Annotated in this window: 95 protein-coding genes, 1 pseudogene and 2 riboswitches (1 of these 98 running past the window's edge); of the genes and pseudogenes, 54 read left to right on the forward strand and 42 right to left on the reverse strand. The window is 71.4% G+C overall.

Annotation, left to right across the window (positions count from 1 at the left end):
• The 6 genes and pseudogenes from ACX27O_RS30585 to ACX27O_RS30610 form a co-directional block, all read left to right on the forward strand.
• Window positions 1–159, forward strand: a pseudogene (locus ACX27O_RS30585) (non-reducing end alpha-L-arabinofuranosidase family hydrolase); the annotation flags it as partial.
• A gap of 212 nt (window positions 160–371) precedes the next feature.
• The gene (locus ACX27O_RS30590) at window positions 372–872 is read left to right on the forward strand and encodes a GNAT family N-acetyltransferase (RefSeq protein ID WP_458940486.1); all 501 of its coding nucleotides are present in this window, start codon (window positions 372–374) and stop codon (window positions 870–872) included.
• Window positions 873–973: 101 nt separating this feature from the next.
• On the forward strand, window positions 974–1,588 hold the full coding sequence (locus ACX27O_RS30595; RefSeq protein ID WP_387217898.1) for a dihydrofolate reductase family protein: 615 nt from the start codon (window positions 974–976) through the stop codon (window positions 1,586–1,588).
• A 61-nt stretch (window positions 1,589–1,649) separates the two neighbouring features.
• Window positions 1,650–2,324: a DUF6891 domain-containing protein gene (locus tag ACX27O_RS30600; RefSeq protein WP_458940487.1), complete on the forward strand. Its 675-nt coding sequence runs from the start codon at window positions 1,650–1,652 to the stop codon at window positions 2,322–2,324.
• Window positions 2,325–2,447: 123 nt separating this feature from the next.
• The gene (locus ACX27O_RS30605) at window positions 2,448–3,341 is read left to right on the forward strand and encodes an SGNH/GDSL hydrolase family protein (RefSeq protein ID WP_358131393.1); all 894 of its coding nucleotides are present in this window, start codon (window positions 2,448–2,450) and stop codon (window positions 3,339–3,341) included.
• A 153-nt stretch (window positions 3,342–3,494) separates the two neighbouring features.
• On the forward strand, window positions 3,495–4,922 hold the full coding sequence (locus tag ACX27O_RS30610) for a serine/threonine-protein kinase (RefSeq protein ID WP_357637938.1): 1,428 nt from the start codon (window positions 3,495–3,497) through the stop codon (window positions 4,920–4,922).
• Between the two features lie 124 nt (window positions 4,923–5,046).
• Here the strand turns inward: ACX27O_RS30610 and ACX27O_RS30615 are convergent, their stop codons facing one another.
• The gene (locus tag ACX27O_RS30615; protein WP_374224345.1) at window positions 5,047–6,024 is read right to left on the reverse strand and encodes a glycoside hydrolase family 11 protein; all 978 of its coding nucleotides are present in this window, start codon (window positions 6,022–6,024) and stop codon (window positions 5,047–5,049) included.
• On the opposite strand from ACX27O_RS30615, the gene ACX27O_RS30620 reads away from it, so the two are divergent.
• Window positions 6,023–6,145, forward strand: a complete 123-nt coding sequence (locus ACX27O_RS30620; RefSeq protein WP_256443362.1) for a hypothetical protein — start codon at window positions 6,023–6,025, stop codon at window positions 6,143–6,145. The genes ACX27O_RS30615 and ACX27O_RS30620 overlap by 2 nt on opposite strands.
• Before the next feature lie 351 nt (window positions 6,146–6,496).
• Here the strand turns inward: ACX27O_RS30620 and ACX27O_RS30625 are convergent, their stop codons facing one another.
• Both ACX27O_RS30625 and ACX27O_RS30630 read right to left on the reverse strand, forming a co-directional pair.
• Complete coding sequence (locus ACX27O_RS30625; protein ID WP_358137959.1) at window positions 6,497–7,642, reverse strand: RNA polymerase sigma factor; 1,146 nt, start codon at window positions 7,640–7,642, stop codon at window positions 6,497–6,499.
• An 8-nt stretch (window positions 7,643–7,650) separates the two neighbouring features.
• A complete protein-coding gene (locus tag ACX27O_RS30630; protein WP_030337686.1) occupies window positions 7,651–8,058 on the reverse strand; it encodes a YciI family protein in 408 nt (135 codons plus the stop codon).
• A gap of 199 nt (window positions 8,059–8,257) precedes the next feature.
• Here ACX27O_RS30630 and ACX27O_RS30635 point away from each other — a divergent pair, with 199 nt between their 5' ends.
• The 11 genes from ACX27O_RS30635 to ACX27O_RS30685 all read left to right on the forward strand — a co-directional run bounded on the left by ACX27O_RS30635 (window position 8,258) and on the right by ACX27O_RS30685 (window position 21,267).
• Window positions 8,258–8,713, forward strand: a complete 456-nt coding sequence (locus tag ACX27O_RS30635; RefSeq protein ID WP_280940615.1) for a Fur family transcriptional regulator — start codon at window positions 8,258–8,260, stop codon at window positions 8,711–8,713.
• Window positions 8,710–10,986 carry a catalase/peroxidase HPI gene (gene katG, locus ACX27O_RS30640; protein ID WP_357637942.1) on the forward strand — a complete coding sequence of 759 codons (2,277 nt, stop codon included), beginning with the start codon at window positions 8,710–8,712 and terminating at the stop codon, window positions 10,984–10,986. Before ACX27O_RS30635 ends, katG begins: the two co-directional genes overlap by 4 nt.
• Window positions 10,987–11,127: 141 nt before the next feature.
• On the forward strand, window positions 11,128–11,397 hold the full coding sequence (locus ACX27O_RS30645) for a metal-sensitive transcriptional regulator (RefSeq protein ID WP_030337683.1): 270 nt from the start codon (window positions 11,128–11,130) through the stop codon (window positions 11,395–11,397).
• A 193-nt stretch (window positions 11,398–11,590) separates the two neighbouring features.
• Complete coding sequence (locus ACX27O_RS30650) at window positions 11,591–12,991, forward strand: MBL fold metallo-hydrolase (RefSeq protein ID WP_358137892.1); 1,401 nt, start codon at window positions 11,591–11,593, stop codon at window positions 12,989–12,991.
• A gap of 92 nt (window positions 12,992–13,083) precedes the next feature.
• Window positions 13,084–13,683 (forward strand): rhodanese-like domain-containing protein, encoded by a 600-nt coding sequence (locus ACX27O_RS30655; RefSeq protein ID WP_210867021.1) that lies wholly within the window; start codon window positions 13,084–13,086, stop codon window positions 13,681–13,683.
• Window positions 13,680–14,558 carry a sulfite exporter TauE/SafE family protein gene (locus ACX27O_RS30660; RefSeq protein WP_030337680.1) on the forward strand — a complete coding sequence of 293 codons (879 nt, stop codon included), beginning with the start codon at window positions 13,680–13,682 and terminating at the stop codon, window positions 14,556–14,558. Before ACX27O_RS30655 ends, ACX27O_RS30660 begins: the two co-directional genes overlap by 4 nt.
• 232 nt (window positions 14,559–14,790) lie before the next feature.
• Window positions 14,791–16,107 carry a glycosyltransferase family 4 protein gene (locus tag ACX27O_RS30665; protein ID WP_156057993.1) on the forward strand — a complete coding sequence of 439 codons (1,317 nt, stop codon included), beginning with the start codon at window positions 14,791–14,793 and terminating at the stop codon, window positions 16,105–16,107.
• A 180-nt stretch (window positions 16,108–16,287) separates the two neighbouring features.
• Window positions 16,288–17,745 carry an O-antigen ligase family protein gene (locus ACX27O_RS30670; RefSeq protein WP_387217912.1) on the forward strand — a complete coding sequence of 486 codons (1,458 nt, stop codon included), beginning with the start codon at window positions 16,288–16,290 and terminating at the stop codon, window positions 17,743–17,745.
• 24 nt (window positions 17,746–17,769) lie between these two features.
• Window positions 17,770–18,777 (forward strand): Wzz/FepE/Etk N-terminal domain-containing protein, encoded by a 1,008-nt coding sequence (locus tag ACX27O_RS30675; protein WP_210867023.1) that lies wholly within the window; start codon window positions 17,770–17,772, stop codon window positions 18,775–18,777.
• A 31-nt stretch (window positions 18,778–18,808) separates the two neighbouring features.
• Window positions 18,809–20,404 (forward strand): oligosaccharide flippase family protein, encoded by a 1,596-nt coding sequence (locus ACX27O_RS30680; RefSeq protein WP_210867024.1) that lies wholly within the window; start codon window positions 18,809–18,811, stop codon window positions 20,402–20,404.
• Window positions 20,401–21,267, forward strand: coding sequence for a sulfotransferase family protein (locus ACX27O_RS30685; RefSeq protein WP_210867025.1), 867 nt, complete (start codon window positions 20,401–20,403; stop codon window positions 21,265–21,267). Before ACX27O_RS30680 ends, ACX27O_RS30685 begins: the two co-directional genes overlap by 4 nt.
• Before the next feature lie 147 nt (window positions 21,268–21,414).
• Here the strand turns inward: ACX27O_RS30685 and ACX27O_RS30690 are convergent, their stop codons facing one another.
• The 3 genes from ACX27O_RS30690 to ACX27O_RS30700 are packed head-to-tail and all read right to left on the reverse strand — an operon-like array spanning window position 21,415 to window position 24,630.
• The gene (locus ACX27O_RS30690) at window positions 21,415–22,899 is read right to left on the reverse strand and encodes a hypothetical protein (RefSeq protein WP_458940488.1); all 1,485 of its coding nucleotides are present in this window, start codon (window positions 22,897–22,899) and stop codon (window positions 21,415–21,417) included.
• Window positions 22,896–23,675, reverse strand: coding sequence for a sulfotransferase family protein (locus ACX27O_RS30695; protein ID WP_458940489.1), 780 nt, complete (start codon window positions 23,673–23,675; stop codon window positions 22,896–22,898). The genes ACX27O_RS30690 and ACX27O_RS30695 overlap by 4 nt, the downstream gene beginning before the upstream one ends.
• Window positions 23,668–24,630 (reverse strand): hypothetical protein, encoded by a 963-nt coding sequence (locus ACX27O_RS30700; RefSeq protein ID WP_458940490.1) that lies wholly within the window; start codon window positions 24,628–24,630, stop codon window positions 23,668–23,670. Before ACX27O_RS30700 ends, ACX27O_RS30695 begins: the two co-directional genes overlap by 8 nt.
• Window positions 24,631–24,890: 260 nt before the next feature.
• Here ACX27O_RS30700 and ACX27O_RS30705 point away from each other — a divergent pair, with 260 nt between their 5' ends.
• The 16 genes from ACX27O_RS30705 to ACX27O_RS30780 all read left to right on the forward strand — a co-directional run bounded on the left by ACX27O_RS30705 (window position 24,891) and on the right by ACX27O_RS30780 (window position 42,754).
• Complete coding sequence (locus ACX27O_RS30705; RefSeq protein ID WP_458940491.1) at window positions 24,891–26,174, forward strand: glycosyltransferase family 4 protein; 1,284 nt, start codon at window positions 24,891–24,893, stop codon at window positions 26,172–26,174.
• On the forward strand, window positions 26,171–27,190 hold the full coding sequence (locus tag ACX27O_RS30710; RefSeq protein WP_458940492.1) for a sulfotransferase: 1,020 nt from the start codon (window positions 26,171–26,173) through the stop codon (window positions 27,188–27,190). The genes ACX27O_RS30705 and ACX27O_RS30710 overlap by 4 nt, the downstream gene beginning before the upstream one ends.
• A gap of 3 nt (window positions 27,191–27,193) precedes the next feature.
• Complete coding sequence (locus ACX27O_RS30715; RefSeq protein WP_210867028.1) at window positions 27,194–28,105, forward strand: sulfotransferase family protein; 912 nt, start codon at window positions 27,194–27,196, stop codon at window positions 28,103–28,105.
• Between the two features lie 109 nt (window positions 28,106–28,214).
• The gene (locus ACX27O_RS30720) at window positions 28,215–28,892 is read left to right on the forward strand and encodes a hypothetical protein (protein WP_030337669.1); all 678 of its coding nucleotides are present in this window, start codon (window positions 28,215–28,217) and stop codon (window positions 28,890–28,892) included.
• 176 nt (window positions 28,893–29,068) lie between these two features.
• Window positions 29,069–29,887 carry a basic amino acid ABC transporter substrate-binding protein gene (locus ACX27O_RS30725; RefSeq protein ID WP_030337668.1) on the forward strand — a complete coding sequence of 273 codons (819 nt, stop codon included), beginning with the start codon at window positions 29,069–29,071 and terminating at the stop codon, window positions 29,885–29,887.
• Between the two features lie 102 nt (window positions 29,888–29,989).
• A complete protein-coding gene (locus ACX27O_RS30730) occupies window positions 29,990–30,784 on the forward strand; it encodes an amino acid ABC transporter permease (RefSeq protein WP_030337667.1) in 795 nt (264 codons plus the stop codon).
• Window positions 30,785–30,788: 4 nt separating this feature from the next.
• Complete coding sequence (locus ACX27O_RS30735; protein WP_030337666.1) at window positions 30,789–31,628, forward strand: amino acid ABC transporter ATP-binding protein; 840 nt, start codon at window positions 30,789–30,791, stop codon at window positions 31,626–31,628.
• Window positions 31,629–31,921: 293 nt separating this feature from the next.
• Window positions 31,922–32,926 (forward strand): multicopper oxidase domain-containing protein, encoded by a 1,005-nt coding sequence (locus tag ACX27O_RS30740; protein ID WP_458940493.1) that lies wholly within the window; start codon window positions 31,922–31,924, stop codon window positions 32,924–32,926.
• 23 nt (window positions 32,927–32,949) lie between these two features.
• Window positions 32,950–36,894 (forward strand): ThuA domain-containing protein, encoded by a 3,945-nt coding sequence (locus ACX27O_RS30745; protein WP_458940494.1) that lies wholly within the window; start codon window positions 32,950–32,952, stop codon window positions 36,892–36,894.
• Window positions 36,895–36,902: 8 nt separating this feature from the next.
• A complete protein-coding gene (locus ACX27O_RS30750) occupies window positions 36,903–38,432 on the forward strand; it encodes an OmpL47-type beta-barrel domain-containing protein (RefSeq protein ID WP_458940495.1) in 1,530 nt (509 codons plus the stop codon).
• 32 nt (window positions 38,433–38,464) lie between these two features.
• A complete protein-coding gene (locus tag ACX27O_RS30755; RefSeq protein WP_030337662.1) occupies window positions 38,465–39,442 on the forward strand; it encodes a hypothetical protein in 978 nt (325 codons plus the stop codon).
• 243 nt (window positions 39,443–39,685) lie between these two features.
• The gene (locus ACX27O_RS30760; RefSeq protein WP_458940526.1) at window positions 39,686–40,897 is read left to right on the forward strand and encodes a helix-turn-helix domain-containing protein; all 1,212 of its coding nucleotides are present in this window, start codon (window positions 39,686–39,688) and stop codon (window positions 40,895–40,897) included.
• A gap of 153 nt (window positions 40,898–41,050) precedes the next feature.
• The gene (locus tag ACX27O_RS30765) at window positions 41,051–41,236 is read left to right on the forward strand and encodes a hypothetical protein (RefSeq protein WP_210863136.1); all 186 of its coding nucleotides are present in this window, start codon (window positions 41,051–41,053) and stop codon (window positions 41,234–41,236) included.
• A complete protein-coding gene (locus ACX27O_RS30770; protein WP_210863138.1) occupies window positions 41,233–41,412 on the forward strand; it encodes a hypothetical protein in 180 nt (59 codons plus the stop codon). The genes ACX27O_RS30765 and ACX27O_RS30770 overlap by 4 nt, the downstream gene beginning before the upstream one ends.
• A 17-nt stretch (window positions 41,413–41,429) precedes the next feature.
• Window positions 41,430–41,687 carry a hypothetical protein gene (locus ACX27O_RS30775; RefSeq protein WP_247681203.1) on the forward strand — a complete coding sequence of 86 codons (258 nt, stop codon included), beginning with the start codon at window positions 41,430–41,432 and terminating at the stop codon, window positions 41,685–41,687.
• Between the two features lie 113 nt (window positions 41,688–41,800).
• Window positions 41,801–42,754 carry a cyclase family protein gene (locus ACX27O_RS30780; RefSeq protein ID WP_458940496.1) on the forward strand — a complete coding sequence of 318 codons (954 nt, stop codon included), beginning with the start codon at window positions 41,801–41,803 and terminating at the stop codon, window positions 42,752–42,754.
• Window positions 42,755–42,868: 114 nt separating this feature from the next.
• On the opposite strand, the gene ACX27O_RS30785 is transcribed toward ACX27O_RS30780, so the two are convergent.
• Window positions 42,869–44,002, reverse strand: coding sequence for a DUF1996 domain-containing protein (locus tag ACX27O_RS30785; protein WP_458940497.1), 1,134 nt, complete (start codon window positions 44,000–44,002; stop codon window positions 42,869–42,871).
• Between the two features lie 227 nt (window positions 44,003–44,229).
• Window positions 44,230–44,766 (reverse strand): hypothetical protein, encoded by a 537-nt coding sequence (locus ACX27O_RS30790; protein ID WP_458940498.1) that lies wholly within the window; start codon window positions 44,764–44,766, stop codon window positions 44,230–44,232.
• Between the two features lie 185 nt (window positions 44,767–44,951).
• Between ACX27O_RS30790 and ACX27O_RS30795 the strand changes: the two genes are divergently transcribed.
• The 3 genes from ACX27O_RS30795 to ACX27O_RS30805 all read left to right on the forward strand — a co-directional run bounded on the left by ACX27O_RS30795 (window position 44,952) and on the right by ACX27O_RS30805 (window position 47,079).
• Complete coding sequence (locus ACX27O_RS30795) at window positions 44,952–46,208, forward strand: L,D-transpeptidase (protein WP_458940499.1); 1,257 nt, start codon at window positions 44,952–44,954, stop codon at window positions 46,206–46,208.
• Between the two features lie 147 nt (window positions 46,209–46,355).
• A complete protein-coding gene (locus tag ACX27O_RS30800; protein WP_210866860.1) occupies window positions 46,356–46,556 on the forward strand; it encodes a nuclear transport factor 2 family protein in 201 nt (66 codons plus the stop codon).
• Between the two features lie 139 nt (window positions 46,557–46,695).
• Window positions 46,696–47,079, forward strand: a complete 384-nt coding sequence (locus tag ACX27O_RS30805) for a MerR family transcriptional regulator (protein WP_030337651.1) — start codon at window positions 46,696–46,698, stop codon at window positions 47,077–47,079.
• A gap of 19 nt (window positions 47,080–47,098) precedes the next feature.
• Here the strand turns inward: ACX27O_RS30805 and ACX27O_RS30810 are convergent, their stop codons facing one another.
• Window positions 47,099–48,193: an ROK family transcriptional regulator gene (locus tag ACX27O_RS30810; protein WP_030337650.1), complete on the reverse strand. Its 1,095-nt coding sequence runs from the start codon at window positions 48,191–48,193 to the stop codon at window positions 47,099–47,101.
• A gap of 41 nt (window positions 48,194–48,234) precedes the next feature.
• Between ACX27O_RS30810 and ACX27O_RS30815 the strand changes: the two genes are divergently transcribed.
• Window positions 48,235–49,455, forward strand: coding sequence for an MFS transporter (locus tag ACX27O_RS30815; protein ID WP_036412593.1), 1,221 nt, complete (start codon window positions 48,235–48,237; stop codon window positions 49,453–49,455).
• A 67-nt stretch (window positions 49,456–49,522) separates the two neighbouring features.
• Here the strand turns inward: ACX27O_RS30815 and ACX27O_RS30820 are convergent, their stop codons facing one another.
• The gene (locus tag ACX27O_RS30820; protein ID WP_458940500.1) at window positions 49,523–50,857 is read right to left on the reverse strand and encodes an alpha/beta hydrolase; all 1,335 of its coding nucleotides are present in this window, start codon (window positions 50,855–50,857) and stop codon (window positions 49,523–49,525) included.
• Window positions 50,858–51,159: 302 nt separating this feature from the next.
• Between ACX27O_RS30820 and ACX27O_RS30825 the strand changes: the two genes are divergently transcribed.
• Complete coding sequence (locus tag ACX27O_RS30825) at window positions 51,160–52,536, forward strand: FAD-dependent oxidoreductase (protein ID WP_210866862.1); 1,377 nt, start codon at window positions 51,160–51,162, stop codon at window positions 52,534–52,536.
• A gap of 75 nt (window positions 52,537–52,611) precedes the next feature.
• Here ACX27O_RS30825 and ACX27O_RS30830 read toward each other — a convergent pair whose 3' ends face one another.
• The 6 genes from ACX27O_RS30830 to ACX27O_RS30855 form a co-directional block, all read right to left on the reverse strand.
• Window positions 52,612–53,088 carry a heme-degrading domain-containing protein gene (locus ACX27O_RS30830; protein ID WP_458940501.1) on the reverse strand — a complete coding sequence of 159 codons (477 nt, stop codon included), beginning with the start codon at window positions 53,086–53,088 and terminating at the stop codon, window positions 52,612–52,614.
• 39 nt (window positions 53,089–53,127) lie between these two features.
• Entirely contained in the window at window positions 53,128–54,588 is a 1,461-nt protein-coding gene (locus ACX27O_RS30835; protein WP_030337645.1) for an SDR family oxidoreductase, read from the reverse strand.
• A gap of 125 nt (window positions 54,589–54,713) precedes the next feature.
• A complete protein-coding gene (locus ACX27O_RS30840) occupies window positions 54,714–55,619 on the reverse strand; it encodes a siderophore-interacting protein (protein ID WP_030337644.1) in 906 nt (301 codons plus the stop codon).
• A gap of 28 nt (window positions 55,620–55,647) precedes the next feature.
• On the reverse strand, window positions 55,648–57,747 hold the full coding sequence (locus tag ACX27O_RS30845) for an iron ABC transporter permease (RefSeq protein WP_458940527.1): 2,100 nt from the start codon (window positions 57,745–57,747) through the stop codon (window positions 55,648–55,650).
• Between the two features lie 5 nt (window positions 57,748–57,752).
• Window positions 57,753–58,736, reverse strand: a complete 984-nt coding sequence (locus ACX27O_RS30850; RefSeq protein WP_458940502.1) for an ABC transporter substrate-binding protein — start codon at window positions 58,734–58,736, stop codon at window positions 57,753–57,755.
• A 32-nt stretch (window positions 58,737–58,768) separates the two neighbouring features.
• Window positions 58,769–59,602, reverse strand: a complete 834-nt coding sequence (locus ACX27O_RS30855; RefSeq protein WP_030337641.1) for an ABC transporter ATP-binding protein — start codon at window positions 59,600–59,602, stop codon at window positions 58,769–58,771.
• A gap of 113 nt (window positions 59,603–59,715) precedes the next feature.
• On the opposite strand from ACX27O_RS30855, the gene ACX27O_RS30860 reads away from it, so the two are divergent.
• Window positions 59,716–62,895 (forward strand): BTAD domain-containing putative transcriptional regulator, encoded by a 3,180-nt coding sequence (locus ACX27O_RS30860; protein WP_458940503.1) that lies wholly within the window; start codon window positions 59,716–59,718, stop codon window positions 62,893–62,895.
• Between the two features lies 1 nt (window position 62,896).
• Here ACX27O_RS30860 and ACX27O_RS30865 read toward each other — a convergent pair whose 3' ends face one another.
• Window positions 62,897–63,724, reverse strand: coding sequence for an ABC transporter permease (locus ACX27O_RS30865; protein ID WP_030337639.1), 828 nt, complete (start codon window positions 63,722–63,724; stop codon window positions 62,897–62,899).
• The gene (locus tag ACX27O_RS30870) at window positions 63,721–64,701 is read right to left on the reverse strand and encodes a daunorubicin resistance protein DrrA family ABC transporter ATP-binding protein (RefSeq protein ID WP_030337638.1); all 981 of its coding nucleotides are present in this window, start codon (window positions 64,699–64,701) and stop codon (window positions 63,721–63,723) included. The genes ACX27O_RS30865 and ACX27O_RS30870 overlap by 4 nt, the downstream gene beginning before the upstream one ends.
• A gap of 285 nt (window positions 64,702–64,986) precedes the next feature.
• Between ACX27O_RS30870 and ACX27O_RS30875 the strand changes: the two genes are divergently transcribed.
• Complete coding sequence (locus ACX27O_RS30875; RefSeq protein ID WP_357640991.1) at window positions 64,987–65,928, forward strand: hypothetical protein; 942 nt, start codon at window positions 64,987–64,989, stop codon at window positions 65,926–65,928.
• A gap of 284 nt (window positions 65,929–66,212) precedes the next feature.
• Here the strand turns inward: ACX27O_RS30875 and ACX27O_RS30880 are convergent, their stop codons facing one another.
• The 11 genes from ACX27O_RS30880 to ACX27O_RS30930 all read right to left on the reverse strand — a co-directional run bounded on the left by ACX27O_RS30880 (window position 66,213) and on the right by ACX27O_RS30930 (window position 79,572).
• The gene (locus ACX27O_RS30880) at window positions 66,213–67,016 is read right to left on the reverse strand and encodes a methyltransferase domain-containing protein (protein ID WP_358130544.1); all 804 of its coding nucleotides are present in this window, start codon (window positions 67,014–67,016) and stop codon (window positions 66,213–66,215) included.
• Window positions 67,017–67,067: 51 nt separating this feature from the next.
• The gene (locus tag ACX27O_RS30885; RefSeq protein ID WP_030336254.1) at window positions 67,068–67,838 is read right to left on the reverse strand and encodes an ABC transporter ATP-binding protein; all 771 of its coding nucleotides are present in this window, start codon (window positions 67,836–67,838) and stop codon (window positions 67,068–67,070) included.
• Window positions 67,838–68,581 (reverse strand): ABC transporter ATP-binding protein, encoded by a 744-nt coding sequence (locus ACX27O_RS30890; RefSeq protein ID WP_458940504.1) that lies wholly within the window; start codon window positions 68,579–68,581, stop codon window positions 67,838–67,840. The genes ACX27O_RS30885 and ACX27O_RS30890 overlap by 1 nt, the downstream gene beginning before the upstream one ends.
• Window positions 68,578–69,591: a branched-chain amino acid ABC transporter permease gene (locus ACX27O_RS30895; RefSeq protein WP_156057879.1), complete on the reverse strand. Its 1,014-nt coding sequence runs from the start codon at window positions 69,589–69,591 to the stop codon at window positions 68,578–68,580. Before ACX27O_RS30895 ends, ACX27O_RS30890 begins: the two co-directional genes overlap by 4 nt.
• Window positions 69,588–70,484, reverse strand: a complete 897-nt coding sequence (locus ACX27O_RS30900; protein WP_210866869.1) for an ABC transporter permease subunit — start codon at window positions 70,482–70,484, stop codon at window positions 69,588–69,590. Before ACX27O_RS30900 ends, ACX27O_RS30895 begins: the two co-directional genes overlap by 4 nt.
• Complete coding sequence (locus ACX27O_RS30905) at window positions 70,481–71,674, reverse strand: ABC transporter substrate-binding protein (RefSeq protein ID WP_030336258.1); 1,194 nt, start codon at window positions 71,672–71,674, stop codon at window positions 70,481–70,483. The genes ACX27O_RS30900 and ACX27O_RS30905 overlap by 4 nt, the downstream gene beginning before the upstream one ends.
• A gap of 52 nt (window positions 71,675–71,726) precedes the next feature.
• Window positions 71,727–72,131 (reverse strand): roadblock/LC7 domain-containing protein, encoded by a 405-nt coding sequence (locus ACX27O_RS30910; protein ID WP_030336260.1) that lies wholly within the window; start codon window positions 72,129–72,131, stop codon window positions 71,727–71,729.
• A gap of 16 nt (window positions 72,132–72,147) precedes the next feature.
• Window positions 72,148–74,547: a sensor histidine kinase gene (locus ACX27O_RS30915; protein WP_210866870.1), complete on the reverse strand. Its 2,400-nt coding sequence runs from the start codon at window positions 74,545–74,547 to the stop codon at window positions 72,148–72,150.
• 253 nt (window positions 74,548–74,800) lie between these two features.
• The gene (locus ACX27O_RS30920) at window positions 74,801–75,283 is read right to left on the reverse strand and encodes a helix-turn-helix transcriptional regulator (RefSeq protein ID WP_210866871.1); all 483 of its coding nucleotides are present in this window, start codon (window positions 75,281–75,283) and stop codon (window positions 74,801–74,803) included.
• 253 nt (window positions 75,284–75,536) lie between these two features.
• Window positions 75,537–76,829, reverse strand: coding sequence for a cytochrome P450 (locus ACX27O_RS30925; protein WP_458940505.1), 1,293 nt, complete (start codon window positions 76,827–76,829; stop codon window positions 75,537–75,539).
• A 388-nt stretch (window positions 76,830–77,217) separates the two neighbouring features.
• Window positions 77,218–79,572 carry an AbfB domain-containing protein gene (locus ACX27O_RS30930; RefSeq protein ID WP_458940506.1) on the reverse strand — a complete coding sequence of 785 codons (2,355 nt, stop codon included), beginning with the start codon at window positions 79,570–79,572 and terminating at the stop codon, window positions 77,218–77,220.
• Between the two features lie 259 nt (window positions 79,573–79,831).
• Here ACX27O_RS30930 and ACX27O_RS30935 point away from each other — a divergent pair, with 259 nt between their 5' ends.
• The 3 genes from ACX27O_RS30935 to pdxY all read left to right on the forward strand — a co-directional run bounded on the left by ACX27O_RS30935 (window position 79,832) and on the right by pdxY (window position 82,862).
• A complete protein-coding gene (locus ACX27O_RS30935) occupies window positions 79,832–80,848 on the forward strand; it encodes a LacI family DNA-binding transcriptional regulator (protein WP_030336269.1) in 1,017 nt (338 codons plus the stop codon).
• A 163-nt stretch (window positions 80,849–81,011) separates the two neighbouring features.
• Window positions 81,012–81,806: a S1 family peptidase gene (locus ACX27O_RS30940; protein WP_030336270.1), complete on the forward strand. Its 795-nt coding sequence runs from the start codon at window positions 81,012–81,014 to the stop codon at window positions 81,804–81,806.
• A 204-nt stretch (window positions 81,807–82,010) separates the two neighbouring features.
• Complete coding sequence (pdxY, locus tag ACX27O_RS30945; RefSeq protein WP_030336272.1) at window positions 82,011–82,862, forward strand: pyridoxal kinase PdxY; 852 nt, start codon at window positions 82,011–82,013, stop codon at window positions 82,860–82,862.
• A 31-nt stretch (window positions 82,863–82,893) separates the two neighbouring features.
• On the opposite strand, the gene ACX27O_RS30950 is transcribed toward pdxY, so the two are convergent.
• The 7 genes from ACX27O_RS30950 to ACX27O_RS30980 form a co-directional block, all read right to left on the reverse strand.
• A complete protein-coding gene (locus ACX27O_RS30950) occupies window positions 82,894–83,226 on the reverse strand; it encodes a putative quinol monooxygenase (protein ID WP_030336274.1) in 333 nt (110 codons plus the stop codon).
• Window positions 83,227–83,235: 9 nt separating this feature from the next.
• Window positions 83,236–86,472 (reverse strand): ATP-binding protein, encoded by a 3,237-nt coding sequence (locus ACX27O_RS30955; RefSeq protein ID WP_458940507.1) that lies wholly within the window; start codon window positions 86,470–86,472, stop codon window positions 83,236–83,238.
• Window positions 86,469–87,167 carry a hypothetical protein gene (locus ACX27O_RS30960; RefSeq protein WP_030336277.1) on the reverse strand — a complete coding sequence of 233 codons (699 nt, stop codon included), beginning with the start codon at window positions 87,165–87,167 and terminating at the stop codon, window positions 86,469–86,471. The genes ACX27O_RS30955 and ACX27O_RS30960 overlap by 4 nt, the downstream gene beginning before the upstream one ends.
• Window positions 87,164–88,267: an endonuclease domain-containing protein gene (locus ACX27O_RS30965; protein ID WP_458940508.1), complete on the reverse strand. Its 1,104-nt coding sequence runs from the start codon at window positions 88,265–88,267 to the stop codon at window positions 87,164–87,166. Before ACX27O_RS30965 ends, ACX27O_RS30960 begins: the two co-directional genes overlap by 4 nt.
• 55 nt (window positions 88,268–88,322) lie before the next feature.
• Window positions 88,323–89,741: a WGR domain-containing protein gene (locus ACX27O_RS30970; protein WP_210866877.1), complete on the reverse strand. Its 1,419-nt coding sequence runs from the start codon at window positions 89,739–89,741 to the stop codon at window positions 88,323–88,325.
• A 62-nt stretch (window positions 89,742–89,803) separates the two neighbouring features.
• The gene (locus tag ACX27O_RS30975; RefSeq protein WP_210866878.1) at window positions 89,804–90,763 is read right to left on the reverse strand and encodes an acetamidase/formamidase family protein; all 960 of its coding nucleotides are present in this window, start codon (window positions 90,761–90,763) and stop codon (window positions 89,804–89,806) included.
• A gap of 96 nt (window positions 90,764–90,859) precedes the next feature.
• Entirely contained in the window at window positions 90,860–91,882 is a 1,023-nt protein-coding gene (locus ACX27O_RS30980) for a polysaccharide deacetylase family protein (protein WP_210860350.1), read from the reverse strand.
• A gap of 442 nt (window positions 91,883–92,324) precedes the next feature.
• On the opposite strand from ACX27O_RS30980, the gene ACX27O_RS30985 reads away from it, so the two are divergent.
• Window positions 92,325–93,404 carry a glycoside hydrolase family 19 protein gene (locus tag ACX27O_RS30985; RefSeq protein ID WP_458940509.1) on the forward strand — a complete coding sequence of 360 codons (1,080 nt, stop codon included), beginning with the start codon at window positions 92,325–92,327 and terminating at the stop codon, window positions 93,402–93,404.
• A 271-nt stretch (window positions 93,405–93,675) separates the two neighbouring features.
• A complete protein-coding gene (locus tag ACX27O_RS30990; RefSeq protein ID WP_458940510.1) occupies window positions 93,676–99,288 on the forward strand; it encodes a GH92 family glycosyl hydrolase in 5,613 nt (1,870 codons plus the stop codon).
• 540 nt (window positions 99,289–99,828) lie between these two features.
• Here the strand turns inward: ACX27O_RS30990 and ACX27O_RS30995 are convergent.
• Genes ACX27O_RS30995 through ACX27O_RS31005 form a run of 3 tightly spaced genes read right to left on the reverse strand, consistent with a single transcriptional unit; the run spans window position 99,829 to window position 101,377 of the window.
• A complete protein-coding gene (locus ACX27O_RS30995; protein ID WP_357640705.1) occupies window positions 99,829–100,416 on the reverse strand; it encodes a histidine phosphatase family protein in 588 nt (195 codons plus the stop codon).
• A complete protein-coding gene (locus tag ACX27O_RS31000) occupies window positions 100,413–101,183 on the reverse strand; it encodes a CbtA family protein (RefSeq protein WP_210867033.1) in 771 nt (256 codons plus the stop codon). The genes ACX27O_RS30995 and ACX27O_RS31000 overlap by 4 nt, the downstream gene beginning before the upstream one ends.
• Entirely contained in the window at window positions 101,174–101,377 is a 204-nt protein-coding gene (locus ACX27O_RS31005; protein ID WP_030336294.1) for a CbtB domain-containing protein, read from the reverse strand. The genes ACX27O_RS31000 and ACX27O_RS31005 overlap by 10 nt, the downstream gene beginning before the upstream one ends.
• A gap of 58 nt (window positions 101,378–101,435) precedes the next feature.
• Window positions 101,436–101,508, reverse strand: a riboswitch (cobalamin riboswitch).
• 318 nt (window positions 101,509–101,826) lie between these two features.
• On the opposite strand from ACX27O_RS31005, the gene ACX27O_RS31010 reads away from it, so the two are divergent.
• The 5 genes from ACX27O_RS31010 (at window position 101,827) to ACX27O_RS31030 (ending at window position 106,957) form a co-directional block, all read left to right on the forward strand.
• Window positions 101,827–102,705, forward strand: a complete 879-nt coding sequence (locus tag ACX27O_RS31010; protein ID WP_210861237.1) for an amidohydrolase family protein — start codon at window positions 101,827–101,829, stop codon at window positions 102,703–102,705.
• A 319-nt stretch (window positions 102,706–103,024) separates the two neighbouring features.
• Window positions 103,025–104,032 carry an ABC transporter permease gene (locus ACX27O_RS31015; RefSeq protein WP_030336298.1) on the forward strand — a complete coding sequence of 336 codons (1,008 nt, stop codon included), beginning with the start codon at window positions 103,025–103,027 and terminating at the stop codon, window positions 104,030–104,032.
• A 38-nt stretch (window positions 104,033–104,070) separates the two neighbouring features.
• Complete coding sequence (locus ACX27O_RS31020) at window positions 104,071–105,123, forward strand: ABC transporter substrate-binding protein (RefSeq protein ID WP_210861238.1); 1,053 nt, start codon at window positions 104,071–104,073, stop codon at window positions 105,121–105,123.
• On the forward strand, window positions 105,123–105,941 hold the full coding sequence (locus ACX27O_RS31025) for an ATP-binding cassette domain-containing protein (protein WP_247681274.1): 819 nt from the start codon (window positions 105,123–105,125) through the stop codon (window positions 105,939–105,941). The genes ACX27O_RS31020 and ACX27O_RS31025 overlap by 1 nt, the downstream gene beginning before the upstream one ends.
• Complete coding sequence (locus tag ACX27O_RS31030) at window positions 105,938–106,957, forward strand: aldo/keto reductase (RefSeq protein ID WP_458940511.1); 1,020 nt, start codon at window positions 105,938–105,940, stop codon at window positions 106,955–106,957. Before ACX27O_RS31025 ends, ACX27O_RS31030 begins: the two co-directional genes overlap by 4 nt.
• A 4-nt stretch (window positions 106,958–106,961) precedes the next feature.
• Here ACX27O_RS31030 and ACX27O_RS31035 read toward each other — a convergent pair whose 3' ends face one another.
• Together ACX27O_RS31035 and ACX27O_RS31040 are read right to left on the reverse strand one after the other, a co-directional pair.
• On the reverse strand, window positions 106,962–107,684 hold the full coding sequence (locus ACX27O_RS31035; RefSeq protein WP_030336306.1) for a FadR/GntR family transcriptional regulator: 723 nt from the start codon (window positions 107,682–107,684) through the stop codon (window positions 106,962–106,964).
• Between the two features lie 7 nt (window positions 107,685–107,691).
• Window positions 107,692–109,086 carry an enolase C-terminal domain-like protein gene (locus ACX27O_RS31040; protein WP_030336307.1) on the reverse strand — a complete coding sequence of 465 codons (1,395 nt, stop codon included), beginning with the start codon at window positions 109,084–109,086 and terminating at the stop codon, window positions 107,692–107,694.
• A 287-nt stretch (window positions 109,087–109,373) separates the two neighbouring features.
• A riboswitch (cobalamin riboswitch) is annotated at window positions 109,374–109,590 on the forward strand.
• 193 nt (window positions 109,591–109,783) lie between these two features.
• Between ACX27O_RS31040 and ACX27O_RS31045 the strand changes: the two genes are divergently transcribed.
• Both ACX27O_RS31045 and ACX27O_RS31050 read left to right on the forward strand, forming a co-directional pair.
• Window positions 109,784–112,102, forward strand: coding sequence for a ribonucleoside-diphosphate reductase subunit alpha (locus ACX27O_RS31045; protein WP_458940528.1), 2,319 nt, complete (start codon window positions 109,784–109,786; stop codon window positions 112,100–112,102).
• 41 nt (window positions 112,103–112,143) lie between these two features.
• Window positions 112,144–113,139 carry a ribonucleotide-diphosphate reductase subunit beta gene (locus tag ACX27O_RS31050; RefSeq protein ID WP_210867035.1) on the forward strand — a complete coding sequence of 332 codons (996 nt, stop codon included), beginning with the start codon at window positions 112,144–112,146 and terminating at the stop codon, window positions 113,137–113,139.
• Here the strand turns inward: ACX27O_RS31050 and ACX27O_RS31055 are convergent.
• On the reverse strand, window positions 113,136–114,050 hold the full coding sequence (locus ACX27O_RS31055; protein ID WP_210857555.1) for a MerR family transcriptional regulator: 915 nt from the start codon (window positions 114,048–114,050) through the stop codon (window positions 113,136–113,138). The two genes, ACX27O_RS31050 and ACX27O_RS31055, sit on opposite strands and share 4 nt — an antisense overlap.
• 118 nt (window positions 114,051–114,168) lie before the next feature.
• On the opposite strand from ACX27O_RS31055, the gene eno reads away from it, so the two are divergent.
• On the forward strand, window positions 114,169–115,343 hold the 5' portion of the coding sequence (eno, locus tag ACX27O_RS31060; protein WP_210857554.1) for a phosphopyruvate hydratase. Its footprint extends 91 nt past the window's final position; 1,175 of the gene's 1,266 nt are visible here — the first part of the coding sequence; it begins with the start codon at window positions 114,169–114,171; its stop codon lies beyond the right edge, outside the window.

Raw genomic sequence — 115,343 nt, forward strand, 5'->3', positions numbered from 1 at the left:
GACATCAGCCACGGTGAGTTGCTGCGGACCAGCGCTGACCAGACGATGACTGTCAACGCCTGCAACCTGCAACTGCTGTATCAGGGTCGGTCGCCGAACTCGGGTGGTGACTACGGTCTGCTGCCGTACCGGCCGGGTCTGCTGACGCTGCAGCGCTGACACGATGTGATCACGCTCGACTGACAGGGAACGGGCGGGCTCGGCAGGACGCCGAGCCCGCCCGCGCCACGCCAGGTGTGGTGCACCTCTCGCGACCGGCAACCGGTCAGTTCCCGCCGTTCCGGCCGGTGCCGACAGCCGTGCAAGGATGGTGTGTGAGCTGCGAATCCACGACGTCGCCGGCGGTCGGTCCCACCGCCTTCCCTCTCGTTGTGAAGGGGGAGGGGATCGTGCTGCGCGACTGGCTCGACGCGGATCTGCCGTCCATGCCGGGTCTCTTCGACGCGCCGGACATCGCGGCGAACACCGACATCCCCTCTCCGTTCGACGCGGACGCCTTTCTCAGCAGGATCCGACGGCGCCGCGCGCAGGGCGTCGTCGGCCTGGCCGTGACACGCGACGGCGGGGAGCCGCTCGGCCTCGTCGCGCTGCACGTGGCGATCGGGGTGCTCGGGTACGCCGTCGGCCCGGCGCACCGCGGCCGGGGTATGGCGTCGCGTTCGCTGCGGTTGATGACGGCGTTCTGCCACCAGGAACTCGGCTTCACCCGACTACGGTTGAGCATCGTGCAGGGCAACGTGCCCTCGCAGCGGGTCGCCGAGTCCGCCGGATACCTCCGAAGCGACGATGACGTCGTCGAGAGGACGAACGGGTTGGGGCAGTCGAAGCTGCTCGAAACGTGGCACTGGCTCGCTCCCGTGACGTCCGGCTGACAAAAAGACGGGATACGACACGCGTCATCGGGGCTGTCGGTGGCGGACGAGTTTGGGACGATGCGCCGGTCGACATCACCGACGCGAAGGGATCCCCCGCGATGGCAAAGGTCATCTCCACGCTGTTCATCTCGGCCGACGGCGTGGCCGAGATCGACCCTGACTGGCACTTCCCGTACTTCGACGAGAACATGGGACGCGCCGTCACCGAGGACTACGACACCGCCGACGTGCTGCTCATCGGCCGCGAGACGTACGACAGCTTCGCCGGGGCCTGGCCCGGCCGGGAGGCCGCCGGTGGTGACGACGCACCGTTCGCCAAGCAACTCGGCGACATGCGCAAGGTCGTCGTCTCGCGTCAGTCGCTGGAGTTCTCCTGGCGCAACTCGGAGCTGATCAACGGGGACCTCCTCGACGCCGTCAGCGCGCTCAAGGCCGATGCCGGCGTCCGGGGCATCCTCATCCCGGGGTCGATCTCGGTGGTGCAGCAACTGCTGGCCGCGGGCCTGGTCGACGAACTGCGCCTGCTGGTGCACCCGGTGGCCGCGCGCAAGGGCCGCAGGCTGTTCGACGAGGGCGAGGCGGCGTACCACCTGCGGCTCGTGGCTTCGGAGGCGTTCCCGACCGGGGTCCTCCGCGTGATCTACGCCCCGGGCACGGCGCCGACGCCGGTCGGCTACGACGAGGTCAAGGATCAGGTGCCGGCCGGCAACTAGGGCGTTCCTGGCCGGTCGCTCGCGGACCGGGATAGTCGTACGCCCATGTGAAGATCTCGTCGTGACTGAGTGGACGTACAACGACCGCCCCGAGGGCGTCAGGTTCCTCACCGATCGGGTCCCTGAGCCGGGCCGCACCGCCGTCGACGACGAGCTGTGGGGCTGGGTGGTGCGGGGTGAGAGCGACCCGGACGAGTTCGTCGACGTCTTCGACGACCCCGACGAGCGGTGCGGTGCCACCGACGACGACCTCAGGACGGCGTACGAGGCGGCGTTGGCGGTTCGGCGGGAGCAGCAGCGCGGGTGGGGTGAGGTGCGCGGCAACCTCACCCGTGCCTTCGCCGAGCTCAATGAGCTGGGGGTGTTGGCCCGGGAGGATTTCAGTTACTGCGGCACCTGCGCGAGCGCCGAGATCCACGACGAGCGGGACGACTCCCGCCACTGGCACGGGTTCCTCTGGTACCACCAGCAGGACACGGAGTCGCTGATCGCAAGCGAGGACGGCGAGGTCTACCTCGGCTACGGCGTCTATCCCGCTGCCGACTTCGACGAGGTCGCCTATGCCGCCCTGTCGGAGGCCGAGCAGCAGGCCGGCTACCAGGCCGACCTGGAACGACTGCTGGACGAGGTCGCGTTTCCGGTGCTCCGCAAGCACGGCATGCGGGTGGAGTGGAACCGTAAGCAGTCCCGGCGGATCCGGGTCACCGGCGCCCGATGGTATGCGCCGCTGGATTGACGGCTACCGATTCATCCCACACTCCGGACGGGTGTTTAGTGAGGCCGATCGATATTGACGGGGGCGGTCGGCGGCGACAGGATCTCGGGCACCACCACCCCTGATCCCCTCCTGGGAGCCTCCATGACCCGTCCCCGCCTGCCCCGGATGCGGGCAGCCACCCGGTTGGCCGCCCTCGCCCTCGCCACCGCCGGTGTGCTGCTCACCGTCGCCACCCCCGCCAGCGCGGCCGTGCCCACCGGCCGTTACGTCGCGCTGGGCGACTCGTACACCTCAGGTCCGCTGGTCCCCACCCAGATCGACCTCAACTGTCTGCGGTCCAACCGCAACTACCCGTCGCTGGTGGCGGCGTCCGCCGGCTCGTCGTCGTTCGCCGACGTGAGCTGCTCCGGCGCCACCACCGACGACATCCTCTACGGCGGTAGTGGCGCACTGGGCATCACGCTGCCGCCGCAGCTCAACGCGGTCACCTCGAACACCTCGCTGGTGACGGTGCAGATCGGGGGCAACGACATCGGCTTCGCCGGCATCATCGGCGACTGTGCGGAGGCCAGCGTCAGCAGCCCGCTCGGCTCGCCGTGCAAGAACCGGTACACCGCCGGAGGGGTCGACCAGTTGCAGGCGCGGATCGTCGCCGCCACGCCGAAGGTCACCGCCGTGCTGCAGGCGGTCCGGCGGGCCGCCCCGAACGCGCGGGTGGTGGTGCTCGGTTACCCGGCGATCCTGCCGGACACCGGTTACGGCTGCTGGCCGGTCGTCCCGATCGCCTACCAGGACGTGCCGTACCTGCGTGGCATCGAGAAGTCGCTCAACGCCATGCTGGCCGGCGCCGCGAGCGCCAACGGCGCCACCTACGCCGATGTCTACACCCCGTCGATCGGCCGCGACGCGTGCAAGAGCAGCGGCACCCGGTGGGTCGAGGGTCTGGTGCCGCAGAACTCGGCCGCGCCGTTCCACCCCAACGCCCGGGGTGAGCAGGGCATGGCCACCGCCCTGCTGGCCAGGCTGAACAGCTGACCGGACCCGGTTGAGCCGGCCCCGTCGGAAACGGCGGGGCCGGCGCAGCACCGTCGGCGCTGACGGTGCTTCCCGACGCGGCACCACCACCCGAGGCGACGTCGCGGTGCTTGAGATCGCGCAGTCCGGGGTACCGAACGTGTCATGCCGAGCGTGGGGCAAGTCATCGGAGGCCGTTACCGCCTGGTCGAGAGCATCGCCAGCGGTGGGATGGGTGACGTCTGGCGGGCGGTCGACGACACCCTGGACCGCTGCGTGGCGGTCAAGATGCTGCAACCTCGGCTGGTCGCCGACGCCGGCTTCGGCGAGCGCTTCCGCCGCGAGGCGCGGGCCATGGCGGCCCTGCGCCACCCGGGCGTGGCCCAGGTCTACGACTACGGCGAGGTGTCCCAGGCCGACGCGCCGGTCCTCGCGTACATCGTGATGGAGTGTGTGCAGGGACAACCCCTGTCGGAGCGGATCGCCGAGGTCGGCCGGCTGGGGGTGGCCGAGACGATGTCCATCGCCGCGCAGACCGCCCGTGCGCTTCAGGCCGCACACGACGCCGGCCTCGTGCACCGGGACGTGAAGCCCAGCAACCTGATCATCGAGCCGGACGGGCACGTCGTACTCGTCGACTTCGGCGTCGCGGTGACGCCGGAGGCGGCGAGCCTGACCGGCACGAACCAGGTCGTCGGCACCGCCCACTACATGGCCCCCGAGCAGATCACCAGGAACGAGACCACCTCGGCGATCGACATCTACGCGCTCGGTGCGGTCGTCTACCACTGCCTCGCCGGTAGGCCCCCGCACCAGGGCGAGCACGCCGTCGCGGTGGCGCTGCGCCATCTCGAGGAGGAGCCACCGGCGCTGCCGGAGGACGTTCCGGCGGAGGTCCAGCGCCTGGTCGCCACCGCGATGGCCAAGGAGCCGACCCGCCGTTTCCCGACGGCGGCGGCGATGGCCACCGCCGCGCAGACGCTCGCGGAGCCGTCCGATGAGTTGGTGCGGACGGCCGTCGGCGCGCCGGTCGCGGCGGCGGCCGGGCGCTTCCCGGCCCGGCGCTCGGTTGCCGGCGGCGCGGCGAAGCGGTCGGGGGGTCCCGGGCCGAAGGTGCTCGCGGTGCTTCTCGGATCGATGGCCGCCGCGGCCGCCGTCCTGGTGTTCGCCGATCCCACCGGCATGATGCCGGGCCCGGCCGGGCGATCGTCGACGCCACCCGGAGCGCCGTCCTCGGTGTCGCCAACGGCGCCCGCTCAGCAGGAGCCCGGGCCCGGCGTCGGCGGCGGTGAACCGGCCAACCGCGGTTCAGCAGGCGTGCCGGTGCGTGCGCCCGGGTCGCCGACGCCCAGCCGTTCGGCGGGCGGCGGGGCGGCGGGGCGACCGACTCCCTCCAGCACGAGCACCTCGGACGCGCCCGGACCCACCACCTCCGAGAGCCCCGATGCGGAGCCGACGACCGACCCGACCGGTGGAACAACGGCGCCATCCTCGGTGGCGCCGACCGAGGCACCAGCGGCCGACAGCGAGGAATCCGACGACACTGAGGAATCGCCGGAGCGGGAGACGGTGGCCGGCGAGAGCGCCGCGCCGCCGGTCTAGCGGACGGCGGCGACTGTCACGGCCGGGGCGCGCCCGTCGGGACCGTCGAGGCGTGGCGGCCGGGCACCTCTGGCGTGGCGGCCGGGGCCGCCACGCCAGAGGTGGTGTCAGGTGGTGCTCAGCGTCAACTGGTACGACAGGTGACCGTCGGCCAGGTCCAGTTGCCGTTGGCCATGATCGTCACACCGAAGTTGTTGCCGTTGCCGTTCGGCGTCGCGGTGACAGTGCCACTGTTGCCGTTCACCGCGGCGTTCCAGCTGTTCTGGATGCTCTGGCCGCCACCGAGGCCGAGGCTGACGACCCAGTTGTTGGTGCCACTGACCGCGACGTTGAGGTTGAACCGGTCACCCCACTGCTGGCCGGCGGAGAGCGTCGCGGTGCAGTTGCCGGTCCCCGGGTTGCCGGTGGTGGGCCCGGACGTGGGGTTGCCGCTACCGCCCTCCCGGACGGTGATGTCGGAGCTGCCGCTGCTCTGGTAACCCTCGGTGGCCATGATCTGGTAGCTGTGGTTGCCGAGGTTCAGGCCGGCGCGGGCCCAGGCGTCGAAGTGGTTGGCGGTGGTGATGGTGCCGCTGGAGCGCTTCTGCTGGCGGACGCTCCAGTACTGGTAGAACGTCTGGGTGCCGTCGATCGACGGGGCGTTGACCCGCTGGCTGCGGAGGATGTCGTAGGTGCCGCCGTCGGTGGTGACAGTGCCCAACCGCTGGGCGCCGCTGCTCGGGTTGTAGCTGCCGAAGTTCTCCACCACGTAGTACTCGACCAGCGGGTTGCGGGTCCACCCGTACAGGGCGAGGTAGGTGTTGTTGTTGCCCGGGTTGTAGCTGCCCGAGTAGCTGACCGTCCGTCGGTTGCCGGTGGCCCAACCCTTGCCGCCGACCCAGTTGTTGGTGCTCCGGTCCCAACTGCTGGTGTACCGGCCGTCGGCGCGCAGCGTCATGCTGGCGTTGCCGCTGTCCTTCCAGAACGAGAAGTAGTACCCGTTGTGCGTGCCGGTGAGGTTCGAGGTGAGCGTCCGGTCGGCCTCGGCGTACGCATTCGTGGCCGTCATCGTGCCGGCGACGGCCAGGACGGCGGTGCATGCGGCGCCGAGGAGCAACCGCATGCGGCCGCGACTTCTCGGTCTGGTGTGGCTGGTGTCGGTCATGGAACTGTTGCCTCCTCGTGACGGCTGGCGGGGGGCCAGCGGCGCGGTACGCCTCGGCAGGCTGCCGGTGGTCGGGTAAGGGCCACGGCGTCATACCGCTCTGGTGGTGGGGCCGGTCGTCCTGCACGACGACCGGAGAAGTGGGTCGCGGTGGTTTGGTGCTGACGACGATTGAGCGCCGTCGATGGCGACCGTATGACCCGGTCCACGGCTTGTCAACAATTTTCGGAAACACAATGGCAACACAGCCGTCGTCGCTGATTCCGCATTCATCCAGGTCAGTAGTGGATCAGAGCGCAGGGTGGTCATCGGACGTTCACAGTGGCGGAGCGAGGGCTCGGCGGAAGATCGCTGAAAGTTCCGGAGACTTTCCGGATCTCGTGCGCCGACAGTGGCAGATGGTGCGGACAACGACGCGTGGTGCGACCGGTCAGCGACGCCCGAGCGCGTTGAGCCGGGCGGCCTGGCGGGTCAGGTGGTCGCGTTCGGCGAGGTTGGGGGCCTGCCGGGCCGCCTCGGCGTACCGCCGCGCCGCCGTCGCCAGGTCGCCGTCGCGCTCGTGCAGGTACGCCGCCACCGCCGTGTACCGGGGCAGTGTGTCGTCCAGCGCCGCGAGAGCCCTCAGGCCGGCCCGGGGACCGTCGGCCTCACCGACCGCCACCGCCCGGTTGAGTCGGACGACCGGGTTGTCGGTCAGGCGCACGAGTTCGTCGTACCACTCCACGATCTGCACCCAGTCGGTCTCGGCGGCGGTGGGCGCGTCGGCGTGCAGCGCCGCGATGGCGGCCTGGGCCTGGAACTCGCCCAGTTGGTCGCGGGCCAGGGTCGCCTGGAGGATCTCGACGCCCTCGGCGATCAACCGGGTGTCCCAGCGGCCGCGGTCCTGCTCGGCGAGGGGCACGAGGGTGCCGTCGGGCGCGGTACGGGCGGCGCGGCGGGCGTGGTGCAACAGCATGAGGGCGAGCAGCCCCGCCACCTCGGGGTGGTCGATCGCGGCCGCGAGCTGTCGGGTGAGCCGGATGGCCTCGGCGGCGAGGTCCACGTCACCGGAGTAGCCCTCGTTGAAGACCAGGTAGAGGACGCGGAGCACGGTGGCGACGTCACCGGGTCGGTCGAACCGCAGCCCGGAGACGGTGCGTTTCGCCCGGCTGATGCGCTGCGCCATGGTCGCCTCGGGCACCAGGTAGGCGTGCGCGATCTGGCGGGTGGTCAAGCCGCCGACGGCGCGCAGCGTGAGTGCTACCGCCGACGACGCCGTCAGCGACGGGTGGGCGCAGAGGAAGTAGAGCGCAAGGGTGTCGTCCACGGTGGGGGCGGGCCCCGGCGCCGGCTCCTCGTCGACGAGATCCTCACGCCGACGGCGAGCGGCGTCGGCTCGGGCCGCGTCGAGGAACCGCCGCCACGCCACAGTGGTCAGCCAGCCCAACGGGTCGCGCGGCGGGTCGACCGGCCAGACGCGGACCGCCTCGACCAGGGCGTCCTGCACGGCGTCCTCGGCCGCCGCGAAGTCGATTCCGCGGCGGACGAGGATCCCGAGGACGCTCGGCGTGAGGTTGCGCAGCAGCGTCTCGTCCATCGGAGTTGTCACTCCGTGATGGTCGGCGGCTCGCTCAGGAACGGGCGCAGCTCCAGCCACTCGTGGATCGGCTTGCCGCCGGCACCGGGAGCGGCCGACAACTCCCCGGCCAGCTCGACCGCCCGGTCGTAGCTGTCGACGTCGATCACCATCCAGCCGGCGATGAGATCCTTGGTCTCGGCGAACGGGCCGTCGGTGACCGGCGGTCGGCCCGGGCCGTCGTACCGGACGAACGTGCCCTCGGGGGCGAGTGCCTGGCCGTCGACGAACTCGCCGGTTGCCTCGAGCCGGGCCGCGAAGTCGCGCATGTACTGCATGTGGGCGGAGATCTCCGCCGGCGTCCACTGGTCCATCGGCACGTCGTGCACCGCCGCCGGGCCGCCCCGGTAGTGCTTGAGCAGCAGGTACTTGGCCATCGTGATGCTCCTTGAAGCTGGCTGCGACCCATCGTGGTCACGTTCACCCCGGGGACGGAGCCGGTCGGGACTTCTCGACATGGCTGTCCGCTTTTTCTTCCCCCGCAGGTTAACCTCGGGTGAATCGTCCGCCGTTGGGGTACCTCGGGTGGGCCCAAAACTTGATTCGTTCCAAAAAAGTGAGCTAGTGTTCGTACCCGTGATGTCCGACTTCGAGGCGCAGCTGCGGGCCGTCTCGTTGCGCGTGACCCGGCCCCGGTTGGCGGTGCTCGCGGCGCTGCGCGACCACCCGCACATCGGCACCGAGGCGGTGATCTCGCTGGTTCGGGCGGGTCACCCCACGGTCTCCCACCAGGCGGTGTACGACGTGCTGCGCGTGCTCACCGACGCCGGGCTGGTGCGGCGCATCCAGCCCGCCGGGGCGACCGCCCGCTACGAGTCCCGGGTCGCGGACAATCACCACCATGTCGTCTGCCGCTCCTGCGGCACCATCGCCGACGTCGACTGCGCCGTCGGTCACGCCCCCTGTCTCACCGCCTCGGGCGACCACGGTTTCGTGGTCGACGAGGCGGAGGTCGTCTACTGGGGCACCTGCCCCGACTGCGCGACCGACCGCACGCCCCAGAGATCCGCAAGCTCGGAAGGAAGCACATGAGCGACACCCAGGAGAACCGCCCCACCAGTGCGCAGGGCGTGGACCAGAAGGCAGCGGCCGGCTGCCCGGTCGCGCACGACTCGGTGACCGCGCACGGCAGCGAGAGTGAGAACCCGGCGATCGACTCGCCGACCCCGAAGACCGGTGGTCGTCCGCGCACCAACCGGGACTGGTGGCCCAACCAGCTCGACCTCTCGGTGCTGCACGCCCACTCGAACAAGGGCAACCCGCTGGGCGAGAACTTCAGCTACGCCAAGGAGTTCGCGAAGCTCGACGTCGAGGCGCTCAAGCGCGACATCACCGACGTTCTCACCACCTCGCAGGACTGGTGGCCGGCCGACTTCGGCCACTACGGCGGCCTGATGATCCGGATGAGCTGGCACGCCGCCGGCACGTACCGCATCGAGGACGGCCGGGGCGGCGCCGGTGACGGTGGTCAGCGGTTCGCGCCGCTGAACAGCTGGCCGGACAACGCCAACCTGGACAAGGCCCGCCGGCTGCTCTGGCCGGTCAAGCAGAAGTACGGCCAGAAGATCTCCTGGGCCGACCTGCTCGTGCTCGCCGGCAACGTGGCCCTGGAGTCGATGGGCTTCAAGACCTTCGGCTTCGGCTTCGGTCGCGAGGACGTCTGGGAGCCCGAGGAGATCTTCTGGGGTCCGGAGGACACCTGGCTGGGCGACGAGCGCTACGCCTCCGAGAAGGAGATGGCGGCCGGCGTCGGCTCGACCGAGATGGGCCTCATCTACGTCAACCCGGAGGGTCCGCGCGGTAACGCCGACCCGGCCGCGGCGGCGCACTTCATCCGCGAGACCTTCCGCCGGATGGCGATGAACGACGAGGAGACCGTCGCCCTCATCGCCGGTGGTCACACCTTCGGCAAGACCCACGGCGCCGGCGTCGCCGACAACCACGTGGGTCCGGAGCCCGAGGGCGCCCCGCTGGAGGCGCAGGGCCTGGGCTGGCTGAGCACCCACGGCAGCGGCAAGGGCCGCGACACGATCACCAGTGGTCTCGAGGTGACGTGGACCGACGTGCCGACGCAGTGGAGCAACCGCTTCTTCGAGATCCTCTTCGGCTACGAGTGGGAGCTGACCACCAGCCCCGGTGGCGCGAAGCAGTGGGTCGCCAAGGACGCCGAGGCGATCATCCCGGACCCGTTCGACCCGGCGAAGAAGTACAAGCCGACGATGCTCACGACCGACCTGTCGCTGCGCGTCGACCCGGCGTACGAGAAGATCTCCCGCCGTTTCCTGGAGAACCCCGACGAGTTCGCGCTGGCCTTCGCCAAGGCGTGGTACAAGCTGCTGCACCGCGACATGGGCCCGATCGAGCGCTTCCTCGGGCCGTGGGTGGCCGAGCCGCAGCTGTGGCAGGACCCGGTGCCGGCCGTCGACCACGAGCTGGTGGGTGACGCCGACATCGCCGCGCTCAAGGCGAAGGTTCTGGAGTCCGGGCTCACGATCGACCAGTTGGTCTCCACCGCCTGGGCCTCCGCCGCGAGCTTCCGCTACACGGACAAGCGCGGCGGCGCCAACGGGGCGCGCATCCGCCTGGAGCCGCAGCGCAACTGGGAGGTCAACCAGCCCGAGCAGCTGGCGACTGTCCTGACCGCCCTTGAGGGCATCCAGCAGGAGTTCAACGCGGCCGGCGGGGCGAAGATCTCGCTCGCCGACCTGATCGTGCTGGCCGGTTCGGCCGCTGTGGAGAAGGCGGCGCGGGACGCCGGCGTCGAGGTGACTGTGCCGTTCCGGCCGGGCCGCACCGACGCGACCCAGGAGCAGACCGACGTCGAGTCCTTCAAGGTCATGGAGCCGCGTGCCGACGGGTTCCGCAACTACCTGCGTGCCGGCGAGAAGACCCAGCCGGAGGTGCTGCTCGTCGACCGCGCCTACATGCTCAACCTCACCGCGCCGGAGATGACCGTCCTCATCGGCGGTCTGCGTTCCCTCGGCGCCAACGTCGGCGGCAGCCGGCACGGTGTGCTCACCGACCGGCCGGGCGTGCTCACCAACGACTTCTTCGCCAACCTGCTCTCGCCAGGCACCCGGTGGAGCGCGTCGAAGTCCGAGGAGCACGTGTACGAGATCCGCGACCTGGCCACCGACGAGCTGAAGTGGACCGCCACCGCGGTCGACCTCATCTTCGGGTCCAACTCGCAGCTGCGCGCCCTCGCCGAGGTCTACGCCAGCCAGGACGCCCGCGACAAGTTCGTGGCCGACTTCGTGACCGCCTGGACCAAGGTCATGGAGCTGGACCGGTTCGATCTCGCCTGACAGGTAGCACCGAGAGCCCCGGCCGATCCGCTGTGATCGGCCGGGGCTCTTTCGGCATATGACACCCGATATGGCCGTTTTCTCGGCTACTGTTGGCAGGGTGGGTACCCCCGGGGGTATGGTTGCCTCCAGGAGGTGCCGATGAAGCTTCGACCGGAGATGACCTCGGATGCGCTGACCCGGCTCAAGCGGGCGCGTGGGCAGCTCAACGCGGTTATCGAGATGATGGAAAACGGTCAGGATTGCCGCGAGGCGCTGACCCAGCTGGCGGCGGTGTCGAAGGCGATCGACCGCGCGGGTTTCAAGATCATCGCGTCGGGCATGCGGCACTGTGGGGCCGCGCGTGACCGTGGCGAGGAGCCGGAGATGACCGAGGAGGAGCTCGAGAAGCTCTTCCTGGCTCTCGCCTGAGGCGTTCCCGGGTCCGCCCTCTCGGGGGCGGGCCCGGACCGTCCCGTCGAGGTGTGGCGCGGCGGGCTCATCGTGCCCGAGGGTCCGCCGCGCCGACTGGCAATGGTGTGGGCGGGTGACAGCGTGGGTGAAGAACCAGGCAGCAGTGTGTCGTCCACATACCCCCCGGGGTATCCGGAAAGGAGCGCAGGACATGTCAGTTGAGGTTTCCGTCGTCGCCACGTCCGCCCTCGGCGATCGCAGCTACCTGGCCTCGGACGGGCAGGTCGCGATCGTGGTCGACCCCCAGCGCGACATCGACCGGATCATGTACCTGGCGGGGGAGAAGGGCGTGCGGATCACCCACGTCCTGGAGACGCACCTGCACAACGACTACGTTTCCGGCGGGCTGGAACTCGCGCGGATCACCGGCGCGCACTACCTGGTGGCAGGGGCCGACGAGGTCGGCTTCGCGCGGACGTCGGTCGCCGACGGCGACCAGGTGAGCGTCTCCGACTCCCTGCGCCTGCGGGTGATCGGCACGCCGGGCCACACCTTCCACCACCTGTCGTACGTCCTGGACGTGGCCACCGACGGCGGCTGGGAGGCAACCGACGTCTTCACCGGCGGGTCGCTGCTGTTCGGCACGACGGGCCGTACCGACCTGCTGGGCCAGCAGCACGCCCACGAGTTGGCCCAGCAGCAGCACGCCTCGGCGAAACGGCTGGCGGATCTGCTGCCCGAGGGTGCGCAGGTGTGGCCCACGCACGGGTTCGGCAGCTTCTGTTCGGCCAGTCAGGCCGACGCTCCAGAGTCGACCATCGGCCGGGAGAAGGAGAAGAACCCCGTCCTGCGCCTGGCCGCTGACGACTTCGTCACCGAGACCCTCGCCGGCCTCGACGCCTACCCGGCGTACTACGCCCACATGGGGGTGGCCAACGCCGCCGGCCCGGCCCCGGTCGACCTCACGCCGGTGACCCGCGCCGACGCCGCCGAACTACGCGAGCGGATGACAGCAGGGGAGTGGGTGGTGGACCTGCGCCACCGCAAGGCGTACGCCGCCTCGCACCTGGCCGGCACTGTCAGTCTCGGTCTGGACGGTCCGATGGCCACCTGGCTCGGTTGGCTGATCGAGTGGGGGGTGCCGATCACCCTGCTCGCCGAGACACCGCAGCAGGTCGCCGACGCCCAACGTGAACTGGTCCGCATCGGTATCGACCATCCCGCCGCGCAGGCCACCGGCGACGCCACGCGCTGGGCGACTGACCCCGGTCAGCTGCGCGAGCTGCGGATGGCGGACTTCGGGGCCCTCGCGGCGGCGCGGAAGGGCCAGATCCCGGCCGGTCTGCCCGGCGCGGACGTGATCCTCGACGTGCGGATGACCAACGAGTGGCGGGCCGGCCACATTGACGGCGCCGCGCACATCCCGCTGCCCGACCTGCCCCGGCGGCTGGCCGACGTCCCGACGGGCACCGTCTGGGTGCACTGCGGCTCGGGCTACCGGGCCACCGTCGCCGCCTCTCTCCTGACGAACGCCGGCCGCGAGGTGGTCGTGGTCGACGACGCGTTCGGGCACGCCCGGACCGCCGGCCTGGACCTGGTCACCGCTGCCTGACCGGAACAGTCCGCACCACCGGCCGACGCCACCGCCGCCGGCCGGCTTCCCCTGCCGTGACAGCTGACACCCCATCCAAGAAAGCGGAGTAAGTGAGTACTTCCGAGACCGCGCGCCCTGCCACGCTCGACGCCACCGGCCTTCGCGAACTGATCGAATCCGGTCATGCGCCCCGGGTGCTGGACGTGCGTACCCCGGCGGAGTTCGAGACGGCGCACATCCCCGGCTCCTACAACGTGCCGCTCGACCTGCTCAAGGAGCACCGCCGGGAGTTGCGCGACCAGCTGGACGAGGACGTCGTTCTGGTCTGCCGCTCCGGTGCCCGCGCCCGCCAGGCCCAGCAGGCCCTGGCGGGGGTCGGCCTGCCCAACCTGACGGTGCTGGACGGCGGCATCATGTCCTGGCAGGCTGCCGACGCGCCGGTCACGCGGGGCGTGCCCCGCTGGGACCTCGAACGTCAGGTCCGCCTGGTGGCCGGCTCGATCGTGCTGGTCAGCATTCTCGCCTCGGTGTTCGTGCCGCAGCTCAAGTGGGTGGCCGGGGCCATCGGCGCCGGCTTGACCGTCGCTGCCGTCACCAACACCTGCGCCATGGGGATGTTGCTCGGCAAGCTGCCCTACAACCGGGGTGCCAGCCGCGACCTCGACACCGTCATGGGCCAGCTGCGTGGGAGCGCCGTGGAGCGGGCATGACCGCCACAGTGGCGCTGACCGTCGGGCTGGCCGTGCTGATCGGGGTCAGCCTCGGGCTGTTGGGCGGGGGCGGCTCGATCCTCGCCGTACCGCTGCTGGTCTACGTCGCCGATCTGCCCGCGAAGGAGGCCATCGCGACGTCGCTGCTCGTCGTCGGCGCCACCAGCCTGGTGGGCGTCATCCCGCACGTCCGCGCCCACCGGGTGCGCTGGCGCACCGGCCTGATCTTCGGTCTCGCCGGCATGACCGGCGCCTACGCCGGTGGTCGCCTGGCCGGGCTCATCCCCGCCGGAATCCTGCTCACCGGGTTCGCGGTGATGATGCTGGCCACCGCGGTGGCGATGATCCGTGGCCGACGCGAGGCCGCCGGCACCGTGGTGCCACACGAGCTGCCGGTGCCACGGGTGATCCTCGACGGTGTGGTGGTCGGCCTGGTGACCGGCCTGGTCGGCGCGGGCGGCGGCTTCCTGGTGGTGCCCGCCCTGGCGCTGCTCGGTGGCCTGCCGATGCCGGTAGCGGTCGGCACCTCGCTGGTGGTCATCGCCATGAAGTCGTTCGCCGGCCTGGCCGGCTATCTGGCCGGAGTGGACATCAACTGGGGCCTCGCGGCAGCGGTCACCGTCGCTGCCGTCGCCGGCAGCCTGGCAGGTGGACGACTCACCGAGCGGATCCCGGCGGACATCCTGCGCAAGGCGTTCGGCTGGTTCGTGGTGGTGATGGGCGTCTTCGTCCTCGGTCAGCAACTGCCCGACGACCTGCGGACCAGGCCGCTGCTCTGGGCCGGCGTCGGCGTCGCCGCCGCGATCACCGTGACGCTGACCGTCCTGCACACCAGGAGAGCGTCCGAACCGAGCGGATCGTCGCCCCGCCACTGACACCCGGCCGCCTGGCGCGCGCGGTGGGACGCAAGCCGTTGCGGCTGTTCATCCGCTGGTCGACCTGGTTTGACAGCCGTCTGCGTAGATGTCATCCGGATGGCATGTCACGAGCCACGAATCCCACCGATGATTTTTTTGTCTGGATGATCGGCTGGCGGACGGGCCCGTTCATGGCAAGGTGTTGATCTGCCCGGGCGCGGGCGCGCACCTAGTCACGCAGGGAGTCATCGTGGCCCACCCCGACCTGCAGACCGACAATGTGGACCAGGGCACCGGACATTCTGCGATTCCCCGGCAGCGGGGCGAGGGTGTCGCGGCGCGGCAGGCGCTCGACGCGTGGGCCGCCGGACGGGACAGCGCCGCAGCGGGCGCGAGCTGGCGTCCGCTGCGGATCGCGATGATCGGCCAGAAGGGGATGCCGGCGACCTACGGCGGGATCGAACGGCACGTGGAGGAGATGGCCAGCCGGCTCGCCGGCTACGGGCACGAGGTCACCGTCTACTGCCGCCGCAGCTACGGCGAGACACCCGCCGACGGCTACCGGGGGGTGCGGCTGCGCCAGACCCACACGATCGCGAGCAAGCACCTCGACGCCATCGTGCACGCGGCGACCTCGACCATGGCGGCGATGACCGCGCGGCCCGACATCGTGCACTACCACGGGCTCGGGCCGGCCCTGGTCGCCCCGCTCCCGCGCGCCCTGTCCCGGGCGCGGGTGGTGCTGACAGTGCACGGACTGGACAACCAGCGGGGCAAGTGGGGGCTCGCCGCCCGGGCGGTGCTGGGCAGCGCCCACTGGTTCAGCGGGTACGTCCCGCACCAGCGGGTGGCCGTCTCCCAGGGGCTCGCCGCCCACTACAGCACCCGGTTCGGCAGCCCGACGACCTACATCCCGAACGGCGTGAACCCGGCCCGAACGGCACGGACCCGGCAGATCCAGGACCGGTTCGGGCTGACCCCCGGCGGCTACCTGCTGCTGGTCGGGCGGCTGGTGCCGGAGAAGGCGGCCGACCTGCTGATCCGGGCCTTCCGGCGCACCGAGACCCCGATGCGCCTGGCGATCGTCGGCGGGTCGTCGTTCACCGACGACTTCGTGGACCGGCTGCGCCGTGAAGCCGGGGCGGACGACCGGATCGTCTTCACCGGGTTCGCCTACGGCGACCTGCTCGCCGAGCTGTACTCCGGTGCGGCCGGATTCGTCCAACCGTCCCGGCTGGAAGGGCTGCCGTTGACGTTGCTGGAGGCTGCCGCGTACGGGCTGCCGATCGTCGCGAGCGACATCGCGCCGCACGTCGAGGTGCTGAGCGCCGACGCCGCCGGAGGGCGGTTGTTCCGCGACGGCGACGAGGACGACCTGTTCCGGGCGCTGACGTCGCTACTCGCCGACCTGCCGGGCGAACGGGCCGGTGCCGTGGCACTGGGCGAGCGGGTCACCGGCAGGTACAGCTGGGACACCGCCGCCCGTGAGTTGGAGCAGCTCTACCTTCGCCTGGCACCGGAGCCGGGACGACGGGGAAGGGCACGACGTGCGGCGGCCGCCGACTGACCGGGCGGTGTTCGCCGGGGGAGCGGGGGATCAACCCGGCGGAGGACGCAACAGTCGGCGCAACGGCCCCTTCTACCGTCGAGGGGACAGGGCTAGATTGAACCGATCTTGTGCCGGGAGGACATTGGTTGGCCGCGCCCGGCAGCGGCCGGGCAGCGCCGATTCAGTTCAGTGGGATCAGTGGAACAACACACGCAGCAGGTCACTCCGCTCATGACCAGGCGGCTCGACCCGACCCGCCTCCTCACCGGCGGCGCGGCGCTGGCCGCCGCGGTCGTGGCGGTAATCGCCGGTGTCTCCATGGCGGCCGGTGACCGTCGGGGCATGGTGCTGCCACTCGCGGTGGTAGCGGGGATCGCGGTGGCCGTGCTCGCGCTGACCCGGTTCGCCGGGTACGTGCTGCTGATGCTCGCGGTGCGTTCCTGCGTGGACCTGTTCAAGCTGACCGGACCGAGCGCCGGCCAGGCCAACTCCGCCGGAACGGCCCGGGCGGCGGATCCCTCCACACTGCTCGCGGTGCTGTTCCTCCTCGCCGCCGGGCTCTGGCTGGCCGCACAGCTCAGCCGGCACGGGCGGCTGCGCGGTTCCCCGCTGAGCTGGGCGATGCTGCTCGTCGGTGCCAGCAGCGTGGTCAGCGCCCTCGGTGCCACCCGACCGGCGAACAGCCTGTTGGAGGCGCTGCGGATCCTCACCGTGGTGGTGATGTTCGTGGTGCTGGAACAGCTCATGCCGGACACCGCGGCGATCCGTCGGGTCCTGCTCGCCTGCTACGCCTCACTGGTGCTGGCGTTGGGCTACACCGTCGTCCTGTCGCTGCTGGGCAACCCGCCGGCCGAGGTGAAGGGCGACTTCACCCGGATAAGCGGCACGTTCAGCCAGTCGACCACGTTCGGCCGGTACCTGATGTTCATGGTGATCTTCGGGTTCGCGGTGTACCGCTTCCTGGACCGTCGGCTGCGGGCGTCCCTCGGAGTGCTGCTCGCGCTCTCGCTGCTGTTCCTGCTGCTCACCAACACCCGAAGCGCCCTGCTCGGCGCGGCGATCGGCCTGATCGTGGTCGCGGTGCTGCATCGCAGCAAGCGGATGCTGGTCACCCTCTGCGTGGTGGCGGTCGCCGGGGTGGCACTGGTGCCCGCCGTCGGCGAACGGTTCGCCCAACTCGGCGTGTCCCGCGCGGTCGGTGGCGACCCGACCGGAAACACCCTGCAGTGGCGGATCAGCTACTGGACCGAGATCGTCACGCTGGCCGACCGGAATCCGGTGACCGGCATCGGACCGAACATGACCCAGCGCGAGACCGACGAGGCGAAGAAGCCGCACAACGACTTCCTGCGGGCGTACGTGGAGACCGGGTTGCTGGGTCTCGGGGCGTACCTGCTGATGCTGTTCGCCTTTCTGTACACCGCCCGGACCGCGCTGCGGCGGGCCCCTCCGGGCAGCTTCGAGCGTGGCGTCGCGGTCGGGTTCACCGGCTGCGCCGCCGCCTTCGTGGCGGTCAGCGCCGCCTCCAACGTGATATCCAACGTGGTCACCCTCTGGTACTTCGTCGCGTTCGCCGCGGCGGCCAGTGTGATCGCCCGCCAACCGGCTCCGCACCTGACCGGCGAGCAGCCACGACGCACGTCCGTCCCGGTTTGACTGAACGACAGCATTGGGGAAAAAGTGGAGATCGTCGACTACCTGCGGGTCGCCCGGCGGCGCCTCTGGGTACTCGTGGGGGTGCCGGTACTCGCCACCGGGGCCGCGGCCGCCATCGTCCTGCTCGCGCCACAGCAGTTCAGCGGAACCGCGTACGTGGCGGCGCCGGCCCTGGTGGGTGGCACGGCCGGGACGCAGTACACCGGTACGCAGGCGGCGAGTCAGTTCGTCGCGGCGTTCGGCGCGGCGGTCACCTCACCCCGGGTCCTCGCCGACGTGGCCGCTGACACCGGGGTGCCGCCGGAGCGGCTGCGCGACGGGCTCGCCATCAGCCAGGTCGGCGCGAGCAGCCAGTTGGAGGTGACGTACACCGTCGGTGACCGGGCGACTGTCGCGCCGGTGCTGACCGCCACCACCACCCGGGCGCTGGCGTTCCTCTTCTCCTCCCAGGTCGGCATCGCCACCGGTGAGGTCGAGGCGGCCAACGCCGATGTCACAGCGGCGACCAGGGCGATCGGCGAGTGGGAGAAGGCGAACAAGGTCTCCCAGCCGGACCGGATCTACCAGGCGACGCTGGGCGAGCTGACCAGCCTGCGCCAGCAGCAGCTCTCCATGCAGGCGGTCGGCAACGGCCGTGGCGTCGACGCGGCGACGAGCGCGATCACCGCCGCCCAGAAGAAGCTCGACGAGCTGGGGCCGAAACTCCCCGACTACCAGGCGCTGCTCGCCCAACGGGACGCGGCGACCAACGCGCTGTCGCAGGCGCGGGAGGGGTTGCAGGCGGCGCGGGCGCAGGCCCAGGCCGCCGACCCGAAGCAGGTGACCAGCATCGGCGAGGCGCACGAGGTGAGCCGGCTGACCGAGCTGGTGCGTACCGCCCTGCCGGTGGGCGGTGCGGGTCTGCTGCTCGGCGTGCTGCTGGTGGGCGTACTCGAACTGCTTTCGCGGGGCCGAGCCGCCACCCGCCCGGCGGCCGCGAGCACCGCGGCCCCCGCGCTGCCGGCGGAGACCGTGACCGCGGCACGGCCGTGACCATCGGAGAACGGGCCGCCGGGTGCGCGAGGTGACCGGCCGGCCGCCGGCCGCGCCGGATGCCGGCGACCAGCAGGTACGCGGTATGGCCCGCGGCGGTGTGCTGAACCTGGCCAGCGCCGTGCTCAGCCAGGTGGCGCTCTTCCTGGTCATGCTGTTGCTGGCCCGGGCCCTGGGGGTACCCGAACTCGGCCGGTATGCCCAGGTCTACGCGGTGTTGTCGCTGCTGGGGTTGCTCTCGCTCTCCGGTTTCCGGGCCGGGCTGACCCGGTTCGTGGCGGTGCATCTCGCCGACGACGAGCCGGCTGCCCTGCGGGGCGCGATCCGGCTCGGGATCGGCATCTCGGCGGCCGCGTCCACGGTGATCGCCCTCGGTCTGGCGGTCGGCGCGCCGTGGCTCGCCGACGCCCTGCACGACCCGCAGCTCACCACCGGGCTACGGCTGGTGGCGCTGTGCCTGCCCGCCAGCACGGTCTGCGAGGCAGCGCTCGCGGCCACCCGGGGCTGGCGCACCCAACGGGCCTACGCGCTGATCGGCCAGGTCTACGAGCCGGCCGCCCGATTGGCGCTCACCGCGTTGGCGCTCGCCCTCGGGGCGGGCCTGACCGGCGCGTTCTGGGCACTGGTGGTGGCGAGCTGGAGCGCCGCCGCGTTCGCTCTCGTGGCGCTCGCCCGGATGGTGCGCCGGGTGCCCGCCGCCCGGCCCGCGTACCGGCCGGGGGAGTTGTTCCGGTTCTCCACCGTCAGCTGGGTCTCCTCGCTGTCGTCCACCGGGCTGATCTGGGTGGACGCGTTGCTGCTCGGCTTCTTCGACTACGGTGCCGACGCGATCGGTGTCTACCACGTGGCGACCCGGCTGGTCACCATCGCGGTGTTCGTGCTGGCACCGGTCAACGCCTCGTTCGGTCCGCACCTGGCGCACCTCTACCACCAGGGTCGACTGGACGAGGTGCGCCGCATCTACCGGGTCGCCACCGGTTGGGTGCTGCGGCTGTCGCTGCCGGCCTTCGTGGCGTTGCTGGTCTTCCCGGAGCAGTTGCTGCGGCTGGTCGGCGGGCCGGGCCTGGTCGGCGGCGCGGCGGTCACCGTGGTGCTGGCGCTCGGTCAGCTCGTCAACGCCGCGACCGGGCCCTGCGGGACGTTGCTGAACATGTCCGGCCGGGTCTCGGTGAACATGATGGACAACCTCGCCGCCCTGCTGCTCAACGTCCTGCTCAACCTCTGGCTCATCCCGGCGTACGGCATTCTCGGCGCGGCGGTGGCCTGGGCGGTGTCGTTGGCGGCGGTGAACGTCGCCCGGGTCTGGCAGGTGCGCGCGCAGGTGCACACGGTGCCGGTGACGGCGGGCATGGTCAAGGGCCTGGTCGCCGCGCTGGTCGCGATGGGTGTGGGGTTCGGTGTGCGCTGGCTGGTCGAGGGGTGGACCGCGCAACTCGTTGTCGGCCTCGCCGCGATCATGGTGGCGTACCTGGCCGTGGTGTTCGCCCTCGGGCTCAGTCGGGAGGACGTCATGGTGCTGCGCGCGGTGACCCGCCGAGGCGGTCGACGTGCCGCCGCCGACCCCGCCGAACCGGCCGACGGGGTGGGTGCCGCTGCGGGTGCCGGCCAGCGCGGGGCGCGCTCGTGAGCGGCGGCGCACGGCGTCAGGTCACCGACCGGCTGCGTCGGGGGGTGCGCACGGCACGGGCCTGGGGACGGGCGGCGCGACCGGGGGAGCCGGGACCGCTGCCGGACTTCCTGGTGATCGGCGCGCAGCGCTGCGGCACCACGTCGCTGTACCACCACCTCGCCGCGCATCCCCGGGTCCGGGTGCCCACCGGCAAGGAGTTGCAGTACTTCAGCGTCCACCACGCTCGGGGGGCGCGGTGGTACCGGGGGCACTTCCCGCGCCTCGCCCCGGGGGAGCGCACGTTCGAGGCGAGCCCCTACTACCTGTTCCATCCGAGCGTGCCGGCCCGGGTCGCGGCGGCCCTGCCGCAGGCCCGCTTCGTCGTCCTGCTGCGCGACCCGGTGCAGCGGGCCTACTCGCACTACCTGCACACCCGCTCGTACGGCGTCGAACCGCTTTCCTTCGCCGACGCGTTGGACGCCGAGGAGGAGCGGCTGGCGAGGGCGACGCGGCGCGGCCCGGACAGCCCGGCCGCGCACCGGGCGTTGCGTAACCACTCGTACGCTGCCCGGGGCCGCTACGCCGAGCAGCTGAACCGGTGGTTCGCGCACGTCCCCCGGGAGCGGATCCACGTTGCCCGGACCGAAGACCTGAACGCCGACCCGGCCGGCACGTACGGCGAGATCGTGCGCTTCCTCGGCCTGCCGGCCTTCACCCCGGAGGCGTTCACCCGGCACACCCGCCGGGTCGACCCGGGCGTCTCCGAGCTGACCCCGGCCCTGCGGGAGCGCCTGAGCGAGCAGTTCGCGCCGCACAACGCGCGCCTGGCCGCCCTGTTGGGCTGGTCCGACCCCTGGCTTGGACTAGGGCCTGTTTCATAAGAACTGGCCGGCCTGCGGCGGGCCCGGACGACGACCGGCGGCGTTGCGGTTTCGTCCGGATACGACACCGGTATCCGGACGAAACCGCGCCTTGCCGGATCGCCGCCCGGACTCCGCCTCGGCTCGGCCGCCCTTATGAAACAGGCCCTAGCGGACGGCGGCGAGGACCCGGTCCACCGGCTGGTCGGCGCGGAGCACGACGGGCACGTCGGTGATCGTGGTGCCGCCGCCGGCCACGCCCAGCGGGGAACCCACCGCCCCGGCCCGGGCGCCCGGTGCCGCGGGCACCGTCACCGGCGTGTTCGACGCCGACCAGAGCACCAGCGTGCTCTGACCACCCCGGACGAACGCGACCCCGTTCAGCCTGCCGGCCACCGAGGCGGGTAGCGGCGTGACGGTGGCGTCCCGGGCGGCGTCGGCCAGGGCCGCCAGCATCCGGCCGGCCTCCCGTTCGGTGCCGTCCGGGTCGAGCAGGCCGTAGCGGACCTCGCTGCCGGCCGCGTTGTTCGGGTTGTACGCCAACGGCAACCAACTGATCTCACCGATCCCACCGGCCGCCAGCAGGGTGACCGTCTTGACCATCTCCGTGGCCCGGCTGGCCGGGTCGCCGTCGCCGTCGCGCCAGAACTGACCGACCTCCCACGCCTGGATCGGGGTGCCCGGCGGTGTGGTGGCGCGCAGGTAGTCCAGCAGCGGGGCCACCCCGCTGAAGTGCTCGTAGAAGTGCACCTGCCGGACGTCGACGGTGCGGTCGGTCAGCAGCGACTCGGTCACCGCCAGGAAACGCAGGTTGCGGCTGTTGGTCTCGGTGCCGAGCGCCCGACGTAGCTGCGCCTCCCCGGTCACCGCCGGAATCTGCTGCCCCCGGGTGCCGACCCGACGCTGGAAGTACGCCTGATAGGCGGCGACGGCCTCGGGCACCCGATCGGCGCGCAGCAGCCGGTCGGCGACACCCATGCCGTACGCGACACTGCTGATGCCGGAGTCGACCACCCGCGCCTTCTGGTCGGTCGCGCGGATCGTCTCGGCGGCGGCCCGGAGCAGCCGCGCGTAGTCCTCGGGGCTGCCGGCCCAGTAGCTCGGCGCGTTGACCTCGTTCTCGATCGCGTACTCCCGCACCCCGTACGGGCCGTAGCGGTGCACCACCTCGCCGACGAACCGCTGGTACGCGCCGAGGTCGGTGGGCATCGCCGACTCGGTCTTGTTGGCCGCGCCCCGGGTGTAGCGTGCGGTGCCACCGGTCGCCCAGCACACACCGGTGCGGATCTTCAGGTGCAGTGTGATGCCCAGGTCCCGGCTGCGCGTGGCGATCTCGTCCAGCCCGGCCCAGTCCGCCTTACCGGGGGTCCGTTCGATCTCGCACCAGGAGATCTCCTCGTACGTCGCCGAACCGGCGAGCCGGCGCAGGTACGGCCCGAACTGCTGAAACCGCGACCAGTCCCAGTGCGCGCCGAACGGGTTGCTCACCTGCTCGCCGGTGGGTGCCGGCGCGCCGGTTGCGGGTGCCGCCGTCGCGGAGGGGGTGGCGGCCGGCGGCGGATCGTCGTCGCCGCCGGTGCAGCCGGCGGTGAGCAGGAGGGTGGCGGCGATGGCGGCGGTGGCGATCGCGCGCCGCCGGCTCGGGCGGGTCACCGGTAACCCAGGGCGCGCAGGGTCGGACCGGAGAAGACCCAGACGAGCAGGCGCAGGAACGGGTCGAGTTCGCGGCGGTAGGTGCCCACCCGGGAGCCGTAGATCGGTTCGGTGACGCTCGCCGCCGCCCGTCGTCGTTCCGCCTCGGTGGTGTACTTCTGGGCCACGTCGTGCTGCTTGCTGTCGTAGTCGAGGATGCCGTCCTCCCACGATTCGCCGAGGAACTCGAACAGGGCCCGCATCGTCTTCTCCGGCTCGCTGACCGCCTGCTCGTAGCGCAGCTCGTAGTAGCGGTCCGCCGGCAGGGTGGCGCCGACTGCCCGCGCGGCCCGGATGTAGCGCGGCCACTTCACCACGCACTTCACGGCGGACCAGTAGCCGAACCGTTTGCGGTGCGAGACCACCACGTCGCGGCCGTCCCGGATGAGGTGCACGATCTGGGCGTCCGGGAAGACCTCGGTGACGAAGTCCAGCGACATCGCGTACAGCGGGGTCTTGTCGGCCCACCGGGTCTTGCCCCGGGCGGCGGCGTAGTCGGCGTGCACGCCGCCGAAGAAGTCCCGGATCCGGCGCAGCCAGTCCTCGCGCGGAAACCCGAAGCGGGCCAGCCGTTCCCAGTCCCGGCCGACGATCCGTCGCAGGTCGGGCAGGAACCGGGTCTCCGGGCCGCAGCTGATCCGCGAGTGTGAGTCCAGGACGAGACGCACCATCGTGGTGCCCGACCGCTGGCAGCCGACCAGGAAGATCGGCGCGGTACGGGTTCCGGTCTCAGCCACTGTCGGCCGCCTTCGTGGTCTCGGGTCGGGCGTCGGCCGCGGCGCGGTCGAGCCGGTCGGTCAGCTCGTCGCAGCGGGCCCGCACGCGCCTGTCGATCGGCAGCCGCCGGTGCTCCGCCGGACCGTGCGACTGGCGGGGGCCGATGTGCGCGTGCAGCCGTGGGTGGTACGGGAAGTCGAGGAAGGCGCAGAGCCGCCGGAGCTGCGCGGCGGGGTCCGCGACCAGGCTGTCGTAGCGGCACAGCAGCACGTCGGCCCGCTGGTCCAGGCCGAGCTGAAAGACGAGCGAGTTGCGGACGTACCAGAACAGCGCCGCGCCGCTGTGCGGATCCAACCGTTGCGGGTCGTGGGCCCGGATCAGCTCGACGGCGTCGGCGTCGAGGCGCTGCCCCTGCCACCGTCGCCCGATGCTGCCGTCGGCGATCGCCCGCAGGGCCCGCAGGTTGGCGTCACCGAACTTGGCGACCTCGGAGCGGGCCCGGTCGTCGACGTCGCGGTAGACCCAGAGCGCGCGCCCGGGGGTCAGCCCCGGCAGGGCCAGCAACTCGTCCACACGGTGACTCTCGCAGAGCGGCTTGACCAGGACGTACGCGTGACGGCTGCGCTGGATGACGGCGGTCAGCACCGGGTCCGGGCGGAGTTGGAAGCGGTGGAAGAGGGTGCTGTCGTTCTCGTTGCGGACCTCGACCTCGGGTGCGGCGTCCAGGCCGCGGACCAGCATGTTCGTGCCGGAGCGTTGCAGACCGACCAGGTAGACCGGCATCGCCGAGCCGGGCGTGCGGCCGGCCCGCCGCCGCCAGCGTCGCTTCGCCAGTGCCGTGCCGATCCGGTCGACCGGGTTGAGGCGGTCCTCCTCGATCAGCCGTCCGATCCCCTCGGTACGCGCCCAGCGCAGGTGCCGCCGGACCCGCCGCGCGGTGTACGCGAGCGCGGAGACCTCGTCGTCGGCTGCCACGGGTCCTCCTTGTCGGGGCACCGGCCCGGCCCCGCAGCAGAGCGGGTACGACCGGCGGCAGCCAGGCTATCGGGAGATCATGGCGGGAGGCCAGGCTGCGGACCGCACGGGCAGACGAAGATCACCCGTTCAGCCACATGGCTAATGTGAACTGGACTCGCTGACCCGGCCTGCATACCGTGGGCCGTGGCCGGGGCGGGCGGATCTCGGTCATCACCTCGGGGCCCGATTCGCCCGATCGACGTGAGCAGGCCGAGTCGATGCGCGTGCTGCATGTGAACAAGTTCCTCTACCGCCGTGGCGGTGCCGAGGGGTACTTGCTCGATCTCGCCGACCTGCAACGGGCCGCCGGCGACACTGTCGCCTACTTCGGCATGAGCCACCCGGAGAACGAGTCGCCGCTGCCGTACGCCGCGCGGTTCCCGTCCGAAGTGGAGTTGGAGCCGGCGCCGAGCGGGGTTCGGCCCCGGGCGGTGGCCGTCGGGCGGATGCTGTGGTCGCCGACGAGCCGGCGCGGACTGGCCCAGGTGATCGACGACTTCCGGCCGGACGTGCTGCACCTGCACAACATCTACCACCAGCTCTCCCCGTCGGTGCTCGCCGCGGCCCGCGCCGCTGGGGTGCCGTGCGTGCTGACCATGCACGACTACAAGCTCGCCTGCCCGAGTTACCAACTGCTGGACCGGGGCCGGCCCTGCCAGGCGTGCGTCACCGGTGGCCCGTTGCAGGCGGCCCGCCGCCGCTGCAAGGACGGCTCGCTGTCACGCAGCGGTCTGCTCGCCGTCGAGTCCTGGTTGCACCGGCGGCTCAACGCGTACGACCCGGTGCAGCTCTTCGTCAGCCCGAGTGGGTTCCTGGCCGACGTGATGCGCCGCGCGGGCGTCTACCCGGACCGGTTGCGGGTGGTCAACCACTTCGTCGACCTGACCGGTGTCACCGCCAAGCAGACGCCCGGCGGCGGTGTCGTCTTCGCCGGCAGGCTGGCCCCGGAGAAGGGCGTCGACGTGCTGATCGAGGCCGCCGCCGCGCTGCCGGACGGGGTCGGCGTGGACGTCGCCGGGGACGGGCCGGCCCGCCCGGAGATGGAGGCGCTCGCCGCCCGGCGGGTGCCCGGCCGGGTCCGGTTCCACGGTCGGCTCGACAAGCCCCGCCTGCACGAGCTGATCCGGTCGGCGGCGGTGGTCGCCGTCCCGTCCCGGTGGCACGAGAACCAACCGATGGCGGTGCTGGAGGCGTTCGCCTGCGGTGTCCCGGTGGTGACCACCGATCTGGGTGGGCTGCCCGAGCTGGTCGAGTCCGAGGTGGACGGGCGCATCGTCGCCGCCGACGAGCCCACCGCCCTCGCCGCCGCGCTGACCGACATCCTGGCCGACCCACAGCGGGCGTACCGGATGGGCCGGGCCGGCCGCACGAAGATCGCCGCCCAGTTCGCGCCGGACCGGCACCTGGAGCGCATTCGCGGGCTGTACGCCGAGGCCGCCGCGGCGCTGCCGGCGCGGCGGCGGACCGGTCGCGCCACGGCCGGTGGGGGAGCGGCCCGGTGAGCCGGGTACGGGTGCTCTACCTCGCCGGCAGCGGTCGCAGCGGCAGCACCCTGGTGACCACCGTCCTGGGCCAGTTGCCGGGCTTCTTCGCGGCCGGCGAGCTGCGGTACCTGTGGCGGCGCGGCATCCTGGAGAACCGGCAGTGCGGCTGCGGTTCCCCGGTGGTCGACTGCCCGCTCTGGGCCCGGGTGCGCGCCGACCTGAGCGACGCCGACCCGGCCGGGATCGCCGCCCGGTTGGCCCAGCGGCTGCGGCTGCGGCGGCTGCCAGCGCTGCTGCGCCGCCACCGTCGCGGCCAGCCGCCGGTCCCCGGCCACCCCGATGACAGGCACCTGGCCCGGCTCTACGCCTCGATCGCCGAACACGCACTGCCCGGCCGGTCCGACGGTGTCATCGTCGACTCCTCCAAGCTGCCGCCGTACGGCGCCCTGCTCGGCAGCCTGCCCGGCATCGACCTGTACGTCCTGCACGTGGTGCGTGACCCGCGCGCGACCGCGTACTCCTGGCGTCGTCGACGCCTCCTGGACGGTCCCGCCGACGACCAGCTGATGAGCCGACCACCCGTCGGCAAGGCCGCGCTGCTCTGGCTGGTCTGGAACACCGCGACCGTACGCCTGTGGGGTGGTCGCCGCGGTGCGCCGGGCCGCTACCTGCGGGTGCGGTACGAGGACTTCGTGGCCGACCCGGCGGGCACCACCGCCCAGATCGCCGGCTTCGTCGGCGCGACCCCCGACGAGCTTCCGTTCCCGACGCCGGCCACGGTGCGGCTCAGGCCGACCCACTCGGTGGCTGGCAACCCCTCGCGGCACCGCACCGGGCTGGTCGAGGTGGTCGCCGACACCGAGTGGCTGACCGGGCTCACCACCCGCGCGTACGCGGTGGTGACCGGGCTGACCGCCGTGGCCCTGACCCGCTTCGGCTACCCGTTACGCCACCCGGCGGCCACCTCGTCAGCCGTCCGCCGCGCCGCGGACCCGGCCGTCTCCCCGTCACCCGCCACCCGGCAGGAAGGCTGAACGATGCTCTCACTGGTGGTGGGCACCGGTCGCTGCGGTTCGACACTGGTCCAGGAGTTGCTCTCCCGGCATCCCGCTGTCGGCTTCGTCTCCGGCCTGGACGACAAACTGGCCCGGCTCAACCCCAAGGGCAGGTTCAACGGCCTGCTCTACCGGCGCTCGGCACCGCGCCCGGCGGGAATGACCTCGCTGCGACACAGTCGACGGTTGCTGGAGCGGGGTCGGCTCCGGGTGGCGCCGTCGGAGGCGTACCACCTGCTCGACCGGCAGGTGCTCGCCGGTTTCTCCCGACCGTGCCGGGACCTGGTCGCCGAGGACCTGACGCCGTTCGTGTCCCGACGGTTGCGGGCCTTCTTCGACGAGCGGATCGCCCGGCAGGGCTGTCAACAGCTGGTGCAGCACGTCACCGGGTGGCCGCGCACCGGTCTGCTGCACGCCGCGTACCCGGATCTGCGGGTGGTCAACGTGGTCCGCGACGGCCGCGCGGTGGCCAACTCGTGGCTCCAGATGGGCTGGTGGGACGGGTGGCGCGGGCCGGACAACTGGATCTACGGCCCGCTCCCGTCCGACCTGCGGGAGGAGTGGATCGAGTCCGGCCGTTCGTTCCCGGTGCTCGCCGCGCTCGGGTGGAAGATGCTGATGGAGGCCTTCGCCCAGGCCCGGCTGCGGCACCCGGCCGACCAGTGGCTCGACGTGCGCTACGAGGACCTGGTCGAGCAGCCACGTGAGCAGGTCGCCCGGATGCTCGACTTCCTCGGTCTGCGCTGGTCGACCGCCTTCGAGAAGGGCTTCTCCCGGTACGACTTCACGGTGGGGCGGGCGGAGGCGTACCGGGACGAACTCAGCCCGGCGCAGGTCACCGCCATCGAACGGGTGCTGGAGAAGCCGTTGGTCGAGTGGGGCTATCCGGTCTAGCGGTTCCCGCCGACACGGGTGTGCCGGTGCGGGTATCGGCGGCGCTATCGACTGACGTCACGAGGGGCGGCTAATCTTTGGCCCCACCCCATCGATGTGAGGAGATGCGATGGCGCGCCGCACCGGCCGACCCTCCTACCAGTTGGACACTGCCGCTGTGGGTCGTCGCCGCACCGCGCGGTACGCGGCCGTCGCGGGCGTGATCGCACTGGTCACCGCGTTGCTCGGTGGACTGGTCGGTTACCAGGTGGGCCGTCCGGACGCCACCGAGGCGACCATCGCGAGCATCAAGCAGGCCGAGGCAAAGCGGGACGCCCAGCAGATCGTGGAGTTGACCGAGACCGCGCGGCGCGTCCGCGACCAGGTCGCCCCGGTCCTGGCCGCCATCAAGACGGAGACGACCGGCGGACGCGCACCGGACGCCGCGCAGACCCGCCAGTGGCAGGAGGTCATGCGCCGGGCGGCCGAACCGTTCGCCGACCCGCCGTCGGGGACCACCGCCACCAACGTGGCGCGCGGCGGGCTGCGCGCAGCGGTCCAGCAGGCGTCGCTGGCTGTCGACGCGTACGCGCTGGCCGCCGGCGTTCCGGCCGCGCAGCGGGCGGCCGTGCTGGATGTCGCGGCCCGGCAGGCGGCCGAGGCCGCGACGATCTGGTCGGTGGCGGCGACCCAGCTCGACCAGGTCAGCGTCGACGCCGGCCACGGCCACCAGCACGTGTTCCTGGACACAGACCCGCACGGTGGGGCCCTCACCCCGGACGGGGCGGCCGAGGGAACCGGTGGTTGAGGCAGGTTGCTGCGTGAGTGTCCGGTTCGCCGGCGGTGACCCAGGTGTCGCGTCGCCCGGGTGACCACGGCGTGATCTGGGGGCGACGCGCCCGATCGGGTACGGTCGCTTATCGCAAAGTCTATGAACCAGATTGGCTTTCTGTGCAAGGGAAGCCGAATCGGAGGGACACAGCCGTGAGGTTCCCAAGCGCCGTCCGTCAGGCCGGCCTCGTCGTGGCCGTCGCCGCCCTCGCACTGACCGCGGGTTGCGCGAAGAAGGACGACAGTGAGGTCCAGGCCAGCGGCGTCAAGCTGGTCGCGGCGGGCAAGCTGACCGTCTGCACCCACCTGCCGTACCCGCCGTTCCAGTCCAAGGACGCGAGCGGCAAGGTGACCGGCTTCGACGTCGAGATCATGGACCTGGTCGCCAAGGAGCTCGGCGTCGAGCAGACGATCATCGACACCCCGTTCGAGGGGATCAAGTCCGGCCAGGACCTCAACACCGGCAAGTGCGACGCGGCCGCCGCCGGCATGACGATCACCGAGGAGCGGAAGAAGGTCATCGACTTCTCCGATCCCTACTTCGACGCCACCCAGGCGATGCTGGTGAAGACCGGCAAGACGTACAAGTCGCTGGACGACCTCCGGGACAAGAAGCTCGGCGTCCAGGCGGCCACCACCGGTCGTGACTACGCCAAGAAGCTCGAGGCGGAGAAGGGCCTGAAGCTGGTCGAGTTCGAGGACCTCGCCGCCCTGCAGCAGGCCGTCGCCAACGGCCAGGTCGAGGCCGCCATCAACGACCTGCCGGTCTGGACCGAGTACCTGAAGAAGAACCCGGGCGGGTTCGAGGTCGCCGCCGAGTTCGACACCGGCGAGCAGTACGGCTTCCCGGTCAAGAAGGACGCCAACCCGGAGCTGCTCAAGAAGATCAACGAGGTGCTGGCCAAGGCCAAGCAGGACGGCACGTACGACACGATCTACGAGAAGTGGATCGGCAAGCGGCCGAACGCCTGAGCCGCAGAGCCGGCCGAGCGCCTGAGCACCACGTAGTACCGGAGGGCGCGCGTCCCGCGCGCCCTCCGTGTCGGTAGACCTCCGGGAAGGCAACGAGCCAACGTGAAGCTGCGACGCCGCCAGCGGGAGCGGCTGTCCCTCGGGATCCAGTACCTGATCTTCATCGCCGTCATCGCCGTGGTGGCCTTCGCCGCGGACTGGGGCAGGCTGGCCGACGCGTTCTTCCGCGTCGACATCATCACGTCGATGTTCCCGACGATCATCACCGTGGCGCTGCGCAACACGGTCCTCTACACGCTCGGCGCGTTCGCCTTCGGCCTCGTGTTCGGCACCATCCTGGCGCTGATGCGGCTGTCCCGGGTGGCGCCGTACCGCTGGGTGGCGACGGCGTACATCGAGCTGTTCCGGGGTCTGCCCGCGCTGCTGGTGCTCTTCCTCGTCGGGTACGGCATCCCGATCGCCTTCCCGGAGCGCGAGATTCCGGGCGGGGTGTTCGGTTCGATAGCTATCGGCCTCGGGTTGACCGCCGCGGCGTACATGGCCGAGACCATCCGGGCCGGCATCCAGGCCGTTCCCAAGGGGCAGATGGAGGCGGCGCGGACCCTCGGCATGTCGCACTTCACCGCCATGCGCACGATCGTCATCCCGCAGGCGTTCCGGATCGTGATCCCGCCACTGACGAACGAGCTCATCCTGCTCACCAAGGACTCGTCACTGGCCTACGTGCTCGGCGTGACGGCGCAGACCATCGAGATCACCAAGTTCGGTCGGGACATGCTCAACGACCGGGTGAACGCGACACCACTGCTGGTGGCCGGCCTGGCCTACCTGGTGATCACCCTGCCGCTGTCGCAGGTGGTACGACGCCTCGAACTCCGCTACGCGAAGGCTCGGTGACCCCATGACGACCACGCCTTCCCGCCCCGCCGTGGAGATCCGCGACCTGCACAAGTCCTTCGGTCCGCTCGAGGTGCTCAAGGGCATCGACTTCGAGGTCGGCCAGGGCGAGGTGGTCTGCGTCATCGGGCCGTCCGGCTCCGGCAAGTCGACACTGTTGCGCTGCGTCGACCTGCTGGAGCAGCCGACGGCCGGCACGATCTGGGTGAACGGGGTCGAGATGACCGACCCGGACGTCGAGATCGACCAGGTCCGCCGTGGTATCGGCATGGTCTTCCAGTCGTTCAACCTGTTTCCGCACCTGACCGTCCTGAACAACCTCACCATCGCCCAGCGTCGGGTGCTCCGGCGGGGTCGGGCCGAGGCCGAGCGGATCGCCCGGGCCAACCTGGAGCGCGTCGGGCTGACCGACAAGGCCGACGCCTTCCCGGCCCAGCTCTCCGGTGGGCAGCAGCAGCGCGCGGCGATCGCCCGGTCGCTGTCGATGGAGCCGAAGCTGATGCTGTTCGACGAGCCGACCTCGGCGCTCGACCCGGAACTCGTCGGCGACGTGCTCACCGTGATGCGCAAGCTGGCCGAGGACGGCATGACGATGATGGTGGTCACCCACGAGATGGCGTTCGCCCGTGACGTCGCCGACCGGGTCGTCTTCATGGACGGTGGGGTGGTGGTCGAGCAGGGGCCGCCGCAGGAGGTGCTGGGCGCGCCGAAGCACGAACGGACCCGCGCGTTCCTCTCCCGGGTCCTCGACCCGACCCACGTCGCACAGCTCGGCCAGCCGGACCAGGCGCCCGAGCCACCGCAGGCCCCGAGCCTGCCTGCGGACGACCGCCACCAGCTCTGACAGACATCTTCCGGACGGCTGACGCCGGGTTGCCGCAGTGACGGCAGCCCGGCGTCCGCTTGTGTGTCAGCTTCATGTCAATCGACAGACGTCGTGATGTCAAGGTAATCTTTTTGCAATCAGAGCTGTACTTTCGTCGATGGATTACATAAGTTGCTGTCATCCATCGAAAGCTTTGAGTCTTCCGAGCAAAGTACGCGACGAGCCTCACCCTCAGTCGTGCCACCGCCCCCGTGCTCGGGTCGATGCACCCTGCCCTCGTCGCGTCTTCGCCCGGTCGGGAACGGAGACCCATGGACGATCACGCTGGTGGCCCTCACCGCCACCTGTCCCGTAGATCGCTGATCGCCACCGGTGCGCTCGCCGCCGGGGCACTGGGCGCGTCCGCCCCAGCGATCGGCAGCGCGTTCGGCGGCAGCCCCGCCCGGGCCGCCGCCGGTGTCACCAAGAAGATCACCATCTACGCCGAGCAGTTGCCCGGCAACCTGTTCGGGTACGGCCTGACACCCGGTCAGGCCACCGTTCCGGGCCCGATCCTGGAGATGTACGAGGGTGACACCCTGGAGATCACCCTGGTCAACACCACCGACCAGCGGCTCTCCATCCACCCGCACGGGGTGGACTACAGCACCGAATCCGACGGCAGCCCGTTCAACGCCTCGTTCAACAACCCCGGTGAGACCCGGACGTACGTCTGGCGCTCGCACGAGATGGTGGCCGCGGCGGGCCGGCGGTACATGCCCGGCAGCGCCGGCTACTGGCACTACCACGATCACGCGATGGGCACCGACCACGGCACCGGCGGTGTCGCGAAGGGGCTCTACGGCGCGTTGATCGTCCGGCGGCGCGGCGACATCCTGCCGTCGAAGCAGTTCACCGCCGTGTTCCACGACATGATGATCAACAACAAGATGGCACCGGCGACCCCGATGTTCGAGGCGAACCTGGGCGAGCGCGTCGAGTGGATCGCCATCGGCCACGGCAACCTGTTCCACACCTTCCACCTGCACGCGCACCGGTGGGCGGACAACCGCACCGGGATGTTGGAGGGGCCGAGCGACCCCAGCCTGGTGGTCGACAACAAGGACCTCAACCCCGGCAGCTCGTTCGGCTTCCAGGTGCTGGCCGGGGAGGGTGTCGGACCCGGCGCCTGGATGTACCACTGCCACGTGCAGACGCACTCCGACGGCGGCATGGCCGGGATCTTCCTGGTGCGCAACGCCGACGGCAGCATGCCGCCGGGCGCCGAAGAGGCCATCCACCGGTTCCAGGGCCACACCCACACGCACGGAAGCTGACCGAACCGAAAGTGGGGACGGGCATGACCAGAAACCTACGACGAACCCTCGCCGCCTTAGCGGCCCTCGCGACACTGCTCCCGGCGACGACGACGGCCGCGGCCGCCGCCGCGCCACGAACGGCCGCCGCCCCGCAGGCGGCGCAACCACAGAGGACAGCTGTCCTGGTGTTCCACGGGCCGGTGGCCGAGCAGCAGGACCCGGTGTCCCGTGCGGTCGACACCATCAAACAGCTTGCTGCCGGTCATGACATCGATGTCACGGCCACCACCGACCCCGGTGTGTTCACCACGGCGGGGCTGTCCGCGTACCGCAGCGTGGTTTTTCTCTCCGCGACGGGCGCCGCGCTCAACCGCGACCAGGAGTCGGCGCTACAGAGCTACATGAAGGCCGGCGGCGGTTTCGTCGGCATCGCCGACGCCGCCCGCGCCCAGGTCGACTCCACGTGGTTCACCGGCCTGATCGGCACCCGACCGGCCGGCGCCATCCCGGTGGCCGAGCCGGTGGCCCGGGTGACCGCCAGCGGCGAGAACCCGCCCAACGAGACCAAGGAGAAGCTGACCGACGGCGACGCCAACACGAAATGGCTGGTCCGCACCCCGACCGGCTGGGTGGCGTACGAGTTGGCCGCGCCGAAGCGGGTCACCGGGTACGCGCTCACGTCGGCCAACGACTCGGCCGGCCGGGACCCGAAGGACTGGACCCTGCAGGGCTCCACTGACGGGCAGAGCTGGACCGACCTGGACCGTCGCACCGGCCAGACCTTCCCGGACCGCTTCCAGACCCGCCGGTTCGACATCGCCACGCCGCAGGAGTTCACCCGCTACCGGCTCAACGTCACGGCGAACAGCGGAGAGCCGCTGGTCCAACTCGCCGACCTGCGCCTGTTCACCGGCAGCACCACCGCCCCGGAGCCGCCCGCGGTGAACCGCGCGGTGGTGAACATCCTGGACCGCAAGCACCCGGCCACCGCGTCGCTGCCGATGACCATCACCCGGTCCGACCGCTGGGAGAACTGGGACCCGAACCCGATCGGTACGGTGCACACGCTCGCCCAGGTGGAGGAGCGGCACTACAACCCGGGGGCGGCCGCCAACGGCCCGTTCCACCCGGTGTCCTGGTGCCGGGACTACGACGGCGGCCGGTCGTTCTACACCGGCATGGGCCACACCGAGGGCAGCTACGGGGAGGAGGCGTTCCGCACCCACCTCACCGGGGCGCTGAACTGGACCACCGGTCGGGTACGCGGCGACTGCCAGGCCACCATCGCGTCGAATTACAAGGTGGAGCGCCTCACCGCCGCCAACCAGACCGGTCAGCTGGACCAGATCGGCGAGCCGCACGGGCTCACCATCACGCCCGACGGCACCGTCTTCTACGTCGGCAAGGCGGCCTGCCCGAGCGGCCCGATCGCGGACTGGAACAACCCGAACGTCGGCCTGGGCTGCGGCACCATCCACTCCTGGGACCCGCGGACCAAGCAGGTCAAGCTGCTCACCACCCTGGAGGTGATGGGCAACCGGGGCAGCGGCTCCGAGCTGGTGAAGAACGAGGAGGGCCTGCTCGGCATCGTGCCCGACCCCGCGTTCGCCGAGAACGGCTGGCTCTACGTCTACTGGATGCCGCACGAGTCGGTCGACCGGGTGAAGCGGGTCGGTCAGCGCACCATCTCGCGGTTCACCTACGACCGTCAGGCGCAGACCATCGACCAGGCCACCCGCAAGGACCTGTTGCAGTTCCCCGTGCAGGTCCACAGCTGCTGCCACGCCGGTGGCGGCATGGCGTTCGACGCCAAGGGCAACCTCTACGTCGGCTCCGGCGACAACAACTCCTCCGAGGGGTCGCAGGGCTACGCCGGCAACAACTGGACCCAGGAGTACGAGGGGATCTCGTTCCAGGACGCCCGCCGCACGTCGGGTAACACCAACGACCTCGCCGGCAAGATCATCCGGATCCACCCGGAGCCGGACGGCACGTACACCATCCCGGAGGGCAACCTGTTCCCGCCGGGCACCGAGAAGACCCGACCGGAGATCTACGTGATGGGCGTGCGCAACATCGCCCGCCTCCAGATCGATCCGAAGCACCAGTGGCTGACCGCCGGCTGGGTCGGCCCGGACGCCTCGTCGCCCAGCCCCACCCTCGGCCCGGCGAAGTACGAGACGGCCACCATCATCACCTCGGCCGGCAACCAGGGCTGGCCGTACTGCATGGGCAACCGGCAGCCGTACCGCGACCGCAGCAACACCGACGCCACAGTGCTCACCGGCTGGTACGACTGCGACAACCTGAAGAACACCTCGCCGCGCAACACCGGGCTGGAGGACATCCCGGCGGCCCGGGACAACATGATCTGGTACTCGCCGGACGGCGGCGGCCCGGTCTTTCCGAAGCGCACCGACGGCAGCGGCCTGCCGACCTACGTCGCGGCCGACGCCACCTACACCCAGCCGTACCTGCGCGGCGGCGGCCAGGCCATCATGTCCGGTCCGACGTACCACCGCGACCTCGTCGACACCGACAGCGGCGTGGCGTGGCCGGAGCACTGGGACGGCAAGTGGTTCATCGGCGACCAGTCGAACGCCGCCAACCGGGTGGCGGTCACCGTCGACCCGGCCGGCGTGCCACAGGCCGCCCCACCGGTGTACGCCGAGTCGCTGCGGGCCATCATCCCGGGCGGTAACGGCGACACCAGGTTGCAGAGCTGGATGGACGCCAAGTTCGGCCCGGACGGCGCGCTCTACCTGCTCGACTACGGCGGCGGGTTCTTCAGCCTGCACGCCAACCAGAAACTGATCCGGATCACCTACACCGGCGGGGCGCCCACCCCGGCACCGGCGGCGACCTCGGTCGCCGTGCAGAACAAGCCGCTGACCGTGGCCTTCACCGGTTCCCGCTCCGGCGGCGTCAGCCACCGCTGGGAGTTCGGCGACGGCGCCACGTCGACCGAGGCGGACCCCCGGCACGTGTACGCCCGGGTCGGCACCTACACCGCGAAACTGACCGTCACCTACGCCGACGGTGAGACGGCGACGGTGCAGAGCACTGTCACGGTGGGCTGCGCGGTGCCGGACGACCGGACCAACGTGTGGCTCGGCGACACGGACACCGGGGTGCCCAGTCGCACTGTCGGGCAGGGCTGCACGGCCAACGACCTGATCGACGACGAGAGCACCTGGGCCGACCACAACGGTTTCGTCCGGCACGTGACCGCCGTGGCCCGCTCGTTGCAGGACGACGACCTGCTCAGCACCCGCGAGGCGGGCACCCTCACCCGGCTGGCCGCCGCGTCGGAGATCGGCCGGGACGGCCACACCGGGTACGAGCCGCTCTTCGACGGCACCGCCGAGTCGCTGCGCGGTTGGCAGCAGGCGCCGGACGGGAAGTTCGGCATCGAACCGGACGGGTCGCTGCGTTCCAGCGGTGGCATGGGCATGCTCTGGCACACCAAGGAGCTGGGCGACTTCTCGCTGAAGGTGCAGTTCCGCGACATTGCCCCGGGCACCGGCCGGGCCAACACCGGCGTCTTCATCCGGTTCCCGGACCTGCGAACCCCCCTCGACCAGCGACCGCCGGGCAGCTGCGGCACCGTCGGCTCGGCCCGGACCTCGCAGGCCTGGATGGCGATCTACTGCGGACACGAGATCCAGATCTACGACGGTGACACCGGTGAACCGCAGAAGACCGGCTCGGTCTACAACTTCGACCCGGTGCCGCTGGCCCAGGCCGGCGTCACCCCGAAGAACGAGTGGAACGACTACGAAATCCGCGCCGTCGGGCAGCACTACACGATGATCCGCAACGGTGTGGTGATCAACGAGTTCGACAACACCCCGGGCAAGCAGTCGTCGCGTGCCGGCGACCCACCGACGGACCTGCGGCAGTTCCTGCGCGGCTTCATCGGCCTGCAGAACCACGGTGACAACGACCTGGCCGAGTTCCGCAACATCCGCGTGCGGGAACTCTAGGAGAGACGATGACCCGACGACTGAAGGCCGCGCTGGCGGCGCTCCTGCTCACGGTGATCCCGTTGGCAGCGGTGCCCGCCTCCGCCGCCCCGCGCGTCGCCGCCGACCAGGTGCTGACCTGGACCGCCGACGACAGCATCACCCGCTACAAGTCCGCGCCCACCACGGCGGTGGCCGGGGCGACCACGATCATCTGGGAGAACAGCGCGGCCACCGGCAACACCACCGGGATGCCGCACACCCTGACCTTCGACACCAGCACCGAGGGCTACAACCACGACGTCACAGTCAACATCCTGGCCAGCCCGTTCGACGCCAACGACGGCCGCCACCAGGCGACAGTGACGCTGACCCCGGGCCGGTACCGGTACTTCTGCTCGATCCCCGGCCACAGCTCGATGGTCGGTGAGCTGGTGGTCACCGACGGCGGTGGGGGCGGTGACACCACCGCGCCCACAGTGACCGGCACCGTCTCCGGCGACCAGGACCAGGACGGCAACTACCTCGGCGCGGCCACCGTGACGGTGACGGCCACCGACGCCGACTCGGGGGTCGCGACCGTCGAGTACCAGGTCGACGACACCAGCTTCCACCCGTACACCGAACCGGTGCGGGTAACAGCGGTCGGCGACCACGCGGTGCAGTTCCGCGCCACCGACCAGGCCGGCAACACCAGCGCCGTCGGCTCGGTGCAGTTCCGGATCGTCGAGGCCGGGGAGCAGGACACCACCGCGCCGGAGGTGAAGGCCACGCTGGCCGGCGACCGCGACGGCGACGGCAACTACGTCGGTACGGCCACCGCCACGCTCACCGCCACCGACGCCGGATCCGGTGTCGCCACCATCGAGTACTCGTTGGACGGCGCTGCCTTCACCGCGTACACGAACCCGATCGTCGTGACCGCGGTCGGGATGCACATGCTGCACTACCGGGCCACCGACGTCGCCGGCAACACCTCGGCCGAGCAGATGGAACACTTCACCATCGTCGAGCCGCAGGCCGCCGACACCACCCCACCCACCGTCACCGCCACGGTGACCGGTGACCGCAACGACGACGGCGCGTACGTCGGCGGCGCGACGGTGACCGTCACCGCCACCGACGCCGACTCGGGTGTGGCGAGCGTGGAGTACGCGCTCGACACCGGTGCCTGGGCCGCGTACTCGACTCCGGTCACCGTTCGCGCCACCGGGGCGCACACGGTGCGCTTCCGGGCGACCGACACCGCCGGGAACGCCGCAGCCGAGCAGTCGACACCGTTCACCGTGGTGGCCGACGGCACCGACGCCTGCCCGGAGTCCGACACCCGGGCCACGGTGGTCATCGACGGTGACGACACCGGTGTCCGCAACGTCGACACCGGCGACGGCTGCACCATCAACGATCTGATCGACGAACACGCCGACTACCCCGGCCACGCCGAATTCGTCCGGCACGTCGAAGCGGTCACCGCCGCGCTGGTGACCGGTGGCACGCTCGACCGGCGGCAGCAGGGCGCCATCGTCCGGGCCGCGGCCCGATCGGACGTCGGCGCATGAGTCCTCGAACCTCATCGACAGGGAGAAACACGATGCCCGGACGTACCGTCGCCAAGCTGGCCACCGTGAGCGCCGTCATCGCGGCCTCGGTGCTGGCCGTGGCGCCCACCGCACACGCCGACCTGGTCACCCACTGCATCGGTACCGGCGGTGCGGTCACCGTGCCCAACGACCTGCTCGTGCCCGCCGGCGAGTCCTGCGCGCTGACCGGCACCACGATCACCGGCAACGTCACCGTCGCGGCCGGCGGCAACCTGGTGGTGACCGGTGGCCGGATCAGCGGCGAGGTACGCGTCGCGGCCGACGGGTACCTGGACGCGACCGAGACGACAGTCGCCGGCCAGGTGGTGCTCGCCGCCGGGGGCTACGGGATCTTCCTGAAGGACGCGAGCACCGGCACTCTCACCGTCCGGCCGAAGGGCTCCACGACCATCGACAGTTTCCTCTTCGCCGAGGCGTCGACGGTCAGCGGGCACGTCAACGTCAGTGCCGGTGAGGTCCGGCTGGACCGGGGCACGCAGGTGCAGCGCAACGTCAGCAGCACCGGCACCTACTACACCGACCTGCACGACTCGTTCGTCGACGGCACGCTGTCGGTGCTCAACAGCGCCACCGGCAGTGTGGTGTGTGGCAGTGCCGTCCAGGGCCGGGCCACCTTCGCCGGCAACCTGGGTGGTGTGCAGCTCGGCCCGAACGGCACCCTCGACAGCTGCGCCTCCGGCGGTTACTGGGGCGGGGACGTGAGCGTCACCAGCACGACCGGTGGCGTCACGGTCGACGACAACATCATCAACGGTCAGCTGGCAGTGACGTCCAACGACCCGGCCGCCCAGGTCGCCGCGAACAACCGGATCCGTGGCGGCGTGACCGGTGACCAGGCCGCGGCCACCACCAACCGGGCGGCGCGGGTGGCCGCACCGGACCGCGAGGAGGCCGGCGACGAGCGCGCCGAGGTACGCCGTACCTCGGCCGTACAGGAGGCCACCGAGGCGGGTGCCGCCCGGCTCTAGCTCATCGACGCGGCGGTGGCCGGTCACCCGGAATCGGGGGTGACCGGCCACCGCCGTCGTATCGGGCCGGACCGTCGCGAGCTGCGCTTGCGTGGTGTTTCCAGGGACTTGGATATCGGCATGGAGGGTGGTGTTGGCAGCGCGCGAATTGTGTCGGGCTATCAGGCGGCGGACAGCCCGCTAGTGTTTGGTGACGGCGGCCTGGCCGCCGATGGTCTGTCCTGCGCTACGAGGAGGCCCGTGATGGATTCCTTGCCGGAGTTGACCTTCGGGCAGCGGTTGAAGGTCTACCGGGAGCGGTCCGGAAAGACCCGTGCGGTGCTCGGTGGGTTGGTCGGGCGCAGCGCTGAGTGGGTCAAGGCAGTGGAGACCGATCGCATTTTGCCGCCGCGCATTCACATGCTGGATCGCATCGCGCGTGCGCTCAAGGTCGAGGTGTCTGCCCTGGCCGGTGAGTTGGGCGCCCGGTCTGCTGTGGTCAACGGGCCGGAGCATCCGGCGCTGGCGTCGGTCCGGGATGCGGTGAACCGTTTCGCAGTTTCCGATGAGGCTTCTCCGGAGTCGTTGACGAGCCTGAGGGGTCGGCTTGCGATGGCGTGGCGGGCGCGTCATCAGGCGTCGGATCACCGTACGGTGCTGGGCGGGTTGTTGCCGGGGCTGTTGCGCGACGTGCAGCGCGCCGCGTTGGCGTACGAGGGTGATGAGCGTCGGCAGGCGCAGGCCCTGTTGGCGCAGGCGTTCGGGTTGACGCAGATGTTCCTTGCCTACCAACCCGCTGCGGAGTTGTTGTGGCGGGTCGCGGACCGGGCGATGGTGGCGGGGCAGGAGTCCGGCGATCCGGAGGCGCTGGCGTGCGCGGGGTGGTTCCTGTGCCAGGTGCATCGGGATGCCGGGGACTGGGACACCGCGATGGTGGTGACCCTGGACCTTCTGTCGGTGCTGGAACCGCGGACGGCCGACGGGAACACGAACCTGTTGGCGCTGTGGGGTGCGTTGAACTTCGAGGCTGCCTACACCGCCGCCCGCGCCGGTGAGGAAGGGCGGGCCTGGCGGTACTGGGATCGCGCGGACCGGGTGGCGCAGCGACTGCCGCAGGGCTTCTACCAGCCGCAGACGTCGTTCTCGCAGGTCATCATGGGCGCTCACGCGGTGACCGTGGCGGTGGAGTTGCAGAAGTCGGGTGAGGCGGTTCGGCAGGCACGCCGCCACGATTCGGCGGCGATTCCGTCGAGGCCGCGCCGGGCACGCCATCTCATCGAGGTCGCGCGGGCGCACTACGGCAAGGACGACAAGGAAACGGCCGTGGCGACCCTCCGTCAGGCGTACGAGTCGGCCCCGGAGACGATCCGCTTCAACGGGTACGCCCGACAGATCACCCTGGACCTGCTCGACGGCCCGCGGTCCACCCGCGATGATGCCCGTGACCTCGCGGTGAAGGTTGGCCTGGTCTCGTGATCTAAGGGGTAGGAACCTTACCCATTCCGCACTGCGACGGTACGTAGCGTCGCCCTCACGGGATGCGGCGGGCGGTGCGGCAATCGCCTGGTCGCCGCGTCCCCCTCAGGAGAGGGCGATGATGCCGCCCTCCTGATCGACGAGGGAGGGCGCATGCGGCGCGTCTCGTACGACGAGTACCTCTCGGCCACCGCGTTGACTTTTGCCCGGCGGCATCGGCCGGTGTGGTCGTGGCAGCTCTGGCGGCGCATCTGCCGCTGCGGAGCCGACCTGCCCTGCCGTGGCCGGCACCGGATTCCGATCAGTCGGGGTCACTGGCCGCAGGTGGGTGAGGAGTGAACGGCGGCCAGGAGCAGGCGATCATCGCGGTGCACGTCCGAGGGCTGGACGGCATGTGTGTTGGTTGCCGGGCGTGGTGGGCACGGCTCACGCCGTACCCGTGCTGGCAGGTGGACTGGGCGACCAGCCGGCAGGCACGGGCGATCACGGATCGCTTCCTGGCGGGTGTGCGGTGACCGTGCACGGTCCGGTCATGCCGATCTGGAGCTGCGGAGGCTGCGGCCTGCCCTGGCCCTGCCGGACCCGCAAGCGCGAGCTGCGGGCGGAGTATGCGGATGCCCCCGTGTCGCTGACTCTCTACCTCGGGTCCTACCTCGTGCAGGCGACCGAGGACATGCCGTGGACACCGGCCGGGGTGCTGCACCGCCGGTTCCTCGGCTGGACCAGGGATGCCGACCTGCCGAATCCAGCAGTGCCGCAACAGTGCCGGTCCGCCCGAGCCGAGCCCTAGTCGACCGACGCCCTGGCCGGACCCGTGCCGCCACCCGGCCTGTGCTTGTGTCGCGGCCGGATACCCTGAGCCGCGGTGTCGCGCACCACGTGAGCAGAGGAGTCGATGCGGGGATGACGACCGGGCGACCGATCCCGACCCAGGACGACGTGCTCGGATACTTCGACACGCTGTCGAACTGGGGACGGTGGGGCGACGACGACGAGCGCGGAACGCTGAACCACATCACCGACGACGTGCGGCTGGCGGCGGCGCGGGCCGTACGCCACGGCAGAAGCGTGTCCTGCGCGTGGGAGGTCGCCGTACCGGGCGACATGGACCGGTCGACGACGGTCTGCCCGTGCGCCGCCGACATGCCGGGCGCCGAGAACATGCCGGCGCACTTCCACGCCGACCGGCACTGGGGTTTCTCATCCGAGCGGCTCGGCATCACGTTCCACGGCAACACCCTCACCCACCTCGACTCGCCGTGCCACATCTTCTGGGACGGCGCCCTGTACAACGGACGGCCGCACTCGTCTGTCGACGCCGCGACGGGTTCGGCGTGGGCGGCCGTCACGGCGGCGGCGGACGGGATCGTCACCCGGGGTGTCCTGCTGGACGTGGCGGCGGCCCGCGATGTGCCATGGTTGACGCCGGGGCAGGGGGTGTTTCCCGACGATCTCGACGAGGCCGAGCGTCGCCAGGGCGTGCGGGTGCGACCCGGCGACGCGGTCCTTCTGCGTACCGGCTACGGCCGCTTCCGGCACGAGAACGGCGCGGCCAGCGGTTTCACCCAGGCGGGCTGGCACGCGTCCTGCCTGCCGTGGCTGCACGAACGCGGCGTCGCGCTGATCGGCGCCGACACCCCCCAGGACGTTCAGCCTTCGGGGTACGACGCCGTGTTGATGCCGGTCCACGCCGTGAGCCTCGTGGCGATGGGCCTGTGGCTGCTCGACAACTGCGACCTGGAGGCGTGCGCGGCGACGGCCACCGAGTTCGGCCAGTGGGATTTCCAACTGGCGGTCGCGCCGGTCCGTTTCGCCGGCACGTCCGGCAGCCCGGTCAACCCGATCGCCACCTTCTGACCCGGCTGGCGCGAGGTCTCCGGTGCCCGGTTCGGCAGGATCGCCGAACCATCCACCGGAGACCTCGCCGCTCTCCGACCGCTGACCCGCGACGCTCGGCCGGGCCAGGTCAGCTCAGAAGTTGCCTGCCGAGTCGCACTTCACGCCCTGGTCGAGACAGTTGCGCACCCGTGCGGCGAGCGCCTCGTCCCGCCACGCGTTGAAGAAGTCCGCGTGCATGGAGAACGACGTGCCGGAGGCGAGGGTGATGCCGTCGGTGTTCGCGCTCAACGGGTACGAGATCACGAAGGACACCGACGGCACGGGCACCGGGTGGCTCTTCGGGCAGGCCCCGGTGTGGTCCCCGTTGGCCATGTGTGCCTTGTGGTCGGGGCTGTCCAGGTGCTTGCCGTCCCAGCAGTCCGGGAAGGTGATCTGCCGGACGATGTTCGCGGTCTTGGCGCAGACCGGGAACGTCTTGTCGGCGCTGCGGCCGATCTCGCCGCCGATGCCGGCACACCAGAAATGGTTACCCTGCTTGTCCGCGGTGTCGACCTGGTTCTTGGCGTCGCCGGTGATCATTCGCAGGCCGAACGGGAAGGGCTGGGTTCTGCTCGGGTCCTTCAGACGGGAACCGTAGTAGACGGTCACCTCCTTCGGGTCCACGACCTTGCCGTTCTGGTACATCGTCGGCACCCAGTAGGCGGACTGGTCGTCAGGCGAGTTGCAGGTGGTCGCCTTCGACGCCCGCAGCGACTCGGCGGTCGAGGTGGCGTCGGTCGACCTGTTGCCCCAGAAGGTGTGGTTGTGCGAGGCGCCCACCAACTTGGGCAGCACGATCGGGTCGTCGCTGTTGTGGTGACTGGTCGTACAGCCGACGTTGAACTCGGGCACCGCGACCGGGTTTCCGGTCACCGGCTTGGGTTTGCGGGCGAAGAACGCCTTCGTCGCGGCGGCCTGCGCGGCCGCGTCGATGGTGATCCAGCCGCCGGAGACGGTGGGTGGGGCGGTGCTGGTCGCCGGGGTCGCCGGTGTGCCCGGCGCGGACGGGGTGGCCGACGGGCCCGGGGCGCCCGCTGTGGCCGACAGGCCGCCCGGTGCGGTGGCCGTCGGCGCGGCCGGGCCGGGCGAGCCGGTGCCGGTGCCGCTGGACGGGCCGGACGCGCCAGGAGCGGCCGGCGTTTCCTTGCAGCCGCCGACGAGCGCCACGCTCACCACCAGCAGGGCGGTGACCCAACGGCGGTGTCGAGGGGTGGATGGGTGATTCATCAATGGGGGCGCACCTTTCTTCCGAGCCCGAAGAATACGAGTCGGCCCCCTGCTCGTTTCCTACTGAAACGATTAATTCTCGCTTAAATAGCGCTCAGCGATTGCCTGTTCGGCTTTGTGGAGTCGTTTCGATGTCGACTCCGTCTCAATTCTCTGTCTCTCTTCGAAAAACTGTAATCGGCGGCTGCGGCGGCACTCCACCTTCCGGGCCGGTCGGCGGGGCCCGGTCAGCAGCTGTCGCGCGCCTTGCGCAGGAACGCGTCCCGGGAGACGAGCTTCGTCGAGTCACGTCCGTGCGGCGCGAGCACCTGGTCCGGCCCGATGCGCGGCAGGTCCGCGAGGGTGAAGTCCACCGAGATGGCGTCACGGCGACTCGACCCGCTGACGCTGTAGGTGACCTCGGGTCGAAGTTCGGTGAGTGGCTCGACGTCCACGTCCATGCCTGCCTCGGCCGCCGGAAGGTCGACAGGGTCAGCGACCTCCCAGCCCTGTGGCGGTTGGCCCAGCAGGGCGACCTCCACGACCTCGGTCGTGGGCCGGCCGGTGACTTTCCACCTGATGAAGGGGCGAGCGGACGCATCGTTGGGGTGGTCGTTCTCGAACACGTCGAGCTGAGCGAAATCGTCGTCGCAGGTGACCAGCACGCCGACCGGTCGGCCATCCTGGACGGCGAGAGCGACCAGCGGCTCATCCGCCGGGGTACAGGCGGTCAGCAGGAGGAGGGGGAGCGGTAGCAGAATCCATGGACGTCGTCTTCTCCGCATGTCGGCAGCATTCCATGGCACCATCACGCTTCGTTGTCCCGCGGGTCACGAAAGGGCGGCGCACCGGCGGCCGTCTCCGCCGGACGGTCCCACCTTCGTTGCGTGATTCCCGAGAAACAGCGCACCGCGTCGTCGGCGCGGAGAGAATTGCCGCCACGGAGAACACGAAGGCCGGGGGACGGTGGATGGGGATACGAAGGCGCATGGCGCTGGTGGCGGTGACCGTCGCGGCGACACCTCTGGTCCTCGGCGGGTGCACCGCCGAGCGGAAGCCTGCCGCCCGCCCCGCCGAGCGCGTGGCCCCGGCGCCGGAGTTGACCGTCGCGCCCGCCGACCTGTCCCGGGACGTGCCGCTCAGCGCCGAGGTGGTGCCGCTCGTCACGGGCGGGAAGATCACCGCCGTACGCCTTGTCGACGACACCGGCACGCTGGTCAGCGCGGAGCCACGGGAAGACCGCTCGGCCTGGGTGCCGACCGCTGCGCTGCGGCCGCGGCACACCTACACCGCGATGGTGACCGCCACCGCCGACTCCGGGCGGACCACCACCCGCACCACCACCTTCACCACTGCGGCGGCGTCGACGAAGCCGCAGGTGACCAGCACGTTGTCCATCGCCGACAAGCGGACCTACGGCACTGCCATGCCAGTGACCATCGGCTTCGAGCCACCCATCGCCCGCGAGGCCCGCGCCGACGTGCAGCGTCGGTTGTTCGTCACCACGAACCCACCCCAGCCGGGGGTGTGGTCCTGGGTGGACGACGGCAGTCAGGTATACTACCGGGCTCGCGATCTCTGGCGGCCGGGCACGACCATCAGTGTCCGGGCCGGCCTGGCGGGTCTGCCGATCGGCGGGAGTCACGTCGGTGACGCCGACCGCACCGCGACGTCCCGGATCGGACGGCAGGTGGCGCTCGACATCGACAACGCCACCAAGCAGATGCGCGTGCTGCGCGACGGCAAGCTGATCCGCACGATCCCGGTCAGCCTGGGCAAGCGGGGCACCCCCACGTCCAGCGGCAAGATGGTGATCATGGAGAAGCACCAGCAGACCACGTTCGACACGCGCGGCGAGCCGAACGGCGGCTACGTGGTGGACGTCGCTGACGCCCAACGGCTCACCTGGGGCGGCGAGTTCATCCACGGGGCGCCCTGGTCGGTGTCGGATCAGGGACACCGGAACGTCTCGCACGGCTGCACGAACATCTCGCCGGCCAACGCCGACTGGCTGATGGGCGTCACCCAGGTCGGTGACCTGGTCACCGTCACCGGCACCGAGGTCCGGCTCCAGCCGGGCAACGGCTGGACGGCCTGGAACACCAGTTGGGCCCAGTTCATCAAGGGCAGCGCACTACCCGTACCCACGGATCTTCGAGCGGCGCCGCCGGCCCGCGCGGTAGCGGACGGTGCACCGACGCCGGGGCCGTCCGCCGCCGGCGGCTGAACCAACCGGCGTCCGTCGGCGGACGCACCGCTTGTCCGGCGGCTCTACCCTCCGGGCCATGACGTACGAGCCGATGATGGTGCCCGGCCCGAGGCCCAACCGGACGCTTCGAACCGTCCTGATCGTCGTCGGCGCCCTGCTGGCGTTGTGCTGCGTTACTTCGCCCGGGTCCAGGGCGCGCAGTTGAAGGTCCGCAGTTACGAGATCACCGGGGTGAACGTCAGCAACTACAACGGTCGGGTCACCGCGACCGCCCACGTCGAGGCGGTCCAGGAGGTCACCGGCGCGCAGTTCAGCCAGGTGATGACGCTGGTCAAGGAGGACGGCGAGTGGCGGGTCTGCCAGTGAGGCACCGCGCCGTCGCGGCGCCTGCCTGACGGGCTCCCGGCCGGGTTGGGGACGAGCACCATACGAGCTACGGTGAAACCTGACGTTCATGTGAGGGGCGAGGTTGGGTGACTGCCGTCACCAGCCGGGGGAGGGGTCCATGCGGATCGGGGAACTCGCCACGAAGACCGGGGTGTCGGTACGAGCCCTGCGCTACTACGAGGAGCAGGGCCTGTTGACCGCCGCCCGAAGCGGTGGCGGCCAGCGCCACTACCTCGACGAGGCCATCGACCGGGTACGCCTGATCCAGATGCTGTACGCCGCCGGCCTGTCCAGCCGGACCATCCTGGACCTGCTGCCCTGCGTCGACGCGAAGGTCAACACACCGCAGTCGCGGGCCATGCTCCGCGCCGAACGCGACCGCATCGAGCGGCAGATCACCCAACTCCAGCAGGCGCGCGAGCGGCTCGACAGGGTCATCGCGCTCAGCGAGGGCCCGGCCAGCGGTTGCGCCTACACGGACACCGGTACACCGGACTCGTAGCGGTGCCGGTGGTCGGTGGTCAGCTCGCTGCCAGCGCCGGGATGCCGTAGTGCTGGTCGAGGACCTGTATCGCGGCGCCCGCGGCGATCACGTCCGCGCCCAGGCTGGACACTGTCACCCTCGTGCTGAGCCAGGCCGCACGCCGTGCGTCGGCCTGCACGGCCCCGGTGACCGCCGAGAGGTAGGTCTGCGGGTGCCGGAGGAGGTCCGCGCCCGCCAGCACCACGTGCGCGAGATCGAGGGTCTGGAGCAGGTTGACCACGCCCACGGCCAGCACCCGGGCGGCGTGTGCGACGTCCCCGGCCTCGGCGGCGTGCTGGTGCACGATCTCCAGACACCCGTGCCGGCCGCAGACGCAGCGGGGCCCGGTCAGGTCGACGACGGTGTGGCCGAATTCGCCCGCGTTGGTGTGCGCCCCACGGTGGGTCGCGCCGCCCAGCCAGAAGCCCGCGCCGATGCCGGACTCGACCATGATGAGGGCCGCGTCGCCGAACGTCGCGCCGTGCCGCCAGGCCTCCGCCGTGATCCCGGCGGTGACGTCCTTGTCCAGGTGGACGGGGAGGCCCAGGTGCTTCTCGGCGATCTCGCGCAGCGGTACGTCGTGCCAGTGCCGTAGGCCGTGGGCGTCGCGGACCAGGCCGTTGGCGTGGTCGAGTGGGCCGATCATGCCGATGCCCAGCCCGGTGAGCCGGCCCCGCAGGTCGCCGACGCCGGCCATCGTGTCGACGCCGGTGGCCAGGGCGTCGAGGAGCTGCTCCGGGGTGAAGTCGCGGGGCAGCGGGCTGACCGCCGAGTGGTGCACGGTGCCGGCCAGGTCGACCAGGACGAGCCGCAGTGTGCGCCGGGCCACGTGCGCGCCGATGGCGTACCGGCTGTCCGGGACGAGTTCGTAGACGACGGCGGGCTTGCCGATGCCCGGACGTCGGACACCGGCGGGGCGGATCAGGCCGTCGGCGGTCAGCCGGGCGATGACCTTGGAGACCGCCTGTGGCGTCAGGCCGGTGGCCTCGACCACCGTGGCGCGCTCGAAGGTGCCGGCGGTACGCCCCACCGCCATGACCAGTGCCTGGTTGTAGCCGCGCAGGAAGGTGACGTCGGCAGTGACGCGAGTCATCTCACCACCCTATTACGCAACGCTGTTGCTAAATTTTTTCGGTGATCGAGTTGAGCAGAGGTCGGCGGTTGGCGGCACTGGCCGCGCTGGCACTGGGTGGCGTCGCGGTCGGCCTGACCGAGTTCGTGGCGATGGGGCTGCTGCCCGACATCGCCCGCGGTCTGCTTCCGCACGAGTACGCGCAGTCGTCGTCGGACGCGGTCGCCCGCGCCGGATGGATGATCACCGCGTACGCGCTCGGTGTGGTCGTCGGCGCGCCGCTGATCGCCGCGTTGAGCGCGCGCCTGCCCCGCAAGAAGCTCGTCCTCGGGCTGCTCGTGCTGTTCGCCGTCGGCACCGTCGCCTCCGCGCTCGCCCCCACCTTCGACCTGGTGCTGGTGGCACGGTTCGCGGCGGCGCTGCCGCACGGCGCGTACTTCGGTGCGGCCGGTCTGCTCGCGGCGACCCTGATGGGCCCCGGCAACGAGGCGCGTGGGTTCGCCACGGTGCTCGGTGGTCTGACCGTGAGCAACCTGGTCGGCGTACCCCTCATCACGCGGCTCGGGCAGGCGGCCGGCTGGCGGGTGGCGTACCTGGTCATCGCCGGCTTCTTCCTGCTCACCCTGCTGGCGGTGCTGGCGGTCGTGCCGGAGGTCGCCGCGGCGGTCGACGGCTCGCCGGCGGCCGAGCTGCGGGCGCTGCGGACCTCGCAGGTCTGGCTGGTCGCCGCGACCGGCGCTGTCGGTTTCGCCGGCTTCTTCGCGGTGAACACCTACATCGCGCCGGTCACCACCGACGTCACCGGTCTCTCCGCCGCGACGGTGCCGTGGGCCCTGGTGGCGGTGGGTCTCGGGATGACTGTCGGCAATGCCCTGGGCGGTTGGTTGGCGGACCGCGACCTGCGGCGCAGCATGGTCATCGGCTTCGTGGCGATGATCGTGAGCATCGCCGTGTTCAGCCTCGTGGCGTCGACCCGCGTCGGTCTGTTCGTGGGCGCGTTCCTGGTCGGCGCGACCAGCCTCTATCTCGGTCCGGTCCTCCAGGCGCGCCTGATCACCGTCGCACCGGGAGCGCAGCTGATGGGCGCGGCGCTCAACCAGTCGGCAATGAACATCGCGAACAGCCTCGGCGCCGCCCTGGGCAGCGTTGCCATCGCCGCCGGCCTCGGTTACCTCGCGCCGGCCCGGGTGGGCGTCGTCCTGGCGGTCGTCGGGTTGGTCCTGGGGCTGGTCAGCTTCGCCGTCGGACGACGACAGCGGGTGCGCGTCCCGGCCACCGTCTGACAACCCCCCGGGCGGGTCCCGGCCATCCTCGCGGTTCGAGGTGGCCGGGCCGCCCCGGGGGACGCCGTCAGAAGTCGTCCACCGTGACCGTCACCCGGTCGGTGCTCGACTTCCAGTTCGGCACGTTGATCACCTCATGGCCACCACCGCGTTGACCCACGGTGATCCGCACCAGGCCGAGGTGTGCCGGCGTCGCCGGGATGAAGACGTCCATGCCGGTGATGAAGGTCTGGCTGAAGAACTCCGGCAGCGGGGCCGTCAGGTCCGTCACGCCATCGCTGCCGTCGTCGAAGGCGAAGATGCCGATCGTCCGCTTGGCGCGCGGGGTGTTCGCCGCGTTCAGGACATCAGTGCCGTTGATCCAGAGCCGGTCACCGGCGTCGCCCTGGTCGCCCCACCACTCCTTCTGCCGTTGGATGGTGAGCGCCGTGTGCCGGTCGCTGGTGTCGACCAGGGCGCTGAGGCCCTCGCCCGGCACGCTGGTCGCGAGGCGGACGAACGAGTCCGAGCGCAGGAACGGCTGGAAGTAGAAGTGGTGTGTCGCCGCGCCGGGGCGCACGATGGCGAACTCGTAGCGGGCCGTGGCGAGCACCGGGAGCGGGCCGAACGAGCCGTCGCCACCGAGCGACAGCCGATGCGCGGGCCGGTGTGACAGCCGGCCGCCGGTCAGCGGGCTGACCGGGTAGACCTCAAGCGTGGCACCGGTGACGCCGACGTTGCTCGGGAAGAGCACGGCGCGTCCGGAGACCAGGGCGGTGCCGAAGAGCTGGGGCACGATCCGCGTCGTGTGCGGCGCGCGGCCCCGCAGGAACCGGAAGACCTCGGTGAACGACTCCGCCGACGACACGGTCTGGGTGTGCGACTGGTCCGGCAGGTGCACGTTGGTCGCGCCGACGATGGCGCGGGCCGGGTCGCCCTCGCCCCAGATCGCCAGGGTGGGCACACCACCCGGCGGGGCGGCCGCGGTGCGCCCGTCCAGGTTGACGTAGTGCGCGACCCGGGCGGCGCGCTCCGGCGAGCTGGTGAGGAAGCCCTGGGTGACGAAGGTGCCCAGCGAGTGCGCGATCAGGTCGACCCGGTCCGCGCCGCTGGTCGCCAGCAGGCGGGAGATCCGCGCGTCGAGTCCCGCGTACAGCTGGGGCAGGACCGCCGCGACGTTCGGGGAGTCGTACTCGTGAGCTTCGATGATGTCGATCGGGTAGCCGTTGCTGGCCAGCCGTTTGGCCTGGGACTCGAACTGGGCCGCCGACCCCGCGCTGCCGTGGATGAAGATCACCGGACGGTACGTCGGTGCGGCGGCGGCTTCGGCGGCGCGGGGGACGGCGACGGCGGACAGGCTGGCGGCGAGGGCCACTCCGACCCCGACCAGCACGGAGAGCAGTCTCCGGCGAGATGTGTGCATCGATCCTCCACCTGACGGACGAAGTATTTGCACTGCTAGCGCAAGTATCGTGTCAGGGTGTGGCGCGATGGTCCACACCGCACGGTCTCCCGACCCGGGTCGGACGCCCCGTCCGTGCACCGAGCCCCTGGACGCGTCGGTCGACACGGCGTCAGCTGGCAGACACAGGTCGTTGCCGTTCGTTTGGTTGTGCGACGATCGGCGGGCATCACGTCGAACGACCGTCCACCGGCCTGCCCCGCGCACGGACGCGGGCAGTGACCGGGGAGGGCACACACCTCGTTACCCCCTTGGAGAGCACGATGTCCCTCTCCCCATCCCGGGTCTTCGCTGAGCTGAACGCGGCTCGACCCCCTGACCAGCCGGCACCGACGATGGGAAGGGCCGTCGTGGTCGGCGGCAGCGTCGCCGGTCTGCTCGCCGCCCGGGTGCTGTCCGACCACGCCGACACCGTCGTCATCATCGACCGGGACGACCCGCAGGTGACCGGCGCGCGTCCCGGCGTACCCCAGGGGACGCAGCTGCACGCGCTGCTGCCCGGCGGCCTCTTCCAGCTGGAGCGGCTGTTTCCCGGTTTCCGCGACGAGGCACTGGCACGCGGCGCGATCGAGGCGCCGCCCACGGCCCGACGCAACTACCTCGACGGGCGGCTGAAGGTCGTCGTCCCCGACGACGCCGACAGCCTGGCGGGCAGTCGGCCGCTGCTGGAGGGCCTGATCCGAAAGCAGGTGCTCCGACTGCCCAACGTCAAGACGATCACCGCCCGTGCGACCGGCCTCACGTTCGACGACGACGCGGTCACCGGGGTCCGGTGCGAGGTCGCCAGGGTGCCCGGTGTCGAGCGCGGCGACCTCGTGGTGGACGCCATGGGGCGGTCCAGCAAACTGTCCGACTGGCTGGAGCGGGCCGACTGGGAGCGACCGGTCACCCGGCGGATGACAGTGCACCTCAACTACGCGACCGCCCTGTTCCGTCGTCCGGAGCCCACCCCGGCCTCCACCGTCGTGCTGGCCCTGAACACACCGGGAACGGGGCTGGACGTGGCCGGGGCGGCGTTCTTCGCCATCGAGGACGGCCGGTGGATGGCCATGATGGCCGGTTACGGCGACGACCGTCCGGGCCGCACCGCGGAGGACTTCGTCCGCCGCCTGCGGGAGCAGTTCCCACCGGAGTTCGGCGAGGTCGCCGACCAGGAGATGATCGGCGACGTCCAGACCTACCACCACGCCGACAGCCGGCGACGGGACTTCCACGCGCTCAAGCGGTTCCCGGCCGGCCTGGTCAGCGTCGGCGACGCGGTCGCGTCGTTCAACCCGGTGTACGGGCAGGGCATGACGGCGGCGGCCCTGCACGCGGCGTGCCTGTCGACGTACCTCCGGTCCCACCCGGACCTGCGGGCGCCCGCGCGCCACTACCTCGCGCTCCAGAAGGTCGTGGTCGACGCCGCCTGGTCACTGTCGACCTCGGCGGACCTGGCGTTGCCCCACGTCGACGGGCCCTACCCGCGCGGCCACCGGCTCTCCAGCTGGGCCAGCCGGCAGGTCATCGCCGCGACAGTCACCGACGTGCCGACCGCGCGACGGTTCAACGACGTCGTCTCCATGCGCGAGCACCCCAGCTCACTGGCCCGGCCGAGCGTGCTGCTGGGCGCACTGCGGGCCAACCGTCGCGCCCACTGAGCGGTGCCCAGCGACCTCGTCGCGAGGCCGCTGGATGGTGCCCGGCGGCCTCGTCGCGAGGCCGCCGGGACGGCCCTAGCGGGGGAGCTTGCGGAGGATGTCGACCACGAAGCGGTGGTCGTCCAGCTGCGGCAGCCCGGAGACACCGACCCAGCCCACGACGCCGGTGCCGCGCACCCGCAGGGGCAGCGCGCCCCCGGCCGCCGCGTACCGCGAGGCCGGCAGGCCGAACCGCTCGGCCAGCGTCACCTGCTTGTCCTGGCACAGTCGGGCCATGTAGAGCGACGAGTGCTCGAACCGCATCACCACCCGGCCCTTGCGGCGCAGCCACGCGTCGTTGTCCGCCGTCGACCCCGGCAGACCACAGTGGAACAGCTGCCGTCCGGCCCGCCACACGCCCACCGAGACCGGCAGCCGCTGCTCGGTGGCGGCGGTGACGGCGAGCATCCCCAGCTCGTACGCGTCGGTCTCGGACAGGCCCGCGAGCTCCAGCTCGCTCTCCTCGCGCAGCAGCTCGTCAAGCGTCGGCCACGATTCACTGTCAGCTGACATGTCTCTTCTCCTCATGGTGCAGAGGCGATCATCGGTCGATCACCAGGCGCAGGGCGCGTAGTCCTTCAGGAAACAGCCGTACAGGTCCTCGCCCTGCTCGCCGCGGACGATCGGGTCGTACACCCGGGCCGCGCCGTCGACCAGGTCCAGCGGGGCGTGGAAGCCCTCGTCGGCCAGCCGCATCTTCGTCGGGTGCGGGCGTTCGTCGGTGATCCAGCCGGTGTCGACGCTGGTCATCAGGATGCCGTCGGTCAACATCTCCTCGGCGCTGGTGCGGGTCAGCATGTTCAACGCCGCCTTGGCCATGTTGGTGTGCGGATGCCCCGGCCCCTTGTAACCGCGGCCGAACTGGCCCTCCATGGCCGACACGTTCACCACGTACTTGCGCCGGGCCGACGCGGCGGCCATCGCCGGGCGCAGCCGGCTGACCAGCACGAACGGCGCGGTGACGTTGCACAGCTGCACCTCGAGCAGCTCGACCGGATCGACCTCCTGCACGCGCTGGACCCAGCTGTTGACCGAGTCGAGGTCGGGCACCAGCCCGCCGGCGTCGATGGCGGTGGACGCCGCGATCCGGTCCGGTGAGGCCGAGCCGCTGGTCAGTGCCAGCGCGGTCAACGCGTGCGGGGTGAGCGCTGTCGACTGGGGCCCGGCGGTCAGGCTGCCCACCGGGCCGCCCGGGCCGTCCGGCTTGGCGAACGTGATCAGCTCCGGCAGCGGACCGTCCGGCAGGGCCGCCGCCTCCGCGGCGATCAGCTGCGCGTACGCCCCGGGGGACCGGCGGACGGTCTGCGCCGCGTTGTTGATCAGGATGTCGAGAGGGCCCTGGCTGCTGACGTCGTCGGCGAGGGCGATCACCTGGGCGGGGTCACGCAGGTCGATCCCGACGATGCGCAGCCGGTGCAGCCAGTCCCCGCTGTCCGGCATCGCGGTGAAGCGGCGGACCGCGTCGTGCGGGAACCGGGTCGTCACCGTCGTGTGCGCGCCGTCGCGCAGCAGCCGCAGCGCGATGTACATGCCGATCTTGGCGCGTCCGCCGGTGAGCAGCGCGCGCCGGCCGGTCAGGTCGGTACGGGCGTCGCGGCGCTCCCGGTTGAGCGCGGCGCAGGACGGGCAGAGCTGGTGGTAGAACGCGTCCACCTGGCGGTAGCGCTGTTTGCAGACGTAGCACCCGCGCGGGTTGTGCAGGAAGCCCGCCGTCTCGCCCGCCACCGAGGACGCCAACGGAATGCCCTGCGTCTCGTCGTCGATCCGCCCGGGAGCGCCGGTGGCGGTGGCCTCCGTCACCGCCCGGTCGGCGGCGAGGATGGCGTCGCGCCGCTCCTCCCGCCGCCGCTGCTTGATCACCTTGTAGAGCCGGGCGGTGGCCCGCTGCACCCGCACCACGTCGGGATGGTCGGAGGGAAGTGCCTCCAACTCATCGAAGACGCTGAGGCAGGCCTCCAGCCGGCTCCGGTCAATACCGTGCTGACCGTTTTCGGTAATGTTGTCCACCGTCATGCGTCGTTGTCTCGTCCCGTATCCCGTGCCGGCTCCAGCCGGCCCGCCCCAAGTCCGACCCGAAACGGTACGCGCCTCACGGCCTCCGACGCACCTCGCGCCTGCCCGGCCGGTGCGCGGCGCGGTCAGCTGACGTCGGCCTGGCCGAGACGCCAGTAGCCCATGAAGGCCACCGCCCGCCGGTCCAGCCCCCGCTCGGCGACCAGGTGCCGGCGCAGGGTACGGATGACGCCGGCCTCCCCGGCCAGCCACGCGTACAGCGGCACCGGGGGCACCTCCTCCGGCACCTCCCACAGGATCTCCGTGTCCACGTCCACGTCCGGCACGGGCTGGGCGGCCCTCGACGCCTCGCTGGCCAGCAGCTCCCCGGCCGCGGCGGTGACGGCGGGCACCAGCCGGCTGCCGTACCCGCCGGTGCCCCGAGGTAGCCAGCGGACCTCGACGCCGGGCGGCGCGACCAGCGGCAACACGTCGGCCGCTTCCGGCACCTCCAGCACAACAGTGCCGCGGGCGTCCACCGGGAGCCGGGCACAGATGCCGCTGATCGCCGGCACGGCGGTCTCGTCCCCGGCCAACAGCAGGGTGCTGCCGGCCGACTGTCGGAACTCGACCCCGCCGTGGTTGCCGTCGTAGCCGGCGTCCGGCCCGACGAGTGCGATCTCGTCGCCGACGGTGGCCCGCCGGGCCCAGCGCGTCGCCGGGCCACCGTCGCCGTGCAGCACCAGGTCGACGTCGACCTCGGCCAGGTGTGGTCGGACCGCCCGCACCGTGTAGGTACGGATCGGATTGCGCAGGTGCTCCGGCAGGGCCCGCCACTGCGCGTACCAGTCCGCTCCGTGGGGCAGGGTCGCCGCGCGCTGACCGGCCAGCGGCAGCGCCAACTTGATCCGCTGGTCGTAGCCGTTGTCGGCGAAACGGTCCAGGTCCGCCCCGGTGAAGGTCACCCGGGTGAAGGACGGGCTGAGTCGGCGTACCGCGCGGACGGTGACGGTGAACACGCGCCACGGGGCGATGGGCAGGGTCTCGGTCATGGTGCCTCTCTCGACTCGGGTGGGCGTGCTACCGGGTGGTGCTCGCCACGGCGCGGGAGCGCCACAGCAGCCAGATGAAGTACGGGGTGCCGATCATGGCGGTGACCAGGCCGGCGGGGATCTGGGCCGGAGCGATGACCGTCCGGCCGAGGGTGTCGGCGATGCTGACCAGCGCCGCGCCGAGCAGGGCGGCCACCGGGAGCACCCGGGAGTGTCGGCCGCCGACGAGTGCCCGTGCGGCGTGCGGGGCGACCAGGCCGACGAAGCCGATGACCCCGACGGCCGAGACGGCGGTGGAGGTGAGCAGTGCCGCCGCGCCGAGCGCGATCAACCGGGTGCGTTCCAGGCGGACACCCAGCACCCGGGGGGTGTCGTCGTCCAGTGCCATCAGGTCGAGTTCCCGGCGGGCGGCGACCACGGCCGGGGTGAACACCAGCAGGGCTATCAGCACCGGCAGCACCTGGGCGGGCATCCGGCCGTAGGTGGAGCCGGACAGCCAGGTCAACGCCTTCCCGGTGTTCCACGGGTCGAAGGCGACGACCAGGTACGTGATGACCGCCAGGCCGCCCTGCCAGGCGCCGAAGCCGATCAGCACCAGCCGGTCGGAGCTCAGCCCGCCGCGCCAGGCCAGGCCGTAGACCAGCGCGAACGCCACCATCGCGCCGAGCCCGGCGACGCCGGAGACGGCCCACACACCGGCCAACGGCACGAAGGTGAGCAGCCCGACCGCCCCGAGCCCGGCCCCGGCGGTGATGCCGAGGATGCCCGGCTCGGCCAGCGGGTTGCGGCAGACCGCCTGCACCGTGGTGCCGGCGACCGCGAGCGCCGCGCCGGCCAGGACCGCCGCGGCGACGCGCGGCCACCGCTGGTCCAGCACGAAGGTGTACGCCGGCCCGGTGCTGCCGTTGACCCAGTTGAGCACGTCGCCGAGCAGCACCCAGGTGTCCCCGGCGAGCATGCCGACGGTGACGGCGGCGACGGTCAGGACGGCGGCGACGGCGACGACGCCGCAGTGGAAGGCGGCGGAGCGGACCGCCGCGTGCCCACCGGGCGGACGACGGGTGGGACCCGCGTCGCGGTGCCGGCGGGCCAGCCAGATGAGGATCGCCGCGCCGAGCATTGTGGTGACCACGCCGGTGGGGATGTCGACACCGGCCTGCCCGCCCAGCACGGCCCGCAGCAGCACGTCGGAGCCGAGCACGATGATGACCCCGGCGATGCCGGACAGCGGCAGCAGGACGCGGTGCCGGTGCACCCCCGGCACCACTGGCGCGAGCAGCCGGACGATCACCGGGGCGCACAGGCCGACGAAGCCGACCGGGCCGGTGAGGGTGACGGCCGCGGCGGACAGCAGCACAGCGAGGACCAGCACGGTGACTCGGGTGCGCCGCACGTCGAGGCCGAGCACTGTGGCGGTGTCGTCGCCGAGGGCGAGAATGTCGAGGCGGTGCCCGAGCAGTACGAGCACGACGACGGCGCCGACGATCACCGGGGCGAGTTGGGTCAGCGAGGTCAGGTCGCTCTGCACCAGCGAGCCGTTCCCCCAGGCGAACAGCCCGATGGTGGCCTGCTCGAACAGGAGCAGCAGCAGTGTCGTCACCGACCCGAGCGCCAGCGCGGTCGCCGAGCCGGCGAGGATCAGTCGGGTGGTGCCGGCCTGCCCACCGGAGGACATCGCCATCACCAGGCCGGCGGCGGCCAGCCCGCCGCAGAAGGCGAGGCCGCCGGCGGGCAGCGCGGGCAGCGAGACGCCGAACGCGGCGAACGCGACGATCGCCAGGTGGGCGCCCGCGTTGACAGCGAGGGTGTCCGGGGAGGCCAGCGGGTTGCGGGCGATCGACTGCAACGCCGCCCCGGCGAAACCGAGCGCCACCCCGATGGCCAGCCCGGCGAGCAGCCGGGGCAACCGGGAGGCGACCAGGACGCGGGCCGCCTCGTCGTCGGCGCCGGTGGCGAGCCGCAGCAGGTCGAGTGCGCCGACGTTCGAGGTGCCCTGGGTGAGGTGCACCGCGGTCACCACGAGTAGCAGCAGGATGGCGGCGACGAAGACACCGGCGACGCGGGGCACGGCGAGGCGTCCGCCCGGAGCCGGCCGGGTGGCCGGCTCCGGGCGTGGGGGCGCGTTCAGCACGCTCACACCGCGTACGTCTTGACGAGTTCGTCGATGTACTGCTTACCGGAGAGCGGACCGCCGAAGGTCCAGATGCCGTTGGGCATCTTGTGCAGGTTGCCCTGCTTGACGAAGGGCAGCGACATCCAGATGGCGTTGCCGGCGAGCCCGTCGGCGAACACGTCCTCGCCGTCGGAGGCGTTGTAGAACAGGTGCGTGTTCGGGTCCTTGAGGACGGTCATGCCCTCGACGTCGGTCTGGCCCAGGCCCCACACCTCGTCGGTCTTGCCGGTCCAGGCGTTGGTGAGGCCAAGTTGGATGCCGATCTGGGAGACCAGCGCGCCCTCGCCGAACATCCGGATGCTGACGGTGCTGCCCTCCTTCCAGCCGTCGGCGATGGCGAACGGGCGGCCGGCGGCCCCCGCGTCCGCGATCTTCTTCTTGCCGTCGGCGATGGCCGTGTCGAAGTCGGCGAGCAGCTTCTGCGCCTCGGTGGTCTTGCCGACCGCCTTCGCGATCATGTTGAGGTCGGTGCGCATCCGGCCGAGGTTGTCGGTGGCGTCACTGCCCTTGGCGACCAGGACGGGCACGAACTTCTCCAGCTGACTGACGATGGTGCCGCCCCGGTCGTCCTCCATCACGACGAGGTCGGGCTGGAGGGCGACGATCGAGTCGACGCTGGGCTCGCCGCGGACGCCGACGTCCTTGACGGTCGGGTCGAGCTTCGCGGAGGTGACCCAGGTGCCGTAGCCCTTGGGATCGGCGACACCGACGGGCATGACGCCCAGGCTGACCAGCAGCTCGACCTCGCCCCACTCAAGGCCGACGACCTTGGTCGCCGGCGCCTTGAGGGTGATCTCCTTACCCCGGCTGTCGGTGACGGTGACCGGGCCACCGGACGCCGGGGCGGAGGCCTCGGGGGCGGCGGCGTTCTCGGTGGTGCCGCAGGCGCCGAGTGTCAGCGCGGCCACGACGGCGATGAGGGCGGTGAAACGGGTACGGGTCATGACGGTCTTTCTCTGCTGGGGATGAGGGGTGTTCAGACCAGGGCGCGGATCTGGTGCCGCCCGACGGGGCGGGTGGTGACCAGTCCGCTGACCGGATCGGTGGTCACCTCGATGCGGATGCCGTAGGTCTCGGTGAGGGCGTCCTCGGTGAACACGGTGGCCGGGGTGCCGGTGGCGCGGACCCGGCCCTGGTGCAACAGGACCACCTCGTCCGCCACGGCCGCCGCCTGGTTGAGGTCGTGCAGCACGACGCCGACGGCGACGCCGTGATCGTCCGCGAGGTCACGGACCAGGTCGAGGATCTCCACCTGGTACCGCAGGTCGAGGAACGTGGTGGGCTCGTCGAGGAGCAGGACCGGGGTGTCCTGGGCGAGGCAGGTGGCCAACCACACCCGCTGCAACTCGCCTCCGGACAGTTCGTCGACCGGGCGATCGGCCATCGTGGCGACGCCGGTGACGTCCATGGCACGTGCGATGGCGGCGGGACCGTCCGGGTCCTCCGTGCGCCAGCGCCCCCGGTAGGGGTGGCGGCCGTAGCCGACGACGTCGCGGACGGTGACCCCGCTGGGCACCGGCCGGCTCTGGGCGAGCAGGGTGACCCGCCGGGCGAACTCCCGGGCGGCGAGACCGGCGGCGGTGACGCCGTCGGCGAGGTGCACAGTGCCGGCCTCGATCGGGTGCAGCCGGGCCAGGGCCCGCAGCAGGGTGGACTTGCCGCTGCCGTTGGGCCCCACGAGTGCGGTGACGGCGCCCTCGCGGAGGTCGATCACGGCACCGTGCACCACCGGCACACCGTGATAACCCAGACGGAGGTCGACGCCGGACAGGCGGCAAGCTCCGTTGGCCGACGCCAACTCGTTCTGCATGAGGTTAGGCTAACCTAACCAAACGATCACCTGTCAAGCCGGTCGTGGGCGCGTGACCAGCCGGGCGCACCGGTGGTCATCGGGTCCGTGCGCACGTGGGGGATGCTGGGTCCGTGCAGATCGCGACCCTCGGCCCCCTGGCCGTCGACGGCCAGCCCGTTCGGGGTGAACGGCTCGCGGCGGTGCTCCGCGCGCTCGTCGACGCGCGCGGGCGGGCGGTCTCCGTCACCCTGCTCGTGGACGCCGTCTGGGACGGCGCGCCACCCGACGACGCGACAGGCGCCGTCCAGGCGCTCGTGTCCCGGGTACGCCGCCTCGGCTTGCCAGTGGTCGCGGTGCCGGGCGGATACCGGTTGCCCGCCGAGGAGATCACCGTCGACGCGGTCGAGGCGCGCGCGCTCACCGACCAGGCGCGCACCGTGCTCCGGTGCGGTGACGTCCGGGCCGCCCGGGGCCTGGCCGATCAGGCCCGTGCCCTGTTCCCCGAGGTGCCGGAGTTGGTCGGCGCCGAGGACACCCGCCTGTTCGCCGACGTCGCCGCGCTGCGCGCCGAGGCGGCACTCGCCGGCGTGGGCCCGTTCGACGAGGCCGACCTGGGCCGGCTCGTCGCGCGTACGCCACCGGACGAGCCGTCCGCCGCCCTGCTCGTGCGGGTGCTGGCCGCCCAGGGGCGGGAGGCGGAGGCGCTGGAGCTGGTCGAGCGGCTGCGCGCCGACCTGGCCGACCGGTACGGCACCGACCCGTCACCGGTGATCACCGCCGCCCACCTGGCGTTGCTGCGCGGGGAACTCACCGCCCCGCCCGTCGCCACGCCACCCCGGCAACCGGCGCGGATCACGCTGCCCGCCGCGTGGCGTCGTCCGATGGCAGCCCTCGTCGGGCGGGAGGGGGACGTCGAGACCATCACCGGCGCTCTCACCGAGGCACCCGTCGTGACGATCGTGGCGACCGGCGGGGCGGGCAAGACCCGGCTCGCCGCCGAGGTGGCCAGGCGTACGGCGGCGGCCGGACGGGCGGTGCGCGTGATCGAACTCGCCGGCCTGCGCTCGCCGGACGAGGTGCTGCCCACTGTGCTCGCCGCGCTCGGTGGCGCGGACACCACGGCGACCGGCGGCAACCTGGGTCTGGAACGTCGGGTCCTCAACCCCGGGGAGCGGCTGCGTGCCGTCGCGCCGGACCTGGACGGGTTGCTGGTGCTGGACAACTGCGAGCACGTGCTCGACGCGGTGGCCGTCGTCGTCGCGGACCTGGTGGCCGCGGCCTCGCCGGAGGTCGCGGTGCTCGCGACGAGCCGCGCCCCACTGGGCCTGGTCGGCGAGTTGGTGCACCGGCTGACCGCGCTGCCGGACCCCGACGCGCTCGCGCTCGTCGAGTCGCGGGCACGGGCCGGCGGCGCCGTGCCCACCTGGGACACCGAACGGGCGCTCGTCCTGTGCCACCGGCTCGACAACCTGCCGCTGGCGCTCGAACTGGCCGCCGCGCGACTGCGGCACATGCCGATCGACGACGTGCTCGCCGGGCTGACCAACCGGTTCGCGCTGCTCGACGACGCCCTGCGGGGTCTACCCGAGCGGCACGCCAGCCTGTGGGCGCTGGTCGACTGGAGCCGGGAACTGCTCGCCGAGGACGACCGCGACCTGCTCCAGCGGGTAGCTGTCATTCCCGCGCCGTTCACCGCGGACCTCGCCGCCGCCGTCGCGCAGGTCCCGGACGTCCGTCGCGGCCTGGCGACCCTTGTGGAGCAGTCCCTGCTGACCCTGGTCGAGGGGGACGGTCCGCCCCGCTACCGGATGCTCGAAACGGTCCGTGAGTACGGCGAGGCCCGGCTGGACGCGGCCGGCGACCGGGGCCGGGCCATGGCCGGCCTGGTCGGCTGGGCGCGGGAACAGGCCGTCGCGCTCGCCGGCCGCTTCATCGGACCTGACCAGGTGGAGGCGCTGCACCGGTGCGCCGCCGAGCAGGACAACCTGGTCGCGGGCCTGCGCTGGGCGATGCGGGAGGACGACGAGCCCGCCTCGGTCGACGTCGCCACCGCGCTGTTCCACCTCTGGTCGGTGCGCGGCCTGCACCTTGAGGTCCTGGGCTGGGCGCGCGGACTGCTGCACATCGACGACCCCCGGCGGCGGCTGCGGTCGGCGATCCTGCGGGGTGCGGCCAGCGGCCGGCCACTGCCCAACGCCGACCGGCTGGCCTGGACGTGCGTGGTGATCAGCGTGAACGCCGGCATCAGCGCCGACCTGCGGCCCGCCGTGCTCGCCCGCCGGGCCCTGCGGTTGGTCCAGGCCGAACGACCCGCCGAGGTGTCTTCCCGGCTGACCGCCCTCGCGGCGGCGCTGCCCGGCTTCGACACGTCCGACCTGGAGCAGAGCCTGAAGAACGCGACCGAGCTGGTCGCCCACCCGGACCCGTACGTGCAGGGGCTCGGGTTGTTCGCACGCGCGGCGGTACGCGAGAACGGCGGCCAGCCGGAAGCGTCGATCAGTGACGCCGAGCAGGCGTACCACCGCTTCGAGGTGGTCGGCGACCACTGGGGCATGGCGATGGCGGCAGGTGCCGTCGGGCAGTTCCTGGTCCCGGGCGGAGACGCCCGGTCGGCCGAGTGGCTGACGCGCAGCGTGCACCACATGGAGCTGGTCGGCGCCGCGCAGGACGCGCGGTCGATCCGGCTCCGACTGGACGTGCAGCTCGCCCTCACCGGCGACGCGGAGGCGGAACGGCGACTGGGCGAGACCGCCACACCGGGCCAGGCCGACCAGATGGACGCCGCGCAGGCGGTGCTCGGCCTGGGGCACCTCGCCTGGCAGCGCGGGCGCTACGACGAGGCGCTCACCCACGTCGACGAGATGACCCGCATCCTCGCCGGTTGGGCCGGGCCGCAGCCACAGCCGCGGGCGATGCTCCGGGCCGCGGCGGCCGTCCTCTGCCTGCGGGTTGCCGAGGCGCGACCGGCGTCGGGTGACGACCCGGCCGTCCAGGCGACCGCGATGCTGTCGCTCACCCGCGACGACGCGCTCAACTCACGGGACCTGCCGGTGATCGGGGCGTGGGCGTCGGGCGGCGCGGAACTCGCGGCGTACCGGGGCGACGCCGACACCGCCCGCGAACTGTCAGTCCTCGCCAAGCGGATCGGCACCCACATCGAGATGTTCTTCCCCACCGGGATCAGCGAACGGCTCAACGCCATCCTCGGGGACGAGGAGCAGCGTGAGCCGTTGCTGACCGGGTGGCGCGAGCGGCCGCCCGCCGCGGCCGTCAACCGGATCCGCGAACTGATGGACGACCTGCTCGCCTGACTCAGATCTTCTTGCGGTACGCCCGCAGCGCCAACGGCATGAACAGCGCCACGAAGCCGGCGCACCAGGCGAGCGTCCACCACACGTGTGAGCCGAGCGGGGTGCCGAGGAACAGCCCGCGTACCGACGCCACCAGGTGGGTCATCGGGTTGACGTCCACGAACGTCCGCATCCAGCCCGGCAGGGTGTCCGCGTCGACGAACACGTTGGACGCGAAGCTCAGCGGCATGATCAGCGCGAACATCAGACCCTGCACGGCACCCGGCGTGCGCACCTTCATCGACACCAGCACCGGCAACCAGCTCAGGCAGAGCGCGAACAGCACCGCGAGCAGACACCCGGCGACCGCCCGGAACGGGTCGGTGTCGATCCGGAAACCCATCACGTAGCCGATCGCGAGGGTCGACACGGTGACGATGACGTACCTGACGACGTCGCCGAGGACCGCGCCGACAAGTGGCGCGGAGCGGGGGATCGGCAACGACCGGAACCGGTCGAAGATGCCCTTGGCGATGTCGGTGTTGAGGTTGACGCCGATCGCGATGGCGCCGGTGGCGATCGTCTGCGCCAAAATGCCGGGCAGCAGGAACTGCAGGTAGTCGTGGGTCGAGCCGGCGACCGCGCCGCCGAAGATGTACACGAAGATGACGAGGAACAGCACCGGCTGCACTGTGACGTCGATGAGCGCCTCGGGCGTACGCCAGGTCTTGATGAGGCTGCGCTTCGCGAGCGCCAACGAGTGCCGTACCAGCCGCAACGGCCGCGGGTTCGGGGCGGTCGTCGACAGCCCGCGGCGTGTCGTGGGCGCTGTGTCGGTGAGGGTGCTCATGCCGCGACCTCCGTGGGGCGGGTGGTGTCGTCGTCGGACGCCGTACGCCCGGTGAGGGTGAAGAACACCTCGTCAAGGCTCGGCAGGTGCAGGGAGAGTTCGGTGACGGCGATGCCGGCGGTGGCGAACCGCGCGACGCTCTCGGTCAGGGCCGCGTCGTCGCTGACCGGCACCGCGAGCACGCCCTTGCGGATCTCGTCGGCCTGCGCGCCGGAACCGACCCGGGTCAGGATCTCCGCGGTACGGGGCAGGTGCGCCGGGTCGGACGGGCGAACCTCCAGGGTCTGCCCGCCGACCACCCGCTTGAGCCCTTCCGGGGTGTCGTGCGCGATGACCCGGCCGTGGTCGATCACCGTGATCGCGTCGGCGAGCGCGTCGGCCTCCTCCAGGTACTGGGTGGTGAGCAGCACCGTCGAGCCATTGTTGACGAGCGACCGGACCACGTCCCACATGTCCTCGCGCTTGGCCGGGTCGAGCCCGGTCGTCGGCTCGTCCAGGAAGATCACGTCGGGGGAGCCGACCAGGCTGGCGGCCAGGTCCAGCCGCCGCCGCATGCCGCCGGAGTAGGTCTTCGCCGGCCGGTTCGCGGCGTCGGTCAGGTCGAACCAGTCGAGCAGTTCGGCGGCCCGTCGCCGGGCACCCGAGCGGCCCAGCTCCAGCAGGGTGCCGAACAGCTCCAGGTTCTGCCGGCCGGTCAGGTCCTCGTCGACCGAGGCGTACTGGCCGGTGAGGCCGATGCTCTGCCGAACGCGCTCGGCGTCCCGGACCACGTCGAAACCGCTGATCCGGGCGGTTCCGCCGTCCGGGGTGAGCAGGGTGGAGAGGATGCGCACGGCGGTGGTCTTGCCGGCGCCGTTGGGGCCGAGCACCCCGAGCACCGTCCCGCGGGGTACGGCGAGGTCCACGCCCTGAAGCGCCCTCGTCTTCCCGAATGTCTTCACGAGGCCCTCGGCCTCGATCACCAGGTCAGCTGTCATGCGCCGAGTCTGCGCGGGCCGGCTGACACCGCCCTGACACGCCACCGACATGGGCTGACATCGGGCGCGCGGGTGAGGGCGGCCGGGGCCCGCACCGCCACGCCGACGGTCGGCGGCACGATATGCTGACGACGGCAGAGCGCCTGCCAGCGCCCGATGTGGTGGCCCACGCCCAACCGCATGCCCGGGGCCAAGAGTCTCCGACTCCGCGCCGATCTGTCGACTCCCGGCGTGCCGGTCGCGCCGCCTGTTCGGTGGAGTGCGTGGGGCTGCACCGGAGGCGTCATGTCTGATTCCATCCCCCGACGGACCCCAGCCCCGGGACGCGCCCGCAAGCGCGCCATCCGCGAACATGCCGTCCGGGCCGGCGTCGCCTACTCGGAGGCCGCCCGGCAACTGGAGTCGGTCGGCCTCCGGCCCGGCGAAACCCTCTCCAGGTACGGGCGGACGATCTATCCGATCGGGTTCGACCCGCATCGCCAACTGCTCGTCGAACGTCGTGAGCGGCGGTCGTTCGCGGAGCGGTTGTCGGACAGCAGGCGGGCCGCGATCCTGCCACACGGCCGGGCGCGGCATCTCGTCGAGCGGTTCCCGCCCAGCCGGGGGCGTACCGGCAGCGGAGTCGGCCCGCTCTATCACGGCGAGGGCCGCGAGGAACTGCTCGCGATGCTGTACATAGTGGTCGTGGCGGAGTCGCCAGGGTTGCTACCCGAGGTGGGGGACCTCGCCTGGATCGCGGAACTCGGCGAGGACACCGCGCTCGACACGGCCTGCGCCGACATCGACCGCGAGGCCCGTCGCCTGCTCGACCAGGAGCCGATGGCCCTCTGGTCGCGCATCCAGAGGGCGCTGACCACCGCCGAACGGAGCGTGGACGGGCAGGTCCGCCAGGAGGCGGTCCGGCAGACCGCGCTGTTGAGCACGATGATGACGCCGCGTCTGGGACACGCGGGCGAGCCGTGGGTTCCGGGGCTGCCGGTCGCCGGTGCCCGGCAGATCCTCGACGCGCTGCTCATCGTCGCCGACGACGGACACGCGCCGGGCACCCGGGTACGCCTGCTTCCGCAGCCACATCACGGGAAGTCGGCCACCATCACCGGTGCCCGGTGGGGTCGGTCAGGTCCGCCGGTGGGTTATCTCGTGTGGCTCGACGGGGCGACGGCGCCGCTGTCGGCCAGCCCCGACGACCTGATTGTCCTGGCCGACCAGGAGACCATCCCCCGCTGAGCGAGCGAGGCCCCGGCCCCACGAGACCACCCACCCCCATGCCGCGATCTTGCACTTTCTGTCCCGACATAGGGGTCATTCCACGCCTCTCGGCAACCGAAACTGCAAGATCGCGGGGGCGCGGGGGCGCGGGGCGCGGGGCGCGGGCCGGCCGGGCTCCCTCGCGGGGGAGCCCGGCCGGTGCGGTCGAGGCCGTCGGCGGGCTGTCCGGCCGGCAGTCGGGGGGTGCTGCGGCGGGAGAGGTACGGACGGCGCGACCGCGCTCCGCGCGGTGGTTCACCTGCTCAGCTCGGCAGGCGGCCCCGCGTGGAGACGAAGTGGTACGACATGACGGCGAACCCGGGGTCACGCAGCAGCCGCCGGAACGCGTTCAGTTGCTGGGGCGACAGCCCGGCGGCCAGCAGGTCCGGTTCCAACTGGCGGGAGTTGGTCTCGTACAGCGACGTTCCGGTCGACCCGCCGGACCAGCTCTGCGAGTGGGTGATGGTGTCCAGGTCGGTCAGACCGGCGAGGGCCATCTCGGTGTGCACGTCCTGCGCCCAACCCAGGTCGGCGCCGTGGTCCTCCAGGACACCCATCATGGCGTCCATGACCTGCGCGAAGAGCTTCGCGGCGTCGTCGGTCGGTGCGGTGAGCACCCGCTGCGGTGCGGTGCAGTCGAACTCCTCGACCACCAGCCACCCGCCCGGCGCCAGCGCACCGGTGAGGGTGCGCAGGACCCGGCGGCGATCGGGGAGGTGCAGCAGCACCAGCCGGGCGTGGATCAGGTCGAACGCGTCACCGGGTGGCGGTTCGGTGCGCACGTCGTGCCGGCGTACCCGCAGGTTGCCCTCGGCCACCAGGTGGGTGGGGTCGATGTCGGTGGCCAGCACGTGACCGTCGTCGCCGACCGCGCGGGCGATTCGCCGGGCCATCGAGCCGCCGCCCGCCCCGACCTCCCAGCAGCTCGCGCCCTGTCGCAGCACCGGGCCGGCCAACCGGCGCGTGGTGATCGGATCCAGGAAGGACTCCAGCGCGTGCATCTGCGCGACGGCGTCCGGTGCGCCGTTGTCGAACGTGTACGTGTCGTCGCTCGTGACGGTTGTCATCGGTGTCTACCTCTCCGAGAAGGGTCGGGTGACTCGAGCACTGTCGGGTGCCTACGGGGTGTCGGCCCACAGCCGAGGGGTCGGTCGGTTGGGTGGGGGCGGCGCGACGGCGGCGATGCTCACCATCGCCGCCAGCGGGGCCGGATCGCGGCGGGCCTCCACTGTCGGCCGGTCGTAGACCATCCGGCCGTACTCCAGCACCGCCACCCGGTCGGCGATCTCGATGGCGTGTTGGAGTTGCTGCTCCACCAGCAGCACGGTCAGGCCGTCGGCGGCGAGATTGTTGACCAGCTCGCGGACCCGCGCCGCCAGATCGGGCGAGAGGCCCTCGCACGGTTCGTCGAGCAGCAGCACCCGGGGCTGGCCGAGCAGCGCACGGGCTATCGCCAGCATCTGCTGCTCGCCGCCGGAGAGTTCGCAGCCGCGGTGTCGCAGCCGCGCCGCCAGCCTCGGCAGGAGGTCCAGGGTCCGGGCGACCGTCCAGCCCTCGCCGCCGGAGGTGCGGGCCCGCCACGGCGCGGCCGCCAGGTGCAGGTGCTCGGCCACTGTCAACCGGGAGAAGACCCGCCGGCCCTGCGGTACGAGACCGACGCCGGCCTGGGCGATGCGGTGCGGTTGCCGGCCGGCGACGTGCACCCCGCCGACCTCGATGCGACCGCTGGACGGGCGGACCAGCCCGGCGATGGTGTGCACGAGCGTGCTCTTGCCCGCCCCGTTGCGGCCCACCACGGCCTGGATGCTGCCCTGGCGCACCCGCAGGGTGACCTCGTGCAGGACGGTTCCCCCGCCGTAGCCGGCGCAGAGACGATCCACAGTGAGCATCACGCCACCCCGTCCGCGTAGGCCTGCCGCACCAGCGGCGAGGTACGGATCTCGTCAGGTGTGCCGGCGGCCAGGGTCCGACCGTCGCGCAGCACCGTGACCGTGTCGGAGAGGGCGTACACCAGGTCCAGTCGATGTTCGACGAGCAGCACGGCGACGGCGCGGGGCGACGCCTGGAGCAGCTCGACCAGTCGGCCGACCTCGACGGCGGACAACCCGGCCGCCGGTTCGTCGAGGAGCAGCAGGCGGGGGCGACCGGCCAGGGCCATGGCGATCTCCAACTGGCGTCGTTGCCCGTGCGCGAGGTGCCCGGCGGGCACCGCCGCGACGGCGGTGAGCCCCATCTGTTCCAGCAGCGGACCGGCCAGCTGCTGCGCGGCGCGCCGACGTCCGGCCGGCCACCACCGGCGGCGGGGGATGACCCGTGGCAGCGCGGCCACCACCACGTTCTCCGCCGCGGTCAGCGTCGCGAAGACCGCCGGTCGTTGGTGGATGCGGTTGATGCCCCGCCGCGCCCGGGCCGCCGGGCCGAGCCGACCGATGTCCCGTCCGGCGAACCGCACCGTGCCGCGCTGCGGCCGCGTGGACCCACCGAGCACGTCGAGCAGGGTGCTCTTGCCGGCCCCGTTCGGGCCGATCAGCGCGTGCCGCTGACCGTCGTGGACGCACAGGTCCACGCCGTCGAGCGCGGCGAGTGAGCCGTACCGCACGCTCACCTCCTGGGCGTCGAGCAGGCCGGTCATCGGCCCACCTCCCCGACGGTGGCCCGCTCCTGGGCGGCGGGCGGGTCCGGCTGTGGCGCAGCGGCCTCCGACAGCCGAGACCGGGCCCGGTTGACCCCGGTGGGCAGCAGGTAGACAGTCGCCACGAACAGTGCGCCCAGCACCAGTGGCGCGTGGCCGGGCAGCACCCCGAACAACCAGTCCCGGACGGCGATGACCAGCGCCGCGCCCACCAGGGCGCCGCCCACCGAGGCGGTGCCCCCGATGACCACACCGAGCAGCAGCAGCGCCGACGTGTCGAAGCCGAAATCGGCGGGGGAGATGTACTGCTGGGCGACGACCAGGACCGACCCGGCGGCTCCGGCGATCGCCCCGGCCGCGATGTGCGCGCCGGACAGGTGCACCGCCACCCGGTGACCGCTGGCGCGCAACCGCGTCTCGTCGTCGCGGCCGGCCCGCAGTACCAGCCCGGCGCGGGTACGCAGCAGCACCAGCACCGCGCCGACAAGCGTGGCCACGACGACCAGGGCGTACAGGTAGCGGCCCTGGTCGCTGGCGAGCGCCGGGAGCCCCCAGAACGGGCGGACCGCGGGGACACCGGCCAGCCCGTCCGTGCCACCGGTCACCGACCGCCAGCGCCCGAGGACGACGACCACGAGTTCGCCGATGGCCAGGGTGATCATCAGGACGATCACCCCCCGGGCGTGCACGACGAGCGGCACGATGAGCGCGGCCAACAGCGCCCCGGCGCCCGCCGCGACGACGAGCTGCACCACGCCGACGTCGGAGACCCGGCTGCCGACCACGGCGCAGGCGTAGGCGCCCGCCGCGTACGGTGCGGTCTGCCCGAGGGTGGGCATGCCGGCGACGCCGGTGAGCAGCGCCACGCTCACCCCGACCAGGGCCAGCGCCAGCGTCCGGGCGAGCAGCGCCGTGGTGTAGTCGTCGACCACCCAGGGCGCCACGACCAGGCCCACCAGGACGAGCGCCGCGACGGCACCGCGTGCCCGTCGGATCACCTCGCCGCTCATGCCGTCCGCCACCTGACGGCCAGGCCGCGCGCCCGCGCCGCCAGCACCGCCGCCATGGCGGCGAACAGCAGGAACGGTGCGGCGGCCGGCAGCAACGCCACGCCCAGCGTCTGGATCTCGCCGATCGCGAGCGCGGCCAGCAGGGTGCCGGCCATCGACCCGAGACCACCGAGGACGACGACCACCAGGGAGAGCAGCAGCACGGTGTCGGCGGTGTCCGTGCCGGGGCCGATGATGGGCGCGCCGAGGACCCCGGCCGCGCCGGCCAGCGCACCGGCGGCGGCGAGCACACCGGCCCGGATCCGCGCCGGGCTCACGCCCAGACAGGCGACCATCTCCGGGTCGTCGACGGCCGCCCGGACCAGCATCCCGGCCCTGGTGCGTCGCACCACCAGGTAGAGCGCGGCGGCGAGCACCGCCGCGACGACGATGAACACCAACCGGTACGCGGCGTAGCGGTGACCGGCGACCATCACCGACCCCTCCAGCGTGGCGGGCACCTGGACCTGCGGGTCGTCGGGCCCGAAGCCGGCGACGAGCAGGCTGCCGCCGGCCAGCGCCACCCCGAACGTCAGCAGCGCCTGACTCAGGTGACTGCCGGTGGCGACCGGTGTGAGCAGACCGGCCAACAGAACCCCCGCCGCGGCGGCGGCCAGCACCCCGACCGCCAACGCCAACGCCAGGCTCGCCCAACCACCGTCGAGCAGCGCCGCGGCGGTGTACCCGCCGATCGCGTAGAGCAGGCCGTGCGCCAGGTTGAGGATGTTGGCGACGCCGAAACAGAGGACCAGGCCCGACGCCGCGACGAAGACCAGCAGCCCGTAGGCGACTCCGTCCAACGCCGGGATCAGGTACGGGTCGATCCGGTTCGTGCCGAACGCCACCGCTGTCACCGGCCGACGGTCGCGAGGTCACCCACGACGGTGTTGGACAGCGCCCGGCCGTCCTGGCGGACCTGCCGCAGGTACCACTTCTGCACCGGGGAGTGCGTGGTGGTGGAGAACTGCCAGGTGCCGCGCGGGCTGGCGATCTGGCCGAGTTGGCCGATGGCCGTGTTGATGGCCTCGGGGGTCGGGTCGCTTCCGGCCGCGCCGATCGCCCGGTCCAGCACCGCCGCCGCGTCGTACGAGGCGAGCGCGTAGGTCGTCGGTGAACCGTCGTGCTTCGCCTTCCACGCCGCCACGAAGGCGCGGTTCTCCGCGTTGTCCAGGTCCGGCGAGTAGTTGAGCACCGAGTAGATGTCCCGGGCGGCGTCGCCCTGCGCGTTGAGCACCCCGCCCTCGGTGAGGAACCCGGCCGCGTACAACGGGATGTCCTTGATCTCGGACTGCGCGTACTGCTTGACGAAGTCGACGGCGGCGCTGCCGGCGTAGAAGGTGTAGACGGCCGCCGCGCCGGAGGCCTTGATGCGGGCGAAGTACGGGAGGAAGTTCGTGGTGGCCGGGAACGGCGTGAAGGTCGTCTTGCCGTCGGCGTTCGCGAGCTTCCCGCCGATCTTGCTGAACGCGTCGGTGAAACCGCGCAGCTCGTCCCAACCACCCTGGTAGTCCGGGCCGATCGCGTACACGGAGCCCTTCACGTTGTCGCGGACGTGCTGGGCGATCGCCGCCCCGGGCTCGTCGGACAGGTACGAGGTGTGCCAGATGCGGGAGACGTCCTTGAGTTCCGGCCGACCGTTCGAGCCGACCAGTGGCACCTTGGTCTCGTTGAGCACCGGGGTGACTCCGGCGACCGAGCCGCCGCCGACGATGCCGGTGAGCGCCGACACCCGGTCCTGCTTGAGCAGCTTGGTCGCCGCCGGGACGGCCGTCTGGGCGCCGTTGCCCTCGTCGGCGACGATGAGGTCGACCTGCCGGCCGCCCAACTTGCCGTCGTGGGTGTCCAGGTAGAGCTGGAAGCCGTCGCGGATCTCCGTACCGACGGCCTGGTACGTCCCGGACAGCGACGCGAGCAGGCCGATCTTTATCGAGCCGCCGGCGCTCGGGCCCGGCGCGTCGTCGCCGCAGGCCGTACCGGTGGTCAGCACGGCCGCGAGCAGCGCGGCGGTGAGGGCACGGCTGCGCCAAGGCGTGGTGAGAGGCATGTCTGACTCCAGAGGAAGGGGAAGGGTCTCCGGCGTGGGGGTGCCGGGGTGGTCAGCGAGTGCGGGCGAGCGCCGCTCGGGCAGCCGGGGTCAGTGCGTCCCCGATCCGGTTGGCCAGCTCGGTCATCTCGTAGGAGACCTTGCCCACGTCGCACTCGGGGGCGGCGAGCACCAGCAGCGAGGCGCCGTCGTTGAAAGCCATCGAGAACATGAACCCGCCCTCGAGCTGCGTGACGTTGGAGATCACCGCGCCGGCGTCGAAGAAGGCCGCCGCCCCGCGCAGCAGGCTGACCAGCCCGCTACCCGTGGCGGCCAACTGGTCGGCCCGGTCCGGTGGCAGGTCGCGGGTGGCGGCCACCATCAGGCCGTCGCTGGAAATGGCGATCGCGTGGCTGACCTCGGCCGCGCGCGCCGCGAAGTTGTCCAGCAGCCAGCCGAGATCCTGTTGGTCGCTCACGTGCTCTCCTGTCGCGTCATGAGTTGCCGCTGTTGATCGGGGTGCGCCGTCGGTTCGCCACGCCCCGCGCGTACGCGGCCATCGCTGTCGCCACCTGCGCCGGGTCGCGGTACTCGGACCGTTGCTGCTGCTGGGGCACTGTCACACCGCCGGGCACGAGGTGCCGTTGCGGCTGCCGTTTGGGCAGGCCGGAGTTGGTGGTGGTGGCGACCTCGGGGGTCTGCGCCTGGGCGGCGGTACGCCAGGCGTCGTCGGCGGGGCTGGACCACTGCCGGCCGTTCTGACCGTTCGGGACGTCGACGACGTCGCTCTGGAACCAGTGGTTGACCTGTTCGAAGATGAGGAGCTCCTCGGTGGGTGCGTCACCCCGGTCCGGCGGTGGGGGAGCCGACCGGAACACCGGCGCCGCCGGCAGGGTCCGCTCCGCCGCCGGGCGTCCGGCGGTGGGTTCGGGGCGCGGCTGGTACGGCGGCGGCGGGTTGGCTGTGCGCGCCGCTCGCCGCGACAGGCGTCCGGGTGCGAGCAGGTACTCCTCCGGTGGCAGGGACCGGATGACCGCCGCGGGCAGTGTCGCCTCGGCGAGGACGCCGCGTCGGGGACCGCGTCGCAGTTGGACGGTGGCGCCCAGCCGGGCCGCGAGCTGACCCACCACGACCAGCCCCATCGCCCGTACGGCGGCGACGTCGATGGCCGGTGGGTGGGCCAGCAGCTCGTTGAGTTGCTGCATCCGCTGTGCGGACAGCCCCACGCCCTCGTCGCTGATCTGGACGATGACGCGGTCGCCCAGGCTCCGACCGCTCACCCAGGTCTCACTGCCCGGTGGCGAGTACGTCGTGGCGTTGTCCATGAGTTCGGCGAGCAGGTGCACGACCTCGTCGACGGTCTTGGCGGCCACCGCGACGTCCCCGTCGATCATGCCGAGCCGGACCCGCGCGTAGTGCTCGATCTGGGACAGCGCCGCCTGGAGCACCTGTTGCAGCGGGACGTCGCGCTGGCGTACACGACCCACGCCGACACCGCCGAGCACCAGCAGGCTGGCGTTGATCCGGCCCATCCGGGTCGCCAGGTTGTCCAGCGTGTACAGCTGGTCGAGCCGGTCGGGGTCGGTCTCGTCCCGCTCCACCAGGTCGACCTGGGCCAGGACGGCGTCGACCAGCCGCTGTTCGCGGCGGCTCAGGTGGATGAAGATGTCGGCGGTGTTGGCGCGCATGACGGCCTGTTCGGCGGCGGTCCGCACAGCCGCCTGGTGCACGGCGTTGAAGGCCTGGCCCAGCTCGCCGATCTCGTCGTCGCTGGACGGTTCGAGGGCGGCACTGGACTGCTGGTGGGCCAGCTTCTGCGGGTCGACGGTGGCGCTGCCGGGCTGTTGGAGCTGGGCCACCACGGCGGGAAGCTGTTCGAACGCCACGGCGTTTGCCGCGTCCCGTAGGCGGCGTAGCCGTCGGGTGATCTGCCGGGCGACGGCCCAGGTCACCAACGCGGTCAGGATCAGGGCCAGGATGACGCCGGCCGCCTCGGCCACGGCCCGACGGCGCTGGTCGGCGTGCGCGGCCCGGACGTCGTCGCGGACCGCGTCGTCGACCCGGGCGCGCAGGTCGGCCAGGCGGGTGGCGCGCGTCTGGGTGGTGGACACCCAGTCGTCGGTCTCCAGTTTCAGCTGCGACCCCGGCTGTGCCCGGGACACCTCGTCCTGCATCCGTTGCAGGGCGAGCGCCTCCTTGCCGGTGCCGGCCTGCTCCCACCAGAGGCTCCACTCGGGTGGGGCCAGCGCCAGAAACGACAGGCTCGACTCGGTGTAGCTGGTGCGGGCCGCGGTGATGTCCTGCTGCATGGCCGGGGTCAGCTCGCCGCCCGCGACGGCGCGCAGCACCGCCACCTGCTGCTGACCGATGGCCTCGGCCGTCTTCGACAGTGCTGCCGAGGCGCGGATCCCGTCGGCGAGTTGGGCGTCCACCACGCCGTGGGAGACGTTCTCCCGCAGGTTGATGAGGTCGGCGATGGCGATGCGGTAGCTGAAGGTCATCGCGGACACCGACGCGTGGGTGGCGGTGCGGACCTGGGTGCGCAGCGGGGCGAGGCCGTTCAGCGCCGCGTCGATGCGCCGCATCAGCTCGGGGTTGGCGTCGTTGTCGGCGGACAGCCGGCCTCGCTGCGCGCGGTAGCGGGCGACGGCTTCGTCGGTGGCGGCCACCTCCGCGACGAAGGCGTCCTGCTGCTCCGGCCGGGCGTAGGTGAGCAGGTCGGCGGCGGCGATGCGCTCGCGTTGCAGGCGGTGGGCCAGGTCGCCGGCCTCGGCACCGACCTGTGTCAGGAGCTGGAGGTCGCTGGCACGGGCCGTCTGACGGGCGCTCTCGGTCAGTGCGAGACCGGCGAAGCCGATCACCGCGATGAGCGGGGCTGCCACGATGAGGCGCATCCGACCGGCTATCTTCCAGCCGCGTCGGCGCGTCGGGTAGGGTCTGGCCGCGTGGGACCGGGTGCTCGACGCCAAGATTGACTCCCACGACTCGTCGATGACGGTCTATCCGCACGTTGCCGAATGCAAGTCCCATTCGGCCGGAAGCCGCGCTCGTAGACCAGACCTGGCCGTGGTACAAACTGCCCGTACCAGCATCTGTACCCAACGTCAGCGACCGGTGACGCCGCGCGGTCGTGGCGGATCCGCCGGGTCAGCGCTGGTTGTCGGGGGGCCCGACCGGTGGGTGCCGCCGCTGCGGGTCGTCCGGTTCGGGTTGGCCGTTGAGCACCTGGCCGATCAGTTCGCGCAACTCGTCGATCGCGTCCACGACGGCCTCCGGGTCCCGCGCGTCGCGCCGCCCACGCTGACGCGGCACCCGCCGATCCAGCCGGGCCGGCTCCGACCCGCGCGGGCCCCGGCGACCGTCGGCTGCCAGCTGCTCGGCCGCGACCTGCGGCCAGAGCGCGGCCAGTCGTCCGCCGGTGCCGAGCACGTCGTCGCAGCGCAGCGCGAACTCGTGGCTGCCGAACCGGCGACCTGACTCGACCGCGGCGACCGTCTCCCGGCTGAACCGCACCAGATCCGCCAGGGCCCGTTGGGTCAGGCCCCGTTTGACGCGACAGTTGCGCAACTCCCACCGGAACCGTTGACTGGCCGCGGAGTGAGCCGAGCTCGACGGGGACGTGTGCTCCATGCGCTCACCTTCGTGGAACGGACATTCAGCGACCGATGAGGGATCGAGGCCGGCCAATGAGCGGGACATTCGCAGAGAGCAATTCTTAACCCATGATGCGGTGGGTGTGAAGACGTTCACCGGCATGGATCGTCGGGCAAAGCGCGAACGGCGCGGGCCGGACCGGTGCCGGCACGGAGATGCGCCGGGCGGAGCGGACAACCCTCGCACGTCCCCACCCCTCGACCCGTCGGTAGGTCGACATCGCCGGCGCTCAGCCGGCGCGCACTTCGGCCGTCGCGCCACCGCGTGCCACCGGCTCGTCCGAGGACGCCGGGATATCGATTGTCGCGAGCAGTCTGCGGTGCGTGCGAAACGCGACATTGGGTTTGTATGAACGATGTTGCTCCGGCGACAGTCGGAGGCCGGGAATGGTTTGGGCGAGTCGGCTGATGGCGATGCCGGCCTCAAGTCGTGCCAATCCCGCGCCGATGCAGAAATGTGGACCGTGACCGAACGACAGGTGGTTGCCCACATCGGGTCGGTGTGGGTCGAACCGGTCCGGGTCCTGGAATGCCGCCGGGTCCCGGTTCGCCGCGCCGATCAACAGCAGGCAGCGTGCCCCGGCGGGGATCGTCACCGCACCCACTGTGACGTCGCGGGTGGTCACCCGGAGCCAGCCGTCGATGGCCGGCGCGAACCGGAGCGTCTCGGCCACGAAGGCGGGGACGAGCCCCGGATCCGCGGCGATCGCCGACCACCGCCGGGGATCGGACAGGGCCTGGTCGAGAGCGTGGGCGAGCAACCCGGCGGTGGTCTCGTGCCCCGCGACCAGGAGGTTGAAGGCAAGGCTCGCCACCTCGGGCACCGTCAGGACGCTGTCGTCGTCGTCGCGGTAGGTCAGGGCCCGGCTGATGAAGTCGTCGCCCTGCTGTCCACTGTCCACCCGCCGGCGGACCAGCTCTTCGCAGTAGTGCCAGAACTCCAGCAGGCCCTGCGCCAGGCGTACCTGCTCGGCCGGGTCGGGCTGCCCCCAGATGAGGGCGATCTGGCCGTCCGCCCAGCTCCGGATCCGCCCGATGTCCGCGTCGGGCACCCCGAGGATGTCCAGGACCACCAGCAGGGGAAGCTCGGTCGCGAAGTCCGGGATCAGGTCGACCTGCTCGCCCTGACGGGCGGCGAGACGGGACACCAGCTGCTCGACCCTTCGCCGGACGATCACCCCGTACTCGGCCTCGACCCGCTCGGCGGTGTTCGCGAAGGTCGCCCGCAGGGCCCGGCGGGTGCGTGGGTGCGTCGGTGGGTCCGCGGCGGCCGTCGTGGGTGGCGCGTCGATCTGCATGATCACGCTCAGTGCCGCCGGGCAGACCTCGTAGACCGGAACGAGGGTGAGGGCATTGGCGAATGTCGCGGCGTCGGCGAGGGCACGCCGGACGTGTGCGTGTCTGCTGATCAACCACAGGTCCAGATCTTCGGCGTAGTGCGCGCCGTCGGGACCGTCGAGAATGCGCCGCCACACGCCAGCCGGGTCGGTGAGATAGACCCTACTGAAGGGATTCAGACGCATGGAAAGCCTCCTGACGCACGCGGCGCGAAACCGGCAGCGCCCCCATTTGGCGATCCACTTCGGCGATGCCGATAATGGCGCTCATCTGCCTCTGGCCCTTTACGGTGCGCTGGCCAGGCGTACAAGTCAAGATTGGTTTTCGTCTATTTATTGCTCGGCCTGATTGCGTGTTGCAACAGCCGGGCGAACCTGGCGGGATGCAACTTGCGGCACGGCCCTTGCCCGGAAAAGCCGACCCGGTCGGACGGTGCAATCGACTCGCCGATTCCCCTCATGACCGGGGAAACGACCCCCGGGACGACGAGTGACGCCGCCGGGCCGGTGACAACGGTGCGGGGGGTTCCAGCCCAGGCCGGAACCCCCCGCACGTCGGGTCGTGACGACCCGGTCAGGGCGCCCATGGAGCGGCGATGCTCCAGGTGCTGTCGGCGGTCCACAACGTCGGCGTGTTGTACGCGTCGCCGCCGGTGCCGTTGCTGAGCCAGACCTCCGCGTTGTAGTGCCGCAGGTACTTACCTCGGAAGTTGTACGACTCCAGCGACACACCGGTGCCGGTCAGCCCGGTACGGGCGCACCAGGTGGCGTCGGCGCGCAGCAACGCGGAGCCGTCGTCCGGCGAGTTGCGGACCCGGGAGTTCTGGTGGCGCAGGTACTGCCCGGGGAAGTTGACCGACTCGAACGAGTAGCAACCCGTGCCGGCCAGGCCGGGCCGGATGGTGTACGTGGCGTCGGCCTTGAGCAGGCTGGGGCTCGCGGCGTCGACCACCTCGGTGTAGGCCAGGCCGTCCTGGTGGCGCAGGTAACGGTTGGTGAAGCCGGGCGTGGTCACCTGCAACGATCGGCGGGTGTTGGTCGGCAGGGCGACGGGCCCCGAACTGCCGATGGTCTTCGAGGCGTTGATCAGTGCGGTGTTGGCGGCGCGCACCCGCGCCTGGTCCATCTTGATCACCCGCCGGTCGTAGGTGAGGAAGCCGTTCAGCTCACCCTCCAGGTCGGTGATCTCAGTGTAGATGGAGGCGCTGAGCCCCTTGCCGAGCATCAGGTTCTGGCTGCCCTGCACCAGCCCCACGTAGCGGTCGGTGAGCGCTGTCGAGTTGGCCTGCCACTCGTAGGCGAAGAACTGACCGTTCGGGCTGTACTCGTGCCCCGGCGTGTGCAGGCCCAGGCCGCCGAACTCACCGAGCACGGCGATCCGGGTGCTCGACGGTACGGGGGAGTCCGGCCCGAGGTAGACGTGCCAGTCGTCGATGTCGCCGTTGCCGGGGTTGCCGAGGGACTGGCAGCAGTTGTGGCCGCTGTGCGGGTTGACCAGACGGGTCGGGTCCTGGTTCTTGATGTTCTGCGCGACCCGCCGGGTGTCGGCGAGGGACCGCTCGCCCCAGCCCTCGTTGTACGGCGTGTACGCGATCACGGCGGGTGAGCTGCGGTGCTCGTCGATGATCTCGCGCGCCTCGGCCTCGAACTGCGCCTGCTGCGCGTCGGTGGGGTCGACGTCCTGTGCGGTCAGCGACGGGATGTCCTGCCAGACCAGCAGGCCGAGCCGGTCGGCGTGGTAGAACCAGCGCTGCGGTTCGACCTTGATGTGCTTGCGCACCATGTTGAAGCCCAGGTCCTTGTGCTTCTGCAGGTCGAAGGCGAGCGCGGCGTCGGTCGGCGCGGTGTAGAGCCCGTCCGGCCAGAAGCCCTGGTCGAGGGTGCCGACCTGGAACACGAACTGGCCGTTGAGCTTGGGGCGCAGCACCCCGTTGACGAGACCGGTGGTGATCTCCCGCATGCCGAAGTAGTGCGTGGTCCGGTCCACCACGGCGCCGGCGGCGTTGCGCACCGTCACCCGGAGGTTGTAGAGGAACGGGTCGTCGGGTGACCAGCGGCGCGCGTTGGGCACGGGCACGGTGAACTCGGTGAAGCCGCCGGTGGCCGAGCCGACCACAGTGGCGCCGTTCAGCGCCTCGGCGAGCACGCTGTGGCCGCTCACGTCGCCCCTGGTGAAGACCCGGACCCGCACGGTGTTGGTGCTCAGGTTCGGGTAGAGGTCCACGCTGCTGATCGAGGCGGCGGGCACCGGCTCCATCCACACCGTCTGCCAGATGCCGGAGCTGGGGGTGTAGAAGATCCCGCCGGGTGTCTTGGTCTGCTTGCCGATGGCGGGCAGGCTGCCGTTCTGCCGGGTGTCGGTGGGGTCCCAGACCTTCACGACGATCTCGTTCGCCCCGGCGGTGAGCTGGGCAGTCACGTCGAAGGTGAAGGCGTCGTAGCCACCGGTGTGCGCACCGACCCGGACACCGTTGACCCAGACGGTGCTCTGCCAGTCGACGGCACCGAAGTGCAGCAGGGTCCGCCGGCCCGACCAGTTGGCCGGGATGGTGACGGTGCGTCGGTAGAACAGGTAGTTGCGGTTGTCGTTGGCGGCCCGTTGGATGCCGGACAGGGCGCTCTCCACCGGGAACGGCACGTTGACCCGCTCGGGCAGGTTGGTGCCGAACTGCGGGGCGTCGTCGGTGGTCGACTGGCGTAGCTGCCACTCGCCGTTGAGGTTGAGCCAGTCCGGCCGCGTCATCTGCGGTCGCGGGTACTCGGGCAGTGGGGTGCCGGCGAGGGCCTGGCTGGTCCAGGGGGTGGTCAGTGGCGGCGTCTTGGCCGGTGCGGCGGACGCCGACGAGGAGGGCGCGGCGAGAAAGCCGGCCACCACCGCGAGGACGAGCAGCAGGGGCAGGGCGGGGCGGATGGGGACGTGACGTGTCATGCCGTCTCCGAGGGGGGCGGGTTGCCACGGGCGGTGCAGCCAGGCCCGAAGCGCGTGGGTGGTGGGCATCGGGTGGTCATTGACGGGGGACGGGCGTCAGCGACGGACGTCGGGTGGGATCTCCACCCGCCGACGGTGGTCGGCATATTGACATCTGTCTTCGCCTGTATAACGTTATAGAGCCGCGCTGGGCGTCCCGTCAATGCTTGTTCGTCGATGCCCGGCCGGCCCGCCGGTCGACGTCGCGAAAGGGTGGTGGATGGGCGTCAGCCTGAAGGACATCGCCCAGCGCGCCGGTGTCTCGCTGGCTACTGTCTCGAACGTGGTGAACGGGTACCGCCCGGTGGGGGAGCGGACCCGACAACGGGTGCAGCAGGCGATCGACGAACTCGGTTACAGCCCCAACCTCGGCGCCCGGCACCTGCGCCGCGGTCGCACCGGCCTGATCGCCCTGGCTGTCCCGGAGCTGACCAACCCCTACTTCGCCGAACTCGCCGAGATCGCCATCTCCGAGGCCGCCGGGCTCGGCTACACCCTCGTCATGGAGAACACCGCCGCCGACCGGGAGGCGGAGCTGGCGCTCCTCGACGGCACCCGGCAGCGCGTCATCGACGGCCTGATCCTCAGCCCGGTGCGCATCGGTCGGGAGGAGGTGCTGGCCCGCACCGCCGGCGGTCCGCTCGTGCTGATCGGTGAGGGCGTCTACGACGTGCCGCACGACCACATCGCCATCGACAACGTCGCGGCCAGCCACGCGGCGATCCGGCATCTCGTGGCGATCGGCCGTCGCCGGATCGCGTTCATCGGCGCCACCGCTGGCGGCGACCGGCAGTCGGCCCACCTGCGGGTCCGGGGCTACCGGGAGGCCCTGGCGGCGGCCGGCCTGCCGTACCGACCGCTGTTGGTCGCCCGCACCGACGCGTTCGGCCGGCTCGACGGCAGGCGGGCCATGCACGACCTCCTCGCTCGCGGTGACCGGCCGGACGCGGTGTTCGCCTACAACGACCTGGTCGCCATCGGCGCGCTGCGGGCGCTGGCCGAGGCCGGCCACCGGGTTCCCGAGGACGTCGCGGTGGTCGGCATCGACGACATCGAGGACGGGCGGTTCAGCGCACCGACCCTCACCACCATCGCCCCGGACAAGAGGGAGATCGGCCGTCTCGCGGTACGCCGTCTCGTCGCCCGCATCGAGGGCGCGGAGGTCGCGGGGCCGCTGAGCGTGCAGACACCGTTCCGCCTCATCCGCCGGGAGAGCACCGGCACCCCGGGCGGCTGACAACCGGTCGCGCCGCAGCCCTGCGGCGCACCGGGCGAGATCCATAACGCCGGTGGTACGACCCAGAGAGGATGACCCGCGAGATCCATAACTCTCAATATGATGACCGCTATCTCGACTGCGGTGCGCTCACGAGGCGCGCCACCCTGATGCGGAGGAATGCATGGTTCGCTGGCGTACCCTCACTGGCCTGCTGGCCACCGCGTTGGCCGCGGTGACCGCGGCCAGCCTCACCCTCACCGCGCCGGCCGCCGCGGCCGACAGCCCCGTGACGCCGACCGTCGTCGGCGGCACCCGCGCCGCGCAGGGCGAGTTCCCGTTCATGGTGCGTCTCTCGATGGGCTGCGGCGGGGCGCTGTACAGCCCCCGGCTGGTGCTCACCGCGGCGCACTGCGTGGGCTCGACCGGCACCAACACCAGCATCACCGCGACGCTCGGGACGGTCGACCTCCAGTCGTCCAGCCGGATCACCGTCCGGTCCAACTACGTCTACCGGGCCCCCGGCTACAACGGCGCGGGCCGTGACTGGGCGCTGATCCGCCTGGCCAGCCCCGTCACCGGGCTGAGCACGCTGCCGATCGCCACCACCACCGCGTACGACAGCGGCACCTTCACCGTCGCCGGCTGGGGTGCCGCGCGGGAGGGCGGCGGCCAGCAGCGGTACCTGCTCAAGGCGACGGTGCCGTTCGTCAGCGACTCCGTGTGCAACGCCAACTACGGCGGCGACCTCATCCCCGCCCAGGAGATCTGCGCCGGCTACGCCAGCGGCGGCACCGACACCTGCCAGGGCGACTCGGGTGGTCCGATGTTCCGCCGCGACGCCAACAACGCCTGGATCCAGGTCGGCATCGTCAGTTGGGGCAACGGCTGCGCCCGACCCAACTACCCCGGCGTCTACACCCAGGTGAGCTACTTCGCCTCGTCGATCGCCTCGGCCGCGGCCAGCCTCGGCGGCTGACCGTACGACCGCGGCCAGCCTCGGCGGCTGACCGTACGACCGCGGTCAGCCTCGGCGGCTGACCGCACGCCCACTCGGGCGGTCCGGACGGCACGGTCCGGGCCGCCCGTTCGCGTCGTGCCCACGGGCGGGCGGCGAGTGGGCCACCCGACAGAAACGGCGGGCCGTCAGTGCGACGCCGGCCGCAGCGGCGATGATGGGCCGGTGAAGATCCTGTCCATCCAGTCGTCGGTCGCCTACGGCCACGTCGGCAACTCGGCGGCGGCCTTTCCGCTGCAACGCCTCGGGCACGAGGTCTGGCCGGTCCTGACCGTGCACTTCTCCAACCACACCGGGTACGGCGCGTGGCGGGGCCCGACGCTCCCCGCGGCGGACGTGGCGGAGGTGATCGCCGGAATCGGGGACCGCGGGGTCCTCGGCGACGCCGACGCGGTGCTCTCCGGCTACCAGGGCGACCCGGCGGTGGGCGCGGTGATCCTGGACGCGGTGGCGACGGTGAAGGCCGCCAACCCGGACGCCGTGTACTGCTGCGACCCGGTGATGGGCGACGCCGGCCGGGGCATGTTCGTCCGGCCCGGAATTCCGGAGTACCTCCGCGACACCGTCGTGCCCCGTGCGGACATCATCACGCCGAACCACTTCGAGCTGGACTTCCTCGCCGGCCGCACGACGACATCGCTGGCCGAGGTGCTCGACGCTGTCGACGTGGTGCGCGCGAACGGGCCACGGCACGTCCTGGTGACCAGCGTGCTGCACGGCGACCTGCCGCCGGACTCGCTGGAGGTGGTGGCGGTCTCCGACGAGGGCGCCTGGGCGGTGACCACACCGCTGCTGCCGATCAACCCGAACGGTGGGGGCGACGTCACCGCGGCGCTGTACCTCGCGCACCTGTGCACGACCGGCTCACCCGCGACCGCGCTGGAACGCACCATCGCCTCCGTCTACGCCGTGCTCGAGGCGACTGTCGCGGCCGGCACCCGGGAGATCCAGCTGATCGCGGCGCAGGACGTGATCGCCGACCCGCCGACCCGCTTCGCCGCCCGCCGGCTGCGCTGACGGCGGGTCGGGCCGCACGGGTCGGCGACGGTCAGCGGCCCTCGGGGACGGCCATCTCACCGAGCAGCGACCAGTCCTCCTGCGGCACCGTGGCGTTCACGATGCGCGGGGTCTCGGCCAGGTGCGGCGGAAGGGTCTCCTGGGCCGCGCGGAAATGGGCGGACTGCACGTGGGCCGCACCGGCCTGGTCGTCGCGGAACGCCTCGACCAGCACGTACTCGGTCGGGTCGTCCACACTGCGGGACCAGTCGAACCACAGGCAGCCCGGCTCGGCGCGGGTCGCCTCGGTGAACTCGGCGGCGATCTGCGGCCACCGGTCGGCGTGCTCGGGCCGGATCCGGAACTTGGCGGTAATGAAGATCATGGCCTCAGGCTACCCAGCCGGGCGGGCCCGGGCGACGACCTCCTCGGGGGTCAACGGCGCCTTCGGGTGGTGGGTCAGGCACAGCGGGGTGCGGACCTTGACGAACGAGAATCCCTCCCCGGCGGCGTAGAACTCACCGCTGTTGAGCAGGCCGATGTCCGGCAGCCGTCCACCCTTGGCCTCGGCGAGCTGCCGGGCCGCGTCGATCTGCGCCGGCGCGTTGAGCAGCCCGAAGAACTGCGTGGTCGCGTTGCCGGAGATCTGGTTGTGCAGACCCTTGGGCGCCTGCGTGGCGAAGACCAACCCGAGCCCGTACTTGCGGGCCTGCGAGGCCAGCGCGATCGTGCTGGCGGTGCAGGCCGTGGTGGCGGTCGAGGGCGCGAGCGTCTGCGCCTCGTCCATCACGAACAACCCACCCAGCGGTCGGTCACCGGCGGGGTGCCGTTTGATCCACGCGAAGAGCGCCATCTGCAACTGGTTGACGAAGCTCTGCCGCTCCTGATCGGAGGTGAGGCCGACGAAGCTGATCACCGACACCCGGGCCCGTCGCCCGGCCGACGGTGTCAGCAGCAGCCCTGGATCGGCAGGTGCGCCCACCCCGCCGAAGAGGGGATCGGTGACCATCGCCGCCTTGAGCGCCTCGGCCAACTCCTCGGCGAGCTTCCCGGCGCGGGCCAGCCGACTGACCCCGTCGGGCAGGTCGGTGAGGAACTCGGTGAAGCCGGGCAGGCCCACCATCCCGCTTCGCGCGTACGCCTGGAGGGCCTCGGTGAGGACGGCCTTGCCCTGCTGGGCGAGCCGGCTGGAGCGGTCCACGCCGGCCCGAGGCGCGAGCGCTTCCACGGCGGAGCGGACGGCCTGGTCGAACTCGTCCGGCCAGTCCCGCAGGGAGGTGAAGTCGGGCAGCGGTTGGAAGCTCAGCGGCCGACCGGCGGTGACCCGGGGCGTCCAGACCACCACCTCGGTGTGCGCGAGGTAGTCGGTGGCCCGTTCGGCGTCGCCGGGGCCCCAGCCGTCGGGCGGGTCGGGCCAGGCGTCACCGAGCCGGGCCAGGTCGTTGTTGGGGTCGAGAACGATCGCGGAGACACCCGCGCGGGCGCACTCCTCGACCAGCCGACGGATGAGCACGGTCTTGCCCGAGCCCGAGCCGGCGAACACCACGGCGTGCCGGCGCAGCGACTCCAGGGGCACCGTGAACGGGTGACCACCGTCGACGGTCCGCCCCAGCCCGACGGCCCGACCGTCCTCGTCGACAGCGGGGTCGACCGGGTCCGCGGGCGCCGAGCTGCTCGACTGACCGGCTGCCACCTCGCCGACCGGCGTGTCCGCGGCGTCGGGACCGGGGCCACCCGACGGTGGCTCGCCGTCGTCGGGCGTCGTCGACCCGGCCGCACCGCGCGTCCCGTCGGGCCTGGGCAGGACCGTCCGGAACAGCTCGGTGCCGCTGGCCGGACGGCGGGCCACCAGCCACTCCTGCAACGCCGTGGACGGCTCGGCCGCCATCACCCGCAGTGCCGCGAAGACCCGCAGGTCCGCCTCCGGCACGGCGCACCGCAGACCGCCGGCCGCGTCGAAACCGGTCAACACCTCGGTCGTACGCTTCCCGGTCGGCCACGGACCGTTGCGCAGCAGGACCAACCGCCGTTGGGGCAGGTCCCGGTCCAACCCGGCCAGGGTGCACGCCGCCTTGACCCGGGCGGTCACGGCGATGGCATTCGGGTGCGCGATGGCCCGGAAGCACCAGTGCGCCTCGTTCTCGGTGGCCTCGTCGAGCACCTCGATCAGCCGCCCGTGCAGCGCGGGCTTGCGACCGGGCGGCGGATCGTACTTGTAGGTGGCGCCGGTCGGCGCCTGCTCGGCGATCCACGCGGCCAGGCCGGCGGCGAGCAGCGGCGGCATGTGCACGTCCTCGCCGGCCGGGTCGACGGCGGCCGACACGTCCGCGGCCGCGACCAGATCGGCGAACCGTGCGTCCAACTCGTGCAGGCGGCGCTCGTCAGTCGTCGGGTCACCGGAAGCGGCACGGACGGCGCTCACCGCCGGCGTGGACTCGGCGCCGTCGATGAGCCGGTCCAGCTCGACCACCTCGTCGCGGTCCCGGCACCAGGCGAGGTGGCGGTCCACCCGGCGAAGCAGCGCGCGTGGGGTCAGGGTGGGTGCGTCGGCGAAGGCGGCGGGTGCGATCGGCCAGGTGGGGTGCGGTGGCACGAAGCGTGGGCCGGCGAAGGCGGCGGCGAGACGCTTCGCCACGATCGCCTGCCCGATCTCCGGGGTGGGGATCCGGTCCGGCAGGGTCGCCGTGCGGAAGCGGTCGCCGACCGGGGTGGGCGCGGTGCGGGTCATCAGCACCCAGGTGTCCGGCAGGCACGAGACCACGACAAGCGTGCGGCGGGTGATGTCGCGGAGCTTGAGCAGGCCGTCGGCGATCGGGCCGAGCACCTTGGCCTGGCCGTCCTCCAGCCCCTGGTGCTGGTTGAGCAGTGACGTGCTGGTCTGGGCGAACAGCGTGTCGAGCTGGTCCACGGCGATGACCGTCGGGTCCAGGGTCAGCGCCATCAGCCGGGAGATGTCCTGCACGACCTGCTGCGGCGTGCGGATCGCGGCGCTCAAGCCCCACGCCGCCCGCGCCGCCGGGTCACCCGGTTCGGAGATCAGGTGGGCGTAACCGACGTCCTGCGCCTCGAAGTCGACGGCACCGTGCAGGACGAGCGCCCGAGCGGTGTCCTGGGCGTCCCGCCCGACCTCCCGATCGCGCTCACGCAGCGCCCAGATGAAGGTGTCGAGCTGGGCGCGGGTCACCGGCCGGGCCCCGGCGACCGCGTCGCGGACCTCCACCGGCAGGCCGAGCTGCGGGGTGAGTCGACGGAGGAAGGTCTTCAGCTGGGTGCCCCAGCCGACATGGGCGCGGCCCATCCCCTCCACCAGGGCCAGGGCCACACTTTCCCAGAACGTCTTGCCACTGACCATGTCGACCAGGAAGAAGTAGCCACCGTCGCGCTGGATCCGTTCGCGCACCGCCCCGAGCAGGTGCGTCTTGCCGGCGCCCGCGCGGCCCTGCATGGCCACCCCGAGCGGCATGCTCGTGTCGTCGGTGCGGGCCCGCGCCACCCCGCGCAGGATCTCGGCGGCCACCTTCTCGTGCAGCTCCGGCACGTTGTGCGGGCTGGGTCGCCAGACGTCGTCCGGGGTGACCGCCGGGTTGAGACTCACCGCTTCCAGCGCGGCCCGCTGGTCGTCGGAGATCATGCCGGGCCGATCGCCAGGGCGTGGTTGTCCTCGTTCCCGATGCGGACGGCCGCGGCCCGGTCCCGTGCGGTCAGCGACTTGGTGTTCGCCACCGGAATGATGCGGACGTCCTCCCGACCGACCATCGCCCGCAGCGCGGCGTCCAGGGCATCCCGGTCGGTGTCGGCGAGCTGCTCGCGAACGTCGGCGAGGCCGACCCAGGCGCCCGGGGCGGTGGCCAGATCACGGTACGCCGACCGGACCAGCGCCTCGACCTCCGCTGCGGGCACCGGTGTGACCGCAGCGGGGGCCGGTGCCTCGTGCCGAGGCTCACTGGCCGCCAGCGCCGGTGCCCCGGTCTGCTTGAAGAAGTCGCCGTGGCTGACCCGCAGCCGGTCCAGCGAACGGTGCAGGTTGGACAGCACGACGAAGAGCGACCGCGTGGTCGAGCCGCCCTGCTTGGGCGGCGCGGAGCTGTGCAGCTGACGGGCCACCCGCCAGCCCTCGTCGGTCAGCTCGTGGGCGAACGGTCGGTGCGTCCGATCGGTGTCGACCAGGCCCAGGTCGACGAGCTTCGTGTTGTCCTTACCGGTCAGCGTGAAACCGGCCAGCTCTTTCAGCTCGACGTTGGTGAGTCGGCGCGCCTCGACCATCAGCACCACGAGGGCGTTGATCTGGTTCGGCGTCAGGTGCGGGACGTCCGCCGGGCTCGTCATGATGTCTCATCTCCGTGGGGGTGCGTGCCGCCCGCGCGTCGCCGGGCCAGCAGCCGACGGATCCCGTCGACCACCGCCGGCGCGTCGGTGAGCACCTGCTCGTTGGTGAAGCGGAGCACGTCCAGCCCGAGGAGTTGCAGCTGCACGTCCCTCCGCCGATCGTTGGCGAAAGCGATTCGCCCACGATGCTCCGGGCCGTCCACCTCGACCGCAAGACCCTCCGTGGGCCAAAACAGATCCAGTCGGTACGCCGAACCCAGGACATGCCACTCGTAGGTCTGGTTCCACCGCCGGCCGCGGGCCCAGTCATGCGGTGCGAGCGCGCGTTCCAACGCCTGCTCGGCGGCGCTGTCGCCGCGCGGCACGCCCGCGATCGGCGGCCAGGCCAACACCGTCGACCCCGGCTCGGCGGCGGTGGCCGGAAGCCGTTCGATCGTGCTGGTCAGCTCGGCGAATCGTGGCGGCAGCAGCAGCGGCACCGACCGCACCCGGTCGGCATGGCGCAGTGGCCCGCCGGCCAACCACACCGTGACGTCGCCGTGCCGCACCAGCCACTCGGCGGCGGCCACCAGTGTCCGCTCGGCGTCCGCCCCCAGATCGGGCAGGGCCACGATGAGCAGGCAACTCTCCCGGTGGTACGCCTCGGCGATCACCCGCGCGAGCCCGGCGGCGCGTACCCCGGGGGCGAAGCGGGACCGGCCGGCGGGGTGGCGCGGACCGCGCAGCCCTCGCTCGGCGAGGTCGGCCAGGAACGGGCCGAAGTGTCGGGAGCGGGCGGCGGTGCGGGCCGCGAGGGCGCGCACCGCCGCCATGCCGAGGCTGCCCTCGCTGTCGACATGGTCGGCCCCGGTCAGCCAGCGGGGGAACATCGTGAGGGCCGCGGTGTCGAGTTGGTCGAGCAGGGCGTCCACGAGGTCGCCGAGCGGACCCACCAGCGTGGGCCGGTAGTGCACGATCGCGGGCGCCGCCGCCGGCAACGGGTCGAGTGCCACCCGCAGCAACTCCGGGTCGACGCCCGGCAGGTGACTCACCCGCCGCGTCGGTGGGGCTGCCCACCAGGCACCGATGGCGTCGCCGTTGGCCCGGACGGGGTGCGCCATGCCGGCACCCTACGACAGAGGCGGGCCCGACCGGGCCCCCTCGGTGTGCTCGCCGTCAGCGCAGCCGGCGGATGTCGCCGTACGCGCGGTAGTAGCCACCGCGGCTGGACTCCCGCACCTCGGTCACCAGGTAGCGGGCGCCCGGCTCGCGGATCCCCTTGGGGAACTGCACGGACCAGTCGCGCCGGTAACCGTCGGACAGCACCTGAACCCGCAGCCGCCCCCGATCGTCCAGGCACTGCACCACGACGCCCGCGCCCGCGTCGCTGGTCACCTCGACCATCGTCGGTTGCACCGGCTGGGGCGCCTGACGGGGGGCCTTGATGTCGCGCACCTGCGGCACGTCCCCGGCCTGCGCCGCGCGGATCGCCGGCTCGCTCGCGTCGATGCAGGCCAGGTGCCCACCGGTGGTGACGACGTAGAGCCGGTCGTCGTGGTACTGCATGGAGTACGCCGAGCCGCAGCCGGTGCCGAGCTTCCACAGCCGGGTGCCCGCCGAGTCGAAGCAGTAGATCGAGGACTGGCTGTCACCGGCGAAGACGTACCGGCCGCCCTCGGCGGTGGCGCAGGAGAAGACCGGGGCGTCGCAGCGGTAGGTGCGCTCGTGCCGACCCGACTTGGACAGCCGCACCACCTCGCGGGTGCCCGTCCCGGCGAACACACTGCCCTGCTCCTGCCAGCCGAAGAGCACCGAGCCGGTTCTGGTGTGCCACAGCTCCCCGCCGGTACGCCACTCGTAGCCGGTCACGCCCTGCGAATGGCCGTGGTAGATGGCGTTGTCGTCGCAGCGCACCATCCAGGCCGAACGCCCCCGCCCGGGGCGTCGCCACAGGAACTCGTCCTCGTGGTCGACGGCGGTGATCCCGCCGTCGGCGTCAGAGACGCCGAGGACGCCGTCGTGGATGTCGAGCCAGTAGATGTCGATCTCCGGGGCGATCGCGTACGCCACCCGGGGCACCTTGCCGGACAGGTCGTAGACGTTGCCGTCGTCGCAGCCGGCGTAGATCCAGGCGTCGTCGGCGACGATGCACTTCACCCCGTCGGGCAGGCGGACCTGGCCGCGCACCTGGGCGTCGTGGTCGAGCGTGGTGATGACGCCGTGCTCGTTGCCGACCATGCAGTGCTGCCCGTCGACGAAGATGCCGAAGGCGGGAGCACCGGAGTCGTAGCGCCAGAGCACCGGGGCGGTGTGGGCGGTGGAGCGGGTGCTCACGATCTGCCGCCGTGACACGGTGCGCTTCTGACGGACGCCGGGGACGGCCGGCGCGTAGCCCTTGCGGATCTTCTCCCCGATCTTCTTCGCCGCGGCGGCCCGGGCCCGGGCGTTGTCCGGATAGGCGCTCGCCTTGACCTGCCCCTGGTCGCCGATCCGGCCGTAGCGCACCGTCAGCGTGGCGTTGTCGACGATGACCTCGTAGAACTTGTGCGCACCGTCCACTTCGGACAGTTCGAGGTAGGTCGTCTCCTGGGACATGGGGGGCCTCCGAGGGTCAGCGAGCGGCCAGATCCGGCCGGCGCGGCGACAGTGACCACACGTTAACGGCGACCTCCGACAGAATCGGCGTGCGGAAATCGCAGCGCGTCGTCGCGGAGGACGGCGTGCGCGCCGACGGTCTGGTTGACGATCTGCGTCACCCGTACGTCGACAGCGATGCTGGCCAGCGCCACCGCGTCCGCGCGGCTGAGGCCGTGCAGCCGCTGCATCAGTGTCAGCATCGACTCCAGGGCGGTGAAGGTGGCGTCGTCGAGGGAGGCACCGACGCCCAGGGTCAGCCACGCGTCGGGGGTGCGGGCCACCGGACCGGTGACCGGGAAGTCGTCGCGTACGTCGAAGGTCAACGTCACCTCGTCCATCGGGCACTCGATCGCGGTGCCGCCGACCTCGCCGTCACCCTGTGCGGCGTGACCGTCCCCGACGGAGAACAGCGCGTCGTCCACCGGGATCGGCAGCAGCAGGGTGCTGCCGGCGGTGAGGTCCCGGCAGTCCAGATTGCCGCCGTAGGGGCGCGGCGGGATCGTCGAGTGTCGTCCCGGCTCGGCGGGTGGCATGCCGAGCACTCCCATGAAGGGCCGCAGCGCGACCGAGTGGCCATGCTGGTTGCGGCCGGTCATCGTCTCCGGGTCCAGCGTCCAGGCGTGCACCACAGGTTGTTCCTGCACGCCGTAGCGCTGGTTGAACACGCTCGGCCAGCCGCCGGCCACCGTGGTTCCCCAGGTGGCCGGGGTGATCGCGTCGATGCGTACCGCGAGGGTCTGGCCGGCGCGCGCACCGCGGACCGCGACCGGACCGATCAGGGCGTGTCCGTGGTCGGGCCGGTGCTGCGCGACCCGGGGGCGGTCCCGGTTCGGCCCGCCGGGGTACGGGCCGGCGGACCACCAGCAGTCCAGCGTGCGGTAGGTGACGGTGTCGCCGGGGTCGATGGTGAGCACCGGCGGGAGATCGGGGGAGAAGTGGCCGTGCAGGCTGTCATCCCCGGGGATGAGGGTGTGTCGCATCAGTGCAGGCTAGTGGCGGCTGGTCCGCGCGCCGGGCCGCCAGGTGCGCGGTGGGTGCCGGGCGCACCCACCGCGCACGTCTCAACCTGGGCGATGTCAACCCGAGGTGCAGGAGCGGATCTGTGGGCGGGCGCTGCTGTTGCCGTTGGTCATCGTGGTGAAGCCGAAGGTGTTGCCGCTGCCGTTGGACCGCATCGTCATGACGGTGCCGCTGCTGTCCCAGGTGGCGGTGCCGTTCCAGACGGTGGAGATCCGTTGGGGTGAGGTGATGGCCACGACGACGGTCCACGTGTTGGCGCCGCTGACAGTGACCGACGTGTTGTACCGGTCGCCCCAGACGTTCGTGGTCGCGGCGGTCGCGGTGCAGGTGCCGCCGGCGGGCGGCGGGGTGGTGGTGGGCGGCGGCGTGGTGCCGTCCGGCGCGACGGCGCGGCCGGTGGACGGCGAGATCATGCCGGGGCACAGGTTGCGGCTGGTCAGGTTGGCCATGATCTGGGGGATCGCGTCGCGGGTGTTCTGGATCCCGTCGTGCATCAGGATGACCTGACCGGCCTGGAGCCGGCTCGCGTTGGCCACGATCTGGCTGACGCTGGCGCCGTTCCAGTCCTGGGAGTCCACGTCCCAGATCACCTGACGCATGCCCAGTGACGACGCGACGGACTGCAGGGTGGAGTTGGTCTCGCCGTAGGGCGGCCGGAACAGAACCGGTCGGCTGCCGGTCGCCGACTGGATCGCCGAGCTGGTCTGGGACAGGTCCGACTGCATCTGCGCCTGGGACATCGAGGTCATGTGGGCGTGGTTCCAGCTGTGGTTGGCGACCCACATGCCGGCGGACACCTGGGCCTGCGCGGCCGACCGGTTGTTCTGGACGTTCTGCCCGACGTTGAACATCGTGGCCCGTACGCCGTTGGCGCGCAGCACGTTCAGCAGCGCGCTGGTGCTGCCGGTCGGACCGTCGTCGAAGGTGAGGCCGACGTAGCCGTTGCAGGTGGCGGCGCTCGACGGGGTCGAGGTGGCCGCGAGGACGACACCGCACATGGCGACCGCGGTGGCGAGGACGGCGAGCGCCGCGCGCAACCGCCGGGACCACAGCGCCGTGCGGGGGAAGAGCCTGCTCATCTGGTGCCCCTTCGCGCAGACCCGGACACGCCCTGGATGTGGGCAGCACAGTCCGGACAGGTGTGGATGGGTGGGTAGCTGGAGCCGATACCACAGCGAAGCCGATCGCATTGACCTCAGTGGATCGGAGTATTACAGCGAGAATTCCAACACGTCAACAAGTTCCGGAAAATCACCGGAACAACTCAGGCGCGCGTCCGGGTGTTGGCCAGGCATGCCGTGATCGGGTTCGCGTTCTCGCGGCATCCCAATCTCGTGGGTCGACGCGGTCAGGGGCACTGTGCTCCGGAAAGTGCCTGGAAGTACCGGTCGTCGGTCGCCGGGCCCGCCCTCACCCGGTCATCACCGGAATAGTAAAGAGTGTGAACAGAAGATGTTACAGTCATTCCGGTCGATGTCCGCCCGGATTTCGGCCAGTGAGGTCCCAGGAAGGAGTGATCACATGACAAGACTGCGCGCGCTGGTCGCGCTGGTGGCACTGATCGTCGCCGGTGGACTGGTTGCGGTCATCCCGGCCACCGCCGCGTCGGCAGCGGCCTGCTCGGCATCGTGGCAGGCCTCGGCCGTCTACTGGGGAGACGCACAGGTCTCCCACAACGGCCGCAACTACCGGGCGAAGTGGTGGACCCAGAACGAGGCCCCGCCGGGTACGACAGGCGTCTGGGAGGACCTCGGAGCGTGCGGCGGAGGCACCACGCCACCCACCGGGGGGACCTGCAGCCACCCGAACTGGACGGCCGGAACCTGGTACGCCGCCGGGGCGATCGTGCGGTACACCAACGGTCTCTACTACATCGCCGAGCACGACAATCCCGGGTACGACCCGATCGTCAGCACCTGGTACTGGGAGCCCTACACCTGCGGCGGCCAGCCCCCGACCACCCCGCCGCCCACCAACCCGGGCGGCTTCGTGGTGACCGAGGCCCAGTTCAACCAGATGTTCCCGGGCCGCAACTCGTTCTACACGTACTCCGGACTCGTCGCCGCGCTCAGCGCCTACCCGGCGTTCGCGCGCACCGGCAGTGCCACCGTCCAGCGGCAGGAGGCCGCCGCCTTCCTGGCCAACGTTTACCACGAGACCGGCGGGCTGGTGCACATCGTCGAGCAGAACACCGCCAACTACCCGCACTACTGCGATCCCGGCCAGTCGTACGGCTGCCCCGCCGGGCAGGCCGCCTACTACGGGCGAGGGCCGATCCAGCTCAGTTGGAACTTCAACTACAACGCCGCCGGTAACGCCCTCAACCTGCCGCTGTTGACCAACCCGTGGCTGGTGCAGACCGACGCCGCGGTGGCCTGGAAGACCGGTATCTGGTACTGGATGACCCAGAACGGGCCGGGCACCATGACCGCCCACAACGCGATGGTCAACGGCGCCGGGTTCGGGCAGACGATCCGCAGCATCAACGGCTCGATCGAGTGCAACAACGGAAACCCCGCCCAGGTGCAGAGCCGTGTCACCAGGTACCAGCAGTTCGTCGGCATCCTCGGCGTGCCCGCCGGAGCCAACCTCTACTGCTGATTCGTGCCCGGGCCTCGGCGTACGTCCTCGGACGGCGTCGAGGCCCGGCACGTCGGCCGCCGGGCCCGGTGCGGGCGGTGGCCGTTTCGACCCGGTCAACCCGTTGACACGGCCGTGTTGCGCCCGGAACTATCAGCGGCAGTCCACTGCCCCGATCTTGTTGCTCACGAACTCTGATGACAACGATGTCAGGGCCTGACCCCCATTCGCTCCACACTGCCCAGACGTTCGACGTACTCGACCCCGTTCGAGTCGAAAGGCCCCGTCCCTCATGTCGCACAGACCACTTGCGAGCCCCCGCTCGCCCCGCCTGATCGCGGCGACGACAGCCGCCCTGCTACCGCTGGGCCTGCTCGTCGCCGCGCCCCTGGCCAACGCCGCGACCCCGGCAACGCCGGGCGACTTCGCGTCCTCGTTCGAGTCCGCCGACCCCAAGCCCGCCACCGGCACCGTCGAGGTCGGCGCGAACGGACAGCCGATCCAGGGCAACCTGAGCGGCAACGTCTCGACGCTGCCCGGCAGCCAGCTCGGCCAGGTCACCGCCGTGACCGCGAGCGACGAGCACCTGCCGAGGGAGATCGCCGCTAACCTCACCGACGAGGAGCCGTCGACCAAGTGGCTCACGTTCGCGAAGACCGGTTGGGTGACCTACCAGCTCGCCAAGCCGACGACGGTGGTCCGCTACTCGCTGACCGCCGCCAACGACGCACCAGGGCGAGACCCCAGGGACTTCGTCATCCAGGGGTCGAACGACGGCAGCACCTGGACCGATCTGGACAAGCGCACCGGCGAGAAGTTCCGCGGGCGCTTCGCGACGAACAAGTACAGCTTCACCAACACGACCGCGTACGGCTTCTACCGGCTGAACGTCACCGCCAACTCCGGTGACACGCTCGTGCAGCTCGGCGACTGGAACATCAGCGACGGCTCGGATGTCCGCCCGCCGACCACGCCCATGGTCAGCGTGGTCAGCGCCGGTCCGTACGACGGGTACACCACGAAGCCGGACGCCGGTTTCACCGGGCTCGCCGCGCTGCGCTACGCCGGCGGCGCCCTGGCCGGTGGCCGCTCGTACGGGACCAACAAGCTCTTCGACGTGAACATCCCGGTCGGGCCGAAGACCCGCCTGTCGTACAAGATCTTCCCTGAGTTCACCGATGGGGACGGTCAGTACCCGTCCACCTACGCCGCGCTCGACCTGCACTTCACCGACGGCAGCTACCTGAGTGGGCGCTCACCCGTCGACCAGCACGGCAACCTGCTCACCGGCCCCGGTCAGGCTGCCTCGAAGGCACTCTTCGCCGACCAGTGGAACCTGGTGCAGACCGACCTCGGCACCATCGCGCGCGGCAAGACGATCGACCGCATCCTGCTCGCGTACGACCACCCCAAGGCCACCGGGGAGACCCGCTTCCAGGGCTGGCTCGACGATGTCGAGGTGGAGGCCAACCCGGCGTCCATCGACGGCTCGAAGCTGACCAACTACGTCGACACCCGACGGGGCACCAACTCGACGAGCGGTTTCTCGCGCGGCAACAACCTGCCGATCACCGCGGTGCCGAACGGCTTCAACTTCTTCACCCCGGTGACCGACGCGGACTCCGACTCCTGGGAGTACGAGTACCACCGGATCAACAACGCGGCCAATCTGCCGATGCTGCAGGGCCTCGCGATCTCCCACGAGCCGAGCCCGTGGATGGGTGACCGCAACCAGATGTCGGTCATGCCGGTCGCCGGCGACCGGTCACTCACCGGTGATCCCGCCAGCCGCGCGCTCGCCTTCAGCCACGACGACGAGACCGCGCAGCCGGACCTCTACCGGGTGAAGCTGGAGAACGGCCTGATCGCCGAGGTGTCGCCCACCGACCACGCCGGGATCATGCGGTTCACCTTCCCCGCCGGGCAGGCGACCGGAAGCCTCGTCTTCCACAACGGCACCTTCACCATCGGCACGGACGGCACGTTCACCGGCTGGGTGGACAACGCCAGCGGCCTGTCGGCCGGTCAGACCCGGATGTTCGTCTCCGGCGCGTTCGACCGGGCGCCGACGGCGAGCGCCGCGACGTCCGCCACCTTCGACGTCACCAGGAGCCGGGAGGTGACGATGCGTCTCGCGACGTCGTTCCTCTCCGTCGACCAGGCGCGCAGGAACCTCGACCTGGAGGTCACCGGCAAGAGCTTCGACCAGATCCGCGCCGCCGCCACCGCCGCCTGGAAGGACCGGCTGGGCCGCGTCGAGGTGCGGGGCGCCACCGAGGCGCAGCTGGTCTCGATGTACTCGAACCTGTACCGGCTGAACCTCTACCCGAACTCGCAGTCGGAGAACACCGGCACCGCCGCCGCGCCGCGCTGGCAGTACGCGAGCCCGGTATCGGCCCCGACCGGCACGTCGACAGCCACCCACACCGGCGCGAAGATCGTCGACGGCCAGATCTACGTCAACAACGGTTTCTGGGACACCTACCGCACCGTGTGGCCCGCCTACTCGCTGCTCTACCCGGACATCGCCGCGAAGATCTCCGACGGGTTCGTCCAGCACTACCGCGACGGCGGCTGGATCGCCCGCTGGTCCTCGCCCGGCTACTCCGACCTGATGACCGGCACCAGCGCCAACGTGGCCCTGGCCCAGGCGTACCTCACCGGGGTCAAGCTGCCCGACCCGCTCGCCGCGTACGACGCCGCCGTCAAGGACGCGACCGTCGCGTCCGGGCGTCCCGAGGTCGGCCGTAAGGGCATCGAGAACTCCCTGTTCCTCGGCTACACGCCGACCTCCACCGCGGAGTCGGTGTCGTGGGCGCTGGAGGGCTACATCAACGACTACGGCATCGGCAACATGGGTGCGGCCCTGGCCAAGGACCCGGCCACGCCGAAGTCGGAGCGCGCCCGGCTCAAGGAGGAGTCGCGCTACTTCCTGGAGCGTGCCCGCAACTACGTTCACCTGTTCGACTCGAAGACGAAGCTCTTCCAGGGCCGTGACGCCGCTGGCACCTTCCGTGCCGACGACCCACTGGACTGGGGTGGCGTCTACACCGAGACGAACGGGTGGAACTTCGCCTTCACCGCGCAGCAGGACGGTCAGGGTCTGGCCAACCTGCTCGGCGGGCAGAAGGCGTTGCGCGACAAGCTCGACACCTACTTCTCCACCCCGGAGAACGCCGACCGCCCCGGCGGTTACGGCGGCATCATCCACGAGATGGTGGAGGCCCGGGCGGTACGGATGGGGCAGCTCGGCATGAGCAACCAGCCGTCGCACCACATCCCGTACATGTACAACTTCGCCGGCGCGCCGTCGAAGACCCAGGAGGCGGTCCGGGAGATCCTGCGCCGTCTCTACGTCGGCAGCGAGATCGGCCAGGGCTACCTGGGCGACGAGGACAACGGCGAGATGTCGTCCTGGTACATCCTCAGCTCGCTGGGCATGTACCCGCTGCAGGCCGGGTCGTCCGAGTGGACCATCGGCTCTCCGCAGTTCACCAGAATGACAGTGCACCGCAGCACCGGCGACATCGTCGTCAACGCCCCGAACAACAGCGTCGCGAACGTGTACGTGCAGGACGTCAAGGTCAACGGCAAGAAGCAGCGCGGCCTCTCCCTGGACGTGTCCGCGTTCGCCAAGGGCGGCACCATCGACTTCCAGATGGGCCCCAAGCCGTCGTCGTGGGGCAGCGGCAAGAACGACGCGCCGCCATCGCTGACCAAGGGTGGCGAGGCGCCGAAGCCGTTGCAGGACGTCACCGGCCCCGGTCTCGGCACCGCGACCGCCACCGGCGGTCAGGACGCGTCGAAGCTCTTCGACGACTCGTCCACCTCGCAGCTGACCTTCACCTCGGCGACCCCCCAGATCACCTGGGCGTTCCGCGGTGGCAAGCAGAAGCCGACGTCCTACACGGTCACCTCCGGGGCCGGCGCGGGCGACCCGGCGGACTGGCGCCTGCAGGGCTCCAACGACGGCCTCACATGGACCACTGTGGACTCCCGCACGGACCAGGTGTTCCCGTGGCGCAACCAGACCCGCCCGTACTCGATCGACAAGCCGGGACGGTTCGCGCAGTTCCGCCTTGCCGTGACGAAGACCGTCGGTGCCGCGCAGACCAACCTCGCCGAGGTGGAGCTGCTCGCCGGGGGTGACCTCGACCTCGCGGGCGGCGACATCACCGTCACGGCCACCCAGGGTGTGCACGCGACCGCCGGCGTGCCCGTCTCGGTGCCGCTGGCCACCGTCACCGGCGGTGACGCCAACGGCTACCAGGCCACCATCGACTGGGGTGACGGCACGCCGGCCACCGCCGGCACCGTGACGGTGAACTCGCGGGCCGTCTACCGCATCGATGGGTCGCACACCTACAGCACGCCGGGCTACCACCAGGCGAACGTCACGGTGACCGACGGCGAGAGCCAGAGCTCCGCGACGGTCGGCGTCGAGGTGGCGTACGCCCCGCCCTCCGGTCTCACCGCCGCGTTCGACAACCTCTGCATCGGTGACGAAGGGGTCCTCGCGGCGGACTGTGACGCCAAGTCGTGGGCGTACTCGCGGGCCGCCCTGGTGGCCGGCGGTGTGACCCAGGGCCAGCCGCAGCAGGTCCCCGGAACCGCGCTGCGGTTCACAGTGCCGGTGATCCCGGCCGGGCGGCCGGACAACGCCACCGGTAACGGGGCGACTGTCGTGCTCGACCTTCCGCAGGACGCGAAGAGCATCTCGTTCATCGGCGCCGGCACGCAGGGCAACCAGAGCACCACCGGCACGGCGACGTTCAGCGACGGCAGCACGGCCAGCGTTCCGATCCAGTTCAGCGACTGGACGCTGGGCGGCAACGCCAACGGCACCCCGTCCTACGGCAACATCATCGTCGCCCGGACGGCGTACCGCCTGCAGGGCACCAGCCGGGACGGCGCCCAGCCGTTCCTGTTCGCCACCGCGCCGTACCAGATTCCGGCGGGCAAGACGTTGGTGTCGGTGACCCTGCCGACGCAGACCGGCGACCCTCGCTCGGCGGGTCGGATCCACGTGTTCGCCGTGGCCAACGACGGCACGCCCGCCCCGGCGCTGGCGACCGTCGCCGGGAAGGACCAGACGGCGAGCGCCGGTCAGGCCCTCGCGGCGAACCTCGGCACGGTGACCGGCGGTGTTCCCGGTACGACGGGCTACCGGGCTCGCGTCCAGTGGGGTGACGGCACCGTTCCGCAGGACGTGACGATCGGCGCGTCCGGCGCGATGAGCGGCACGCACACCTACGCCCGGGAGGGCACCTACACGGTGCGCGTCACCGCGTGGGACACCCTGTCGAGCAGCACCGGGTCCTTCACTGTGACAGTGGCCCGGGGCGGGTCGCAGCCGGCGATCGCGCTCTCCGCGTCCGGCACCGTGAGCACCGGTGGCGCGATCACCGTCGAGGGCAGCGGCTTCGCCGCCGGCGAGCAGGTGACCGTCAGTGTCGGCACCGACCCGGGTCGGACCACGAAGGTCGCGGCCTCCGCGACCGGAAAGGTTCGCGCCTCGGTGCCGACCTCCGGTGACGCCGAGCCCGGCCGGTACGCCGTCACCGCGACGGGCGCGTCCTCGCGTACGCCGGCCACGGCCACCGTCCAGGTGACCGAGCGGGCGCAGGCGCGGACCTACCGGCCGAGGGTGGCGCTCCTGACCACCTCCGGGCCGCGCGGCACGTCGATCATGGTCGACGGTTCCGGGTTCGCTCCGAACGAGACGGTCACCATCACCCTCGGCGACGGGCTCGCGGTCAGCACCGTGCGCGCGAACGGTGACGGCGTCATCTCCGGCGCGACGGTCAGCGTCGCGGGTGCGGCGAAGGCGGGCGCGACCAGCGTCACGCTGAACGGCGCCACGTCGGCGACGAAGGTGTCCCGACCGTTCACCGTCACCGGCTAGCACCGAGCCGGAGACAGCGCAGCAAAGTGGGGCGGGCCGTGATCACGGCCCGCCCCACCCCACTGTCAGCGTCGTCTGTCATGGTCGATCACGCGCTGCTCGCCTCGGAACGCGACGCCGATGTCTTCGGGCTCGACGAGTCGCGGGTGCTGCGCCGCTACCGCCGGGGCGGGGAGACCGCCCCGGCGGCGGAGGTGATGGCGTACGTCGCGACGGCCGGTTACCCGGTGCCCTTGGCTGGCAGGTGCTGCTCTCCATGGTGCTCACCGGCGCGGGCATCGGCCTGGCGTTCGCCGCGATGTCCAACGCTTCTGGGTGTGCGCGGGCGTCGCCGTCCTGGCCGTCTTCGCGGCACTCGCTCTGCCGTCGGCGCGTCGCCGCCACGAACAGGCCGTCGCCGCCGGTGTCGACGATCTTCCGCCCGAGCCGGTCGAACTGCACCTGCGCGCCGGCACCAGTAAACAGTTGGCTGACAGTCGACTGACCCCCGCAGGCCGTGTCCACCTTCTGGTGGGCACGGCCCGCGCGGTTGCCGTCGGCTCACGCTGCCGGCGCGGCCAGTCGGAGTTGCCAGCGGGTGCCCTGGCTGGTGAGCCGGACGATCGCCAGCGGCTCCACGTCCACCTGCCGGTAGGCGGCCGTCGGCAGGCCGAGGGCGTGCACCACCGCGACCCGGATCACCAGCGGGTGGGTGACGGCGACGATGCGTCGACCGACGTCGCGCTGCCCGTCCAGCCAACGACCGACCCGGTCCCGCACCGCCGTGACGGACTCGCCGCCGTGCGGCGCGCTGTCCGGTGCGGACAGCCAGTCGCGCAGCGCCCGCTGCCGCGTGCCGGCGATCTCCTCGAGCGAACGGCCGGACCAGTCGCCGTAGTCACAGTCGGCCAACGCCGCCTCGATCGTCGGCAGCAGACCGAGGGCGTCGGCGGTCTGCCGGGCCGCCGCCGCCGGGCTGGACAGGCAGGTGTCGGTCACGCCGAGGTGCCCACGCCGCTCCGGGCCGACCTGGGCGAGAGCGGCCCGCAGGCCGCCCTCGTCCAGGCCTTCGTCGGCGCCGCCGAAGCGGGCGCGGCGCAGCGCGGCGGTGTGACCGTGGGCGACCAGCCGAAGGCTGGTCGCCCTCACGTGCCCGGCAGCGCGGTGGCGGCCCGGCGACGCCGCTCGTGGTGCATCAGGGCCGCGAAGAGCAGGCCGATGCCGGTCCAGAGCACGACCTGGGTGCCGAGCGAGGCCAACCGGAAGTTCCACAGCAGGGTCGCGGGGAAGGTCGACGGAACCTCCTCGAAGGACGGCATCACCACGTACGCCACTGCCGTGACCAGCAGGAATCCCCCCACTGCCGCAGCGGCGCGCAGCCACGGCGGGGCCTGCGCGCCGACCGACCGGTAGCCCAGCGAGCCGGCCCACACGGCCACCAGGCCGAGCACCACCATCAACAGGTAGGTGACGGTCCGTTGGTTGATGGTGGCCGGGTCGCCGACCGCCGGTGGGTTCGCCGGGTACTTGAGGAACGGCACGATCACCACACCGAGCAGCGCCGCGCCGGCCAGCAGCAGACCCGACCGCCCGTCGTCCTCGGCGCGCCGCCGACGGGACAGCAGAACGTACGCCGTGGCCAGCAGGCCACCCATCGCGGCCCCGAACAGGCCGGTGGCCAGGAACAGACCGCCGCGCTGACCCGTCCGGCTGACCAGGGCTTCCCCGTGATCGTGGGCACCCGCCGCGGGCTCGGCGTGCGTCGCGGCCTCCTCGATCGCGATGGCCGCCTCGACGTGTGGCTCGCCGGCCACGTACGCGAACCCCCCGGCGAGCAGGCCGGCGATCAGACCGGCGAGCAGCCCGCGGACGAGGACGGCGAGGAACGGGGGAGTGGTGGTGGGGGTCAGTGGCACGGGACGCCCAGCAGGTGCCGGCCGTCGTGCATCAGCTCGTGCAGGTACGTCCCGCTGCGCGACACCGCTCCCTGGTCGAAGGCGACGAGGTAGGTCAGCAGGGCGAGCACGACAACGGTTGCCAGGGCCGTCCACAGCAGACGGGTACTGCCGGCGGGGTGCACCACCGGCTGGCTGGACGCGGAGCTGGACATGAATACACGAACCTCCCCGGGGATGACGCGTCCCCATCGCAAGGCTGCGGACGACCGAGCGTCCTGGCTCGCGGCCCCCGTCGGGGAACCGCTCACAGTGGCGCGACCGCGCCGGATTCACACCGGCTTCCCTCGCGTCGCCGCAGATAGTGGCTCGACGGTATCGGTGCGGCCTCGGACGGTCAACCCGGACCCCGGGCACCGACGACGTCCGCCCACCGTGGTGTCGATGGGTCCGAGAGGTAGCGGCGGGCAGCGGGATTCGTCAGACCAAAAGACGACAGTGTCGGTAGCCGGCCGCGCCGCGCGTTCCGCCATCTATGAACAGTCTGTTACCGCTAACATGGTCAACCTGCCAGATCGGTGGTGTCTCCGGGTTGACCCGGTGGGGTTCGATCAGTGGCTGGGGCGGGGTGTGGGGTGGACGTGACGGCGCCGGGACGGGTCCGATGACGACGGGCGGGCTCGCGCGACAACCCGGCATCGTCGACGCGCACCACCACCTCTGGGTCCGGGCGCGGCACCCGCAGCAGTGGATCGATCCGCACACCATGGCCGCTATCGACGGCGACTTCACGCCGGTCGAACTCGCCCCGGCGGCTCGGGCCGCCGGGGTGACGCAGACAGTGGTCGTGCAGTCCGTCGCCGTCCGGTCGGAGACTCCCGAGCTGCTCGGCATCGCGGCCGACGACCCCCTCGTCGCCGGGGTCGTCGGCTGGGTCGACCTCACCGCTGCCGACGTCGGTCGTCGCCTCGACCGGCTACGCCGGGCGCGCGGCGGTGAACGGCTGGTCGGCATCCGCCACCTGGTCCAGTCCGAACCCGACCCGATCTATCTCGACCGTCCCGAGGTGCGGCGGGGTGTCGCCGCGGTCGGTGCCGCCGGTCTCGCGTTCGACCTCCTGGTGCGTCCGCACCAGCTGCCGGCGGCCACCCGGCTCGTCCGCGACCTGCCGCAGGTGCGGTTCGTCCTCGACCACCTCGGCAAGCCCTCGCTCGGGCGGGCCGACCTCGGTGACTGGCGCCGCGACCTGCGGGCGCTGGCGGCCGAGCCCAACACGACGGCGAAGCTCTCCGGCCTGGTGACCGAGGTGGAGGGTGGTTCCTGGACGGCCGCCGACCTGCGGCCCGCCGTCGAGCACGCGCTCGACGTGTTCGGGCCGGACCGGCTGATGTTCGGCTCGGACTGGCCGGTGTGCCTGCTCGTCACCTCGTACGTCCGCTGGGTCGCGGTCCTCGGCGACCTGTTGGCCCCGCTGTCCGACGACGAGCGGGCGGCGATCTGGCAGTGGACCGCCTCCCGGGTGTACCGGTTGCCCCCGTCCTGAGCGGGCAGTGGCCGCCGAGCTGGCGACATAGTGTGTTATCGATAACATGCTAACGGCGGCGGCCGATATCCGGTGGTCTGATGTATGCCTCCGGTGGTGCAGGTAACGATGGCAAAACATGCCCGTAAGACCTTGGCAACATACGTGAATGCGTGGCAAGGTAACGCCTGATCGTGGGAAACATCCGACCTATCTCTGAGGTCGTGCGGGCGCCTGGCCGCACTGACAGCTGAGCGGGTTGGTCGCTCACAGGCGTTCGGCTCGTCGGCGGGGTCCTCGTCGGGTGCTGGCGCCACGCTTGGGGAGGTCAGGTCCGACGATGAGTAGCGTCGAGGCAACCGCCGGCACGCAGCGCGGCGAGCTCAGCGACTGGTTTCGCGAACGCATTTCCCACGCCGTCTCCGAGTTCACCGCCGCCACCGCGTTGGTCGTCCTGTTCATCGCCCTGACCTTCGCGAGCCCCTACTTCCTGACTGCGGACAACCTCTTCAACATCGGGGCGCAGACGGCGGTGATCGCCATCATCGCCACGGCCCAGACGATGGTCATCATCACGAAGGGCATCGACCTGTCCGTCGGGTCGGTCGCCGCGCTCGCCGGCGTGGTGGGCGCGATGGTCGTGCGTGACCTCGGCTTCTCGATCTGGGCGGCCACGGCCGTCGCGATCGGCGTCGGCGCGCTGGCCGGGCTGTTGAACGGGCTGCTGGTGACGGTGGCCCGGATCCCGCCGTTCATCGCGACGTTGGGAACGATGTCCGTGGGCCGTGGCCTCGTCTTCATCATCACCGGAGCGGTCGGCGTCTACGGCCTGCCCCGATCCTTCCAACTGCTCGGCAACGGGGAGATCCTCGGGATTCCGTTCGCCGTGGTGATCACCATCCTGGTCGCGGTCGGGGTCGCCTTCCTGCTCTCCCAGACCCGCTTCGGTCAGTACACGTACGCGATGGGCTCCAATCTGGAGGCGGCCCGCCGCTCCGGCATCCGGGTGGGGCGGCAGCTGACCGGGGTGTACGTGCTGGCGGGTGTGCTGGTCGGGCTGGGCGGCATGATCGCCGCGTCCCGGGTCAACTCCGGCCAGCCCAACTACGGCATCTCGCTGGAGCTCGACGTCATCGCCGCCGCGGTCATCGGCGGAGCCAGCCTGTTCGGCGGGCAGGGCCGGATCGTCGGGACCATCATCGGCGCGTTCCTCATCGCCCTGGTCCGCAACGGCGCCGTCCTGCTCGACATCAGCATCCACTACCAGCAGGTGATCGTCGGTCTGATCATCTGGGCCGCCGTCTACTTCGACCAGTACCGCCGCCGGCGGCTGGAATCACGGGGTTGACATGCCATTCCGAGAGTCCGAACGAGGAAGGACACACCATGGCACACACCACCACCAGCCGGCGGACGCGAGGACCACTCCTGCGCGCGCAGGCGATCCTGGCCGTGGCCGCGGCGACCGCTCTGCTCAGCGCCTGCGGCGGGGTCGAGGTCCGCGACGGCGGTGACGGCGCGACCACTGACGCGAGCGGCCCCTTGAAGCTCGCCGTCGTACCCAAGGCGGTCGGGGCCGACTACTGGAACACCGTCAAGGCGGGCGCGGAGTGCGCCGCGCAGCGCGCGGGGGACGTCACCGTCCAGTGGGACGGGGTGACCACCGAGACCGACGTTGAGGGCCAGGTCAACCTGATCCAGAACTTCGTCACCAAGAAGGTCGACGGCATCGTCTACGCGGCGACCGACTCCAGCGCGCTGGCACCGGTGACCGACAAGGCGCTCGCCGCCAACATCCCGGTCACCATGATCGACTCCGGCACCAGCCCGCAACCGCCGAGTGTGCCCCTCTTCGCCACCGACAACCGGGCGTCGGCCACCGAGGCGGCGAAGCTGCTCGCCACCGAACTCGGCCCCGGCAACCACGAGGTGGCGCTCGTCGAGTTCCAGCCCGGGTCGCAGACCAACACCGAGCGGGTCGACGGCTTCAAGGCCGGCCTGGCCCAGTACCCCAACCTGAAGCTGGTCGGCCAGCAGCCGAGCAAGAGCGACGTCAACGAGGCCCGCCGGGTCACCGAGAACATCCTCACCGCCAACCCCAAACTGGCTGGCGTCTTCGCCGCCAACGAGCCGAGCGTGCTCGGCGCCGCGCAGGCCATCCAGGCGGCCGGCAAGTCCGGCAAGGTGGTCATCATCGGCTGGGACGCGGCCCCGGACGAGATCGCCGGGGTGCGCAACGGCCAGATCTCGGCGCTGGTCGTGCAGAACCCGTTCAAGATGGGCTACTTCGGCGTCGACAAGATGGTCAAGCACCTCCGGGACAAGGCGCCGCTGGCGTCGGCCGACACCGGCGTCACGTTCGTCACCAAGGAGAACATCGACTCGGCGGAGATCAAGGCGGTGCTCGAGCCCAGCTGCGCCAACCCGCCGGTGCAGTGATGGGAGGCATTCCCACGGCCACCGCCGACAACGCCCAGCAACCCACCGACGAGGAACCGCCGGTCCTCGAGGCCCGCGGCATCGTCAAGCGGTTCGGGCACGTCGAGGCGTTGCGGGGGGCCGACTTCACCGTCCGCCGGGGCGAGGTCGTCGCGTTGATCGGTGACAACGGTGCCGGAAAGAGCACCCTGATCAAGACCCTGTCCGGTGTGCATCCGCCGGACGAGGGCGAGATCCTGATCGGCGGCCGTCCGGTCCGGTTCTCCACCCCGGTCGATGCCCGCCGGGCCGGGGTGGAGACCGTCTACCAGGATCTCGCCGTCGCCGACGACCTGAGCGTGGCCGCCAACCTGTATCTCGGCCGGGAGATCCTGCGCTCCGGGCCGCTCGGTCGGCTCGGCCTGCTGGACAAGCGCGCCATGCGGCAGGGTGCCGCCGCCGCCCTCGACGAACTGGGCGTACGGATTCCCCGGGTGACCACCCCGATCGCCATGCTCTCCGGTGGGCAGCGGCAGTGCGTGGCGGTCGCCCGCGCCATCATCTGGGCGACCAACGTGGTCATCCTCGACGAGCCCACCGCGGCGCTGGGCGTGGTCCAGACCGGGCGGGTGCTCGACGTGGTCCGGCGGGCCCGCGACGCCGGCATGTCGGTGGTGCTGGTGAGCCACAACATGCCGCAGGTGCTCGACATCGCCGACCGTGTCGAGGTGCTGCGCCTCGGTCAGCGGGCCGCCCAGCTGCGCGCCGACGAGGTCACCACCGACGACCTGGTCGCGGCGATGACCGGCAGCACCAGTGTGGATCGGCGTGAGCGGTGACGGCGGCCGTGCGCCGGGGTGCGCGCGGTCGCACCCGTTGGGCGGGCTGGGCCGCCGGCGGGTCGCCGCCGCGGCTGAGCCCGCTGGGCTTCGGTGCCGCGCAGGGCGGCAACCTGTACCGGGCGACGTCGGATGAGCAGTTCGCCGCCGCAGTGGACACCGCCTGGGCGGGCGGCATCCGGTACTTCGACACCGCGCCGCACTACGGGCTGGGCCTGTCGGAGCGGCGGTTGGGTGCCGCCCTGCGCTCCCGCCCGCGCGACGAGTACGTGGTGTCGACGAAGGTCGGCCGGCTGCTCGTGCCGTCACCGGAGGCGGCGCACCGACGGGACCCGGAGGGTTTCGACGTTCCGGCCGATCATCGCCGGGTCTGGGACTTCAGCCGCGACGGCGTGCGCCGTTCGTTGGAGGCGAGCCTTCGGCGCACCGGCCTGGACCGGATCGACGTGGTGTATCTGCATGATCCGGACGAGCACTGGAAGCAGGCCGCGTACGAGGCGGTTCCGGCGTTGGTGGAGCTGCGCGAGCAGGGCGTGATCGGTGCCGTCGGTGCCGGCATGAACCAGTCCGCGATGCTGGCCCGGTTCGTGGCGGAGACCGACGTGGACGTGGTGATGTGCGCCGGCCGGTACACGCTGCTGGAGCAGGGCGCGTTGACCGACCTGCTGCCCGCCGCGCAGGAACGCCACGTCGCTGTGGTGGTCGCCGGGGTCTACAACTCCGGGTTGCTGGCCCGGGACATGCCGCCGACCGACGCCGTCTACGACTACCGGCAGGCGCCGGCGGAGGTGATCGACCAGGCCCGCCGGATAGCGCGGGTCTGCCAGGCGTACGGCGTCACGTTGCCCCAGGCGGCGTTGGCGTTCGTCCGTCGCCACCCGGCCGTGGTGTCGACGGTGGTCGGCATGCGTGACGAGGCCCAGGTGACCGAGACCCTGCGCCGAGCCGACGTCGACGTCCCCGATCAGCTCTGGGCGGCCCTGTACGACGAAGGGCTGCTCGACGTGCAGTCGTGAGCGGTCACGAGCGGGCCGTCTCGATGTTCGCGTCGGCGTCGTCGGGCAACCCCTGCAACGACTCCTCCACACCGATCAGGTGGTTGGCCATCCGGGTGCGGGCCCGCTCCGGGTCGCGCGCCACGAGGGCCTTCAGGATCGCCACATGTTCGTCGTGGGTCCGCAGGTCCGCGCCCTCCTCGTGCAGGCTGCGCCAGAGCCGGCCGCGGATGGTGCGCCCGGCGAAGGCCTCGATCAGGCCGACGAGCACCGGATTCTCGGCGTGCACCGCGATGATCCGGTGGAAGGCGATGTCGATCTCCATGATCCGCTCGTGGTCCTGCGGCGACTGGCCGACCAGCCGGGCCGCCTCGTCGAGCAGGTCCCCCGCCTGAGCCAACGCCTCGTCGGTGATCCTGGTGGCCGCCAACCGGGCGGCCTCGCACTCCAGCAGTCGCCGGACGGTGTGGATGTGCCGCGGGTCGCCCTGGCCCTGGAAGTCGACCACGAAACCCATCGGGGCCAGCAGTTGCGGGGCGTCGAGGTTGGTGACGTAGGTGCCGTCGCCCTGGCGGATGTTGACGATGCCGAGGATCGACAGCGCGGACATCCCCTCGCGCAGCGAGCCCCGGGAGACGCCGAGCGACTCGGCGAGGTCCTTCTCGACGGGCAGCCGGTCACCGGGCCTGAACTGCCCTTCGAGGATCATCCGTTTGATGCCGTTGACCACTTCGTCTGTGCGAGACATGCTTCCCCTAGCGGCCGACGGGGGTGGCCTGTCCACCCGCGATCACGTACGCCTCCGGAGATGACACGGTAGTCGGGTCTGCCGCGGCCCAGTAGTGGCCGTCGGGAAACCGGTAGAGCGTGACCGACTCCTGACGCATCCGGGTGGAGTAGCCGGGCTGGCTGGGCAGGACGTATCCGCTTCCCGAGCCGGTGTCACGGATGATGCACGGGTCGGTGAAGTGTTCGTGCAGGTGGTCGACGAACTCGGTGACCCGGTTGGTGAGATCCCCCGAGATCGCCACGTAGTCGAGCACCGAGACGTGTTGGACCATCTCGCACAGCCCGACTCCGCCGGCGTGGGGGCACACCGGGATGTCGAACTTCGCGGCGAGCAGCAGCACGGCGACGATCTCGTTGATGCTGGCCAACCTGCCGGTGTCGAGCTGGCAGAAGTCGATGGCCTCGGCCTGGAACAGCTGCTTGAACATCACCCGGTTGTGGCAGTGCTCGCCGGTGGCCACGCCGATCGGAGCGACGGCACGGCGAACGGCGGCGTGGCCGAGGATGTCGTCGGGGCTGGTCGGCTCCTCGATCCAGAGCGGCTTGAACCGGGCGAGGGCGCTGACCCACTCGATGGCCTGGCCGACATCCCACACCTGGTTGGCGTCGATCATCAGGTTGCGGTCCGGACCGAGGATCTCCCGGGCGATCGCGCAGCGGCGGATGTCGTCGTCGAGGTTGGCGCCGACCTTGAGCTTGACGTAGCCGTAGCCGCTGTCCACCGCCTCCTGGCACAGCCGGCGCAGCTTGTCGTCGCCGTAGCCGAGCCAGCCCGCCGAGGTGGTGTAGGCGGGGTAGCCGGTCCGGTCGAGTTCGGCGAGGCGGGCGGCCTTCGTGCTCTCCTTGGCGCGCAGGATGGCCAGCGCCTCGTCCCGGGTCAGGGCGTCGGAGAGGTAGCGCAGGTCCGCGATGTCGACAAGTTGCTCGGGGGACATGTCGACGAGCAGTCGCCACAGTGGCTTGTCAGCGACCCGGGCGGCCAGGTCCCACGACGCGTTCAGCACGGCCGCCAGCGACAGGTGGACGACGCCCTTCTCGGGGCCGAGCCAGCGCAGCTGCGAGTCGGAGGTCAGGAGGCGGTAGACAGCGCCCATGTCCGCCGCCATCGTCGCCACGTCCAGGCCCACGAGGCGCTGTGCCTGGTGGACCGCCGCCGCCGCGACGATGTCGTTGCCACGGCCGATGGTGAAGGTCAGCCCGTGCCCCGCGAGCGGCGCGCCCGCGCCGTCGACGCCGTCGGTGTGCAGCACGACGTAGGCCGCCGAGTAGTCGCCGTCCTTGTTCATGGCGTCTGACCCGTCAGCGGTCAGGGAGGTGGGGAAGCGGACGTCCTCGACGGTGACGGCAGTGATCTGCGGCATGCGCTCCTCGCCCGGCTAGGCTAAAGATCAGATGATCACTGGGAGTATACGGACGGCTCGTTGAGCGCGTCAACGTTGTCGATCACTAGGGACACCCAGACATATGATGTTTGTGTCGGCTGTCGACCCGCTGGCCACTGTCGACACCGGCGCGGAGAATCGTGCCTCCGTTGCCGGCGCCCTCCGGCGCGGCGCGCGCGGCCCGGGTGGTGACGGTGGTCACCGCGCTGGCCGCCGACACGCCCGAAACCGACATGTGGGGTGTGACAACGGCTCCGTCCCTATATATGGTGTCGAGCGCAGCTGGTTCGGCCGCTCATCCGGCGCGGTCGAGGCAACAGGGAACCCGGTGGAAATCCGGGACTGTCCCGCAGCGGTGAGTGGGAACGACCGCCGTCATCAGCACTGGGCCACCCATCGGCCTGGGAAGCGACGGCCACTAGGAGACCGGCGAGCCCGGTCGTGCCCGCGAGTCCGAAGACCTGCCAGCGCGCCGCGTACCCGAACCCGGGTGCGCGGCGGTCCGAGGCCGCGTGGGACGGCTGACGCCACCTGATCCCACGCCGCGCCGGCGTGGCGTCCGTCGGTGTCTGTCTCCTCGCGTCCGGGCCACCAGGTCTCGAACTCCGAGGAGCGAGTGGTGACAGTCACCCAGGTAGTCCCGGCCGGCGCCGACACGCCCGCGCGGCGGACGCCCATGCGGGTCCGCAAGCGCGACGGCGCGACCGAACCCGTGGACGTGAACAAGATCGTCCGGGCGGTGGAGCGGTGGGCCGACGACCTGACCGACGTCGACCCGATGCGGGTGGCCACCCGCACCATCAGCGGCCTCTACGACGGCGCCACCACCGCCGAACTGGACCGGCTCTCCATCCAGACCGCCGCTGAGATGATCGGTGAGGAGCCGCAGTACTCCCGCCTCGCCGCGCGGCTGCTGGCCGGCTACGTCGACAAGGAGGTACGCCGGCAGGGCGTCACCTCGTTCAGCGCGGCGATCCGGGTCGGCCACGCCGAGGGTCTGATCGGTGACGACACCGCCGTGTTCGTCGCCGCGCACGCCACGACCCTCGATGCCGCCGTCGACCCGGACGGCGACCGCCGGTTCGAGTACTTCGGCCTGCGCACCGTGTACGACCGCTACCTGCTGCGCCATCCCACCAGCCGACTGGTGCTGGAGACCCCGCAGTACTGGCTGCTGCGGGTGGCCTGCGGCCTGTCCCGTACGGCGGACGAGGCGGTCGGCTTCTACCGACTGATGTCCAGCCTGGCCTACCTGCCCAGCTCACCGACCCTGTTCAACTCCGGGACCCGGCACACCCAGATGTCCTCCTGCTATCTGGTCGACTCCCCGCTCGACGAGTTGGACTCGATCTACGCCCGGTACGCCCAGGTCGCCAACCTGTCCAAGTTCGCCGGTGGCATCGGCATCGCGTACTCCCGGGTCCGCTCCCGCGGCGCGCTGATCCGGGGCACCAACGGGCAGTCCAACGGGATCGTGCCGTGGCTGCGCACCCTGGACGCGAGCGTGGCGGCGGTCAACCAGGGCGGCCGGCGCAAGGGCGCGGCCTGCGTCTACCTGGAGCCGTGGCACCCGGACATCGAGGAGTTCCTGCACCTGCGGGACAACACCGGCGAGGATGCCCGGCGCACCCACAACCTGAACCTGGCCAACTGGATCCCGGACGAGTTCATGCGCCGGGTCGAGGCCGACGAGGTGTGGTCGCTGTTCGACCCGCACGAGGTGCCCGAGCTGCCCGACCTGTGGGGGGAGCGGTTCGACGCCGCGTACCGGGAGGCCGAGGCGCAGGGCCGGTACGTGCGGCAGGTCCCGGCGCGGGAGCTGTACGGCACGATGATGCGCACCCTGGCCCAGACCGGCAACGGCTGGATGACCTTCAAGGACGCGTCGAACCGGCTGTGCAACCAGACCGCCGAGCCGGGCAACGTGGTGCACCTGTCCAACCTCTGCACCGAGATCGTCGAGGTGTCCAGCGACGCCGAGACCGCCGTGTGCAACCTGGGCTCGGTGAACCTCGCCGCCCACCTCGGCGACGGCGGCATCGACTGGGAGCGGCTGCGCGCCACGGTGCGGACCGCGGTGACCTTCCTCGACCGGGTCATCGACATCAACTACTACCCGACCGCGCAGGCGGCGGCGAGCAACCCCCGCTGGCGGCCGGTCGGGCTCGGGCTGATGGGCCTGCAGGACGTCTTCTTCGCACTGCGGCTGCCCTTCGACTCGCCGGCCGCCCGGGAACTGTCCACCCGGATCAGCGAGGAGCTGTACCTGACCGCGCTGGAGACCTCCGCCGACCTGGCCCGCGACTTCGGCGCGCACCCGGCGTACCCGCAGACCCGGGCCGCGCGGGGCCAGCTCCAGCCCGACCTGTGGGGTGTCGAGGGTACGCAGACGGCCCGCTGGGATGCCCTGCGCGAGCGGGTCGAGGCGCACGGGCTGCGTAACTCACTGCTGGTGGCGGTCGCGCCGACCGCGACCATCGCCTCGATCGCCGGGTGCTACGAGTGCATCGAGCCGCAGGTGTCCAACCTGTTCAAGCGCGAAACCCTGTCGGGGGAGTTCCTCCAGGTCAACACCGCTCTGGTACGCGAGCTGAAGGCCCGCGGTCTGTGGACCGAGCGGATCCGTTCGGCGATCAAGCGGGCCGAGGGGTCGGTGCAGGACATCGCCGAGCTGCCGGCCGGCGTACGGGAGTTGTTCCGCACCGCGTGGGAGCTGCCGCAGCGGGCGTTGATCGACCTGGCCGCCGCCCGCGCCCCGTTCATCGACCAGTCCCAGTCGCTGAACCTGTTTCTGGCCGCACCGACCATCGGCAAGCTCTCCTCGATGTACCTGTACGCCTGGAAGGCCGGCCTGAAAACCACGTACTACCTGCGCTCGCGCCCCGCCACCCGGATCCAGCAGGCCACCGTCGGCGCTGTCTCGCCCGTCGCCGTCGACGCGGAGGCGCTGGCCTGCTCGCTGGAGAACCCCGAGTCGTGCGAAGCCTGCCAGTGAACCCCGCCGACGCCACCACCACCGATACGAGGACCACGCACATGCTGCTCGACCCCGGGATGGACCTCACCCTGCGCCCGATGCGCTACCCGCACTTCTTCGACCGGTTCCGCGACGCCATCCGCAACACCTGGACCGTGGAGGAGGTCGACCTGCACGCCGACCTCGCCGACCTGGACAAACTGTCGCCGGCCGAACGGCACCTGGTCAGCCGCCTGGTGGCGTTCTTCGCCACCGGCGACACGATCGTCGCCAACAACCTGGTGCTCAACCTCTACCAGCACGTCAACAGCCCCGAGGGCCGCCTCTACCTGTCCCGGCAGCTGTTCGAGGAGGCGGTGCACGTCCAGTTCTACCTCAACCTGCTCGACACGTACGTGCCCGACGAGACCGAACGTTTCGAGGCCTTCGCGGCGATCGAGAACATCCCCTCGATCCGGCGCAAGGCCGAGTTCTGCTTCCGCTGGATCGACTCGCTGGGCGACCTGCGGGAGCTGCGGACCCGCGACGACCGGCGGACGTTCCTGCTGAACCTGATCTGCTTCGCCGCCTGCATCGAAGGGTTGTTCTTCTACGGCGCGTTCGCCTACGTCTACTTCCTGCGCTCGCGCGGCCTGTTGCACGGCCTCGCCTCCGGCACCAACTGGGTGTTCCGCGACGAGTCCATGCACATGGCGTTCGCGTTCGACGTCGTCGACACCGTCCGTGCCGAGGAGCCGGACCTGTTCGACGACGACCTCGCCGACCAGGTCCGGCAGATGCTCACCGAGGCCGTCGAGTGTGAGGTGCAGTTCGCCGAGGACCTGTTGGGTCGCGGCGTGCCCGGTCTGACCCTGGCCGACATGCGGGAGTATCTCCAGCACGTCGCCGACCGCCGCCTCGCCCAGCTCGGCATCCCGGCGCACTACGGGTCGAGCAACCCGTTCGCCTTCATGGAGTTGCAGGACGTGCAGGAGCTGTCCAACTTCTTCGAGCGGCGGGTGTCGGCGTACCAGGTCGGGGTGAGCGGCACCGTCGCCTTCGACGACGATTTTTAGGCGGCAACCGATCCGGGGGCCTGGCGTCGCTTGGTGAGCCACCGCATCACGTGCAGGGGGTGCGACGCCGGGTCCTGGATCGGGTGGAAGACGTGTTCGACAACGCCGTCGGCAATGATCAACGTCAGCCGCTCGTAGAGTGTCATGTCGCCAGCGGTACGGGTCGGCAGGCGCAGCGCGGCGGCCAGGGTCAGCCTCGGGTCGGGGATCAGCGGGTAGGGCAGCCGCAGCCGGTGCGCGAGTTCCCGCTGGTAGCCGGTCGACTGGGCGGACAGTCCGTACACCCGGGCGGCGCCGGCGGCGCGCAGCTCCGCGTGGTGGTCGCGGAACCAGGCGGCCTGCTCGGTGCTGCCCCGGGCGCCGTGGATCTCCAACAGCCCGTTGGGCAGGTCGACGCCCGGTCGCCCGGTCAGCGGGTAGACGAAGATGACGGTGCGTCCGGCGCCGAGCGCGCCAAGGTCGACCGGGCGGCCGTCGGTGCCGTAGAAGGACAGCTGTGGCATCGTGGCGCCGACCAGCCCGGTGGGGTCGGCGCCCTCCACCTGACTGCCGGGTACGACCTGGGTCGCGGCGGCGTCGAGGCGCGCGTCCAACGCGTCGCGCTGGGCGGTCAACCTGCCGATCCGTTCCTGCAGGTTGGTGATGGTGCTGCGGTACGTGGCCACCGCCGCCGCGCACACGTCGGTGTCGTCGGCACCACCGGCGATCGACTCGACGAACGGGCGGGTCTCCTCGACGGTCAGGCCGAGCGCCATCAGCTCGCGGATCTGGGCGACCAGCCGCACCGCGATCGGGTCGTACTCCCGGTAGCCGTTGCTCAACCGCCGGGGCACGACCAGCCCGGCCGACTCGTAGTACCGCAGTGCCCGGACCGTGGTTCCGGTCCGTCGTGCCAACTCACCCACCCGCATCCCGCGACCCTAAACCCGCACCCCGGGGTACGGGTCAACGTGTCCATCGTCGCGGTGTCAGGGCCGCCGTTTCCTGCCAGTCTGGCGGTGAAACAGCAGCTTGAGCAGGGAGTGTGCGATGACGGCAATCAGTCGGGTGCGGGGTCGGCAGATCCTCGACAGCAGGGGCAACCCGACGGTGGAGGCCGACGTGGTCCTCGCCGACGGGTCGACCGGCCGGGCCGCCGTTCCGTCCGGCGCGTCGACGGGGGCCAACGAGGCGGTCGAGCGGCGCGACGGGGACCTGACGCGTTTTCACGGCAAGGGGGTGAGCGCGGCCGTCGCCGCGGTCAACGGGGAGATCGCCGACGCGGTGCGCGGGTTCGACGCGGAGGACCAGGCCCTGATCGACGAGACGATGATCGACCTCGACGGTTCCAAGGACAAGGGCCGACTGGGCGCCAACGCGATCCTGGCGGTGTCCCTGGCGACCGCGAAGGCGGCGGCGTCGGCCCACCGGCAGCCGCTCTACCGCTACGTCGGTGGGGTCGGCGCCCGCCTGCTGCCGGTGCCGATGATGAACATCATCAACGGCGGCGCGCACGCCGACAATCCGCTCGACTTCCAGGAGTTCATGATCGCCCCGGTCGGCGCGCGGACCTTCGCCGAGGCGGTGCGGATGGGCTCGGAGGTCTTCCACACCCTCAGGGCGTCCCTGGCCGCGGCCGGGCACAACACCAACGTCGGCGACGAGGGTGGCTTCGCGCCGAACGTCACGGACGCCGACGAGGCACTGCGGTTCGTGTTACGCGCCATCGAGGACACCGGTTACCAGCCCGGATCCGACGTGCTGATCTGCCTCGACCCGGCCAGCTCGGAGTTCTTCCACGACGGCGTCTACGACTACGTCGGCGAGGGACGTCAGCGCACCGTCGACGAGCACATCGACTACCTGCTGGACCTGATCTCCCGGTACCCGATCAGCTCGGTCGAGGACCCGATGGCCGAGGACGACATCGCCGGCTGGCAGCGGCTGACGGCGGCGGCGGGGGAGCGCGTGCAGTTGGTCGGCGACGACGTGTTCTGCACCGACGTCGACCGGCTGCGCGACGGGATCGACGGCGGTTACGCCAACGCGATCCTGGTCAAGGTCAACCAGATCGGCACGCTCACCGAGACCCTGGCGACGGTGGACGCCGCCCACAAGGCCGGGTACCGGGTGGTGATGTCGCACCGCTCCGGCGAGACCGAGGACACCACCATCGCCGACCTGGCCGTCGGCGTCGGTTGCGGGCAGATCAAGACCGGTTCCCT

This window comes from Micromonospora sp. SD19 (assembly GCF_054462275.1).

What these genes read in the sequence shown, in the direction of transcription:
- ACX27O_RS30715 (WP_210867028.1), top strand. Translation starts at nt 27,194, where the DNA reads ATGCTCTCACTGGTGGTGGGCACCGGTCGCTGCGGTTCGACACTGGTC.
- ACX27O_RS30820 (WP_458940500.1), bottom strand. Translation starts at nt 50,857, where the DNA reads ATGCACACATCTCGCCGGAGACTGCTCTCCGTGCTGGTCGGGGTCGGA.
- ACX27O_RS30785 (WP_458940497.1), bottom strand. Translation starts at nt 44,002, where the DNA reads ATGAATCACCCATCCACCCCTCGACACCGCCGTTGGGTCACCGCCCTG.
- ACX27O_RS31045 (WP_458940528.1), top strand. Translation starts at nt 109,784, where the DNA reads ATGCGGGTCCGCAAGCGCGACGGCGCGACCGAACCCGTGGACGTGAAC.
- ACX27O_RS31050 (WP_210867035.1), top strand. Translation starts at nt 112,144, where the DNA reads ATGCTGCTCGACCCCGGGATGGACCTCACCCTGCGCCCGATGCGCTAC.
- ACX27O_RS31055 (WP_210857555.1), bottom strand. Translation starts at nt 114,050, where the DNA reads ATGCGGGTGGGTGAGTTGGCACGACGGACCGGAACCACGGTCCGGGCA.
- ACX27O_RS30970 (WP_210866877.1), bottom strand. Translation starts at nt 89,741, where the DNA reads ATGTCCCAGGAGACGACCTACCTCGAACTGTCCGAAGTGGACGGTGCG.
- ACX27O_RS30885 (WP_030336254.1), bottom strand. Translation starts at nt 67,838, where the DNA reads ATGCTCACTGTGGATCGTCTCTGCGCCGGCTACGGCGGGGGAACCGTC.
- ACX27O_RS30750 (WP_458940495.1), top strand. Translation starts at nt 36,903, where the DNA reads ATGACCCGACGACTGAAGGCCGCGCTGGCGGCGCTCCTGCTCACGGTG.
- ACX27O_RS31035 (WP_030336306.1), bottom strand. Translation starts at nt 107,684, where the DNA reads ATGTCTCGCACAGACGAAGTGGTCAACGGCATCAAACGGATGATCCTC.
- ACX27O_RS30840 (WP_030337644.1), bottom strand. Translation starts at nt 55,619, where the DNA reads ATGACCGAGACCCTGCCCATCGCCCCGTGGCGCGTGTTCACCGTCACC.
- ACX27O_RS30605 (WP_358131393.1), top strand. Translation starts at nt 2,448, where the DNA reads ATGACCCGTCCCCGCCTGCCCCGGATGCGGGCAGCCACCCGGTTGGCC.
- ACX27O_RS31010 (WP_210861237.1), top strand. Translation starts at nt 101,827, where the DNA reads ATGACGACGGGCGGGCTCGCGCGACAACCCGGCATCGTCGACGCGCAC.
- ACX27O_RS30835 (WP_030337645.1), bottom strand. Translation starts at nt 54,588, where the DNA reads ATGACGGTGGACAACATTACCGAAAACGGTCAGCACGGTATTGACCGG.
- ACX27O_RS30960 (WP_030336277.1), bottom strand. Translation starts at nt 87,167, where the DNA reads ATGACGAGCCCGGCGGACGTCCCGCACCTGACGCCGAACCAGATCAAC.
- ACX27O_RS30705 (WP_458940491.1), top strand. Translation starts at nt 24,891, where the DNA reads ATGCGCGTGCTGCATGTGAACAAGTTCCTCTACCGCCGTGGCGGTGCC.
- ACX27O_RS30620 (WP_256443362.1), top strand. Translation starts at nt 6,023, where the DNA reads ATGCGGCCGCGACTTCTCGGTCTGGTGTGGCTGGTGTCGGTCATGGAA.
- ACX27O_RS30720 (WP_030337669.1), top strand. Translation starts at nt 28,215, where the DNA reads ATGGCGCGCCGCACCGGCCGACCCTCCTACCAGTTGGACACTGCCGCT.
- katG (WP_357637942.1), top strand. Translation starts at nt 8,710, where the DNA reads ATGAGCGACACCCAGGAGAACCGCCCCACCAGTGCGCAGGGCGTGGAC.
- ACX27O_RS30595 (WP_387217898.1), top strand. Translation starts at nt 974, where the DNA reads ATGGCAAAGGTCATCTCCACGCTGTTCATCTCGGCCGACGGCGTGGCC.
- ACX27O_RS30810 (WP_030337650.1), bottom strand. Translation starts at nt 48,193, where the DNA reads ATGACTCGCGTCACTGCCGACGTCACCTTCCTGCGCGGCTACAACCAG.
- ACX27O_RS30915 (WP_210866870.1), bottom strand. Translation starts at nt 74,547, where the DNA reads ATGCGCCTCATCGTGGCAGCCCCGCTCATCGCGGTGATCGGCTTCGCC.
- ACX27O_RS30905 (WP_030336258.1), bottom strand. Translation starts at nt 71,674, where the DNA reads ATGCCTCTCACCACGCCTTGGCGCAGCCGTGCCCTCACCGCCGCGCTG.
- ACX27O_RS30735 (WP_030337666.1), top strand. Translation starts at nt 30,789, where the DNA reads ATGACGACCACGCCTTCCCGCCCCGCCGTGGAGATCCGCGACCTGCAC.
- ACX27O_RS30955 (WP_458940507.1), bottom strand. Translation starts at nt 86,472, where the DNA reads ATGATCTCCGACGACCAGCGGGCCGCGCTGGAAGCGGTGAGTCTCAAC.
- ACX27O_RS30795 (WP_458940499.1), top strand. Translation starts at nt 44,952, where the DNA reads ATGGGGATACGAAGGCGCATGGCGCTGGTGGCGGTGACCGTCGCGGCG.
- ACX27O_RS31040 (WP_030336307.1), bottom strand. Translation starts at nt 109,086, where the DNA reads ATGCCGCAGATCACTGCCGTCACCGTCGAGGACGTCCGCTTCCCCACC.
- ACX27O_RS30895 (WP_156057879.1), bottom strand. Translation starts at nt 69,591, where the DNA reads ATGAGCGGCGAGGTGATCCGACGGGCACGCGGTGCCGTCGCGGCGCTC.
- ACX27O_RS30975 (WP_210866878.1), bottom strand. Translation starts at nt 90,763, where the DNA reads ATGCGACACACCCTCATCCCCGGGGATGACAGCCTGCACGGCCACTTC.
- ACX27O_RS31025 (WP_247681274.1), top strand. Translation starts at nt 105,123, where the DNA reads ATGGGAGGCATTCCCACGGCCACCGCCGACAACGCCCAGCAACCCACC.
- ACX27O_RS30935 (WP_030336269.1), top strand. Translation starts at nt 79,832, where the DNA reads ATGGGCGTCAGCCTGAAGGACATCGCCCAGCGCGCCGGTGTCTCGCTG.
- ACX27O_RS30920 (WP_210866871.1), bottom strand. Translation starts at nt 75,283, where the DNA reads ATGGAGCACACGTCCCCGTCGAGCTCGGCTCACTCCGCGGCCAGTCAA.
- ACX27O_RS30775 (WP_247681203.1), top strand. Translation starts at nt 41,430, where the DNA reads ATGCCGATCTGGAGCTGCGGAGGCTGCGGCCTGCCCTGGCCCTGCCGG.
- ACX27O_RS30870 (WP_030337638.1), bottom strand. Translation starts at nt 64,701, where the DNA reads ATGACAGCTGACCTGGTGATCGAGGCCGAGGGCCTCGTGAAGACATTC.
- ACX27O_RS30760 (WP_458940526.1), top strand. Translation starts at nt 39,686, where the DNA reads ATGGATTCCTTGCCGGAGTTGACCTTCGGGCAGCGGTTGAAGGTCTAC.
- ACX27O_RS30890 (WP_458940504.1), bottom strand. Translation starts at nt 68,581, where the DNA reads ATGACCGGCCTGCTCGACGCCCAGGAGGTGAGCGTGCGGTACGGCTCA.
- ACX27O_RS30875 (WP_357640991.1), top strand. Translation starts at nt 64,987, where the DNA reads ATGTCTGATTCCATCCCCCGACGGACCCCAGCCCCGGGACGCGCCCGC.
- ACX27O_RS30625 (WP_358137959.1), bottom strand. Translation starts at nt 7,642, where the DNA reads ATGGACGAGACGCTGCTGCGCAACCTCACGCCGAGCGTCCTCGGGATC.
- ACX27O_RS31015 (WP_030336298.1), top strand. Translation starts at nt 103,025, where the DNA reads ATGAGTAGCGTCGAGGCAACCGCCGGCACGCAGCGCGGCGAGCTCAGC.
- ACX27O_RS30645 (WP_030337683.1), top strand. Translation starts at nt 11,128, where the DNA reads ATGAAGCTTCGACCGGAGATGACCTCGGATGCGCTGACCCGGCTCAAG.
- ACX27O_RS30985 (WP_458940509.1), top strand. Translation starts at nt 92,325, where the DNA reads ATGACAAGACTGCGCGCGCTGGTCGCGCTGGTGGCACTGATCGTCGCC.
- ACX27O_RS30805 (WP_030337651.1), top strand. Translation starts at nt 46,696, where the DNA reads ATGCGGATCGGGGAACTCGCCACGAAGACCGGGGTGTCGGTACGAGCC.
- ACX27O_RS30865 (WP_030337639.1), bottom strand. Translation starts at nt 63,724, where the DNA reads ATGAGCACCCTCACCGACACAGCGCCCACGACACGCCGCGGGCTGTCG.
- ACX27O_RS30925 (WP_458940505.1), bottom strand. Translation starts at nt 76,829, where the DNA reads ATGCGTCTGAATCCCTTCAGTAGGGTCTATCTCACCGACCCGGCTGGC.
- ACX27O_RS30830 (WP_458940501.1), bottom strand. Translation starts at nt 53,088, where the DNA reads ATGTCAGCTGACAGTGAATCGTGGCCGACGCTTGACGAGCTGCTGCGC.
- ACX27O_RS30950 (WP_030336274.1), bottom strand. Translation starts at nt 83,226, where the DNA reads ATGATCTTCATTACCGCCAAGTTCCGGATCCGGCCCGAGCACGCCGAC.
- ACX27O_RS30940 (WP_030336270.1), top strand. Translation starts at nt 81,012, where the DNA reads ATGGTTCGCTGGCGTACCCTCACTGGCCTGCTGGCCACCGCGTTGGCC.
- ACX27O_RS30745 (WP_458940494.1), top strand. Translation starts at nt 32,950, where the DNA reads ATGACCAGAAACCTACGACGAACCCTCGCCGCCTTAGCGGCCCTCGCG.
- ACX27O_RS30855 (WP_030337641.1), bottom strand. Translation starts at nt 59,602, where the DNA reads ATGCAGAACGAGTTGGCGTCGGCCAACGGAGCTTGCCGCCTGTCCGGC.
- ACX27O_RS31020 (WP_210861238.1), top strand. Translation starts at nt 104,071, where the DNA reads ATGGCACACACCACCACCAGCCGGCGGACGCGAGGACCACTCCTGCGC.
- ACX27O_RS30880 (WP_358130544.1), bottom strand. Translation starts at nt 67,016, where the DNA reads ATGACAACCGTCACGAGCGACGACACGTACACGTTCGACAACGGCGCA.
- ACX27O_RS30930 (WP_458940506.1), bottom strand. Translation starts at nt 79,572, where the DNA reads ATGACACGTCACGTCCCCATCCGCCCCGCCCTGCCCCTGCTGCTCGTC.
- ACX27O_RS30630 (WP_030337686.1), bottom strand. Translation starts at nt 8,058, where the DNA reads ATGGCCAAGTACCTGCTGCTCAAGCACTACCGGGGCGGCCCGGCGGCG.
- ACX27O_RS30755 (WP_030337662.1), top strand. Translation starts at nt 38,465, where the DNA reads ATGCCCGGACGTACCGTCGCCAAGCTGGCCACCGTGAGCGCCGTCATC.
- ACX27O_RS30990 (WP_458940510.1), top strand. Translation starts at nt 93,676, where the DNA reads ATGTCGCACAGACCACTTGCGAGCCCCCGCTCGCCCCGCCTGATCGCG.
- ACX27O_RS30660 (WP_030337680.1), top strand. Translation starts at nt 13,680, where the DNA reads ATGACCGCCACAGTGGCGCTGACCGTCGGGCTGGCCGTGCTGATCGGG.
- ACX27O_RS30780 (WP_458940496.1), top strand. Translation starts at nt 41,801, where the DNA reads ATGACGACCGGGCGACCGATCCCGACCCAGGACGACGTGCTCGGATAC.
- ACX27O_RS30650 (WP_358137892.1), top strand. Translation starts at nt 11,591, where the DNA reads ATGTCAGTTGAGGTTTCCGTCGTCGCCACGTCCGCCCTCGGCGATCGC.
- ACX27O_RS30615 (WP_374224345.1), bottom strand. Translation starts at nt 6,024, where the DNA reads ATGCGGTTGCTCCTCGGCGCCGCATGCACCGCCGTCCTGGCCGTCGCC.
- ACX27O_RS30790 (WP_458940498.1), bottom strand. Translation starts at nt 44,766, where the DNA reads ATGCGGAGAAGACGACGTCCATGGATTCTGCTACCGCTCCCCCTCCTC.
- ACX27O_RS30765 (WP_210863136.1), top strand. Translation starts at nt 41,051, where the DNA reads ATGCGGCGCGTCTCGTACGACGAGTACCTCTCGGCCACCGCGTTGACT.
- ACX27O_RS30965 (WP_458940508.1), bottom strand. Translation starts at nt 88,267, where the DNA reads ATGGCGCACCCCGTCCGGGCCAACGGCGACGCCATCGGTGCCTGGTGG.
- ACX27O_RS31005 (WP_030336294.1), bottom strand. Translation starts at nt 101,377, where the DNA reads ATGTCCAGCTCCGCGTCCAGCCAGCCGGTGGTGCACCCCGCCGGCAGT.
- ACX27O_RS30980 (WP_210860350.1), bottom strand. Translation starts at nt 91,882, where the DNA reads ATGAGCAGGCTCTTCCCCCGCACGGCGCTGTGGTCCCGGCGGTTGCGC.
- ACX27O_RS30825 (WP_210866862.1), top strand. Translation starts at nt 51,160, where the DNA reads ATGTCCCTCTCCCCATCCCGGGTCTTCGCTGAGCTGAACGCGGCTCGA.
- ACX27O_RS30850 (WP_458940502.1), bottom strand. Translation starts at nt 58,736, where the DNA reads ATGACCCGTACCCGTTTCACCGCCCTCATCGCCGTCGTGGCCGCGCTG.
- ACX27O_RS30740 (WP_458940493.1), top strand. Translation starts at nt 31,922, where the DNA reads ATGGACGATCACGCTGGTGGCCCTCACCGCCACCTGTCCCGTAGATCG.